This is a genomic window from Spirosoma luteum DSM 19990 (assembly GCF_000374065.1).
Taxonomy (GTDB): domain Bacteria; phylum Bacteroidota; class Bacteroidia; order Cytophagales; family Spirosomataceae; genus Spirosoma; species Spirosoma luteum.
The window spans coordinates 2,945-118,287 of sequence record NZ_KB893254.1 but is presented as its reverse complement, the minus strand read 5'-3'; the positions used below and the strand labels follow the sequence as shown (position 1 = coordinate 118,287).

The 115,343-nt window shown below is 53.1% G+C and carries 86 protein-coding genes, 3 tRNA genes, 1 other RNA gene and 1 pseudogene (1 of these 91 cut by a window edge); 54 read left to right on the top strand and 37 right to left on the bottom strand.

What is annotated here, in order from left to right; translation table 11 throughout:
* The 5 genes from B156_RS0111960 to B156_RS0111945 form a co-directional block, all read left to right on the top strand.
* Window positions 1-1,733, top strand: the 3' portion of a protein-coding gene (locus B156_RS0111960) for a PspC domain-containing protein (protein WP_018619960.1). 793 nt of this gene lie to the left of the window's left edge; the window shows 1,733 of its 2,526 coding nt (coding positions 794-2,526); the start codon falls outside the window, past its left edge; its stop codon occupies window positions 1,731-1,733.
* A 167-nt stretch (window positions 1,734-1,900) separates the two neighbouring features.
* On the top strand, window positions 1,901-2,950 hold the full coding sequence (locus B156_RS0111955; RefSeq protein ID WP_018619959.1) for a Smr/MutS family protein: 1,050 nt from the start codon (window positions 1,901-1,903) through the stop codon (window positions 2,948-2,950).
* The gene (locus B156_RS0111950) at window positions 2,922-4,379 is read left to right on the top strand and encodes a DUF4403 family protein (RefSeq protein ID WP_245563728.1); all 1,458 of its coding nucleotides are present in this window, start codon (window positions 2,922-2,924) and stop codon (window positions 4,377-4,379) included. The genes B156_RS0111955 and B156_RS0111950 overlap by 29 nt, the downstream gene beginning before the upstream one ends.
* Window positions 4,380-4,458: 79 nt before the next feature.
* Window positions 4,459-4,869, top strand: an RNA gene (rnpB, locus tag B156_RS30290) — RNase P RNA component class A.
* 225 nt (window positions 4,870-5,094) lie between these two features.
* A complete protein-coding gene (locus B156_RS0111945; protein WP_018619957.1) occupies window positions 5,095-6,621 on the top strand; it encodes a glycine--tRNA ligase in 1,527 nt (508 codons plus the stop codon).
* A 9-nt stretch (window positions 6,622-6,630) separates the two neighbouring features.
* Here the strand turns inward: B156_RS0111945 and B156_RS29105 are convergent, their stop codons facing one another.
* From B156_RS29105 to B156_RS0111890, 12 genes are all read right to left on the bottom strand, one after another.
* Window positions 6,631-7,188, bottom strand: a complete 558-nt coding sequence (locus B156_RS29105) for a Uma2 family endonuclease (RefSeq protein ID WP_245563729.1) — start codon at window positions 7,186-7,188, stop codon at window positions 6,631-6,633.
* Window positions 7,189-7,225: 37 nt separating this feature from the next.
* The gene (locus B156_RS32150; RefSeq protein WP_018619955.1) at window positions 7,226-7,378 is read right to left on the bottom strand and encodes a hypothetical protein; all 153 of its coding nucleotides are present in this window, start codon (window positions 7,376-7,378) and stop codon (window positions 7,226-7,228) included.
* A gap of 44 nt (window positions 7,379-7,422) precedes the next feature.
* Window positions 7,423-8,688, bottom strand: a complete 1,266-nt coding sequence (locus tag B156_RS0111935; protein ID WP_018619954.1) for a sulfate adenylyltransferase subunit 1 — start codon at window positions 8,686-8,688, stop codon at window positions 7,423-7,425.
* A 75-nt stretch (window positions 8,689-8,763) separates the two neighbouring features.
* Window positions 8,764-9,660, bottom strand: coding sequence for a sulfate adenylyltransferase subunit CysD (gene cysD, locus B156_RS0111930; protein WP_018619953.1), 897 nt, complete (start codon window positions 9,658-9,660; stop codon window positions 8,764-8,766).
* A gap of 73 nt (window positions 9,661-9,733) precedes the next feature.
* On the bottom strand, window positions 9,734-10,468 hold the full coding sequence (locus B156_RS0111925) for a phosphoadenylyl-sulfate reductase (protein ID WP_018619952.1): 735 nt from the start codon (window positions 10,466-10,468) through the stop codon (window positions 9,734-9,736).
* A gap of 2 nt (window positions 10,469-10,470) precedes the next feature.
* Window positions 10,471-11,574, bottom strand: a complete 1,104-nt coding sequence (locus tag B156_RS0111920; protein ID WP_018619951.1) for a Gfo/Idh/MocA family protein — start codon at window positions 11,572-11,574, stop codon at window positions 10,471-10,473.
* A gap of 160 nt (window positions 11,575-11,734) precedes the next feature.
* Entirely contained in the window at window positions 11,735-12,928 is a 1,194-nt protein-coding gene (locus B156_RS0111915) for a trans-sulfuration enzyme family protein (protein ID WP_018619950.1), read from the bottom strand.
* A 68-nt stretch (window positions 12,929-12,996) separates the two neighbouring features.
* Window positions 12,997-14,016 carry a sulfite exporter TauE/SafE family protein gene (locus B156_RS0111910; protein ID WP_018619949.1) on the bottom strand — a complete coding sequence of 340 codons (1,020 nt, stop codon included), beginning with the start codon at window positions 14,014-14,016 and terminating at the stop codon, window positions 12,997-12,999.
* A gap of 236 nt (window positions 14,017-14,252) precedes the next feature.
* A complete protein-coding gene (locus tag B156_RS0111905) occupies window positions 14,253-14,702 on the bottom strand; it encodes a DoxX family protein (protein ID WP_018619948.1) in 450 nt (149 codons plus the stop codon).
* Between the two features lie 75 nt (window positions 14,703-14,777).
* Entirely contained in the window at window positions 14,778-15,341 is a 564-nt protein-coding gene (locus B156_RS0111900; RefSeq protein WP_018619947.1) for a Crp/Fnr family transcriptional regulator, read from the bottom strand.
* Between the two features lie 80 nt (window positions 15,342-15,421).
* Window positions 15,422-16,615, bottom strand: coding sequence for a S8 family peptidase (locus tag B156_RS0111895; protein WP_018619946.1), 1,194 nt, complete (start codon window positions 16,613-16,615; stop codon window positions 15,422-15,424).
* Between the two features lie 127 nt (window positions 16,616-16,742).
* Entirely contained in the window at window positions 16,743-18,572 is a 1,830-nt protein-coding gene (locus B156_RS0111890; RefSeq protein ID WP_018619945.1) for a hypothetical protein, read from the bottom strand.
* 153 nt (window positions 18,573-18,725) lie between these two features.
* On the opposite strand from B156_RS0111890, the gene leuS reads away from it, so the two are divergent.
* Window positions 18,726-21,602 carry a leucine--tRNA ligase gene (leuS, locus tag B156_RS0111885; RefSeq protein WP_018619944.1) on the top strand — a complete coding sequence of 959 codons (2,877 nt, stop codon included), beginning with the start codon at window positions 18,726-18,728 and terminating at the stop codon, window positions 21,600-21,602.
* A 78-nt stretch (window positions 21,603-21,680) separates the two neighbouring features.
* On the opposite strand, the gene B156_RS0111880 is transcribed toward leuS, so the two are convergent.
* Window positions 21,681-22,697 carry an LLM class flavin-dependent oxidoreductase gene (locus B156_RS0111880; RefSeq protein WP_018619943.1) on the bottom strand — a complete coding sequence of 339 codons (1,017 nt, stop codon included), beginning with the start codon at window positions 22,695-22,697 and terminating at the stop codon, window positions 21,681-21,683.
* A gap of 160 nt (window positions 22,698-22,857) precedes the next feature.
* Here B156_RS0111880 and B156_RS0111875 point away from each other — a divergent pair, with 160 nt between their 5' ends.
* From B156_RS0111875 to B156_RS0111865, 3 genes are all read left to right on the top strand, one after another.
* Window positions 22,858-23,736, top strand: coding sequence for a glycerophosphodiester phosphodiesterase family protein (locus B156_RS0111875; RefSeq protein ID WP_018619941.1), 879 nt, complete (start codon window positions 22,858-22,860; stop codon window positions 23,734-23,736).
* Between the two features lie 8 nt (window positions 23,737-23,744).
* The gene (locus B156_RS0111870; protein ID WP_157627016.1) at window positions 23,745-24,716 is read left to right on the top strand and encodes a hypothetical protein; all 972 of its coding nucleotides are present in this window, start codon (window positions 23,745-23,747) and stop codon (window positions 24,714-24,716) included.
* 153 nt (window positions 24,717-24,869) lie between these two features.
* Window positions 24,870-26,024 carry a DUF819 family protein gene (locus B156_RS0111865; RefSeq protein ID WP_018619939.1) on the top strand — a complete coding sequence of 385 codons (1,155 nt, stop codon included), beginning with the start codon at window positions 24,870-24,872 and terminating at the stop codon, window positions 26,022-26,024.
* 70 nt (window positions 26,025-26,094) lie between these two features.
* On the opposite strand, the gene B156_RS0111860 is transcribed toward B156_RS0111865, so the two are convergent.
* Both B156_RS0111860 and B156_RS0111855 read right to left on the bottom strand, forming a co-directional pair.
* Complete coding sequence (locus B156_RS0111860; protein ID WP_018619938.1) at window positions 26,095-27,708, bottom strand: carbon-nitrogen hydrolase family protein; 1,614 nt, start codon at window positions 27,706-27,708, stop codon at window positions 26,095-26,097.
* An 8-nt stretch (window positions 27,709-27,716) separates the two neighbouring features.
* Window positions 27,717-28,730: a threonine aldolase family protein gene (locus tag B156_RS0111855; RefSeq protein WP_018619937.1), complete on the bottom strand. Its 1,014-nt coding sequence runs from the start codon at window positions 28,728-28,730 to the stop codon at window positions 27,717-27,719.
* Window positions 28,731-28,981: 251 nt separating this feature from the next.
* Here B156_RS0111855 and B156_RS0111850 point away from each other — a divergent pair, with 251 nt between their 5' ends.
* From B156_RS0111850 to B156_RS0111825, 6 genes are all read left to right on the top strand, one after another.
* The gene (locus B156_RS0111850) at window positions 28,982-30,028 is read left to right on the top strand and encodes an OmpA family protein (protein WP_018619936.1); all 1,047 of its coding nucleotides are present in this window, start codon (window positions 28,982-28,984) and stop codon (window positions 30,026-30,028) included.
* A 66-nt stretch (window positions 30,029-30,094) separates the two neighbouring features.
* Window positions 30,095-30,598 carry a hypothetical protein gene (locus B156_RS0111845; protein WP_018619935.1) on the top strand — a complete coding sequence of 168 codons (504 nt, stop codon included), beginning with the start codon at window positions 30,095-30,097 and terminating at the stop codon, window positions 30,596-30,598.
* Between the two features lie 103 nt (window positions 30,599-30,701).
* Window positions 30,702-31,397: a hypothetical protein gene (locus tag B156_RS0111840; RefSeq protein ID WP_018619934.1), complete on the top strand. Its 696-nt coding sequence runs from the start codon at window positions 30,702-30,704 to the stop codon at window positions 31,395-31,397.
* Between the two features lie 55 nt (window positions 31,398-31,452).
* Entirely contained in the window at window positions 31,453-32,370 is a 918-nt protein-coding gene (locus B156_RS0111835; protein ID WP_018619933.1) for an AAA family ATPase, read from the top strand.
* Between the two features lie 45 nt (window positions 32,371-32,415).
* Window positions 32,416-33,006, top strand: coding sequence for a YdeI/OmpD-associated family protein (locus B156_RS0111830; RefSeq protein WP_018619932.1), 591 nt, complete (start codon window positions 32,416-32,418; stop codon window positions 33,004-33,006).
* A 73-nt stretch (window positions 33,007-33,079) separates the two neighbouring features.
* On the top strand, window positions 33,080-33,973 hold the full coding sequence (locus B156_RS0111825; protein ID WP_018619931.1) for a WG repeat-containing protein: 894 nt from the start codon (window positions 33,080-33,082) through the stop codon (window positions 33,971-33,973).
* Window positions 33,974-34,368: 395 nt separating this feature from the next.
* On the opposite strand, the pseudogene B156_RS29100 reads toward B156_RS0111825, so the two are convergent.
* A pseudogene (locus B156_RS29100) lies at window positions 34,369-34,644 on the bottom strand (HepT-like ribonuclease domain-containing protein); the annotation flags it as partial.
* A 61-nt stretch (window positions 34,645-34,705) separates the two neighbouring features.
* Window positions 34,706-35,002 (bottom strand): nucleotidyltransferase family protein, encoded by a 297-nt coding sequence (locus tag B156_RS0111815; protein ID WP_018619929.1) that lies wholly within the window; start codon window positions 35,000-35,002, stop codon window positions 34,706-34,708.
* A gap of 119 nt (window positions 35,003-35,121) precedes the next feature.
* On the opposite strand from B156_RS0111815, the gene B156_RS0111810 reads away from it, so the two are divergent.
* The 4 genes from B156_RS0111810 to B156_RS0111795 all read left to right on the top strand — a co-directional run bounded on the left by B156_RS0111810 (window position 35,122) and on the right by B156_RS0111795 (window position 39,455).
* Window positions 35,122-36,240 carry a vWA domain-containing protein gene (locus B156_RS0111810; RefSeq protein WP_018619928.1) on the top strand — a complete coding sequence of 373 codons (1,119 nt, stop codon included), beginning with the start codon at window positions 35,122-35,124 and terminating at the stop codon, window positions 36,238-36,240.
* A 189-nt stretch (window positions 36,241-36,429) separates the two neighbouring features.
* The gene (locus B156_RS0111805) at window positions 36,430-37,551 is read left to right on the top strand and encodes an XdhC family protein (protein WP_018619927.1); all 1,122 of its coding nucleotides are present in this window, start codon (window positions 36,430-36,432) and stop codon (window positions 37,549-37,551) included.
* A 118-nt stretch (window positions 37,552-37,669) separates the two neighbouring features.
* Complete coding sequence (locus B156_RS0111800; RefSeq protein ID WP_018619926.1) at window positions 37,670-38,713, top strand: MBL fold metallo-hydrolase; 1,044 nt, start codon at window positions 37,670-37,672, stop codon at window positions 38,711-38,713.
* Between the two features lie 76 nt (window positions 38,714-38,789).
* The gene (locus tag B156_RS0111795) at window positions 38,790-39,455 is read left to right on the top strand and encodes an START domain-containing protein (RefSeq protein ID WP_026260781.1); all 666 of its coding nucleotides are present in this window, start codon (window positions 38,790-38,792) and stop codon (window positions 39,453-39,455) included.
* Here B156_RS0111795 and B156_RS29095 read toward each other — a convergent pair.
* Window positions 39,435-39,971 carry a GNAT family N-acetyltransferase gene (locus B156_RS29095; RefSeq protein ID WP_245563727.1) on the bottom strand — a complete coding sequence of 179 codons (537 nt, stop codon included), beginning with the start codon at window positions 39,969-39,971 and terminating at the stop codon, window positions 39,435-39,437. The two genes, B156_RS0111795 and B156_RS29095, sit on opposite strands and share 21 nt — an antisense overlap.
* Window positions 39,972-39,977: 6 nt before the next feature.
* The gene (locus B156_RS0111785) at window positions 39,978-41,876 is read right to left on the bottom strand and encodes a TlpA disulfide reductase family protein (RefSeq protein ID WP_018619923.1); all 1,899 of its coding nucleotides are present in this window, start codon (window positions 41,874-41,876) and stop codon (window positions 39,978-39,980) included.
* A 240-nt stretch (window positions 41,877-42,116) separates the two neighbouring features.
* Between B156_RS0111785 and B156_RS0111780 the strand changes: the two genes are divergently transcribed.
* Both B156_RS0111780 and B156_RS0111775 read left to right on the top strand, forming a co-directional pair.
* Window positions 42,117-43,433 (top strand): aminotransferase class V-fold PLP-dependent enzyme, encoded by a 1,317-nt coding sequence (locus tag B156_RS0111780; RefSeq protein WP_018619922.1) that lies wholly within the window; start codon window positions 42,117-42,119, stop codon window positions 43,431-43,433.
* A gap of 174 nt (window positions 43,434-43,607) precedes the next feature.
* Window positions 43,608-44,606 carry a Gfo/Idh/MocA family protein gene (locus tag B156_RS0111775; RefSeq protein WP_018619921.1) on the top strand — a complete coding sequence of 333 codons (999 nt, stop codon included), beginning with the start codon at window positions 43,608-43,610 and terminating at the stop codon, window positions 44,604-44,606.
* A 17-nt stretch (window positions 44,607-44,623) separates the two neighbouring features.
* On the opposite strand, the gene B156_RS0111770 is transcribed toward B156_RS0111775, so the two are convergent.
* The 4 genes from B156_RS0111770 to B156_RS0111755 all read right to left on the bottom strand — a co-directional run bounded on the left by B156_RS0111770 (window position 44,624) and on the right by B156_RS0111755 (window position 49,917).
* Window positions 44,624-45,724: a hypothetical protein gene (locus B156_RS0111770; protein WP_018619920.1), complete on the bottom strand. Its 1,101-nt coding sequence runs from the start codon at window positions 45,722-45,724 to the stop codon at window positions 44,624-44,626.
* Window positions 45,721-46,356 carry an ABC transporter ATP-binding protein gene (locus B156_RS0111765; RefSeq protein ID WP_018619919.1) on the bottom strand — a complete coding sequence of 212 codons (636 nt, stop codon included), beginning with the start codon at window positions 46,354-46,356 and terminating at the stop codon, window positions 45,721-45,723. Before B156_RS0111765 ends, B156_RS0111770 begins: the two co-directional genes overlap by 4 nt.
* A gap of 99 nt (window positions 46,357-46,455) precedes the next feature.
* Window positions 46,456-48,564 carry a TonB-dependent receptor gene (locus B156_RS0111760; protein WP_018619918.1) on the bottom strand — a complete coding sequence of 703 codons (2,109 nt, stop codon included), beginning with the start codon at window positions 48,562-48,564 and terminating at the stop codon, window positions 46,456-46,458.
* A 243-nt stretch (window positions 48,565-48,807) separates the two neighbouring features.
* Window positions 48,808-49,917, bottom strand: coding sequence for an SMP-30/gluconolactonase/LRE family protein (locus B156_RS0111755; RefSeq protein WP_018619917.1), 1,110 nt, complete (start codon window positions 49,915-49,917; stop codon window positions 48,808-48,810).
* Window positions 49,918-50,262: 345 nt separating this feature from the next.
* Here B156_RS0111755 and B156_RS0111750 point away from each other — a divergent pair, with 345 nt between their 5' ends.
* The gene (locus B156_RS0111750; RefSeq protein ID WP_040585526.1) at window positions 50,263-51,756 is read left to right on the top strand and encodes a DEAD/DEAH box helicase; all 1,494 of its coding nucleotides are present in this window, start codon (window positions 50,263-50,265) and stop codon (window positions 51,754-51,756) included.
* 253 nt (window positions 51,757-52,009) lie between these two features.
* Window positions 52,010-53,113: a Gfo/Idh/MocA family protein gene (locus B156_RS0111745; protein WP_018619915.1), complete on the top strand. Its 1,104-nt coding sequence runs from the start codon at window positions 52,010-52,012 to the stop codon at window positions 53,111-53,113.
* A 59-nt stretch (window positions 53,114-53,172) separates the two neighbouring features.
* Here the strand turns inward: B156_RS0111745 and B156_RS0111740 are convergent, their stop codons facing one another.
* Entirely contained in the window at window positions 53,173-56,571 is a 3,399-nt protein-coding gene (locus tag B156_RS0111740) for a methylmalonyl-CoA mutase family protein (RefSeq protein ID WP_018619914.1), read from the bottom strand.
* Window positions 56,572-56,630: 59 nt separating this feature from the next.
* Here B156_RS0111740 and B156_RS31375 point away from each other — a divergent pair, with 59 nt between their 5' ends.
* From B156_RS31375 to B156_RS0111705, 7 genes are all read left to right on the top strand, one after another.
* Entirely contained in the window at window positions 56,631-56,783 is a 153-nt protein-coding gene (locus B156_RS31375; protein ID WP_018619913.1) for a hypothetical protein, read from the top strand.
* A gap of 100 nt (window positions 56,784-56,883) precedes the next feature.
* Window positions 56,884-57,294, top strand: coding sequence for a response regulator (locus B156_RS0111730; RefSeq protein WP_018619912.1), 411 nt, complete (start codon window positions 56,884-56,886; stop codon window positions 57,292-57,294).
* Between the two features lie 23 nt (window positions 57,295-57,317).
* Window positions 57,318-58,127 carry an alpha/beta fold hydrolase gene (locus B156_RS0111725; RefSeq protein WP_018619911.1) on the top strand — a complete coding sequence of 270 codons (810 nt, stop codon included), beginning with the start codon at window positions 57,318-57,320 and terminating at the stop codon, window positions 58,125-58,127.
* Window positions 58,128-58,143: 16 nt separating this feature from the next.
* Window positions 58,144-59,322, top strand: a complete 1,179-nt coding sequence (locus B156_RS0111720) for an ATP-binding protein (RefSeq protein WP_018619910.1) — start codon at window positions 58,144-58,146, stop codon at window positions 59,320-59,322.
* 216 nt (window positions 59,323-59,538) lie between these two features.
* Complete coding sequence (locus B156_RS0111715) at window positions 59,539-60,417, top strand: TraB/GumN family protein (protein WP_018619909.1); 879 nt, start codon at window positions 59,539-59,541, stop codon at window positions 60,415-60,417.
* A 153-nt stretch (window positions 60,418-60,570) separates the two neighbouring features.
* Window positions 60,571-63,336 carry a PQQ-dependent sugar dehydrogenase gene (locus tag B156_RS0111710; RefSeq protein ID WP_018619908.1) on the top strand — a complete coding sequence of 922 codons (2,766 nt, stop codon included), beginning with the start codon at window positions 60,571-60,573 and terminating at the stop codon, window positions 63,334-63,336.
* A gap of 639 nt (window positions 63,337-63,975) precedes the next feature.
* Window positions 63,976-65,988, top strand: a complete 2,013-nt coding sequence (locus tag B156_RS0111705; RefSeq protein ID WP_026260780.1) for a hybrid sensor histidine kinase/response regulator — start codon at window positions 63,976-63,978, stop codon at window positions 65,986-65,988.
* Between the two features lie 183 nt (window positions 65,989-66,171).
* Here the strand turns inward: B156_RS0111705 and B156_RS0111700 are convergent.
* Window positions 66,172-66,243, bottom strand: a tRNA-Glu gene (locus B156_RS0111700).
* A gap of 182 nt (window positions 66,244-66,425) precedes the next feature.
* Here B156_RS0111700 and B156_RS0111695 point away from each other — a divergent pair.
* From B156_RS0111695 to B156_RS0111685, 3 genes are all read left to right on the top strand, one after another.
* Window positions 66,426-68,996 carry a M14 family metallopeptidase gene (locus B156_RS0111695; RefSeq protein WP_026260779.1) on the top strand — a complete coding sequence of 857 codons (2,571 nt, stop codon included), beginning with the start codon at window positions 66,426-66,428 and terminating at the stop codon, window positions 68,994-68,996.
* A gap of 104 nt (window positions 68,997-69,100) precedes the next feature.
* Window positions 69,101-70,093 carry an NADPH:quinone oxidoreductase family protein gene (locus B156_RS0111690; protein ID WP_018619905.1) on the top strand — a complete coding sequence of 331 codons (993 nt, stop codon included), beginning with the start codon at window positions 69,101-69,103 and terminating at the stop codon, window positions 70,091-70,093.
* Between the two features lie 67 nt (window positions 70,094-70,160).
* Entirely contained in the window at window positions 70,161-71,240 is a 1,080-nt protein-coding gene (locus tag B156_RS0111685; RefSeq protein WP_018619904.1) for a DUF4421 family protein, read from the top strand.
* 48 nt (window positions 71,241-71,288) lie between these two features.
* Here the strand turns inward: B156_RS0111685 and B156_RS0111680 are convergent, their stop codons facing one another.
* From B156_RS0111680 to mltG, 5 genes are all read right to left on the bottom strand, one after another.
* Window positions 71,289-72,602 carry a sialidase family protein gene (locus B156_RS0111680; RefSeq protein ID WP_018619903.1) on the bottom strand — a complete coding sequence of 438 codons (1,314 nt, stop codon included), beginning with the start codon at window positions 72,600-72,602 and terminating at the stop codon, window positions 71,289-71,291.
* 99 nt (window positions 72,603-72,701) lie between these two features.
* Window positions 72,702-75,146, bottom strand: a complete 2,445-nt coding sequence (locus B156_RS0111675) for a TonB-dependent receptor (protein ID WP_018619902.1) — start codon at window positions 75,144-75,146, stop codon at window positions 72,702-72,704.
* 623 nt (window positions 75,147-75,769) lie between these two features.
* Complete coding sequence (locus B156_RS0111670; RefSeq protein WP_018619901.1) at window positions 75,770-76,720, bottom strand: YihY/virulence factor BrkB family protein; 951 nt, start codon at window positions 76,718-76,720, stop codon at window positions 75,770-75,772.
* 91 nt (window positions 76,721-76,811) lie between these two features.
* Window positions 76,812-77,231: an acyl-CoA thioesterase gene (locus B156_RS0111665; RefSeq protein ID WP_018619900.1), complete on the bottom strand. Its 420-nt coding sequence runs from the start codon at window positions 77,229-77,231 to the stop codon at window positions 76,812-76,814.
* An 84-nt stretch (window positions 77,232-77,315) separates the two neighbouring features.
* On the bottom strand, window positions 77,316-78,353 hold the full coding sequence (mltG, locus tag B156_RS0111660; RefSeq protein ID WP_018619899.1) for an endolytic transglycosylase MltG: 1,038 nt from the start codon (window positions 78,351-78,353) through the stop codon (window positions 77,316-77,318).
* A gap of 240 nt (window positions 78,354-78,593) precedes the next feature.
* On the opposite strand from mltG, the gene B156_RS0111655 reads away from it, so the two are divergent.
* The 4 genes from B156_RS0111655 to B156_RS30825 are packed head-to-tail and all read left to right on the top strand — an operon-like array spanning window position 78,594 to window position 82,551.
* Window positions 78,594-79,853 (top strand): MFS transporter, encoded by a 1,260-nt coding sequence (locus B156_RS0111655; RefSeq protein ID WP_018619898.1) that lies wholly within the window; start codon window positions 78,594-78,596, stop codon window positions 79,851-79,853.
* Window positions 79,853-80,251 (top strand): hypothetical protein, encoded by a 399-nt coding sequence (locus B156_RS0111650; protein ID WP_018619897.1) that lies wholly within the window; start codon window positions 79,853-79,855, stop codon window positions 80,249-80,251. The genes B156_RS0111655 and B156_RS0111650 overlap by 1 nt, the downstream gene beginning before the upstream one ends.
* 30 nt (window positions 80,252-80,281) lie before the next feature.
* Window positions 80,282-82,087 (top strand): S41 family peptidase, encoded by a 1,806-nt coding sequence (locus B156_RS0111645; RefSeq protein WP_026260778.1) that lies wholly within the window; start codon window positions 80,282-80,284, stop codon window positions 82,085-82,087.
* Between the two features lie 17 nt (window positions 82,088-82,104).
* Window positions 82,105-82,551 carry a S41 family peptidase gene (locus B156_RS30825; RefSeq protein WP_157627015.1) on the top strand — a complete coding sequence of 149 codons (447 nt, stop codon included), beginning with the start codon at window positions 82,105-82,107 and terminating at the stop codon, window positions 82,549-82,551.
* 104 nt (window positions 82,552-82,655) lie between these two features.
* Here B156_RS30825 and hslU read toward each other — a convergent pair whose 3' ends face one another.
* Window positions 82,656-84,050, bottom strand: coding sequence for an ATP-dependent protease ATPase subunit HslU (hslU, locus tag B156_RS0111635; RefSeq protein ID WP_018619896.1), 1,395 nt, complete (start codon window positions 84,048-84,050; stop codon window positions 82,656-82,658).
* 158 nt (window positions 84,051-84,208) lie between these two features.
* On the opposite strand from hslU, the gene B156_RS0111630 reads away from it, so the two are divergent.
* Entirely contained in the window at window positions 84,209-86,098 is a 1,890-nt protein-coding gene (locus tag B156_RS0111630) for a beta-N-acetylhexosaminidase (RefSeq protein WP_018619895.1), read from the top strand.
* Between the two features lie 73 nt (window positions 86,099-86,171).
* On the opposite strand, the gene porQ is transcribed toward B156_RS0111630, so the two are convergent.
* Window positions 86,172-87,227 (bottom strand): type IX secretion system protein PorQ, encoded by a 1,056-nt coding sequence (gene porQ, locus B156_RS0111625; RefSeq protein WP_018619894.1) that lies wholly within the window; start codon window positions 87,225-87,227, stop codon window positions 86,172-86,174.
* 55 nt (window positions 87,228-87,282) lie between these two features.
* On the bottom strand, window positions 87,283-87,996 hold the full coding sequence (locus tag B156_RS0111620) for a hypothetical protein (protein WP_018619892.1): 714 nt from the start codon (window positions 87,994-87,996) through the stop codon (window positions 87,283-87,285).
* Between the two features lie 107 nt (window positions 87,997-88,103).
* On the opposite strand from B156_RS0111620, the gene B156_RS0111615 reads away from it, so the two are divergent.
* Window positions 88,104-89,693: an acyl-CoA carboxylase subunit beta gene (locus B156_RS0111615; RefSeq protein WP_018619890.1), complete on the top strand. Its 1,590-nt coding sequence runs from the start codon at window positions 88,104-88,106 to the stop codon at window positions 89,691-89,693.
* A gap of 89 nt (window positions 89,694-89,782) precedes the next feature.
* On the opposite strand, the gene B156_RS0111610 is transcribed toward B156_RS0111615, so the two are convergent.
* The gene (locus B156_RS0111610) at window positions 89,783-90,520 is read right to left on the bottom strand and encodes a phytanoyl-CoA dioxygenase family protein (protein ID WP_026260776.1); all 738 of its coding nucleotides are present in this window, start codon (window positions 90,518-90,520) and stop codon (window positions 89,783-89,785) included.
* Between the two features lie 137 nt (window positions 90,521-90,657).
* Between B156_RS0111610 and B156_RS0111605 the strand changes: the two genes are divergently transcribed.
* Together B156_RS0111605 and B156_RS0111600 are read left to right on the top strand one after the other, a co-directional pair.
* Window positions 90,658-90,843 (top strand): hypothetical protein, encoded by a 186-nt coding sequence (locus tag B156_RS0111605; protein WP_018619886.1) that lies wholly within the window; start codon window positions 90,658-90,660, stop codon window positions 90,841-90,843.
* 130 nt (window positions 90,844-90,973) lie between these two features.
* Window positions 90,974-93,157 (top strand): DUF5916 domain-containing protein, encoded by a 2,184-nt coding sequence (locus tag B156_RS0111600; protein ID WP_040585520.1) that lies wholly within the window; start codon window positions 90,974-90,976, stop codon window positions 93,155-93,157.
* 139 nt (window positions 93,158-93,296) lie between these two features.
* On the opposite strand, the gene B156_RS0111590 is transcribed toward B156_RS0111600, so the two are convergent.
* A complete protein-coding gene (locus tag B156_RS0111590) occupies window positions 93,297-95,996 on the bottom strand; it encodes a TonB-dependent receptor (protein ID WP_018619880.1) in 2,700 nt (899 codons plus the stop codon).
* 183 nt (window positions 95,997-96,179) lie between these two features.
* Window positions 96,180-97,406 carry an aspartate aminotransferase family protein gene (locus B156_RS0111585; protein ID WP_018619878.1) on the bottom strand — a complete coding sequence of 409 codons (1,227 nt, stop codon included), beginning with the start codon at window positions 97,404-97,406 and terminating at the stop codon, window positions 96,180-96,182.
* 429 nt (window positions 97,407-97,835) lie between these two features.
* On the opposite strand from B156_RS0111585, the gene B156_RS0111580 reads away from it, so the two are divergent.
* The 4 genes from B156_RS0111580 to B156_RS0111565 all read left to right on the top strand — a co-directional run bounded on the left by B156_RS0111580 (window position 97,836) and on the right by B156_RS0111565 (window position 106,519).
* Entirely contained in the window at window positions 97,836-103,859 is a 6,024-nt protein-coding gene (locus tag B156_RS0111580) for an ExeM/NucH family extracellular endonuclease (protein ID WP_018619876.1), read from the top strand.
* 207 nt (window positions 103,860-104,066) lie between these two features.
* The gene (locus B156_RS32390; protein WP_018619874.1) at window positions 104,067-104,192 is read left to right on the top strand and encodes a hypothetical protein; all 126 of its coding nucleotides are present in this window, start codon (window positions 104,067-104,069) and stop codon (window positions 104,190-104,192) included.
* Window positions 104,189-105,886 (top strand): sodium:solute symporter family protein, encoded by a 1,698-nt coding sequence (locus tag B156_RS0111570; protein ID WP_018619873.1) that lies wholly within the window; start codon window positions 104,189-104,191, stop codon window positions 105,884-105,886. Before B156_RS32390 ends, B156_RS0111570 begins: the two co-directional genes overlap by 4 nt.
* Window positions 105,887-106,030: 144 nt before the next feature.
* Window positions 106,031-106,519, top strand: coding sequence for a GtrA family protein (locus B156_RS0111565; RefSeq protein WP_018619871.1), 489 nt, complete (start codon window positions 106,031-106,033; stop codon window positions 106,517-106,519).
* A 71-nt stretch (window positions 106,520-106,590) separates the two neighbouring features.
* Here B156_RS0111565 and B156_RS0111560 read toward each other — a convergent pair whose 3' ends face one another.
* A complete protein-coding gene (locus B156_RS0111560) occupies window positions 106,591-107,490 on the bottom strand; it encodes a DUF2911 domain-containing protein (protein ID WP_018619864.1) in 900 nt (299 codons plus the stop codon).
* A gap of 76 nt (window positions 107,491-107,566) precedes the next feature.
* On the opposite strand from B156_RS0111560, the gene B156_RS0111555 reads away from it, so the two are divergent.
* The 9 genes from B156_RS0111555 (at window position 107,567) to B156_RS0111520 (ending at window position 114,868) form a co-directional block, all read left to right on the top strand.
* On the top strand, window positions 107,567-108,145 hold the full coding sequence (locus B156_RS0111555) for an NUDIX hydrolase (protein ID WP_018619863.1): 579 nt from the start codon (window positions 107,567-107,569) through the stop codon (window positions 108,143-108,145).
* 77 nt (window positions 108,146-108,222) lie between these two features.
* Window positions 108,223-108,636 (top strand): hypothetical protein, encoded by a 414-nt coding sequence (locus B156_RS0111550; protein ID WP_018619862.1) that lies wholly within the window; start codon window positions 108,223-108,225, stop codon window positions 108,634-108,636.
* 225 nt (window positions 108,637-108,861) lie between these two features.
* Complete coding sequence (locus B156_RS0111545; RefSeq protein ID WP_018619861.1) at window positions 108,862-109,950, top strand: asparaginase; 1,089 nt, start codon at window positions 108,862-108,864, stop codon at window positions 109,948-109,950.
* A gap of 58 nt (window positions 109,951-110,008) precedes the next feature.
* Window positions 110,009-111,088, top strand: coding sequence for an alpha/beta fold hydrolase (locus B156_RS0111540; protein WP_026260775.1), 1,080 nt, complete (start codon window positions 110,009-110,011; stop codon window positions 111,086-111,088).
* A 96-nt stretch (window positions 111,089-111,184) separates the two neighbouring features.
* Window positions 111,185-111,271 (top strand) — tRNA-Ser (locus B156_RS0111535).
* A 105-nt stretch (window positions 111,272-111,376) separates the two neighbouring features.
* A tRNA-Ser gene (locus tag B156_RS0111530) sits at window positions 111,377-111,463 on the top strand.
* A gap of 250 nt (window positions 111,464-111,713) precedes the next feature.
* Window positions 111,714-113,903 (top strand): beta strand repeat-containing protein, encoded by a 2,190-nt coding sequence (locus tag B156_RS0111525; RefSeq protein WP_026260774.1) that lies wholly within the window; start codon window positions 111,714-111,716, stop codon window positions 113,901-113,903.
* A 54-nt stretch (window positions 113,904-113,957) separates the two neighbouring features.
* Entirely contained in the window at window positions 113,958-114,116 is a 159-nt protein-coding gene (locus tag B156_RS30820) for a 4a-hydroxytetrahydrobiopterin dehydratase (protein ID WP_425423307.1), read from the top strand.
* 50 nt (window positions 114,117-114,166) lie between these two features.
* Window positions 114,167-114,868 (top strand): DUF421 domain-containing protein, encoded by a 702-nt coding sequence (locus tag B156_RS0111520; protein ID WP_018619858.1) that lies wholly within the window; start codon window positions 114,167-114,169, stop codon window positions 114,866-114,868.
* The last annotated feature ends 475 nt before the right edge of the window (window positions 114,869-115,343 follow it).

The following is a 115,343-nucleotide window of genomic DNA, read 5'->3' as shown; positions in this document are numbered from 1 at the left end:
TTCTCCTCTACATTGTCCTCTGGATGATTGCTCCCCAGGCCAACACCCTGACCGAGAAAATGGAAATGCAGGGGCAACCCATCACGCTTTCCAATATCGAGCACAGTATCAAGCAAAACCTGAATATCAACGACCACCCAAACAGCGAAAATACGCTGACCCGTATTCTGCTGTTCCCCTTCCGGGCCATTGCCACTATCATTGGAGGGCTTGGCAGTGCGCTGGGCCCGTTGCTGAATGGTGTTGTATCGGTAATCCGGGTTTTTGCGGGTGTCATGCTGCTGGTAGTTGCCTTTGCACTGATGGTGGCCTGTCTGGCCGTACTGGGAGCCTTCATCGGCTTTGAGTCGGGGGCGAATCTAGGTAACCTGCCCATCGGAATGATTCGGGATGATATCTCGGCTCCCATGATGCTGTCGGCTTTTCTGACGGGTTTTATACCCGCTTTTGGCCTGGCCATTCTGGGTGTTATGCTTATCACGATGCGGAATGTACTAAGCAGCCGCGCGGCCCTTACCCTGGGTGGGGTGTGGCTTGTAAGTCTGGTTGTGTTTGGTGGAACGGTTACGCCACTCATCGGCAGTTTCCAGCGTCGGGGCACCGTAGAGGAAACGAAGGTGCTGAACCTGTCGGCAGCTGTTCCTACCTTCGCCATGAATAACGTGGAGAATGATGATAACTGGCGGCCATCCATCGACCTGAAAGGCTACGATGGCCCAACAATAAACCTGGTCCAGAGTTTTCGGGCGCAGGGCCGTAACCGGGCCGAAGCGCAGAAGAACGCCCGCCAGGTAAAATACGTGTACACCGTGAAAGACTCGACAGTTCGGTTCGATGAAACGATAGAACTGACACCTGATGCCCGTTTTCGGGCGCAGGACCTGGATATGGACCTGCTGATACCGTACGAAAAGCCGTTTCGAATGACGAAAGAGTTTGCCCGGTTTATTCGGAATGAATTTGGCGGGAAAGAAATTGACCGGATGAACGCCAGTCTCTGGAAATTCACGAAAGAAGACGGCCTGGTTTGCATTAACTACCCCCGTGAAAAGGACCGTAGTGATAATGATGAAGACAATGACGTGACCGACCTGACCGACGAAGTACAAAGTGCCGTATCCAACGAACTCGGTGACGATTTCGACCGGGTAAGCGACCACACCCGTCAGTTCAACGTCACCGATTTCTCGAAGGTAGACGTGTCAGGGGCGTTTGTGGTGCGTTTCCGTAAGGGCGACACGTACAAAGTAGTGGCCGATGGCCGTGAAGAAGATATGAGCGATATGGACGTTCGGGTAAACGGGAACACGCTCGAGGTGAAAATTGACCGTCGGGGTGGTTTGTTCGACTGGGGTAACCGCAAACGCGTTGGCTTGACCATTACCGTTCCCAAAATCAACGAATTGAGGCTATCCGGCGCATCGAAAGCCAGCCTGGCCGGTTTTGAAAAGTACGATGAACTGACTATTGACATGAGCGGTGCCTGCCGAACCGTTTTCGACGGGGATGTTGATAAACTGAACATCGAATTATCGGGTGCGTCGAACATCAACCTGCGGGGACATGCCCGCCAGTTGGAGGCCGACCTGGGTGGAGCCAGCAAAATTGAAGCGGTTAACATGCAGGTAGAGAAAGCATCGATCGATGCGGGTGGCGCCAGCCGCGCTGATTTTGGCCAGGTAAACTCGCTGGATTCCAAAACATCGGGTGCCAGTAAAGTGACAAGACAATAGGGATTTGGGATGTATCGGATTTTTATGTAATCCTCAATCCTCAATCCCCAATCCTACATCCCATATCATTTTCCCCCTTGCCGGAAGCTTTTTTCGCGTTCAGCGGTTATACTTTTGGGGAGTCGTTATTTGGAACGACTCCCCAAAAGTATAACTGACTGATTATTATGAATATTGGCGATAAAGTCCGGTTGTTACGGGCGAAAGAACAGGGCGTTGTGTCGCGGTTTTTACCTGGCGACATGATTGAAATTGAAATTGAAGATGGATTTCGTATTCCGGTAATGCGCTCGGAACTGGTCTCCGTTTCCCCCCTCGAATCCGAGCGACTGCTTAAAACCAATACCTATGCTCCCCAGAAAACGGCGGCTCCGGCGGCACCCGTTATTCTGTCGAATCAGGGTATTTATCTGGGGTTTTTACCCGTCAATGACCGGGAGTATACGCTGCACCTCATCAACAATACGGACTGGGAGTTCGCGTACGCGCTGGGTGAGGAGTCGGCAGCACCAGGGGGTGGTGTCCAGTTTCGGGGATTGCACAGCGGTCTGCTGAAACCGAAGTCGCAACAGAAAATGAACGACCTGTACGTGCACGCCCAGTTTGAGAACTGGCCAACCTTTGTGGTGCAGGGGCTGTGGTTCCGGGCTGGTAAGTCGTCATTACGCCCACCGCTGATAAAGCGTTTCAAGGCGCGGGCTACCACCTTTTTTAAGCAGAAAATGACGCTGCCGGTACTTAACCTGCCCGGTTTTCAGACTCAGCTGGATGAAGATACCACTGTGCCCGGCAAGCCCGGGGAAGGTAGCAGCCAACAGCAGGCTGCGAGTGTTACGCCCGCCCAGTTGAAGATGACCACGATTCGCCCCGACGAGTTGAAAGCGGAGATGCTCAAACCCAAATCTGGTCCGATGAGTGTGTCAATTGAGCGGCCAGCTTCCATTGTTGATTTGCACATTGAGGAGTTGTTGCCCAACGGTTCAGGAAACCGCACGCCCGCCGACCTGTTGAAACTCCAGCTCGATACCTTCGAGCGGTCACTCGAAAACGCCATTGCCAGCGGCATGAGCGATGTAACGTTTATTCACGGTATTGGCAGTGGTGCCCTGCGGTCGGAATTACACCGGCGGCTGGGGCAGCATCCCAACGTTAAATTCTTTGAAGACGCTCAGAAACAGAAGTTTGGCTATGGTGCCACGAAGGTTACAATTAAATAGTGGCCCTGGCCTGGCGGCTGGATACACCCTGATGCGCCGGTGTTCGGTCGTGCTGTACTTCCTGGTCTTTGCCTGTCAGCCATCAGGTGACCGCTTAGAAACCAAAGCCCCCAAAGAGTCTTATAACACGACCGAAATGGAAGTTCGTAACGAACGCTTTTTGTCCACCGTTCATGTTCCCGTTTCCATTGCGATGGATGATGTGGAGCGGCAAATCAACGTACAGGTAAACGGGCTTATTTATGAAGATAACAGCCTGACTGATAATGGAAACGACCAGTTTATGGTTAAAGTCTGGAAGCGTAGCAACCTGCTCGTTACGGCCCACGACAGTTTGCTGCACTTCACGGTTCCTCTGAAAATATGGGCTAAAGCAGGTATATCAGTGCTGGGATTCACGCAGTATAAAGAAACGGAGTTCGAAATTGATTTGCGGTTCAAAACCAGTCTTGCCCTCGACCACGACTGGTCTGTCAATACCCAGACTCAGGCCGATGGCTACAGTTGGGTGCGTCGACCCACGGTGAATTTTGTCGGATTTGCCATCCCAATTACAAATATTGTGAGTGGGTTGATTGATAAGAATCTGGGGAGTATTACCAAAACCATCGACCAGCAGGTTCGCCGGAACGTCGACCTACGTACTCCCGTCCTGAAGGCCTGGAATACGCTGCGCGAGCCACGGCTGATTTCGGAACAGTACCGTACGTATCTCCAGGTTGTTCCAAAGCGGATACTTATTACTCCCTTACGGTTTGAGGGGCGCGTAATTCAGGCCACTATCGGTATTGAAGGGCACATGTTGACTACTACAGGCCCTAAACCGGTTGTGCCATCCGCCGTATCCCTGCCCGACCTGACGATGGTGCCGCGGGTGAAAGATGATTTTCAGATTGGCCTGCTCAGTGAAGCCAGTTATCCTGAAGCAGCCAAACTCGTAGCCGATGAATTTGTTGGAAAGTCGTTTTCATTCAGTGATAACCGCTATTCGATAACGATCACCAGCATGGATATGTACGGTCAGAACGATAATCTGATTATAAAGGCCGGCCTAAAAGGTACGGTCAAGGGTGACATCTACCTCCGCGGCCGACCGTATTATGATCCAACGAATCAGACTATTTCCCTGAAAGACCTGGAATATGATCTGGATACCAAAAGCGTGCTGCAACGGTCGGCCAGCTGGCTGTTGAAAGGCACCTTTGCCCGAACCCTGCAGAAAGAACTGACCATTCCGGTTGGCTCCCAGATTGCCGACATGCAAAAGTTATTGCAGGAGCAGCTCAGGAACAATCAGATTGCCAAAGGGATAACCATAAACGGACGCATTGACGAAATACGGCCCGACCAGGTGTACCTGACCCCAACTTCCCTACTGGCCGTTGTGAACGCCCGGGGACGCATCAACGTAAAAGTGCAGGGTCTTTGAAGGCTGCTGCGCGTAGTCATTTTATGAATATGCATAGCCCGTTGGTAGTCATTCAGTAGTACCTTTGTCATCTCCAACCAACTCAGGCTGGCTTATCGCGTTCCGCCTTGGCGGGATGAGGAAAGTCCGGGCAGCGCAGAGCACCCTACTTCCTAACGGGAAGGCGGATGGCTGGGAACGGCCATTCGACAGACAGGGCAACAGAAAATATACCGTCCCGCTGCAAGCGGGATAAGGGCGAACCGGTGGGGTAAGAGCCTACCGCCCAGTGGGTGACCAGTGGGGCACGGCAACCCTTAGGGGCTGAAAGACCAAATAAGCGTCGGACGTGGGGCGGCTCGTTTCCGTTCCGGGCAACCGGATGCCGACGCGGGTAGGTCGAACGAGGTGTCGGGTGACCGGCATCCCAGATAAATGATAGGCCATTCTGCCGGGACGCGCAAGCGGAAAGGCAGGAAGACAGAACCCGGCTTATAGGTCTGGGCTGGTTGGGGATTTTTTACGAATAGGGACAGAGGCAAGGCAGGGTTTAAATGAACTCCGCCAGTTAGCGGAGTTAATCAGCTTGTTCGTTACAGCGAGTAACTCGCTTGGACGTAAATTATGCTGGGAGGTGCAACCATGAGCGTTCGTAACTCGTAGCCTGACTGGGTTTTAAATTATAGCGAGTCCAGAAGCAGCACTTGGGCAGAAAACCGTATTTTTGCGCCCACGTATGAATACTACACAAGTACCCCGTAATGACGGACCGCCAGCCGCCGGCTTCCCGGCGACAACGCTGCAGGATATTATCGCTCACGCCAAGGAATATGGCTTTGTATTTCCATCCTCTGAAATCTATGATGGGTTGCAGGCCGTGTACGACTACGGTCAGAATGGCGTTGAACTCAAGAATAACCTAAAAACACTGTGGTGGAAGGCCATGACCCAACTCCATGATTCGGTGGTTGGGATTGATGCCTCTATCTTCATGCACCCGCTCACCTGGAAAGCGTCGGGGCACGTTGATTCCTTCAACGACCCCATGATTGACAACCGGGATTCCAAAAAACGGTACCGGGCAGATCAACTCCTCGAACTAAAAGCCGAAGCGTACGCCAATGCGGGCGACGAAGCGAAAAGCACAGCGCTATTACAGGAAATGGGTCGTTTGCTGGGTGATAATGACCTGGAAGGCGTTCGTAACCTGATTATAGCCGAAGGCATCAAAGACCCCGTGTCGGGTACGGACAACTGGACGGAAGTGCGGCAGTTTAACCTGATGTTTTCCACGCAGGTAGGGTCACTGGCCGAAGATGCCAGTTTGATTTACCTCCGCCCCGAAACCGCACAGGGTATTTTCGTGAATTTCCTGAACGTGCAGAAAACGGGTCGAATGAAAATTCCGTTTGGGATTGCCCAGATTGGGAAAGCCTTCCGGAATGAGATCGTGGCCCGGCAGTTTACGTTCCGGATGCGTGAGTTCGAACAGATGGAAATGCAGTTTTTTGTACGACCCGGCACTGAAATGGCATGGTATGAAAAATGGCGTGACACCCGCATGAAGTTCCACCAGGCAGTGGGGCTCCCCGCCGAAAAACTAAAGTTTCATATTCACGAAAAACTGGCGCACTATGCTAATGCCGCTGTGGATATCGAATATAAATTCCCGTTCGGTTTCCGCGAAATGGAGGGTATTCACTCCCGCACGGATTTTGACCTGAAAGCCCACCAGGAGCTAAGCCGCAAAAAGCAACAGTATTTTGATAACGACATCGACGAATCGACCGGAAAACCCTTCGGTAACTATATTCCGTACGTAGTGGAAACCTCCGTTGGGGCCGACCGATTGTTTCTGGCCGTGTTTTGTAATGCTTTTACCAAAGAAACGATAGGGGAGGGCGATCAGCAAAAAGAACGCACGTATCTGAAATTACATCCGGCACTGGCTCCCATCAAAGCGGCTATATTTCCCCTTGTTCGCAAGGATGGCCTGCCCGAAAAAGCGGAGGAGATTATGAAGAGTCTCCGGTTTGACTTTCGGGTGATTATGGAAGAGCGCGATGCCATTGGGAAGCGGTACACCCGCCAGGATTTGATTGGTACGCCGTTTTGCATCGCCGTTGATTACCAGACGCTGGACGATAACACCGTTACCGTTCGTCACCGGGATACCACGGAGCAGGTTCGCATTCCCATTAGTGAATTAAAGAGCTATATCGGGCAGGAGGTTTCGATGGAGCGATTACTGGAGAAAATGTAAACGATCGATTCATCCGCATACGCAAAAGCCCCGGAAGCTTCCTTCCGGGGCTTTTGCGTGTTGCAATCCGTTATTATGAATTCTTTGACAGTACGTTCGAAGGGCGGCCATATTCGCCTGCGCATCAAAAATAGCCTTTACGGGAATCGAAAACCCAGCCAGCGTTTGACTACTAACCGAGTCGCCCATTCGATAGAGACCAACCAGCGCGTAGGCTTCCGTATCGGCATCAAGGGAAAACAGTTCTACCGTTTGGCGGGTAGGGTCAATGAGCCAGTATTCGCCTACGCCATGGGCTGCGTAATCCTCAAACTTAATTTCCCGGTCGTTTTTCTGCGTGCTCTTTGATAATACTTCAACGACTAAATCAGGGGCTGGGTAGTAAAGTAAATCAGGTTTGATGGTCGAGGCTTTATCGGGACCAAAATAGCAGATGTCGGGTTCGTAGCTATTGCGGGTAAGCTCGACAAGGGCTTTTTCGACAGTAACTATGCCTAACTCCCGTGCATCAACAAAGGCGCTCAGCAACATGCCAAGCCGTAAAACAGCCGCATTATGTTTTTCCAGGGCAGGTGAACGAACAACGATTTCGCCGTTGATGAATTCAGCCGCTTCGGCGGACCGATTTCATATCGTCGTCCATCCATTCGTAAAAGGCACGCCGACGTTTTTGTTCGTCGTTCAGAATAGCCCGCACCTGCTGAATGATCTGCGGGGCCTTCGGTGATTCGAGCAATTGGGCAGCTAATTCGGTCATGTTCGCAGATGGTATGTATCAAATATACGAAAAAGCAAGGGTAACTACACCTCACCCATCAGCATCAGGGCACCCACCGTTACGTTCGATGTTTCGTCGATCAGGATAGCACCACCCGTTGTGCGATTCTTAGGATAGGGGTCAAAACTAATGGGCTGGGCCGTCCGCAGGACTACTTTGGCCATGTCGTTCAGTTTCAGGTTGTCAACGCCTTCTATCTGTTCGTAGGTTTCGATGTTGAGCTGATACGCAATCTCCCGCACCGAACAGCGCGTTCGGAAGGTGCCAACCTGCAACATATACTTGCTCCCGGCTTTCAGTTCTTTCGTGTCCATCCAGCATAGCATGGCTTCTACGGTTTGGCTGGTTACCGGTAACCGTTCAGAGCGGACAATGAGGTCACCCCGGCTGATGTCGATGTCGGTAGCTAAGTGTAGCACAACAGACTGGGGCGTTACGGCTTCGTCCAGGTGCTTCTCCGCTACTTCAATCGCATCGATGGTGGAGGTGGCACCGGAAGGAAGAACGGTTATCGCATCCCCCTTACGGAAAATTCCGCTGGTGATTTTACCCGCGTAGCCCCGGTAGTCGTGCAGTTCAGCCGTCTGCGGACGAATAACGTATTGAACCGGAAAGCGGGCAGGGTGATGGTCACGAGGTTCGCCGTCCGCTTCATCGTCAATGGCTACCGTTTCCAGATGATCGAGCAGCGTTGGCCCTTCGTACCAGGGCATTGACGTTGACCGATCCACTACGTTGTCCCCATTGAGCGCACTCATGGGAATGTAGGTGACCTGATGCGCATTCAGCTTTTTGGCCAAGTCGGCATAGTGAATGCAGATGTCGGAGTACACATCCTGCGAATACCCGACTAAATCCATTTTGTTGATGGCTACCACCAGGTGGGGGATGCCCAGCAACGAGGCAATGAGCGAGTGCCGGCGGGTTTGCTCCACCACGCCAAGCCGCGCATCGACCAGCACAATGGCCAGTTGACAGTTGCTGGCACCCGTCACCATATTCCGGGTGTATTGAATGTGCCCCGGCGCATCCACAATGATAAACTTACGCTTCGGGGTCTGAAAATAGCGGTAGGCTACGTCAATCGTAATACCCTGTTCCCGTTCGGAGCGCAGCCCATCGGTGAGAAGTGCCAGATCGATGCTACCATCATTCCGGCTTTTGCTGGCGCGCTCAATCGCTTCAAGCTGATCGGTCAGGATGGATTTGGAATCGTAAAGGAGCCGCCCGATGAGCGTGCTTTTGCCGTCGTCAACCGACCCGGCGGTTATAAATCTAAGAAGGTCCATTGGTCAATTATGAATGATGAATTATGAGTGGTGAATGATGAGCCATTATATAAGTTCATCATTTATCATTCACAATTAAAAATACCCGCCTTTTTTGCGGTCTTCCATGGCGGCTTCACTGAGTTGATCGTCCATGCGGGTTTCGCCCCGTTCGGAGATGCGCGTCGCCTGAATTTCGGCAATGACACTGTCCAGCGTAGCTGCCTGCGATTCGGAGGCAGCTGTGCATGAGATGTCGCCTACGGTGCGGAACCGTACATGACGACGTACTACCTGATCGTCGGACTCCTGTTTAATAACGCCCCCGGCCGTAGCCATCAACTTGCCATCACGGATTAATAACTCCCGTTCGTGGGCGAAATAGATGCTGGGCAGGTCGATTTTTTCCCGCCGGATGTAATTCCAGACATCCAGTTCGGTCCAGTTCGAGATAGGGAAAACCCGGACGTTTTCACCCTTATGAATCCGGCCGTTGTAGAGGTTCCAGAGTTCGGGGCGTTGGCGTTTGGGGTCCCATGAGCCAAATTCGTTGCGCACGGAAAATACACGCTCTTTGGCGCGGGCCTTTTCTTCATCCCGGCGTGCTCCGCCAATGCAGGCATCGAATTCCCATTCTTCTATGGCATCCAGGAGAGTAAACGTCTGAAGACCATTTCGGGTCGCATTACGCCCCGTTGGCTCCTTCAGGTTCTTTTCCCGGATGGTATCTTCCACGTGGCGAACGATTAGTTTTTCACCGATCTGGGCCGCCAGTTTATCCCTAAAATCAAGTACTTCCTGGAAATTATGCCCCGTGTCGATATGAACGAGTGGAAAGGGAAGCTTACCGGGTCTGAACGCTTTCAGGGCCAGATGCACCAGCGTGATGGAGTCCTTGCCACCCGAAAACAGCAGCGCAGGTCGCTCAAATTGCCCGGCTACCTCCCGCATAATGTGGATGGATTCGGATTCGAGTTGGTCTAAATAATCCATGATTAACGAGTGAATGAGCGGCAGAATGAAAGAGCAGTAGCGTTGTATGGTCACTCTTTCATTCTGCCACTCTTTATGGTTTAAACGCTTCTTCGTGGGTGTGCAAGCCACATTCCTTCTTGGAGTTGTCTTCCCACCACCACCGCCCCGCGCGGAAGTCTTCGCCCGGCTGAATGGCACGGGTGCATGGCTGGCAACCGATGCTGACAAACCCTTTGTCGTGGAGTGGGTTATACGGCACATTGTTGTCTTTCACGTACTGCTTTACTTCGTCAAAGGTCCAGTCCATCAACGGATGAAATTTGTAGAGCGAATGCGCTTCATCCCATTCCAGTTGAGGCATCGACTGGCGATTAGCCGATTGCTCGGCGCGGATGCCCGTAACCCAGATTTTCTGTCCTTTTAATGCCCGGTTTAATGGTTCTACTTTTCGGATGCCGCAGCACTCTTTTCGGTTTTCGACCGAATCGTAAAAGCTGTATGGTCCTTTGGTGCTCATCAATGCTTCTTCAGCCGTGCGGTCCGGAAAGAAAGCCTCAATTTTGGTGGCGTACCGATCATTGGTTTTTTTCCAGACCGAGTACGTCTCCGCAAACATTCGTCCCGTGTCCAGGGTGAAGATGCGGATGGGAATATCATTGGCCCGAATCAGATCAGTAATCACCTGATCTTCGTAACCTAGACTGGTCGAAAAAACGACCTCGCCGGGGAATAGGTCGGCAAGTGTCCGCAGGGCTTCGATATTGCTCAGACCAGTCAGTTTTTCGGTCAGGCTTTCGAGCGTGTGTGCGATTGGTTCTGCTATCATAATTAGTTCAATTTAACTACTTTCCCCGTTTTGGCCGACTGGCGGGCAGCATCCAGGATTTCCATGGTGACAAGGTTGTTCTCCAGCGAAGTCAGGGCATCGGGTTTGGTTTCACCCCGAATGAGCCGGGCCAGGTAGGCAAAGGGATCTGGAGCGGGGGCTTCACTTTGTGGAGCCTCCATAGCGTGCTCACTTTTTTCGTCTTTATAACGAACCTTCATTTTCGATCCATCGACCGTGAAGACGTAGCCGTGCTGGCCATATACTTCCATGTCTTTCCGGGCAAAAGGCCAGTTCCAGGAGCCCTGAATGATAGCCTGAGCCTTTGGATAGGTCACGATGATGGTGGCTTCGTCATCTACTTTAGGGTAAATGTCCGGTTTTATCTGCTGCGTTACGGCCATCACCGACGTTGGACGCTGGTTGTCCATGAGCCAGGTGGAAAGGTTCGCACCGTAGCAGCCAAAGTCGAACAAGGCCCCCGCTCCATTCTGAACGGGGTCGGTGAGCCAGTCCAGAAACTCTTTTTGCACGCCAATTTCCTTCGGACCCTGATGCCCGTCGTGTACCACAATCTTCCGGATATCGCCCACGGCCTTGTCCTGTTTGACAAGCTCATACGCTTTATGATTACTGCCGTACCAGGTGGTTTCGTAATTGGTCAGGAGCTGGATGTTATTCTTTCGCGCCAGAGCGGCCATCTGTTTGGCATCGGCATAACTCGTAGCCAGCGGCTTCTCTACCATCACATGAATGTGTCGGGGAGCGCAGAGTTCTACCGTTTTCTTATGATCGATAATCTGCCCAAAGTCCGTGGCTGCTTCGGGTTTGGTCTTGTCGAGCATTTCGGCAATGGTGGGATACACGATGCTCATGGGAAAGCCGTACCGCTTGGCGAACCGTTCGGCCAGTTCACGGTTGGGTTCGGCAATACCCACAATTTCAATATCCGTCTGGTTAGGTTGTTTAAAGGCTTTATTCAAAATGCCGCCCACGTGCGAATGCACTAGCCCCACCACCCCCACGCGAAGCGGCTTTTTAACTGTTTGGGCATTGGTTAGCTGAGTTAACAGAATGAAGGCTACAGCTAAGGCGATTCGTACCATGGTTGGAAGGATTTAGGTTAATCTGATGCTATCTGAATGAATTTAGAATAATAGATTTCCGCTGTTAATCAGTTCATTGGCCCGTTATTGGATTGCTGCTTCCAATGAGGAATGGCTGACCTGATTCGCTGACAAACGCCTGTAGCCACTCGCTAATACGTCAGGCTACCTGTTCCTTCACTACCTCAGCAGACGTTTCAATAGCCTGCGTAAAATCGGCAATCAGATCCTCAATCGCTTCCAGACCCACCGAAATCCGGATTAAACCCGGTGTGATACCCAGCGCAGCTTTCTCGTCGGGTTTAAGCTTGGCGTGGGTCGTGGTGTTCGGGTTGGTAACAATCGTGCGGGAGTCACCCAGGTTAGAGGAAAGACTCGGAATAGTAAGGGCGTCAAAAAAGGCTTTCACCCGCTCGAAGCCACCCGCCAGTTCAATGGTGACGATAGCACCGCCCGCGCTCATCTGCTGTCTGGCTAAGTCGTACTGCGGGTGGGAGGGAAGGAATGGATATAACGTCCGCTCTACATCGGCATGGGCATCCAGGGCCTCGGCCAGTTGCAGGGCGTTGCGACAGTGCCGTTCCATCCGTAAATCCAGCGTCTCCAGACTCTTGGACAGCACCCACGCATTGAAAGGAGATAGCGACGGGCCGGTATGGCGCGCAAAGAACCGGATTGACTGAATCAAATCGGCCCGACCCACAACAATGCCGCCCAGAACACGCCCCTGGCCATCCATATATTTCGTGGCCGAATGCACCGACAAATCAGCGCCCAAATCAATGGGTGTTTGTAGAATAGGGGTGGCAAAGCAGTTGTCAACGTTCAATATGAAGCCGTATTTCGCTTTCAGACGGGCCAGCATTTCCAGGTCGACCAACTCCAGACCCGGGTTGGAGGGCGTTTCCAGATACACCATGCGGGTAGTGGGCTGTATGGCCGCTTCCCACTCGGCTTCGGTGGCCGAGGCATCCACGTAGGTATGCGTGATACCCCACTTGCTCAGAATCTGGGTTATAACCTGATGGGCCGACCCAAACAACGCCCGGCAGGCCACGATATGGTCGCCGGATTTGAGCAGGGCCGCCATACTGGCAAAAACAGCTGCCATTCCCGTTCCTGTTGCAATGCCCTCTTCGGCATTCTCCAGCATACAAACTTTATCGACAAACTCCGTGACGTTGGGGTTTGAGAAACGGGAGTAAATGTTGCCCTCTTCGGTTTCTTCAAACAACGCTTTTCCCTGCTCGGCACTCTCGAACGTGAAACTCGACGTGAGGTACAAGGGGACCGAATGCTCGCGGTTCTGCGATTGCTTTGTCTGGGTACGAATGGCTTTGGTCTGTTTTTTCATCAGGTAAAATAATAAAAGATAGTTGAGAAAAGGCCGAAGTCCTTTGTCTATCTTCTTTTATGCTGTGTCTAAAAGAATAAAATAATTTTCCGCAAACTTACGATGATAACCACAATTCCGACCAGAATCATCATGGTTTTAACGGGTAGCTTCTGCGACAGGTGGGCCGCTATCGGGGCGGCAATCATACCACCCAGAATCAGCCCCAGAATAACCAGACCGTAATTTCCCAGCCCGGCATAGAAAGCAAAAACGACCGATGAAGCGAACGAAACGAAGAATTCGGCCAGATTGACCGACCCAATCGTATAGCGTGGATGCCGACCGGCGGCAATCAGGGTGGAGTTAACGATAGGTCCCCAGCCACCACCCCCGATGGCATCAACAAAGCCGCCAAACCAGGCCAGCAAACCGATGCGCCTGATGGGGCGTTTCTTGGGTTTTTTAACCAGGGCTTTCTTTAAAATCAAGATACCCAGAATAGCCGTATAGACCGAGATGCCGGGCGTTAAGTATTTGGCCACCACATCCAGGGCAGCCAACTGACTAAGTAAGTAGGCTCCCAAAGCCGCGCCGATAACCCCAGGAATCAGCACAACCTTAAACAGGCGACTGTTCACGTTGCCGAACTTGAGGTGCATATACCCCGACACGCCCGAGGTGAAAATCTCGGAACTATGCACACTGGCTGTAGCAAATAATGGGCTGATACCCACGCTGGTCAGGAAGGTAGTAGCCGTTACGCCATAGGCCATTCCCAGTGCCCCGTCAATCATCTGGGCAATGAATCCGGCCAGAATAAAATAGAAAATTTCAGGCGTGAGGTCGATGGAACTGGCCAGGAGCGTTAGCCGGTCCAGGGTAAAGTAACTGAACAGCAGATGACCAACAATCATCAGGGCCAGCGCCGAAAAAACGTAGATGGCTATTTCCGTCCAGTTGCGTCGCCGAAGGAGTGGCTGTGGTATGTTCGTCTGAACAGTAGCCGATGGAAAAGCGACACGCAGGGCTTCGGCCTGCTGCACCGCGTTTTCACCCTTAATACTGATTGTTAATCCGTTAAGGTCCAGTGCGGGTGTTGTCACCATCGTCGGTTTCGCAACTGAATCGGGGACGGAAGAGGCTACCTGTGGATGCATACAGTATAATGCCTATCGAGTTAATAGATTAATTTCTTTACGAAAAACGGCACATTGTTGTGCCGCGTGCTATGCTATCGTTTCAGACCAAATAACCTCGGTACGGCTGAAAAGGTGCCACAAAGATACGATTGATGGGGGGAAAGATGCAAGCTGTGCCATCCAAACATCCCTAACTCGATTATTTACACCAGGGCTGCGTACCAGATCCACAGGATGTATAGTGGCTGAAATAACAGTCTAGACCAGGTGTACCAGGGTTTAGCGGGTAAACCTCCCGGTGCAGGAAGATGGTGAACCGCTACATTAATGTTGGCCGGGAATAGGGCAACCAGTAAAATGATTAACTCCCAGGCGGCCCAAACGCTGGTGGCTGGAAACAGTAGGCCGATACCCCCTATAATTTCGGCTCCACCCGAAAGCAGCACGAGCAGACGGGCGTTTGGCATGAACGTCGGAACCATGTAGGTAAGCTGCTCTGGCTTGCGGAGGTGCAACAGCCCAACCAGCACGAACATAAACGCAGTTGCCAAAAGTGCATCATGATGGGTGTTGAGCAAATAGGGTGTTTGGGTTAGCCAGCCGATAGCATACAGCAACGCTCCCATTGATAATAAACCCAGAAAGAAAGCCATAAATCCAGTATCTGTTGAATTACGGGCCAAAATTCTGGTAGAAAAACTACCCGGCCACTAACATTTGTTAGGAAATCAAATGTCCCGACGGATACGGCTCAGACTTTCGGGTTCGATTCCCAGGTAAGACGCAAGGTGTCGGACGGAGATTGTCTGTACCAGAACGGGATTTTGTTCCAACAACTGCCCATAACGTTGCTTGGCCGAGCTGGTTAGAAACTGGACTTCACGACTGGTTTTTCGTAGAAACGCCTGTTCGGCAATCAACCGGCCAATCCGTTCCGCTGTATGAGACTGGTCATACAGAGCCAGCAAATTGGTTCGGCTAAATCGTAAAGCCCGAACGTCTGTAAGTGCCTGCGCCGTAAACTGGGTAGGCTGACCCGTCAGAAAGGAAGAATAAGCAGAGGCAAAGTTGTGACTAAAAATAAAGTCAAGGGAAATATCTTTGCCATTATCGTTCAGGAACAGCCTCACCATACCCTCTGTTACGTAGTAGATGTATTTTTCTACCTGTCCCGCCTGAATCAAAAAATCGTTTTTATCGTAAGTAACGGGCTCAACAATGGAAGAAAAACGGCGCCATTCGTCATCGGTTTGTGGCGACAGTGTGTCAAGCCACTGGCGTAGTTCATCCATAGTTGTCAGGCAGTTATACGTACAGAAGCAAATGCCGAAGTTAGTTCCGGTATCCGCTTTACCCAAATGACAATGCTGCTTTACTCGCCAGCCATGGGGTCGGGTTTACCGTCGGGGTCACCCGTTACGGTGCCGTGCTTCGGAAAGTTACTTCCCCGGATTAGCAAGAGGCCTGCCACGTGTGGGGCGGCCATAGAGGTACCGCTCAGGGTGGCATACCGGCCATCCTTGTACGTTGATGTGATGCTGACCCCGTAGGCGCAAACGTCCACACTGGGGCCAAAGTTGGAAAACGACGCGAACTGGTTGTTTCGGTTCATGGCCGAAACCGTGAATACATTGGCGTGATTCACCCGCGCCGGGGAATAGGCATCGCTGTTGGTGCCGTCGTTACCGGCGGCAATAGCAAACAGAATACCGGCGTTGGCGGCCTGTGTAATTACCCGCTCGAGGGTAGCTGACACCCCTTCACCGCCCAGGCTCATGTTGACAACGTCACCCGATTTGCCATTTTGCCCCACGTAATTCACGGCCTGAATAATTCCTGATAGTTTCCCTTCACCCAACTGGTCCAGTACTTTCAGGGCCACTAATCGGGCCCCTGACGCTACGCCCGTTACGCCGACGTTGTTATTTTTTGCCCCAATAACGCCCGCTACGTGCGTGCCATGCCCATTCAAGTCATCTGCCGATGGTTGGCCCGTTACGAACGAGCGGCTGCGTTCGGTGTCGACGTTCAGGTCGGGGTGATCCAGGTCGATACCGGTGTCGATTATCCAGACTGTCTTACTGGTTTGCCGGTCGCCCCGTCCGAAGCCAGTTTGTACAATGTTCCAGGGTAGCGTGGTCGGGGTTGTTACGTCGACACAGCCACACATAGCCATAACGCGGTCTGGTTCAACAAGTAGGACCGATGGGTCGTGGCGTAGGTTTTCGGATTCTTTTTCGGTCAGATGGGCCAGGAAACTTACCTGTTCGCCGGTAGCCAGCACGTCAGCCTGTGAATCAGCAACAGAAAAGTCAGCGAGAAATTGTTCAGCAATGGCTTCGGTGGCAGCCCGGCGGGCATTCGCAGCCGAAGGGAGCGGTTGGGCAGGTTGATAAGTAATGATGTAGGAGCCCGCAATAGCAACCCCGTTATTGCCGGACGCTTTAATCAAACAATCGGGCGAGATACTGGCTGGCTCAACACTACTGTCGGTTTGGCAACCAAACAGGCAGTAGCCAAGCAGGGCAACGTTAGTAAACGTCGCAAACGAGGAGAAACATCGCATGGGGATGTACGAAAACTTCGGATAGAAAAATAAGAATCGTACACAATCACACCATGCACCTCAGGAGTCTGTTTGTAGTTGACTATACGCTAAAAACGAACGGATCGTTGCGCTCTTATATAATCGACTATTTTTCTTCACGAAGCGGAATGAACACGACCTTTCCAGCCGCGGGGAGGGTCGTTTTGGCGATGGGTTGGCCATAATGCCGGTAAAACTGGGTTACCTGTTCGGGGGTTAGCAGACCGGGATACAGGTTGAAACCGGCGAAGTTATTCGTTCGTAGAAATGCATCCAGAAACTGCCAGTCGGCTTCGGTAAACACGTAGCCGGGGGCCAGTAACCGGGGCCAGCCATCGCGCAGAAAAGGCTGAATCTGGTCGGGGTGCAACCGGCCGAAGTACTGCCCGACCCCGCTTTTGTCGTAAAATCGCCGAAAGGTGAAAACCGCGTTTTGCTGGTTGTAATACGGGCAAAGCCCTTCCTGCATCCCCACGCCATCGCCCCCGACTGTACAAAAAGGCCAGTCGAGTACCGCTACCCCCGGCTGTTGCCGAATAACGGCACAATACGCCAGTACACTATCCGATGCCGTACTCACCGGCCCGGTCAGTCGGTTTGAATAGCCCACGTACCACTCCGTTCCCATCAGGCAGAGCAATAAACCACCAATAACCTTTCCCATCGGTTGGCGGGGCCAGCGAACGGGGAGGGCAAGCAGGCCCAGCAACACCGGATAAATCAGGCTCGCCCGCCCGCCATGCCGGTTGAAACTAAACCAGGGGAAAACTTTCAGCGTAGGAATCAGGACGGGATGATACAACAGACATAGCATTAACAGCAGCACAATGGGCAACCAGATGGCTATTCGTTTACGAGTTTGCCACCAACCTATACCGGCCAGCAAAGTCAGATATAAACCCGGACTACCCTGCCCAAAACTCTCGAAGGTGTCGCGCAGGAAAGGCTGGTAATTAACATCAAACGTGTGAACGGTAGGTAGATACGGAATAAACAACCGAAGTGGGTGCGACCAGGCCGGTAGTTCCGGAACTGCACTAAAGTCGAACGACCAGGCCGTAAAAGCAATTTGCAGCGTCAGCGGCAGGTAGAGGTATAAACTGATCAGCAGCAGCAGTAACCAGAACAGAATCCCGTTTCGCTGATGCGTGAACTGCTCCCGAACGTAGTCCATGATCAATGTGAGCCACTGGCTACCATCCGGAAATTGTCGGTACAGCACAAACGCCAGAACGGGGACAGTCAGCGTTGTGAAACTCAGCGCAAACCCAGCTACGTAGGCCAGTTCCTGACTCAATACCTGCACGTGCAGACATAGCCAGAAAAGGACGAAAGCAACTGAAACGGGTCTCTTAATTACGATATCGTACAAAAGCCGGTACGTAGCCACAATGCACAGGGTTGTCCAGTGGGCTACGCAGACATTCATGTGAACCGGAAACTTGAACAGGGCGTAAAAATTGAAGATTGAGACAATGAGGCCCATTGCAAAACTTCGTCCGATACCAAATCGGGACTGTAATAACACGAATGTTCCGACAGAGGCTACTACCAGGCTGTACACATAATAGTACTGCAAATACGGGCCGGGGCCGCCAGACAACCGATAGCAGAGACTATACCAGTAATCACGCTCGAACCCCCAGTCCAGAAAGACCTGATTGGTGCCGTACGGATAAAATGTTTGCGTGTTGATAAGGTTGAGGTGGGGAAATGGCCAGAGCAACAGATTCCTGTAAAAGAAATAGCCCACGTATTCAAACTGGTCGGTGTCGTTGCCATCGGAGAGGGGGTGGCTAAAATCACCGATGACCCGGATGCACAGTAATGCCGTGAGAATACCCAGGCCCACGGCCCAAAACCACACAGCCCTGCCTCCAGCTATGCTCTGCCGGTCAATGGAGGAAAATGGAGTAGGCGGGTAGGCTTGATTCATTCGTGCGTTTGGACAATCATCGGCTGGCTGATAGGCAAAAGTCTTTGTAAACGGCTATTTTTGCAACTTACGAACCACAGATAACCAATCTGATTAGCCGAAGGGCTATTTCCAGCATCAATCGAGTGGGGTACCTACCCTGTTCTACTACACATGGCCGAATACAATCATACTACCATTGAAAAGTACTGGCAACAGTTCTGGGATACTAATAACACCTTTAAACCGGAAGAGTACCGCAACGGCGTACCGTCCGCTAAACCCAAATACTACGTTCTCGATATGTTCCCGTATCCGTCGGGGGCGGGGCTGCACGTTGGGCATCCGCTGGGCTATATTGCGTCAGATATTGTGTCGCGGTATAAGAGGCTGAAAGGCTACAATGTCCTGCATCCAATGGGGTTCGACTCATTCGGATTACCCGCCGAGCAATACGCCATCCAGACGGGGCAGCACCCGGCCGTTACGACCGAAGCGAACCTGACGCGCTATATCGAGCAACTGAAAAACATTGGCTTCAGCTACGACTGGTCGCGGGAAGTGCGCACCTCAGACCCGGCGTATTACAAGTGGACGCAGTGGATTTTCATGGAATTGTTCAACTCGTGGTACAACAGGGATACCGACCGGGCTGAATCCATTGACACGCTCCTGAATAAGTTTGCCATGAACGGCACGACCGACGTAAACGCGGTTTGCGATGAGGATATTACGCCCTTTACAGCGGCCGAATGGAACGCGATGTCAAAGACGGAATCTTACGCCATCACGCTCAAATACCGTCTGACGTACCTGGCCAACGCGGTGGTGAACTGGTGCCCGGCACTAGGTACGGTGCTGGCTAATGATGAAGTGAAAGACGGTGTATCAGAGCGGGGTGGTTACCCCGTTGAGCAGAAACTGATGCGCCAGTGGATGATGCGCATCACCGCCTACGCCGACCGCCTGCTGACCGGTCTGGACACCATCGACTGGACCGAATCCCTGAAAGAGCAGCAACGGAACTGGATTGGTAAATCGGTAGGAGCGAGTGTGAAATTCCCGTTGGATGCAGAGAGTAAGCAGTTTATTGAGGTGTTCACTACCCGTGTCGATACCATTTACGGAGTAACGTTTATGGTGCTGGCTCCTGAGCATGAACTGGCGGCTACATTGACTACGCCAGAGCAGAAAGAAGCCGTGGATGCTTATGTGAACGCGGCTAAACTGCGCTCCGAGCGCGACCGGATGGCCGACACCAAAGCTGTTTCGGGGGTGTTCACGGGCAGTTATTGCCTCAATCCTGTCAATGGCGAAAAGGTCCCTATCTTCCTGGCCGACTATGTACTGGCGGGTTACGGTACGGGTGCCGTAATGGCCGTTCCCTCCGGCGATCAGCGTGACTGGAGCTTCGCCAAACACTTTAATTTACCCATCATCCCCATTCTGGATGGCCAGCAGGCCATTGATCAGCAGGCCGATAACACGAAAGAAGGCCGTTACATTAACTCCGGAATTATCAACGGTATGACGTACCAGCAGGCCACGCCCGCCCTGATTGACTGGCTGGAAGATGGTAACCTGGGCAATGGGAAAATCAACTTCCGGATGCGCGATGCCGTTTTCAGTCGCCAGCGCTATTGGGGCGAACCCGTACCCGTGTATTTCAAAGACAGTGGCGACGGCCAGCTGCTCCCTTACCTGATTGATGAAAAAGACCTGCCACTAGAATTACCCACCGTCGATAAATACCTGCCAACCGAAACCGGTGAGCCACCTTTAGGCCGGGCTGAGGGGTGGAAGTATCAGAATAAGAGCGACGGCTCCCGATACGACTATGAACTGAGCACCATGCCGGGTTGGGCAGGGTCGTCCTGGTACTGGTACCGGTACATGGACCCGCAAAACGACAACGCCTTTGCAAGCCGGGAAGCCATCAATTACTGGCAGAATGTAGACCTGTACATCGGGGGTACGGAACACGCGACGGGGCATTTGCTGTACAGCCGTTTCTGGAACAAATTTCTCTACGACCGGGGCTACGTGCCGCAGGATGAGCCGTTTAAGAAACTCATCAACCAGGGTATGATTCAGGGCAGGAGCAATTTTGTGTATCGGCTGAGATCAACGGGAAATGAAGGTATCGCTCCAGTTTTTGTTTCTTTTAATCAGCTCAATGGACAGGAAGTTACGCCAATACACGTTGATGTCAACATCGTGGAAAATGACGTGCTTGACCTTGATGCGTTCAGAAAGTTGCGACCGGATTTGGCTGAAAACGGCAGTGGCCGACCAGCAGAGTTTATCACCGAACCCGACGGCCGTTATCTGGTAGGAGTGGAAGTGGAGAAAATGTCGAAGTCGAAGTTCAACGTCGTGAATCCCGACGATATAGTTACACGGTACGGGGCCGATGTACTTCGCCTGTACGAAATGTTTCTGGGACCCCTGGAACAAGCCAAACCCTGGAATACCAACGGCATCGACGGCGTATACCGGTTCATCCGTAAGTTCTGGCGGCTGTTCTACAAAGACACGCCGACTGGAGAAAGTGAATGGCTTGTCACCGATGAGGAGCCGACACCCGCCGAGTTGAAAGTACTGCACAAAGCCATTCAGAAAGCGGAGAGTGATATTGACGCTTACTCGTTTAATACGTCGGTTAGCTCATTTATGATTTGTGTCAACGAGTTGAGCACGCTGAACTGCCACAAGCGGGCCATTTTGCAGGCTCTAGTCTTGATTCTGTCGCCTTACGCCCCCCATATCACGGAGGAACTTTGGGCGGCTCTGGGTAACGAGCCGGGCACTCTCTCGAAAGCAGAGTTTCCCGTATTCAACCCCGCTTACCTGGTTGAGGATACCTTCGAGTACCCCATTCAGATTAACGGCAAAGTGCGCACCACTATCAGCTTCGCCATCGACCGCGCCCGAACCGATATAGAGCGGGAAGTGCTGGCCGACGAAATCGTGCAGAAGTGGCTGGAAGGCAAAACCCCGAAGAAGGTTGTCGTGGTGCCAAAACGCATTGTGAACGTCGTGGTTTTGTAGTTTTTTTGTCATTCCGACGAAGGAGGAATCTCAAGTAAATGTGCTTGAGATTCCTCCTTCGTCGGAATGACAAAAAAACTACAAAACCGCTGGTTCTTCCTGCCGGGTGGCCAGGGCATCCCGTACCTGGGCGGTTAGGGTGAGGGAGTGTTTCCGGGCCTGGTGGTCGAAAATGGGAGCCGAGATGATCAACTCATCAGCCTGAGTCTGCTCGATGATACTGGCCAGGCTTCGCTGAATCGTTTCGGGCGACCCCACCGCCGAACAACGGAATACTGAATCAATACCCGCCAGTTCATAGTCGGGCCAGCGGGCGGTCAGGTCATCGACGGGTGGTTGCATTTGCCGCGCCTGTCCGCGCCGGATGTACAGAAACTGTTGCTGAACCGATGTAAATAAATGGTTTGCTTCCTGGTCGGTGTCGGCTGCGATAACGTTGGCCGCTACCATCGCGTACGGTTTGGCCAGCGTATCCGATGGTTTGAAGTGCGTCCGGTAAACGTGCAGTGCCCGCATCAGTTCGGCTGGGGCAAAGTGAGAAGCGAAAGCATAGGGTAAGCCCAGGATAGCCGCTAGTTGCGCGCCGAAGGTGCTGGAACCCAGCAACCAGATTGGCACGTTGAGACCCGCGCCCGGCACTGCCTGCACAAATTGATTGGAGTCGTCGGGCTGAAAGTATTTCTGTAACTCCACTACATCCTGCGGAAATGTATCGGGCCCCGTGCCATTTCGGCGCAGCGCCCGGGCCGTTGCCTGGTCGGAACCCGGCGCCCGACCCAGCCCCAAGTCGATGCGGCCTGGATACAGAGATTCCAGCGTACCGAACTGTTCGGCAATGACCAGTGGGGAGTGATTCGGCAACATAATGCCGCCGGAGCCAACCCGGATCGTTTTGGTGCCACCCGCTACGTAACCAATCACGACCGACGTAGCCGCGCTGGCCACGCCCGGCATGTTGTGGTGCTCGGCCAGCCAGTACCGGTTATAGCCCAGCTGCTCAGCGTGTTGCGCCAGGTTAAGCGTATTATGAAACGCCTGCGCGGCTGTGTTACCAGCGATAATAGGCGATAAATCAAGAATTGAGAAGGGAATCATGAGACGTTGTATTCGTTGCTGCCTTATTTTTGATTCGCCCTGGCCAACTGGGCAAAGGCTTGGAAGAATCTCTTCATTAACAAGTTGATTTGTCGGAACGGTTCCTGCTGGCCTGTCGCATCCTGACACGTTAGCGTCAATCGTCAGATACCCAGATTATATGACGTATAAGCAAGTACTAATTCTTGGTCTCGGCTTCGGGCTGATGACCTGTTCGCCCAAGACCGCTACAAATCGCACTACGGGGGAAGCCACGGACTTTTTTTCTTACCAACCGAATCGGCTACCGCTCATATCGGTGCATCGGGGCGGGGGCGATTTGCCGGGCTATCCCGAAAACTGCATCGAATCGTTTGCCTACGTAGCGAAACAGGTTGGGACCCCAGCGCACCCGGTTGTCATTGAATGTGATATCGACCTGACAAAAGATAGCGTGATGGTGATGATGCACGATGCCACCCTCGACCGAACCACGACTGGCACGGGTAAACTCATCGACAAAACCTACGCCGAACTGGCCCCGTATCGGCTGGAGGATAATAAAGGGAATGTGACGGCGTATAAAATACCGACGCTGGAAGAAGTGCTGCGCTGGGGTAAAAACAAAGTTACGTTTACCCTCGATGTGAAGCGAAATGTATCCTTCGCGAAGGTGGTGGATATGGTTCGTAAAACCGGTGCGGGCACGTATGCGGCCATAATCACCTACAACGTAACCGATGCCGCCTTGGTCCACCAACTCGACCCGAATTTGATGATTTCCGTTACGATTCGGAACCAAGCCGAATATGACCGGCTGCACGAACTGGGCGTGCCGGACAATCGGATGGTTGCTTTCGTAGGCGTTACCGAACCACCGAAGGAGTTATACCAGTTCCTGCACCAGAAAGGCATCGCCTGCATTCTGGGTACGCTGGGTAACCTGGACAAACAGGCCGCGGCCAAAGGCGATCAGGTATACGGTAAGTTCGTTGAAAATGGGGCGGATATCATGAGCACCGACCGGCCACTGGAAATGGCAAAGATTATTTATAAATGAGACTACGTGTGGCGCAACATACTTGGTGGGTATTTCTGGCAGTGAGTTTGGCGATTGGCTGCTCCGGCAATATTGACTATTTTCTTGATTCATCCATTCCGCGTGTGGTTACGCCCCCAGGGCAAATAGCTACTGTTCGTACTAAATGGTACAACGGGAAGTTGCAACAGACTACCTTTCTGGACAAACAGGATAGGGTATTGGAAGACTTTCTGTTCGGCCGGACGAACGAGAAAATATGGAATCAATACGCAGGTGATAAGAAGAGCATCAGTACGCATTATTACCACAGTGACAGTTCGGCACCTGGGTTTGTCAGTGTATCTAGAAATGAGTATGTGTACGATCAACAGGGGCGGGTAGCACGTATACTGAAAAAGGAAAGCGAAATCAAATCAGGTATAGAAAGTGCCATCAGCTCATCCGAAAGCACGTTTAAATACACGGAAACAAACGATACACTGGTTAGCCGCTTGCCGGTTTCTGAGCCAAATCGTTCAACCGTGATAGATAGTATCCGGTGGGAGCGTAACAAGCAGGGGCAGCTTGTCCGTCATTACCGATTGTATGTGATGAAGATGCCCCAAAATCCGCGGCTGGATACGATTCGTTATTTTTCCCATCGGTTCGCTTATGACAAACTGGGCAGGCGTATCCTTGCCTGGTATGATCTTATGTATCTGGGGCGATTCTATATAGCCGACGGGCCCGATACCATACGGTATGGATATGGTCGGGGGAACCGTACTGTACGGGAAATACACCGCTATACCACTGATATGCGCAACAAACGGGAGATAGACACCGCATTACTGGACGGATACTGGCGAGAATCAACCCGGTCGTATCGACAATCGTTTTTTGAAGGCATGCCCTACGGACGTAAAAATCAGCGAACAGATGTAGTCGAGTACCGGTACGAACCCTTTGAGGCCGGTACCCATCTGCCGCTGCACGTTTCGCAGGACATTGGGTACTAAATTGTATGCTGTTATAAACCAACTATTATCCTTTAAAAAAGCTATATCGCAATTATTTAGTAGTAGAAGATGAGGTAAAAGCCAGTAATAATAGCGGACACCCACGTAGTTAGCCAAATATGTCTTACTTTGACGGCTTAACCACTTCATCCCGTGACTGACGCCATTTTTATCCTGTTTGTTCTTTGCCTGAATGTCGTTATCTGCGAATGGCTGATTAAAAAGCCCGGTTTTAGCCACATTGGTACGGCGTTGTTGGTGATTATTCTGACCGCTATCGAAGCCAATGCTGGCCTCATCCCAACTACCGAAACCCCCGTTTACGACAGTATCTTCAGCTACATAGCCCCGTTCTCACTGTTTCTATTGCTGCTGAATGTCAACCTGAAAGACCTTCGGCGGGCGGGTTTGCCCATGCTGAGCATGTTTTTGGTTGGGTCTGCCGGTACGGTTATTGGCGTGCTGGTGAGTGTGTGGGTCTTTGCGGCTCCGCAAACCGTGGGGAAACTTTTTTACGCCCTGGCGGGCATGTTTACGGGAACGTATATTGGCGGCAGCATCAATTACCACGCGGTAGCCCTGCATTATGGCGTATCGAAAGCGGGGAATTTATTTGTGGCCGCCACGGCAGCCGATAACATCATGACGGCCCTGTGGATGGTGGTTACGCTGAGTCTTCCCCGCTTTCTACAAAAACGCTTCCCGCACAAACAAACGGTGCCGCAGCCATCGGTCGTCGGGGCTGTGGACCCTGCTGCTTCCGAAGCCGATCCGTTTACGGATGCGGAAACCATCGGTCCCGGCGATCTGGCCATTTTACTCACCCTGGGCTTTGGGTCCATCTTCCTTTCGAAACAGCTTACGGCGTTGGTGCCTTCCCTGCCGTTCGTGATCGTACTAACCACCTTTGCGCTGGTTCTGGCTCAGTTCCGGATTGTCAATAAACTGCGGGGTATTCGGGTGCTGGGCCTGTTCGGAATATACGTTTTCCTGGCCATTATTGGTGCCTACTGCGATATTGGGGCGCTGCTGCACGACGGACAGCTGGCCGTTGTCCTGTTCGGGATGATTCTGCTACTGGTGCTTATTCACGCCCTTATCCTGTTTGGTACGGGAGCGTTTTTCAGGCAGGAGTGGGACATCGTCGGGATTGCTTCTCAGGCAAACGTGGGTGGTGCTACATCGGCCCTGGCGCTGGCCCGCAGCCTGAACCGGCCCGATTTGCAGCTGCCCGCCGTGCTGGTCGGCTCGCTGGGTAATGCCCTTGGTACGTATCTGGGTATTCTGGTGGCGGAAGTGCTGCGGTAAAAAAAGCCGTACGTTGACCCGATGATCAACGTACGGCTAAAAAGGCTAAACTGCCTTATAAAATATCTGACTAATCCGCCACGACAATCAACGGAGCTACTACTTCCGGGTCATTGTCGGGCGAGGCCTTCTTTTGGCGGTCACTGATCAGTTTCAGGGCTTTGCGAGCTGGCTTCTTCAGTTCCACATCATAGAGGTCTGTCCGGCGGTCTTTGAGCACCTGTACGGACCCCTGCTCGTGGAGTTCCTTGAGCAGACTCAGATCTACATCGGCAATGAGTACCATTTCGGTATTGGGCGTGGCTTCGGCTTTAACGGCGTTGGTCGGAAACTGAAAGTCGGAGGGTGTGAATACCGCCGACTGCGCGAAGTTGATATCCATGTTATGGACTTTGGGCAGGTTGCCCACGCAGCCCGCAATGGCCACATAACACTCGTTTTCGATGGCTCGTGCCTGCGCGCAGTGCCGCACCCGGCTGTATCCGTTCTGGGTATCGGTCAGGAACGGCACAAACAGAATTTGTATGCCCTGCTGCGCCAGTATCCGACCAAGTTCGGGGAATTCAACATCGTAGCAGATGACCATCCCAATTTTACCGCAGTCTGTGTCGAACGCCCGGATTTCGTTGCCGCCTACCATGCCGTAGTGCCGCACTTCGTTGGGCGTGATATGAATTTTACGGTACTCTTCCCACGACCCATCCCGGCGACACAAATAGGCGACATTGTAGAGTTTGCCGTCCTCGTCTACCAGCGGCATACTACCCCCTACAATGTTGACATTATAGGCAATGGCCAGCTGGCAGAGTTTATCGCGGGTGGGTAAGGTGAAATCGGCGAGTTTTCGGATGGCAACGGGCTCGGGCAGGTCGTTGAAGTCGGCCATCAGGGGCGTGTTGAAGAACTCTGGCAGCACCATAAAATCGGCCCGGTAGTCGCTTACGGCATTGACAAAAAACTCGACCTGATCAAAAAAGGCCTCCAGGTTCTTGAAAAAACGCATCTGCCACTGAATCACCCCCAGCCGAATGATGGAGTCGGTGTGGGGCTTCTTGTCTTTCTCGTCAACGTAATAAATGTTGTTCCACTCCAGCAGGGTAGCGTACTCTTTTGACTCCGTATCGCCCGGCAGGTAGCCACGCAGCACCTTCCGGACGTGGAAGTCGTTGGAAAGCTGAAACGTGAGGGTAGAGTCGTAAATTTCTTTCTGCTTTACCTTGGCAATGTACTCGCGGGGCGACAACTCTGCCGAATGTTTGTTATAGTTCGGGATGCGGCCACCGGCAAGAATTCCCTTGATATTCAACTGCTCGCAGAGTTCTTTGCGGGCGTCGTATAGCCGCCGACCCAGGCGTAAATCGCGGAAGTCGGGATGGACGAATACTTCGATACCATATAAATAATCGCCGTCGTCGGTATGCGTTTTAAAGGTATACCCGCCCGTAATCTGGGCGTAGGTATGATTATCCCCAAAGTCTGCGTAGTTGACCCGGATAGCCAGCGCAACGGCCACCACTTTACCGTCTACCTCCACGCAGAATTGCCCCTCGGGAAAGATGTTGAGCAGTTTGTTGATAGCGCTTTTGGTCCAGTAATCACCCCCAATACTGCTGTATACTTCAATCATGGCCTCCTTCAGGTCATGGTAATCTGTTTTTTCTAATGTTCTGGTTTGTATATGCATAAAAAATCTTACTTCAGACGGGCTTCCATGTTTGTTAACTGCTCGTCGGTAAAGTCCAGGTGTGTTACAAAGCGGACTTGATGTTTGCCAAACGCGATCCCGCGAATGCCTTTTGTTTCTAACTGTTGAACGTAATCGGCAGCCAGGATGGTTTCGGGGAGCCGGAAAATGACGATATTCGTGTCAATGGGCAGGATTTCCACTACGTCGGGAAGTCGCTCCAGCATGGCACCAATCCGGCGGGCACGAACGTGGTCCTGCTTCAGTCGGTCTACGTGATGGTCGAGGGCGTAGATGCCCGCTGCGGCCAGAAAACCAGCCTGCCGCCAGCCACCCCCCATCAGTTTTCGGTACCGCCGGGCCTGATGAATGAAGTCGGCTTTTCCCAGCAAAAGGGACCCCACCGGACAGCCAAGCCCTTTGGATAGACAGATACTGATGGAATCGAATAGCTGGCCGTAGGCCGTTGTCGGCTCGCCGGTTTCGACCAGGGCGTTGAACAGCCGGGCACCGTCCAGGTGGAGCTGTAAGCCATACTCATCGCACACTTTTCGGATGGCGGCAATTTCAGGTATCGTATAATAGCACCCTCCGCCTTTGTTGATGGTGTTTTCCAGCACCACCAGCCGCGAAAGGGGCTTGTGCGAATCGGCAGGGCTGTAAATATAGTCGCGGACAAGGGCGGGGGTGAGTTTACCCCGTTCGCCGTGCGCCAGGCTGGCAGACGCCAGGGCATTGACCGAAATACCCCCGCCTTCGTATTGATACACGTGCGAGAGGTAATCACAAATTACATCATCGCCGGGGCGGGTGTGGGTGCGGATGGCAAGCTGGTTGGTCATGGTGCCCGACGCGCAAAACAGGGCGGCTTCCATGCCGAACATAGCCGCGGCTTTCGCTTCGAGGGCATTCACGGTCGGGTCGTCGCCCAGCACATCATCGCCGAGGGGGGCGGTAAACATGGCCTCGCGCATGGCGGGAGTAGGCAGGGTAATGGTATCACTTCGTAAGTCGATGAGCATTGCTAACAGGAAACAGGTCGTATAAAAAGGCAAGTTAGTACCAACTACTTTCCGGTGAGCTATCCGAACCGGTTTTTGCTCTACTGAAAAATTTACTTCTTTAACGCTGAATACGGGAAACAGAGTTGCCTGTGTTCATAAGCAGGGATAATCTTGCATTTATATAAGTTACCGCTATTTTTGAGCGACCTTTTGTCGTATAATCGTCTCCGGTACACGTAATACCCGGTCCCTGTAAACTAACCGCTCGTATGCTAACAAATAAAGCTCCCTGGATTATCCTGCTTCTGCTGTGGATGATTGGCTCAACCTGGTGGCATGTCTGCAAAATCAAGCAGCTTTGTTTTGACGTTGGGGCAGCCAGTCAGGTGGAACCACTAACGACGGAAAAGGAAGTGTACACAACCCCTCCCGGCGCCGATGGCTTTACCATTGCCGATGGTAACTTCTTTCGGGTGTCATTTCCCCGCAATTTTAGTTTCGCCAAATCCGGGGCCAATGCCAACATGAATGCACTGGGCGGACCAATCGATCCGCTCATTACCTACCTGAAAGCCAACCGGGACAGAACGCTGGAGATAACCGGTTACTATACCTCCGCAGAAACCAATGCCACGACCTTCCCAAACCTGGGCCTTGCCCGGGCAGACGGCATGAAGCAGTACCTGGTGCAACAGGGCATTCCAACTGCCTCCCTAACCACCAGAGGAACCGAACGGAATCTGCCAGCTACGGCTAGAGGAGACTCCCTGGTGGGTGGGCTGGGCTTTGCCTTTGGGGGAACCGAACCGGCAGCCGACGAACTCGTTGAAACGGACCTTACGGTTAGCAAACCAGCCGAAACCAGCACCGCAGCAACCAGTACCACCACCGTATCAACCAGTACCGCAGCATTGATTACCCTGACGGAGCCCGTCACGGAAAAAGAACTGGCGGAGGCCCAGAAATTTACGTCGATTTTCAAGCCGATGGACCTGTACTTCCAGCTGGGTGAAGCTACCTTCATCAAAACGGATGAAACGAAGAAATTCTTCGACGAAGCGGCTAAAGTGCTGAATGCCAACCCCGGTAAAAAACTACTCCTGACGGGCTATACCGACGATAAAGGACCGGAAGAAATGAACCTGCAACTATCCCGCGACCGCGCCAATGATGTAAAGGCAAGAATCCGTAAATCGGGCGTTAAATCGGAACAGATAGAGGTGAAGGCAAAAGGAGAATCGGAACCCAAGGCCGACAATAGCACACTGTCGGGCCGGAAAGCCAACCGGCGGGTTACGGTCGTCGTGCTTGACTAGTGGGTTGATAAGTTATTCGGTATAAACCAACGCCAGCAGCGTCCTATCAATAAAATTTCACAACGTATGTTTGATTTGAATCCCCTCAACCTGCCGGATGCCCAGTGGCAGCAATGGATAATGATGATTGTGGCGGGTATGCTGGGCTTTTTTATTGGCTATGCTTCCCACAAACAATATATTGCCGGGCTGCAAGGTAGGCTGGTTTCCATAAAACGTGACCTCGATGGGTACCATCGCAGCAAAATACCGGTAATTGTGCAGGGTGATGATGAAGAAACGACCGTCCTGAACCGAATTCGTAGCCGGTCGAATGAAATTAACTTCTCCCGTATTGGTATGGCATCTGCTGCCGAGGCCGACGATCTAAAAGAAATTATCGGTATCGGGCCGTTTCTGGAAAAGAAATTAAATGTTATCGGTATTTGCACCTTTCGGCAAATTGCCCGCTTCACAAAGGAAGATATTGATACAATCAATGATATCATCGAGTTTTTTCCGGGCCGTATCCAGCGTGATGATTGGGTCAGGCAGGCGGCTGATTTGATAAAAGAGAAGAAAAGTGAGTAGGCAATCCACCAGTTACTGATTAGACCGCTGCCGTACAACTCACCCCAATATCCGAGCTGCTCCTATAGTGCGGGAGTAGTGCAACCCTTAATACAAGTCCGTCATGTTTGGAGTAGATCCCCGTTTACAGGCAATCATTGAAATTGGTTTATTACTGATAATGGCCGCCGGTATCGGCTGGCTTCTGGGGCGTCTGGTTTTATCGGGTCAACTCCGGTCAATTCGCTCGACAGTAGCCAGCAAAGAAGCTGAACTGGAAGCGTATCGGTTGGGGGAGGACCCCGAACGGAAAACGGAACGGACGCCCGAACCCATTGACCGGGAAGTACCGGAACCGGCCGCTTTTGTTCATGCCGACCCCCTGCTGCCCGCCCTCTCGCACGATGACACCCCCGAACAGATTGCGGTGCCGCCAGCCACTACCAGCAATCTGCCCGATACCGCAGCGTATTCAGCGTCCGCCGTCCCCACCGATTCAAAGGCATTGTCGGGTAACTCCGAGGCCGCCGTGCTCAACCGGATTGCTGCCCGGGCCAACGAAGTCAACTTCGACCGGATTGGCCGGGCAACGGCCACAGAAGCCGATGACCTCAAAGATATTACCGGTGTCGGGCCGTTTCTGGAACGTAAACTCCACAGCCTGGGCATCTACACGTTTCGACAGGTGGCCAATTTTACCAAAGAAGACATTACCAAAGTAAATGAACTGATTGAATTCTTCCCGGGCCGCATTGACCAGGATAACTGGGTGGATCAGGCGAAGGAATTTCACGATAAAAAATACGGGGATAAGCCGTAAGTGCTTACCATAGGTCTACTCATCGGAGTGACTGATACAGTTCCAATTCCTTCTCATGCTCAACCACACCCGCGAAACCATCCAGGACCTCCTCGCTCAGCAGGGATATATCACCGACCCGCAACTAGTGATGTCGGTCTTTTTGTCGATTCAACTGCAAAAGCCGCTGCTCATCGAAGGCCCAGCCGGGGTGGGTAAAACGGAAATTGCCAAAGTGATGGCCCGTGCGCTGGACACCGACCTGATTCGGCTGCAATGTTACGAAGGACTGGATGCCAGCCACGCGCTCTACGAATGGAATTACCAGCGGCAGCTCCTGCACCTGAAACTGCTGGAAGTGACGGGCCGACAGGCGAACGAAAACGCGTCGATGGCCGAACAGGAAAAAGATTTGTTCTCGGATACGTTCCTGCTCAAACGGCCACTGTTGCAGGCCATCACCCACCACAAAGCACCGGTACTGCTGATTGATGAAGTGGACCGGGCCGACGAAGAATTTGAAAGCTTCCTGCTCGAAGTACTGTCCGACTGGCAGATTACCATTCCCGAAATTGGCACCATCCGCGCCACGCACATCCCGCACGTAGTGGTGACGGGTAACCGCGTCCGCGAACTCTCCGAAGCCCTCCGACGACGCTGCCTGTACGTGTATATCGACTATCCCGACTACGACAAAGAACTGCGCATTGTGCGGGAGAAAGTACCCGGCATCGACACCGCTCTGGCCGAGCAGATTTGTGCCTTCATGCGTGAACTGCGGCAGTTGCGGCTGGAAAAAACGCCCGGCATCGCCGAAACCCTCGACTGGGCCATGGCCCTGTCGTCCCTGCATTTCACGCACCTGGACAAATCATTAATTGAGCAAACCCTGGGTGTGGTACTCAAAGACTGGAAAGACATTCGCCATACGCAACTGTCGCTGAGTGAGTTATACGAGCGGGCGGGGATTATCTCTAAGTTCGATGCTTTGTGAGGATTAACTTGTAGAAAAACTGCTTAACTAGTTTGGGTAATCGAAATGACGAAGAACATGAATCCTGCGGTTGATTTTTACTTCAACAAAGCCGAAACGTGGCAGAAAGAACTGGAGCAACTGAGAACGATTATTCTCGACTGTCCGCTAACCGAAGAATTGAAGTGGGGTGTTCCCTGCTACACGTTTCAGAAAAGTAATGTAATGCTACTGCATGCCTTCAAAAATTACTGCGCGGTGTTGTTTGTGAAAGGTGCCTTGTTACACGATGCCGACGGTATTCTAATTGCACAAACGGAGAATACCCAGGCCTCCCGCCAGATTCGGTTTACCAGCGTTCAGGAAATTGTCAAGTTGGAACCCGTCCTGAAAAGGTATATCTATGAAGCTATCGAAGTGGAGAAAGCTGGCTTGAAAGTGGAACCCAGGAAGACTACCGAATTCACGGTCCCTGACGAATTTAAACACAAACTAGCCGACAATCCATCCCTGAAATCTGCTTTTGATGCCTTAACACCCGGACGGCAAAGGGCCTATCTCCTTCACTTTGCCGCCCCCAAACAAGCCAAAACCCGGGAGTCAAGGATTGAAAAATGCATGCCGCAAATCCTTAACGGGAAGGGGATTGATGATTGATCAGGAATCTACTAGATGTATGTCTGGCTGAGTGAGTAGGGATTGTTGCCATACGTTGAGTAGACATCAAACTATGAAGTACATCATTTCGACACTTCTTTTTACTTTGGTTTTTCTTGACTGCTATTCGCAGGACTTGGTACCGTTTCGTGTTGACACTCTCTGGGGTTACAAAGACAAACAAGGAGCGGTAAAGATTGAACCGCAGTTTCAATACGCTACAAAATTCTTAAGTAATGTTGCCATCGTGGCTAAAAACGGCAAATTAGGATCAATTGACAAGAACAATACCTTAATCATTCCTTTCCGCTACGAGTTTCTAACACCCTTGGACACGGCGGAATATTTATTTGGACATAGAGCCAAATACTTCGGCGAATACATCGTGGGAGTAATGACCAAAGATGAAAAAGTAAAAATTCCAGCCGAGTACAGCAACATTTCCAGGTACCGAAACACGTATTTGGTGACTAAAAATAAAGATAACATAATTGGAAAAAACGGTATTGGTGACGTTCGTTCTGTAAGCAGAACTTATGGGCTTTGCGACAGTAATGGCAAAATCATTATTCCTTGCAAATACCAGTATATAAGTTGGACGACCGATACGCTTCTTGTTGTGGACAGTTCCTTTTCGGCTGATAATGGAAAGTACATAAGCACCAACTCTGCTCTTTTTAGCAGCCAAGGTAGACAACTTACAGGGTTCGACTACATGGTGTTTGGAAAGTTCATAGAGGGTGTTGCCAAAGCAAGAATTGGTAATAAGTTTGGTTTTATTTATCCAACAGGCAAAATTGCAATTCCTATTGAGTTTGACTATTGTGAAGACTTCGACAATAGCTATGCACTCATCAAACAACAGGACAAGTGGGGAGCTATAAATAAGGACGGTAAAATTATCCTTGAGCCAAAGTTTGACTACCAAGAAGTAAAAACAACACTGAAAGAAAAGTACGGCAGGTAACATTGATTTACTGTTATGCCGACAGACGAAAAATAGTATCAACTTTCTGTTCACTTATCGTCTGCAATTCCGGCTGACCAAACGCTGTTGAGAGACAGAATGAATTTTGTGCTTTGGTTTTTTAATCGGCTTCAGTTGTCGGCATACGGAACGCGGAAGTCCGCCACAACGTCAAGCCGCCCAAACTATTAGCCTCCCTTCAATGCTCATCACTCGCAAACTAACCCTGCCCGAAAACGTCATCGCTTTTTCCAGATTCCTGCGTGAGAACGGGGCTGGGTATTGGTCCTGACGAGGAAGCGACGGCATTGCTGGAATTAGGCTACGTGGACATTGGGGTGCGGAATGTTGGTCATTGTTCTATCGGTGGACTTGTCGCTGTTCGATTGGTATTTTTATTCCTTGCTTAAATTCAATACTTCCTGAATTTGGTCGTGCAGTTCAGGAATTTTGTTGTTGAGCACATCCCAAACAATTGAATAGTTTACCCCCATGTAATCATGAATAAGGCGGTCTCTCATTCCTGCCATATTTTTCCACTGTATTGAACTCCATTTAACTTTAAAGTCTGCGGGAATCTTTTTTGTTGCCTCACCAATGATCTCCAGGCTTCTTACCACAGCTCGTTTCAACGTCTCATCGTTTAAGAAATCATCTTTAGACAGATTTTCGCTTACCTGTAAGAGATAGGTGCATTAATCGGCTATATGCTTCAAGAACTCAGTTGATTCCTTAGACATACACTACATCGTTTAAAATTTGGGGACCGATGTATTGGCTCAACCCATTTTTAGTTACGATTTCAATTTTTTCATTCTCAAAAAGGTTCTCGAACAAGTCATATACAGCCATGAAGTTGTCAAAAGTCTCTCTGTCAGGGTCAAAGTCTATTAATAAATCAATATCACTTTTAGCTGATTGTTCATTTCGTAAATAGGAACCAAATAGGCCAACGTTGGAAACTCCGTATTTTGACAACTCGGGTTTATGCGTTTTAAGAATAGCCAATATGTTTTCCTTAGTTGTCATTAGTAAAATTGGGTTAAAGGCACGTTTCTGTATCCTGATACCAAATATATCAATCGTCTGTCAAAATCAACGGCTAAAGTGTACTTACCCACACTAGTATCGGTCTCACACAGCTCACTATGATTCAGCGCAAACTAACCCTCCCCGAAAACGTCATCGCTTTTTCGCGCTTCCTGCGCGATAATGGGTTGGGCATTGGGCCCGACGAGGAAGCGACGGCGTTGCTGGCGTTGGGACATGTGGACATTGGGGTACGGGATGACTTTCGGCTGGCTTTCCGGACGGTGTTCTGTCGGCGGTCAGCGGAGTTGGCCCTGTTCGACCGGTTGTTTGCCCAGTACTGGAAAGAACTGGAAACGGCGGTGGATGCCAAAACCAAAGACGACCCCAACCGGCAGCGACCCACCAAAAGTCCACAGCCGAGCTTCAATCAATTGAAATCCTGGCTGTACGGTAATAACCCAACGGAGGAGACCGAACTAACCACCTATTCGACGCAGGAAAACCTCTCGCAACAGGATTTCTCGGCTATTGCCGCCGACGACCTGCCCGAACTCATGCAGCGCATCCGCGAACTGTCGCTCACCCTGGCCCGGCGCGCCAACCGCCGACAGCAGAAAACCACCAGCGTGCGGCAGTTCGACCTGCGCCAGACCCTCCGCAAAAACCTGCGTCGCGGGGGCGAACTGGTAGAGCTGGCTTACCGAAAACCGCGCAAAAACCGGCTGAAAGTGGTGATTCTGGCCGATGTGAGTCAGTCGATGGATTTGTACAGCACATTTCTGATTCAGTTCATGTACGCGTTTCAGACCGTGTTCCGGCGCATCGAAACGTTTGTGTTCAGCACCAGCCTGCACCGTATCACGCCCGCCCTCAAAAACCGCCCCTTCCCGGATGCCATCAGGCACTTGTCCAGTACCGTAACGGGCTGGGGGGGCGGCACCCGAATAGGGGAGTCGCTCGGGGAGTTCACGGATAGCTACCTGTCACTGGTTGATAGCCAGACGCTGGTGATTATCCTCAGCGACGGCTGGGATACGGGTGAGGTGGCCGTACTCACCGAAAGCCTGGGCCGCATTAAAGCGAAAGCCCGAAAACTGGTCTGGCTCAATCCCCTGGCGGGCAATCCGTCGTTTCAGCCAACCGTATCGGCTATGCAGGCCGCCATGCCTTTTCTGGATGTGTTCGCCCCCGTCCACAACCTGGATAGCCTGAGGGCCGTAGGGCGGTGGCTATAAAAATGGAGGATGCAAACCAAAAGCCGGGCCGTACGGTTTCTAATCGTTGAGGGCTACTTTTGGCACTGAACAAAACTTACCGGAAGTACCCCGGTAGTGATGACCACGTACCGTGTTCGACGCCCGGCAAAAAAGACAGGCTACAAACGGAACAACAGGGCCGTAAGGCAGTCCTGCGCTCTTGATCAAATGAAAGAAATTAAAGCAATTATTGACGGCTACGACCACCTCGATAAAAACACAACCCAGGCCGCACTGGCTACCGTGGTGCGGGTGGAAGGGTCGTCGTACCGCCGTACGGGTGCGCGGATGCTGGTGATGAGCGACGGGGTCTGGATTGGCGGTATTAGCGGGGGGTGTCTGGAAGGGGATGCCCTCAAACGCGCCCGACTGGCCATTGCCAAAGCGTCGCCGTCCAAAATTACCTACGATACCACCACCGATGATGAGCACCAGATTGGCGTAGGCCTGGGGTGCAATGGCATCATCGACGTGCTGTTTACCCCGCTGGATTTTACCGATTCAACTAACCCTGTCGAAGTACTGAAACGTTGCATGAATGAGCGTCGCCAAACCCACGTCCTCCTGACCATTACCGGCCTGAAAGGCAACTGGCCCACCGTTAGCGAAGGCGATGTGATCCGATATACCGATAGCACCAGCCTGACCGTACTGGAAAACCGGGCTATACAGTCGCAGCTGGACGAAAAAATTCAGGCCCGCATGGCAAAAGGGGTGTCGGCTCCCTACCGGTTCGAAGGACCGGACGGCGAGGTGCTGGAAGCCTTCATCGAGATTCTGGCACCCGAAACGCACCTGGTTTTATGGGGGCATCAGTACGATGTATATCCCCTCACGCGGCTGGTCAGGGAAATGGGCTGGCGAATAACGGTCGTTGCCAATCCGCTGAAGGTTAACAAACGAATTGCGGCAATGGTGGACGAGATAGTGCAGCCCGAAAACTTCACGGATATCCTGTTCGATGCCCATACGGCCATCGTTTTGATGTCGCACGATTATAAAACGGATAAGCAAAACCTGCCGAAGGTGTTGGCTACCAACGCACCCTACATCGGCATGCTGGGGCCACGCGTCCGCTCCGAGCGAATCTGGGCCGAACTGGCCGAGGAAGGCAACCCCATTGCCGACGAAGACTTTCCCCGCATCCATGCTCCGGTCGGTCTGGACATCGGAGCCGTGTCGCCCGAAGAAATTGCCCTCTCGCTGGCGGCCGAAATCCGGGCATCATTTTCCAATCGGGATGGCTCGTACCTGCGCCTGCGTCAGAGCACTATTCACGTGCGGGAGTGATTGGATAAAATGGATGGCCTTCTTTTTCGTTTTATGATTACATGGATAATGGCTCGGGTATAATCTCACCGGTCAATACAGACACCTCTGACACGAGCGATAATCCATTAGCCAAACTATGCACCTTACCCTGCCGCTTCTAGTCCTATCCTGCCTGCTATTGACCGTAACGGCCTGCGCCCCACGTTATAAGGGTCCCCTAACTGACCACTTCAACGGGAAGAAATTTATCAATCCGGGTATGCCGGAGCGAACGGAGGGAGGGGTGCTCAAGTGGTTGCTGCACCGCGATAAAGGTCCCTGGCCCGAGCAACCCGATGCCTTTGTCGGGGCACGTCCGGCTACGCGTATTGAAGGCGATAGCCTGGTGCTCACGTTCGTGAATCACTCCACCTTTCTGATTCAGACCAGCGGCCTGAACATCCTGACTGACCCCGTCTGGTCGGAGCGGGTGGGGCCAACTTCGTGGCTGGGTATCAGGCGCAAACGGCCGCCGGGACTTCGGTTTGAGGAACTGCCGCCCATCGACGTGGTGCTGTTGAGTCACAACCACTACGACCACCTCGATCTCCCCACCCTAAAGAAACTGGTACTTGCCTTTAACCCGCTGTTCGTTACGCCCCTCGGCGTGTCGTACCTGCCCAAATCAGTTGGGGGGCGTACCACCCGCGAACTCGACTGGACCGATACGCTGCAAATCACGAATAAACTTTGGATTACCTGTACCCAGGCGCAGCATTTTAGTAACCGGGGCCTTTTCGACCGCGACGAAACCCTCTGGTGCGGGTATCTGCTCCACACCGGTTTCGGAACGACCTACTTCTGCGGGGATAGTGGCTATGGACCGCATTTCAAAAAAATTGGGGAGCAGGCCCGGCAGGCGGGCAAAGCAGCAGATATAAAACTGGCGCTGCTGCCCATTGGCTCGTACCGGCCGGAGTGGTTTATGGCCCCGGTCCACGTGTCGCCCGCTGGTGCGGTGCAGGCGTTTACGGACCTGAATGCACAGCAGGCGGTGGGTATTCATTTCGGCACGTTTCAGCAGGGCGACGATGGCTTGTTTGAACCCGTCGATGATTTGAGAAAAGCCCTGAAAGCGGCCACTATTCCCGAAAAACAGTTTCTGGTGCCCAAAGAAGGACTTCCTATGGTGTTTAAGTAAACTACCTGTTGTCAACAAAAGCAACCGTAGTGTTGTTGAGAAAGAGAGCGTATTGATGATTATGCATATGTACACAATGAATTTATTGACACTGGGATGCTACCTGGGTATACTGCTGGGGAGCTACGGGGTAGGCACGGATGCCATACGTACGCATACGAGTGACGACTGGAAACTGGAAAAGGACAAAGACCAGATACAGGTCTATTCCCGTCGGCTACCCAACAGTAAATTATCCGAACTCAAAATAGAGTGTACCATGCCCGGTACCCAAAGTCAGCTGGTGGCCCTGCTGTCGGATATTAACAACTACGAGAATGTTATTTATAAAATGAAATCGGCCAGGCTGGTCAAACGCATCAGCGAAACCGAGTTGATTTACTATGGTGTGAGTGCCTTGCCCTGGCCGGTGAGCGATCGGGACATGACCGTGCGACTAACGTTCAACTACGTTCCGGCTACCAAAATATTATACATCAAAGGGGTCGATGTTCCCAACTTGATTGCGCCCCGCTCCGGTCGGGTACGCGTCACCGACTGGCTGGCCAACTGGCAGGTGCGCCAGGCGACCAGTAAGCAAATGCAGATTACCTATACCGTCCGGTTTGACCCCGGTGGCGAGATTCCGGCCTGGCTGGACAATGTAGCCGCTTCGACCAGTGCCTTCCAGTCCTTCACGCTGCTTCGGGAGAGCATTTTATTACCCCGCTACCAGGGAAAGTCATTCGCGTTTCTGCAATAACACAGTGTCCGGCTGTAGCTGCTTCTCATAGGCCAGAAACCGTAACCCCGGCCGGAAACCGAGGGTAATTTCTCCGGCGTACCTATACCCTGCTTTAGGGAACAGTTTCTGCGTTATCTGATTTTCTGAATTGGTGTCGATGCGCAAAAAGCGGATGCTCCGTTCAAGGGCAAGTTGCTCGGCCTGCGCCAGGAGTGCCAGCGCAACGCCCTGCCCCTGAAAAGCGGGATCGACGGCCAGCCGGTGGGTCACAATCGCCCGCTCATTAAGGTCGAAGCCGACCTGCGCGTATTCCGGTTCCTGGTCTTCGGTCAGGGCGGCCACTCCCGCCAGTTGATTATCAATTTCCGCTACCCAGAGTTGTCCTTTAGCAATATCCAGACTAAACACAGTTTCGTTCGGGTAGTGATTGTCCCACTGGAAATTACCCGCCTGATTCATCAGGGGAATAACGCGTTTAAGAAGATTGACCAGGGCAGGAAGGTCGGCGGGGGTAGCGATGCGAACAGTCATCATCGTTTTTTACTTTCCATCTTTAAGCATCTCCACCACCAGCGCCAGTTCATCGACAGTGGCTTCGGGATCACCGTTATACCCAATGCTTCGGTACCGCACCCGGCCATTCGGGCCAATGACCACTTTGGTCGGAATACCCTGTACTTTATAGGCATTGGCCACCTTCTGCTGCCCGTCCAGTGGCACTACGAAGTCGTACGGATGCTTATCCATGAAATTGTAGACGCGCTGCACGGGGCCGCCCTCGCGGGTATTGACGAACAGAAAGCGCACGTCCGGGTCGTTTTTAAAGCGGGTCTGCGCCTGTTGCATAGCCGGGAACGAAGCAATGCAGGGCCCACACCAGGTAGCCCAGAAATCGAGCACAACTACCTTTCCTTTCATGGCCGATGTTGAAATCGTACGCCCTTTCAGGTCGGTGAGGGAGAAGGCGGGGGCCGGTTCATTGATGAGTTTCTGCTGCATTTCATCCCGCTTGTCGGCTACTACATCCGCTTCGAGGTCCTTTAGGTAGGCATCTGCTTTGGCCACTGTGTTGCCGGGTTGTTTGGCGTACCAGTCGTGCAGGGCGGCTTTCAGACTTTTGGTCGCTTTATCTAACTGGACCGCTTCTTCGATGACGGGTAGCGCTTCGTTCCCGTGATTGGTACGCAGGGCACACTGGAAGTACCGCTCAATGGTTCGGGGCTCGTTTTCATTGACCGTATCAGGCGTCAACATGGCCTGATAGGCGGTGTAGGCTTCGGCGTATTTGCCCTGCTGTTCCAGGGTCCGGGCGTAGGTGTTCATCAATTGCCGCTGCCGCTTTTGCTTCTCGGTGGCCCAGTCGCCCGACACATCGGTTGGTTTGGCCTGATTTTTCAACACGGCCAGCGCGCGTTTGGTCAACTGTTCGGCTTCCGGTACCGATCGCCGTTCATCGGCCATCTTAAACGCAATGGTATTCAGCATTCCTGCATCGACGAAGGAGTCGGGCTGCTGCCCCACAAAGGCCATCATACCCGTAATGTCGTTCTGCTTATAATAATCGTCGGTCATCATAATCGTCAGGGCCGGCAGGTGCGTGGAGGTAGGGAACTCCTTCGAAAAGGCCGCGTAGGCCAGCTTTTTCTTCGCCCAGTTGGGTTCGGTCCGGATGGCCATCGCGCGGTCTTTCTGCACGAGCGCACCGGCGGGTTCTACGGATTTCCGGCGTTCGCGCAGGGCTTTCACCTTCGCAAAATCGCCCATGCTCTCGTACAGGCGGGCGGCATCGGCCAACTCGGCAGGGGAGGGTTCCGGGCGGGAAGCCAGGTACGATTCAATGGCCGATTTCACCTGCGGGCCGTACCCGGGTTTGCGCTGTTTTATCCTGGCCGCCAGTAAATCATACCAATACTGCGGTCGTAAATCCGGATTTTGAGCCAGCTCGTGTTCCAGCAGCGTAATGACCCAGGTCTGGTCGGGCCTGAAACCGGCTTCGGCGGGGAGGTGCGTGCGCGTAAACACCGACGCCTGTCCGCCCGTAGCGTGGGGTACGATTCGTCCGGCCGCATCCCAGACCGGAATAATGTAAAACTGTCCCTTGTTCAGGTCGGTCCGCTTCGGCAGTGTGCTGTTCCTGAAATAAAGCATGGTGCCCGCCACATCTTTCTTCGGCAGATAGACCCGGCCTACGTAATCGTTACCCTGCCGAACCAACGTAACGGTGGTAGGCTGGCTGATGCGCATCATATTGGGCGCACCGTAGCGTACGTAACGCCCTTCCAGCGTGCTGTCCGTGGCCAGGGGGGTCGTTTGCGGAGAATAGGTGAAGGATACAACCTGGTCGGCCTGTGGCTGCTGGGGTGAAAAACAGAACTGAGCCGTAGCCGAAAGCGTAACCAGCGTCAACAGGAACAGGGTTTGTAAGAGAGTCTTTTTCATAACAGAAGAATAAACAGTTGTTCGGGTAGTACTGGAGCAGCCGGGTAAAAATACAACAATACGCCCATAGCCACAGCACGGTCTGCGTCATAAATAACCGGTTGTACCAATGAGTTGTCCGGCTTTGGCCCCCACAAGGTATACGGCCGAACAATGACGTATAATCGACAACGGATTGATTTACTACGAAAAACGATTAGTTTTACTGCATCCCGTCTACGCTCAAACTAATTTACGGTCATGCCCACTTCCCGCCGAACATTCTTTCGTCAAACGGCTGCTGCCACCGCTGCCCTGTCGCTGCCCCAGTTTTTACCGGAAACAGTTGCCCGGCCCCTTTCCGGTGCCGATGCCGCACTGAAATCACCGGCGGCCTGGGCGCAGGACGAAGATTTCTGGTCGTGGGTGAAATCCGAATATACCGTATCGCCCAACCTGCTCAACCTGAACAACGGGGGCGTTTGTCCGCAGCCGAAAGTGGTACAGGACGCGCATATCCGGTTTTATCAGTATAGCAACGAGGCACCATCCTACTACATGTGGCGCATCCTGGACCAGGGCCGCGAAGCCCTGCGCGAGAAACTGGCCGATTTGGGCGGTTGTTCGCCGGAAGAAATCGCCATCAACCGCAACGCGACGGAGGGACTGAACACGGTTATTTTTGGCCTGAACCTGAAAGCGGGCGATGAGGTCGTACTGACAAAGCAGGATTACCCGAACATGCTCAACGCTTGGAAACAGCGCGAAAAACGGGATGGCATCAAACTGGTTTACCTGAACCTCGACCTCCCCAGCGAAGACGACGAAGCCCTGGCGCAGCAGTACATACGGGCGTTTACCCCCAAAACGAAGGTGGTCCACGTAACCCACATGATCAACTGGGTTGGGCAGGTGATGCCGGTGCGTAAAATTGCCGACGAAGCCCACAAACGCGGCATCGAAGTGATTGCCGACGGTGCCCACTCGTTTGCCCTGTTCGACTTTAAAATCCCCGACCTCGGCGCCGATTATTACGCCACCAGCCTGCACAAATGGCTGTGCGCCCCCTTCGGCAGCGGGATGCTATACATCAGGCAGAACAAAATCAAAAACGTGTGGGCTCTGCTGTCCAGCAATGAACCCGACGGGCCGGACATCCGTAAGTTTGAAACCCTCGGCACGCGCTCCTTTGCTTCCGAAATGGCGATTGGTACCGCTGTCGATTTTCATAACAGCATTGGCTCGGCCCGTAAGTTTGCCCGCGCCCATTACCTCAAAAATTACTGGATGGAGCGGGTCAAGGATGTGCCGGGGGTTAAACTGCATACCTCGTTTAAGCCCGAATTTGCCGGCGCTGTGGCCCTGTTCTCCATCGACGGCATGAAACCTGGCGAGGTAGAAAGTCAGCTACTGGGCAAGTACAAAATTCACACGTCGCCCATCGATTGGGAGAATATCCACGGCGTGCGCGTAACCCCCCACGTGTACCACAGCCCCAAAGACTTGGACCGACTGGTAGCGGCCATTACGGCCATTGCCGAGAAACAGGCTGTGGCCAGTAAGCAGAAGAAAAGTTGAGTAGAGACCGCACCGGCGGACCGGCAATACCTTGCGTCTCAATAACCGGATGGTTTCGCATCAGACATAGAGTTAAAACCTGGTGTACTAGAAAGCCTAGATTAGAATATTCCTGTTTTATCCTTACGTTCCTGACAGACTAGTAGCTTGAGGCCTGTTTTTGTAGTAAACTGTATGGAACAAATCAATTGGGGAATTATTGGTTGCGGAGACGTGACCGAAGTGAAAAGTGGCCCGGCTTTTAATAAAATACCCCATTCCCGGTTAGTGGCCGTGATGCGGAGAGATGCTGAAAAAGTTGCCGATTACGCCAAACGGCACAATGTTCCTGCCTGGTACACCGATGCCGACGCGCTCATCAACGACCCGAATGTCAACGCGGTCTACGTAGCCACGCCCCCCGATAGCCATGCCGACTACGCCATCCGGGCCATGCGGGCCGGGAAACCGGTTTACGTGGAGAAACCGATGGCACTCAATGCCGCCGAGTGCGACGCTATGAACCGGGTAAGTCAGGAAACGGGCGTACCCCTGTTTACGGCCTTCTACCGGCGGTCCTTGCCGTATTTTCTGAAAGTAAAGGAGCTGATTGACCAGCGGGTTATCGGTGACATTCGGTACGTGTCCATGCAGTTGAACTGGTTGCCGCCGTCGGCCGCATCGGATGGCGTAAAACCCGGCTGGCGGGTGTCGCCCGAAATTTCCGGGGGCGGCTATTTTCACGATTTAGCCGCGCATCAGTTCGACTTTCTGGCGTTCGCCCTGGGTCGCATTACAAAAGCCAGCGGCATTGCCCGCAACCAGGCCGGTCTGTACGCTGCCGACGATATCGTGGTGGCTACTTATGCATTTGAATCGGGCGTGTTGGGAACCGGAAGCTGGTGCTTTACCGCCAGCAACGCGCAGCGACTGGAACAAACGCAGTTGATCGGTTCCAACGGTACTATCACCTTCTCGTTCTTCGAAAACTTCCTGATTAAGGTAGAAACCGCATCCGGCACCGACGAATACACCGTCGCTTTTCCCGAACACGTACAGCAACCTCTCATTGAGCAGATCGTCAGTGAGTTAAGGGGAGAAGGTAAAAGCCCGAGTACCGGAGAAACCGGCGCACAAACCAGCCTGATACTGGACTGGATAGCGAATGGAAAAGAGACGTTTCAGGGAGAATAGACCTAATGATAAGGGCTTTAGTGCGGTACGTTAAGTTCTGTACCATTCCGCTTGCCAAACGACCAGTACCACACGGCCACGGCGCCCAGCCACCCCAGTACCAGCCAGATACTTACCGGCAGGCCAAACATGATAAGTAATAGCCCAATCACAAACGCGGCAATGATGCCCGATAACCAGCGTTCGGGCAGGACCGCATAGCCGTAAGCCAAACTGTGCATCAGCAGCAGCCAGCCCCAACCCGTTAACCAGAGCCAGACGACGTAATCGGACTGGATGGCTTCGGGGCAGTTGCGGAGCAAAATCAGTAGTTCGGGGAGCCACAACAGGCCGTACGTGAGTGCGTACCTCCCCAGCCGCTGCCCCCACGACAGCGGTAGATTGGGTAAAAACAGCAGGTATTTCCGCTCAAATGCGCTCACCTGCCCACCTACCTGCGCGTGACCCAGTATGGCTATCAATAAGCCAATAAGCAGTAATCGCTGGTCATAGTCGTCAGTAGGGTAGAGTCGGCAAACGCCCGCCAATAGCAGGCCGGAAAAGGCTTTGGTCAGTACCAGGGAAAGTGGTTCATGCCGGAGCCAGTAGATTGGGAAAAACAGTTCGTAGGGCAGCTTTAACGAAATGGGCGGCAGTTGGAGCGTGTCAGGATTGGGGTGCCTCAGGCGAAAATCGGCCATCAACGCTCCTGCGCTAATCAGCAATAGCAGAAAGATGAGGATGGCCCAAAACGAATCCCACCGCCCTTGTTGAGTCGCTATCTCGAGCATCCAGCCGCCATACAGCAGAACCGGAAACAGTAGGGCCGATTGCACCGTTAGCCACAAAATGACCCGTTTTGGGGTGGGCACCAGCCAGAACGTTTGCAGAAACAGATGCTCCGGCGCGTGCAGTTCCTGCCACACGAACGACACCGTTTTCAGCAGGTACAAACCCCACAGCACGAACACAATGGCCAGAAAAAAGGGGGAGCCAAGGGCCGCCATAATCAACGCCCGGTGTTCATTGGCACTCAAAAATCCGAAGGCCAGCAGCACAATCACCAGAAACGTACCCGCATTTCTGGCGTAGAACGGCCCGACAAAAATCCGGTTCAGCAGGGTGAGCAGTACCATCATAGAACAGGGGTTATAATCCCCTGACTCACCTGCCAGGTCCCCGTTATGTCCAACCCGGTGAGGCAAACGTCCTGATGCGAGGTGAGCAGGAATGAAACGGCCTGTTCGGTGCGGAGTTTGCCAATATAGTCGAACAGGCGGGCGGCTGTAGCAATGTCCAGGGTGCTGAGTGGTTCATCCAGCAGCACTAGTCGGGGAGTGCCGAGCAGGGCCAGCAACAAGGATAGTTTTTTGAGCATCCCACTCGAAAACTGCCCCGTCGGTTTCGTCCAGAATGTATCGACACCCAATAATTCGGCCAGAGTATCCACCTGCCTGGCAGGGCTTTGTTTGGCTTTTCCCACAAAGCTGGTCAGGTCCTGGGCGGTCAAAAAGGTGGGGTAAACGGGTTCCGCTTCGGCGTAGTTGACCCGCATCTGATACGCCACCGGGTCGCGATTAATTTCGTATTGATTTTCTAACAAGACGGTCCCTGAAAACGGCAACAAACCCGCCACGGTCCTGAAAAATGTAGTTTTACCAGAACCGTTGCCCCCCTGAAAATAGTGAATGCCCGGTAGCAACTGCAGCTCCGGCACCGACAGAGCAGTAACCCCGTTGTAGGCTTTGGTAAGGTTAGAAATGGAGAGCACTTTTTAATGATGAATGATAAATGATGAATGACCCCTCCCTTTATGGAAGATTATCCCTGGCAAAATTCATCATTCATCATTTATCATTCATCATTATTTTCACCAGCTCATTCCCAACCGAACGCCCCCCACAAAATTGCGGGCCGGGGCCGCGTTGAAATAGCGGTTGCCTACCGCGTTGAGGTCGTAGCCCAGCGAGTAGGTCCGGTCCAGCAGGTTGTCGCCACTGGCATATACATCGAGCATCCAGTGCTGCCCCAGCTTCCGCCGGAAACCGAGGGTGGCCTGGAGCAGTTGCGTAGGGTCCGACAGGGCCGTGTTCGCGTCGTTCAGCGCAAATTCCTTCAGGAACTGGTAGGTCAAGTGGGCGTAGAGGCCCTGTTTCGTTTCCGCGTCGATACCGGTCACGTTGGTGGTGGGGGCCACGCCTGGAATCCGGTTGTTCGACAGGTCGACGGTGCCCTGCTGGTAGTTTTGGTATCGGTAGTCGGTCAGGGTCAGGTTGTTCCAGAGCCGGAGCAGCGAAAAGGTGGCGGTTGATGAGGGCAACACAAAATCGTAGGCCAGCTGGGTTTCGATACCGCGCTGGCTGGTGCGTCCCGCATTCACGAAATACTCAGCCCCGGCCGCATCCGACCGCCGAACAATAGTCTCGGTCAGGTTCAGTTCGTAAACGGCCACATCGAACCGCAACCGGCTGTTGAGGGCCGACCCCCGCAGTCCTACTTCGTAGCTGGTGCCTCGTTCGGGGTTGAGGGCCGTGTTGAAGCCCCCCGCCGAGGGGCGCACTTCATCTTTGGAAGGGGGCGAATAGCCCGTGCTGATGCTGGCAAAAGCCGATATCGACTGGCCAAACAGCCGCGACAGGGCCACGCGGGGTAACCATACAGGCGCGAAGTCGCGGGGCAGAAGCTGGGCGGGCTGCGCCCCCTGCGGGCGGATGGGGAAACGCGTGAACCCGTAATTGACCGTGTTACGGCTCAGCCCAGCCGTCAGCCGGAAGCGGGCGGGAAGTTCGGTTTCAGCTTGGGCAAACACTGTAAGCTGTCGGGCAATCAATTCTTCGTCGGTCTGGATGGTGTCGGGCAGGCCCTGCCGGTTGCCGAAGTTGCGGATAACCGTGAAGTTACGTAGCAGTTCGGCCCCGGCTGTAATCGTGGTCGGCAGTGGGCCGTTCGGTAGTCGGAACTGGGTCACCGTTCGCCCTCCCAGCCCCTGGTCGGCACTTTTCTGGTAGTTGGTGATGAATGGGTTGGCAAAATCGGTTGTGGTGCCGTAGATAACTGTCGTGTTCTGAATCCGGTCGTTCCAGCGGTACTCGTGCGACAGGCCGAAGTACCCCTGTTTCTGGTAGATGCCCGCCTGCTGATCGGCACTGCTGCGCAGCGTAGCCGTGGCCGGGCGCGAGGCTCGCGGGTTGGCCCGGAACTGCGCTTCGGTGAGGCCGCCGGGCGTCTGGTAATGCAGGTCGGAATATAGGGCCAGCACCGAAATGGTCCGTTTGTCATTCACGCTGAACGACCCCGTCAGGGTGAGGTTGTCGCGCACGACGGCGCTCTGGTCGCGGTAGCCATCGGATTGGAGGTGGTTGTAACTCAGCGAGAGGGCCGTATTGTTTTTGCCGGTCTGCACTGCCACACTGTTCCCGTATAGCCCATAGGAGCCCCCCAGGGCCGACACCTCCACGCTGCTCTTGCCGGCAGGAACCGCCAGGCCGCTGAACAGAATGGTGCCGCCCGTGCCAGCCCCATACAAACTGCCCGATGGCCCTTTGATCACCTCCATCCGCCCCAGCGACCGTACGTCGAGTGCGTTGAGGGCCGTGTTACCACCGGCATCGGTCAGGGGCAATTCATTCCAGTACACTTTTACATTGCGCACTCCAAACGGCGACCGGATAGCACTCCCCCGAATAGCCAGCCGGTAACTTCCCGGCGACCGTTCATCGGCCCGTACGCCCGGCAGCGTGTTAAGGGCGGGCACCAGGGTCGGTATCCCAAACCGCTGGTTCAGATCCCGGCTTGTCAGAATACCAATGGAAGCCGGCGTTTCCAACAGCCGCCGGTTCGAGGCATAGCCCCGCACAATGACTTCATTGAGTTGAAGCGTATCATCCAGCGAGACCGGAGACGTGGGCGTTTGGGCCAGGCTAAGAGAAGGCGAAGCGAACGCGATAAATGCAATGAGTTGAACGGGTAATTTGGGCATATTGCTCCTGGATACAGAATGAAGTTACTAAATAGCGTTTGTTTGTCATTCCGAAGAATGAGGAATCTCAATTATCCCGATGCTTGAGATTCCTCATTCTTCGGAATGACAAACCAGAAACAACAAACATAAGCTTGTATTAAGAAGTAAGGTATCGTTGACCGTAGACGTAACGTAATTGATTGGGCACAAAAGTACGGAATCCTTCAGTTGTCAACCTACCCCGACCAACCTAAAAACAGCCTAATTCGGCAACTTCACCCGGTACAGCCGAAACGGGTAAGCTACTTTGTCGGCCCCGTTGTTGTACCGCCTGGTGCGCTGAATCTGTGCGGCCGTCACGTACAGATAGCCATCAGTGCCGATGCCGAAACTGTCGGGCCAAAGCAGGCGGTCGTCCTGAACGAGGGTTTTTAACTGCCCTCCGGGGGTAAAATAGCGAATGGCCTTGTCCGGCGAATCGGTCAGGTACACGTTTCCGGCTTTATCCGCTATCATGCCGTGCGAAACCCCAGTTTCACCCATTGTTTCGACGTGTGCTGATAGTTCGGTAGCAGACAGGCTGGCGTTGGTCAGGTACTTTGTGTCGATACGGTATAGTTTCGTTTGCGTGATGGGCCGAAAATAGAGGTACTGAAAATCGTGGCTCAGGGCAATACCGTTCACGTTGCTTCGGAAGGGATTGCCCCGGCTATCGCGTACCTCCTTCCCCTCGATGGTCAACACGAAATTGGGGTCGGCTTTGGTCGATTTATCGTTTTCCAGCACGGTCCGGCTAGTGCCCGAGGCTAAATCGAGAACCACGATGGCCGCCCGTCCGGGATCCGACAAATACGCCACCTGCTGGCGGGAATCCACCTGTACATCGTTCAGGGCTGTACGCTCGCGGGGTAGATCGGTAAACCGGTATACCTTTTCAATCTCATTGGTTTTCAGGTTTATCTGCACCAGTTTGATGCCTTCGGGAATGGCTTTCTGTCCGGCGGGGCTGGCCGGGTCGAGCACCCACAGCGTATTGGTCTGGTCCACGAACAGAGCCTGCACATTGATAAACCGGGTCTGCGCTTTCAGGGAATCCCACTTGTTCCATTCGGCATTGGGGTACGGGCGTCGTTCGCCCCGGACGATTTCCGCCAGGCCGTAATCGTAGGTGTCCGGATTTTTGGGGAACGTAACAAAAAGGCGGTTTTCAAACGAAACCCCCAGCCCAATGGGTTGATGCTTCCCAAAGGCCGCTACGGTTTCCAGGGTCGGGGTCGATTTGGATTGAGCCATCAGGGATAAACTAGTCATGGAGAGAAGCAGGCTCAACAGGCTCATTTTCAGTTCGTCTCTTAGCTGGTCGATTAGCATGGGTACTTGTTTACAGTGTTAGCTATCCGCTTTTATCGGGTGGTTTCACCGCGCAGGGTGAAGTTCTCTCCTGATGAAACAGGAATACCCGGAAAACTGTTAGTACCTGGATACCCAATTTGTCCGGCCATCAAAAAACCGCTACTGAACCGGGCGGTGAACACTGGCTAAATCCTGATTTTTCGGTATATTTGATTCCAAATCAATGGCTCACTAGTAATGGGCCGTGTTTATCGGTTTGCTGGCCGGGACGTTAAGGTCAGCGGTTTTCACCTTCACAATGCTGTAACCTTGATATTTTCCGAATTTAATCTGCACGACGACCTGCTGGCTGGTGTAGATGCCATGAATTACCTTAAAGCCACGCCCATTCAGGAACTGGCTATCCCCAAAATCCTCGACGGACGCGACCTCATTGCCAGTGCCCAGACCGGCACCGGTAAAACGGCGGCTTACCTCATTCCGCTCCTCGACCGAATTTCCCACGCCAACCACGACCATACCAGCACCCTGATTCTGGTACCAACGCGGGAACTGGCCAAGCAAATCGACGAACAGGTAGAAGGGTTCGGCTATTTTGTGCAGGCCAACAGCATCGCCATTTACGGCGGGGGCAAAGGCGACGACTGGGATAAGCAACGCAAAGCCCTCGAAACCGGGGCCGACATCATTATTGCCACACCGGGGCGACTGATGGCGCATATGCAGCTTGGCTACGTCAATTTCGACAAAATTGATTATCTGGTGCTCGATGAGGCCGATAAGATGCTCGATATGGGCTTCTCGGATGATATTCTGAACATTGTGGACAAGATTCCGAAAAAGCGGCAGACCCTGCTGTTTTCGGCTACCATGCCCAACAAAATCCGGGAGTTCTCCAAACGTATCCTGATCGACCCCGAAGAAATCAGGCTGGCTGTATCCAAACCGGCCGCCGGTATCGACCAGCAGTTTTACCTGGCCTACGATAGTCAGAAACTGCCCCTGCTAGCTCATCTGATTAAGAACAGCACGAAGCCCGTGAGCAGTATGGTGCTGTTCACCTCCAAAAAAGCGGAGATAAACAGCATTGTACGGGCCCTGAATAAACTGGGTTACGAATCCCGTGGTATCAGTTCCGACCTGGAACAGGATGACCGGGAAGTTGTCCTGCGCGACTTTAAAAACAAAGCGTTTCCCATTCTGGTCGCTACGGACGTGCTCTCGCGGGGTATCGATATCGATAACCTGACGCACGTGGTCAATTATGACATCCCCCGCGATGCCGAAGATTATGTTCACCGCATTGGGCGTACGGCCCGGGCCGCTACCACCGGAACCGCTATTACCTTCATCAGCGATCAGGACCAGAACCGGATCGTAAACATCGAACGCCTGATTGAGCGGGAAATGGATAAGCAGTCTATTACCGAGGAGTTGGGTATGGGTAAATCGCCCGTGTTCGACCCCAAACGGTTTAGCGGTTTGCGGGGTAAAGGTGGACGTGGTGGGAATGATGCGGGTCGGGATAACCGGCGGAGTGACGGTGGACGCGACCGTGGGGGGCGTGATGGACAACGGAGAGAGGGCAGGAGCCGGCCCGAAAACCGGGAAGTCCCGGTTGGGGAAGCGCCACAGGAACGGCCCCGCCAGACGGATGCAGTTGATACGGAACACAAACCCACACCGGATAAAATAACGGCTCTTTCTGATGTTTTGCCGGTCAACGGGCAACGGCCGGCCCAGGATGCCAGCGAAGCCGGGAAGAACAAACGTCGGAAGAAACGTCGGCGCGGGCCGCGTGAAGGGGGACAGTCGACGGAGGGAGATAAAATAATCGATAAAAATACGGACCAATAAATAGATTTCTTTCATTCTCAACGTCAAAGGGCGAAACCAATTTGACGGTCTGCGTAAACTCCTTTTTGCCATAAGTGGTCAAAACGGTAAATTGATTAATAAGTAGTTTTTAAGTCATTCACAGCTAGTGCACTGCATTTGTAATGAGCAGAAAGCCCAATTTAATTATTGGGCTTTTTTTGCTTTCTTTAGTGGATTACAGACGCAATGTCCTATGACTAGCCCTATCTCACGCAGACAATATTTACAAAAAATGTCGCTGGCTGTTGGCGGATTAATGGCCCATTCAGCCGATTCATGGGCCGAGCCATCGTCCGCTCCTAAGAAACTGGGTGTAGCTTTGGTAGGCCTGGGGAATTATGCTACCACGCAACTGGCCCCGGCCCTGCTGGAATCGAAAACCTGTTACCTGGCTGGTATTGTAACCGGTTCGCCGGAGAAAGCCAAAGCCTGGTCTTCAACTTACAATATCCCGGCGAAGAACATTTACAACTACCAGACGTTCGACCAGATAAAGAACAATCCCGACATTGACATTATCTACGTTGTACTGCCCAATTTCCTGCATGCCGAATACACCATTCGGGCTGCTCAGGCGCGTAAGCATGTGATCTGCGAAAAGCCGATGGCCATGAATGCCGAAGAAGCCCGGCGGATGATCTCCGCTTGTAAAGACCACGGCGTACAGTTGTCGGTAGGGTATCGACTGTATTTTGAGCCGCATCATCTGGAAATGCGCCGGTTGGGTCTTCGGCAAACATTTGGAGCGGTCAAAATGATTGAGTCGAGCCTGGGTTTTACGCTGCCCCCGCCCAACTCGTGGCGGTTGGATAAAGCCATTGGAGGGGGAGGTGCCATCATGGACTTGGGCGTTTATGCCATACAGGGAGCCCGACGGATATTGAATGACGACCCTATAAGTGTAACGGCTCAGGCCTATACCTTCGATCGGGTCAACTTCAGGGATGTGCACGAAACGGTTCTCTGGCAGATGGAATTTGTCGGGGGAGCTGTAGCCCACAGCAGTACTACCTATTCGTCGTACGTAGACCGGCTTTACGCCACCTGCGAGCGGGGTTGGTTCAAACTAGAACCCGCCTTCAATGCCACAGGGTCGCAGGGTGTTACCAGCCTTGGCCCTATGGATGTACCCTCTCCGCAGTATCAGCAGGTTGCGCAGATTGATGCATTCGCCCAGAGTATTCAGAAGGGAACCAAACCGGAGGCATCGGGCGAAGAAGGCTGGAAAGATATGAAAATCATCGACAGTATTTTACGGGCTGCCGAAACCGGCCGGAAAATAGAAGTTGACTGGAACAGCGTTAGGTATACCGAGTTGGTAGGGAATAGTAAATAAGCTGCCTGCGTAGTCAACTACGCAGGCAGCACACCGTTATCTTTTCTTGGTTAGCTAACTCACATATTCCGCCGGTACTGTCCGCCCACGGCGTAGAGGGCGTTGGATAGCTGCCCCAGCGAACATACTTTGGTGGCTTCCATCAGGCCCTCGAAGAGATTTCCGTTTGCCAGTGCGGTAGCCTGCAAGTTTGCCAGTGCTACTTCTGCTTCGGTTTGGTGCCGTTCCTGAAATGCCCGGCACGAATCGACTGCGTACCGTTTTTCATCGTCCGTTGAGCGGATGACCTGAGCGGGTACGATGGTGGGCGAACCAGCCGGGTCGAGGAAGGTATTGACCCCCACCAGGGGTAGCTTGCCGTTGTGCTTGAGGGTTTCGTAGTACATGGATTCCTCCTGAATCCGGCTGCGCTGGTACATGCGTTCCATGGCGCCCAGTACACCGCCCCGCTCGTTGAGGGCCAGGAATTCCTGATACACGGCTTCCTCTACCAGTTCCGTTAATTCCTCCACTACGAAAGCCCCCTGCAACGGGTTCTCGTTTTTCGTCAGCCCAAATTCCCGGTTAATAATGAGTTGGATCGCCATGGCCCGCCGGACGGATTCTTCCGTGGGGGTCGTGATGGCTTCGTCGTAGGCGTTGGTGTGCAACGAGTTACAGTTGTCGTAGATGGCCAGCAACGCCTGTAGTGTAGTGCGGATATCATTGAAAGCGATTTCCTGCGCGTGCAAACTCCGGCCCGATGTCTGGATGTGGTATTTCAGTTTCTGTGAGCGTTCGTTGGAGTGGTATTTATGCTTCATGGCCTTGGCCCAGATGCGCCGGGCCACCCGCCCCAGTACCGTGTATTCCGGGTCCATACCGTTGGAGAAAAAGAACGACAGGTTTGGGGCAAAAGCATCGACGTTCATGCCCCGGCTGAGGTAATATTCCACGAACGTAAACCCATTGGAGAGCGTAAACGCCAGTTGCGAAATGGGATTGGCCCCTGCTTCGGCAATGTGGTAGCCTGATATGGACACCGAGTAAAAATTTTGCACCTGATTATCCGTGAAATACTGCTGGATATCGCCCATCATTTTGAGGGCAAATTCGGTAGAAAAGATGCAGGTGTTCTGCGCCTGGTCTTCTTTCAGAATATCGGCCTGCACCGTTCCGCGCACTTTCCGGAGCGTATCGGCTTTTATTTGGGCATACACCTCCGGGGGCAGCACCTTATCGCCCGTTGTGCCGAGCAGCATCAGGCCCAGCCCATCGTTGCCATCGGGCAGGGGGCCGTTGTAATGGGGGGCTTGTTCTGGTTCTTCTACCCCGTGCTCTCTACCCGCTGCCCCCTGCTGGCGCAGCCATTTCTCGCACTGCTGGTCGATGGCGGCATTCAGGAAGAAGCCGAGCAACATGGGCGCGGGGCCGTTGATGGTCATAGATACGGAGGTGGCGGGGTCGCAGAGGTCGAAGCCGGAGTAGAGTTTCTTGGCATCATCCAGCGTGCAGATGCTCACGCCGGAGTTGCCTACTTTACCAAAAATATCGGGCCGCAGCGCCGGGTCTTCGCCGTAAAGCGTAACGGAATCGAAAGCCGTAGAGAGCCGTTTGGCGGGCAACCCTTTCGATACGTAGTGGAACCGCCGGTTGGTTCGCTCAGGGCCGCCTTCCCCGGCAAACATACGAGTCGGGTCTTCGCCCTCGCGCTTGAGGGGGAACACCCCCGCCGTGTACGGAAATTCGCCCGGTACGTTTTCGGTTAGTAGCCAGTGGAGAATATCGCCCCAGTCGTGGTACCGGGGCAGGCTTACTTTCGGGATTTTCAGGTGCGACAGGGTTTCGGAATACAGCGGTTGCCGGATTACCTTGTCCCGTACCCGAAACTCGTAAAATTCGGCTTTGTACCGTTCCTGTACCTGAGGCCACTGCTCTACCAACGCCCGGCATTCGTTGGTAAGCCGGGCATATTTTTCGGCTTTTATCCGTACTAACTCGTCTTTCCCTGCGCCATCCGGCAGGAGTTGCAGGGCACCTTCCAACTGGTACCACTGCCGGGCAAGGGTCGTTTGCTCCCGTATGAACTGGTCATACCGGCGACTTTCCTCCACAATCTCCGCCAGGTACCGAACCCGGTCGGGGGGGATGATAGGGGTGGGGGTTTTCGGTAGCTGGTTTTCGGTTTTCGGTTCCCGGCCGGTTTTTTCGGCTGCGTCAGCTACCATAAACGGTAAACGGTAAACCGAAAACCCCAAGCTATCTATCAGTCGCGCAAAGAGGGCGTTCATTCCTGCATCGTTGAACTGCGAGGCCACGGTGCCCAGAATAGGCAGTTCCTCATCCGGCACGTCCCACCGGTTGTGATTGCGCCGATACTGTTTCCGAACGTCGCGCAGGGCATCCAGGGAGCCGCGTTTGTCGAACTTGTTGATGGCAATCATATCGGCAAAGTCGAGCATGTCGATTTTTTCCAGTTGCGTGGCAGCTCCGTATTCGGCGGTCATCACATACAGCGTCTTGTCGGCGTGTTCGGTAATCTCCGTATCCGACTGCCCAATGCCGGATGTTTCAACAATGATTAAATCGAATTGGGCGGCTTTACAGACATCAATGGCATCCTGCACGTGGCGGCTCAGGGCCAGATTTGCCTGTCGGGTGGCCAGTGAGCGCATGTAAATGCGGCCTGGTTCGCCCGCCTGGGGCGTAATGGCATTCATCCGAATCCGGTCGCCGAGCAGCGCACCACCCGTTTTGCGTTTGGAAGGATCGACAGAGATGATGGCCATCGTTTTATCGGGAAACGTTCGCAAAAACCGCAGAACCAACTCATCGACCAGCGAGGACTTTCCCGCGCCCCCCGTGCCGGTGATGCCCAGAACGGGTACGGGAACCGGTAAGGTCCTGGAGACTTTGTGCGTTTGGTACTGTTCCGGTGCGTTTTCGGCAGTAGTAATCAGGCGGGCAATGGATTCGGGGGATTCTACGGATAAATCCGGCCGTTGGGTAACGGGAGGCAGTTCAAAATCGCACTGGCGCAGCAAATCATCGATCATGCCCTGTAACCCCATCGTCCGGCCATCGTCGGGGCTGTAAATGCGGGTGATGCCGTAGGCGTGTAGTTCCTTTATTTCGGTGGGCAGGATGGTGCCACCCCCGCCCCCGAAGAGTTTGATATGCCCCGCACCGCGTTCCCGGAGCAGATCGTACAGGTATTTGAAAAATTCCAGGTGCCCGCCCTGATAACTCGTCACGGCAATGCCCTGCACATCTTCCTGGATGGCGCAATCCACAATGTCGGCTACCGACCGATTGTGCCCCAGGTGGATGACCTCTGCTCCCGATGCCTGCATCAGCCGACGCATCAGGTTAATGGCCGCGTCGTGCCCGTCGAATAGAGAGGCTGCCGTAACGATGCGGATTTTATGGGCAAACACGATTGTCTTCGGCGCAGGGAGTTGGGATGCCTGGGTAGTCATAGGAGTTGGGTGCGAACAGGCACCATTTTTGTCATCTATTAACCTATAAAGGAAACAGGATGGCGGTATACTTAAGCGAAACCCGGTGTAGCCTGATTCAGGGGCTAATTAATCGGGTGCAACAGCACGGGTATTCGCCATTGGTTGCCGTAAAAAACGCCCATTTTATAATGCACAACGGAACAGAAGCGGAGAAACGTATTTTCCGGTAAAACAGCATGGGCGCCTGATTTGTATTATTCTTTATGAAGGGCATGGAAATGCGGAGATTTTACCTATCATTGATTACCGAATGCGCTAAACAGGCAGGCAATGAACACATTATCAGGCTCAATATGGCTAGTGGATGACGATGAGGACGACTTGGTACTCATGAAGGCTGCTTTCCACTGCATGGCTGACCGGATTACGATCAAAGCCCTGCATGATGGCGAGGAATTGTTGCCGCATTTGCAGGAAACATCGGATTCGCCAAACCTGATTGTGATGGACCTGAATATGAACCGGATGGGAGGGCTACAAGCCCTTGAGATTGTCCGGTCTGTGGGTAAATACAGCCACTTGCCGGTAGTGATGCTGACAACGTCCAGCAATCCGGCCGACAAGCGAAATTCGGTAGCCCTCGGTGCCAATGATTATCACATAAAACCCGCCAGTTTTAATGAACTGACGGTGCTGGCGAACCAACTGATTCGGCAGTGGGTTATGAAACCTATTGCCTGATAGTACCCTCCCCCTATTTTTATATGAAAGAGTGCCTGATTGATCGGTATAATATTACCATTACAGGAAACCAGGACGGACAGGTAGTCTTGTTTGCACACGGGTTTGGCTGCGATCAGGGCATGTGGCGTTATATGGCCCCCAGCTTTGAAGCCGATCATAAAGTGGTACGGTTTGATTATATCGGTCACGGCCACGCCAATCTGAATGCTTATAACCGCGAACGGTACGCCAGCCTGCACGGCTATGCCCAGGACGTACTGGACATTTGCCAGGCCCTCGACCTGCAAGACGTTATCCTGGTGGGGCACTCGGTTAGCAGTATGATTGGGGCGCTGGCCTGTATTCGGGAACCTGACCGGTTTGTTCGGCTGATAATGGTTGGTCCGTCGCCCCGTTATATTAATGATGGTGATTATTACGGTGGCTTCGAGCAGGAAGATATTGAAGGGTTACTGACCATGATGGATGGTAACTTTTTTAGCTGGGCTACCTCAATGGCACCGGCTATCATGGGCAATGCAGACCGCCCCCAACTGGGTCTCGAACTGCGTGAATCATTCTGCCGTACCGACCTTGATGTAGCCCAGCAATTTGCCCGGGTTACATTTTATAGCGACAACCGGGCCGATCTGCCCAAACTCAAGACCCCATCGCTGGTTATTCAGTCAACGGACGATATTATTGCTCCCATAGCTGTGGGGGAGTATGTAGCCCAACAAACGCCTAATAGTCGTTTGTGCATCATCACTGCCACGGGACATTGCCCTCATTTGAGCGCACCCGTCGAAACCACCGACGCTATACGTCAGTACCTGGCATCTGTCAATTAACCTGTCGCACCCTACTATGCAGGAAATTGCCCCGCTGATACCGTGTGGAGTGCTCGTACTAAATGCCGAAAGTTGTATAGTTTCCATCAATCCGTTTGCCTGCTCCCTGCTGGAATACGAGGCTGCCGAGCTGGTGGGCCAACGGATTGACCGGTTACTGACGATACCCAGCCGGATTTATTTCCAGACCCATATTTACCCCCTGATTACCTTACGGAAAGTAGCCAGTGAACTGTATCTAAACGTACAAACCCGGCAGCGGGTCCAGATACCCGTGCTGCTAAATGCCGTCAGCCAGGAGCAGGATGGAACGTCAGTTACCTATATCTCCTTTATTCCGGTTTACCAACGGAGGCAGTTTGAGCAGGAGTTGATCAACGCGAAAAAAGCCGCCGAAGAAGCACTGCTTCGTAATGATGAACTGGTTAAACTGAAACAGGAACTGGAACTCCATCAAACCGACCTCGACCGGCAACTCAGCTATATGCAGCACCGGAATGACGAACTCGAGCAGTTCAGCAAAATCATTTCGCACGATTTGCAGGAACCTCTCCGCAAGATTACCTTATTTGCCGACCTGCTCAGTCACGAGAAACCGGATGCGCTGACCAGTATGGGAAATCGGGCGCTTGTGGGTATTGAAACGGCTACCGTCCGGATGCGACAGCTCATCAGCGATTTGCAGTTCTACTTCACCCTGGCCGGTCAGTTGCCTGACTTGGTTGACACCATTGACCTGGCGAAGCTCGTCCAGGAATTGATACGGGAATTTGGGATGGCCCAGGCTACGTTCGAGGTGGAAGCGCTGCCTGCCGTACTGGGTAACAAAGCGGAGCTGATTAATTTATTCAGGCATCTGCTGGATAATGCCGTGAAATTCAGAGAGCCGGGGCAATCGGTTGCCATACGGGTGACCGGCACGGTAATTGGCATGAATAGTTTTCAGCATCTGCCCAACAAGTACCGTTACTCAGACTACGCCCGTATCATCGTTTCCGACAATGGGCCGGGGTTCAGTAACCAGCACAGCGAAGAGATTTTTCACATCCTCAAGAAGCTGAGTCCCAATACTCCCGGTATTGGCCTGGGGCTGGCTATTTCCAAAAAAATAGTGGAACGGCATAATGGACAGATTTCGGCGCAATCCTCACCAGGGAAAGGCACCCAAATAACCGTATTGCTGCCTGTTGTCTGATCGTGTTCTGGCCGTTGATCCTGACCGCACCATCGAGTGTTTCGTCCTGAACCTGGGCTGACGTATACACTAACGTTGACAGGTACGGAAATCGGTAGCCTTAATGGTAAACCGGACCAATGGTGCCGCCTGTCAATCCGTAGTGTCCTTTATCCTTATCCGTTACCCAGGAGCCATTGTCAAACCTATATTTGTTATTGCAAAATGCTCAAACCAATGGCAACGCAACTAAAAAAAATACTTTCCTTCGGGCTGCTACTGGCCGGATCGTTGTCTGGTAATGTTCAGGCCCAGGACAGCGCATTACTGTACGAAGTAACGGGACCGGGCCTATCTCAGCCTTCGTACCTGTACGGCACATTTCACCTCATTTGCCCCAACGACCTCGTCATTACCGAGGCCATGAAAAAGGCCATGGGCAGTACGCAGCAGGTATACCTGGAACTGGACATGGACGACCCGGCCATGATGGGCAGTATGCAGAAGGCGATGCTGATGCCTAATGGCAAAACGGTGAAAGACCTGCTCAAGCCCGACGATTATACCGTGCTGGATACCTACCTCAAACAGAAGATGAGTATGGGACTGGCGCAACTGGGCATGCTGAAACCCATTGGCCTTCTGTCCATGATGTACATGACTATGCTGCCCTGCCAGCCAGCATCCTATGATATGACGTTCGCCCAGATGGCCACCACCGACAAAAAAGAGGTGCGCGGGCTGGAATCGCTGGATGATGAACTGGCGGCTCTGGATAAAATTCCGCTGGAAGAGCAACTAAAGGGCCTGGTCGACATGGCAAAGAACCCCGACGAAGCAAAACGGGAATTCATGAACATGATTGAGTTGTACAAAAGTCATGATCTGACAAAGTTGATGAATACCATGAAAACCAGCCAGTTCAGCGGGGGCGATTTTACGCAGTTTGAGGAAAGCCTGCTTGCCGACCGGAATACTAAGTGGATACCGGTCATTGAGAAAGCGGCCAAAGAGAAACCAACCTTTTTTGCCTTTGGTGCCGGACACCTGGGTAACCAGAAAGGCATTATCAATCTACTGCGCAAGGGAGGGTATACGGTGAAAGCCGTGGAGTGAGATACCTACTCAGGGATTAGTCTCGCAGACTATAGCAAGAAAAAGCCCGTTGCCTGACGGGTATTTTTTTGCTATAGCCATTAGACCGCGCCATATTCCCGCTTTACTTACTGTGCAGACGGCTCTCCCTTTAACCGTTTGCTTCCCGAAACGATGATTTCACTTTTCCACTCTTTTTCCCTGGGGGGCGCAGTGCTTGGCTTACTGGGTCTTCTCAATAGCTGGATGGGCACACCCGGCACGCCCGCTTCTCACCAGAAGGCAATCCAAATCGACACGACGAACCGGCCCGAAGAGAATCGGTTTACCAAAACGGTGCTCTCCAACGACCTCAACGAGCCAATGGAACTGGCCGTAGCGCCCGACGGGCGCGTGTTTTTTGTGGAGCGGGGGGGTAAGTTTTACATGTACGACCCCGTACAGAAGAAAACCCGGCTCCTGCATGACTTCCCGGTGAAAGCCGTCGAGAAATACCTGAACGGCCTGCTGGGTATGACCATCGACCCGAATTTCAGCCAGAACCACTATCTCTACTTTTTCTACACCATTCAGGACGGCGAGCAGACCAAACAGCGTATTGCCCGCTTCGTCATGAACGATGATAATACCCTGGATGTAGCCAGCGAAAAACCCATTATCGAATTCCCCATCGACCTGGAAGTGAGTGCTCACACGGGTGGCTCCATGACCTGGGATACGCACGGCAACCTCTTTATCTCCACCGGCGACAATACCGTTCCGTTCGAGTCGAGCGGGTTTGCACCCATCGACCAGCGGCCGGGTCGGCATACGTTCGATGCGGAACGGTCGGCGGGTAACCCGAACGATTTGCGCGGTAAAATTCTGCGTATCCACGTTGAAAAAGATGGTCCCGGGGGCGCGTCTGCCTACACCATTCCGGATGGCAACCTGTTCCCGAAAGGAACGCCGGGTACGCGTCCGGAAATTTACGTGATGGGTTGCCGGAACCCGTACCGTATTTCGGTCGATCCGGTTACGTCCATCCTGTACTGGGGCGAAATTGGCCCCGATTCCGGTACCGATGGCGAGCAGGGACCACGCGGGTACGATGAGTTTAACCAGGCAAAAAAAGCCGGTAACTACGGCTGGCCTTTCTTCGTGGGGGATAGCAAACCCTATTATCACTACGATTTTGCAACCAAAGCCGTGGGCGAACTGTACAACCCACAGGCACCGGTCAACAACTCGCCAAACAATACCGGCGCAAAAACGCTGCCGCCCGTAAACAAGGCGATGGTGTGGTATCCGTACAACAAATCAGATGAGTTTCCGCAGCTGGGTGTGGGTGGTCGCTGCGCCATGGGTGGCCCGGTCTACCATTACGATGCCGCCAGTACCTCGAAAACGAAAATTCCGGTGTACTACGATAAGGCGCTGTTTATGTACGACTGGATGCGGAACTGGGTCTTTGCCGTACGAATGGACGATCAGCAGAACTACGTAGGTATGGAACGGTTCATGCCGGAGCGGGGCGATTTTCGGCGCCCGGTCGATATGGAGATTGGGCCGGAGGGGTCAATTTATATGCTCGAATACGGCTCGGTGTACGGGATTGATAACGTCGATGCGCGGCTGGTTCGCCTTGATTTTAACCCCGGTAACCGCGCTCCGGTAGCCAAACTCACTGCGAATGACACCATCGGACTGGCCCCGCTGACGGTGGCTTTCGGTAACGATAGCTACGACTACGACAAAGCCGACCGGCTCCGGTACGAGTGGCGGTTTGAGGGTAATGCCGTAGCCTCAACGGAGGCTAAAACGGCCTACACGTTTCGTAAAAACGGCATCTACAAAGCCCGGCTGACCGTAACCGACCCATCGGGTAAATCCAGTACGGATACGCTGACCCTCAAAGTAGGTAATACCATGCCGCGGGTGGCTATTTCGACAACGGACAACAGTACCTTCTTCTTCCCCAATCAGGCGCCCCTGCATTACGCGGTTGTGGTGGCCGATAAAGAGGATAAGGTTATTGATAAAAAGAAGGTAAACGTCGCGATGACCTATATCCCCAAAGTGGCCGATTCGGATCAGCAACTGGGCCATCAGCCAATTTCGGCTTCGTTCAACTTAGGGAAAAACCTGATTGCGGGCAGCGACTGCAAGGCGTGCCATCAGGTAGATGCCAAATCCGTCGGGCCATCGTTCACGGAGATTTCTAAAAAGTACCGGGATGATAAAACGGCAACGGCCAAGCTCGCCAACAAAATCATCATCGGGGGTGGGGGCATCTGGGGCGAACACGCCATGAGTGCCCACCCACAACTCTCCCGGGAGGAAACAACCGAGATGGTCAAATACATTTTCTCGCTGGGAGTGAAACCCGCCGACAATCACTTGCCCCAACAGGGTAGTGTAGTACTGAAAGACCACATTGGGAATGATCAGTCGAGTCGCTATATTCTGACCGCTTCGTATACCGACAAGGGAAGCGTTGATAGTAAGCAGCCTACGCTTTCGCTAACCCAGCAGGATGCGCTGATTCTGCGCCCCACCAAAGTGCTGGCAACCGAAGCCGACGAACTGCACGATATGGCCAAACAGGGTCGGCGACTGGGTAACATTCAGGATCAGTCCTGGTTTATGTTGAAAGGTATTGACCTGAAAGGCATCGACCAGCTCACCTTTCATTACGCATCAAAAGACCAGGATGCCATCATAGAGGTGCATACCGATTCGCCAACGGGCCCCGTGATCAGTCAGGTGAAAACCACACCGACGGGCGATGGCCGGAAGTATGCCGACGTGACATCGTCCCTCAAGACCCCGGTTGGCAAACACGATTTGTATTTCGTATGTACGAAACCCGGCGGCAAAAACCTGCTCTCGCTGGAATGGGTACTGTTTGGCCAAAAAGGAGCCGGGGAAGCACTGGGTGCAAAGTCAACCGAGAAGTAGGGACTTATACGGGCTTGAATTGGTTCAACCCTGCATCGGGCCGGGTGGCCGATGTTATGGAAAAAATAGGGAAGAGCCTATATTGACCTTCGGATGAAACCGAGGGGTTTAGTCGAGCACCTATGGTAAGGGAATAGTCAATACCACTTTGACGACCATGCAATCTGGCTTGTCTGGTTGTCAAAATGGTCTACTTGCTCGTTACTCTTCTTTGTCGACGATAGGACAAATAAGCGCTTAAGAAGAAAAAATCAGCCAGCGTAGCATAGAGATAATTGCCACTCGCACCGGTCAAACCAACAAGTACGAGGCCAAAAATAAAAAGGGCCAAATAGTTATTTCTCATGATTTACGAAGGTGTTCAAGGCGTACAAATGAGCCTGTGTAAAACTAAACAGTCATAACCAGAATACAATAGAAATGAAGTAACTAATTTATAATCAGTGGTGTAATTATAACAGCTTACTTCATTGCTGAGGTGACGAGCATGCTGAATCAGGCGGTACGTACCCACCCGGTGATTTTGCTTAACCAGCAGGCATGCTTATAAAACCCATCCGTGTGTACCACTGAAATGCCATCCGCTTTAACTGGCAGATACGGATGGAGTTGACTGGTTTACTTTTATCATTTTTCAGCTTGGCAATAATTCCTGCAACTACCTATTCCTTTTTGAAAGGAGAGGGACAAATGAGTGAACTGATCCGTCAGTTTGACTGGGCAGCAACACCCCTGGGTACGCCTGACCAATGGCCATCAAGCCTACGAATTACGCTGGGTATTCTGCTCCATGCAAAATCGCCAATGATTTTGTGGTGGGGAGAGGAGTTGATTCAGTTTTACAACGATGCCTACCGCCCAAGCTTAGGCACGGGTGGTAAGCACCCTGGCGCTTTGGGCCAGAAGGCCGTGGACTGCTGGCCCGAAATATGGCCTGCTATCAAGCCCTTGATAGACCAGATCCAGGCAGGTGGGGAGGCTATCTGGCAGGAAAATCAACTCATGGCCATGTACCGGAATGGCCGGTTGGAAGATGTCTACTGGACATTTGGGTACAGCCCCGTGTTGAATGAGGAGGGGCAGGTTTGCGGAGTCCTGGTGGTATGTCAGGAAACGACGGCACTCGTCAACAGCCTGCGGCAGTCAACCCAAAAACAGGAGAGTATCCAGCGCGTGTTCAAACAGGCTCCGGTAGCGATTGCCATTTTCCGGGGGCCTGAGTTTGTCATTGAGTTAGCCAATGATAGCGTCTGTTTGCTCTGGGGGCGAACCCAGCAACAGGTAATTGGCAAACCCTTGTTTGAGGCCCTGCCCGAAGCCGCTGGGCAGGGGTTTGAAGAACTGCTCAGGGGCGTGTTGCAAACGGGTAAAACGGTGATAGCCTCTGAATTGCCCTCCTTTATCGAGCGAACCGGAAAACAGGTTACCGTGTACTGGACGTTTGTGTACGAGCCACTATATGAGCCGGATGGCACCATTGACAGTGTCATTGTGGTGGCCACCGACATGACTGAGCAAAAACTGGCTAAGCTGGCATTAACCGAAGCCAGCCAACGCAAAGATGAGTTTTTGGCCATGCTGGGTCATGAGTTGCGTAACCCACTGGCACCCCTGCGCAATACCCTGCAACTGTTGCAAATGAGCGGTGGGCAGGATGAGACGGTAGACTCATCCGTTGCGTTAATGACTCGTCAGGTCGATCATTTGGTGCGCCTGGTGGATGACCTGCTGGATATGAGCCGGATCAACCAGGGTAAAATCGAATTACGTCGGGAGCGCCTTGAACTCGGGGAGCTGATTGCGCATACGATTAAAGCCATTCGACCGCTGTACGAGGCCAATAACCGCCATCTGCTGGTCAGTCCACTGGCAGCTCCTGTATACCTCAAAGGTGATTCTACCCGGTTGGCACAAGCGCTTACCAACCTATTAACCAATGCAGCTAAATACACCAATAAAGGTGGGCACGTCTGGCTGATCGTTGAACGGGCAGAGGGGGAAGTGCTGGTACGGGTGAAAGACGATGGGATTGGCATGACGACTGAGCAATTGAGCCGTGTTTTCGAGATGTTTTTTCAGGTGAATACCTCTTTAAACCGGCCTCATGGGGGTCTGGGCCTTGGGCTGGTGGTGGTCAGGCGGTTAGTCGAACTGCATGGCGGTCGGGTGGATGCCCACAGCGATGGCCTTAATCTAGGGAGTGAGTTTGTCCTGCACCTACCCGCCCTGGCTGACGCAGCCACTCCCCGACCCGTGCCCGACAAGCAGCCCAGTCAGGTAATGACCGGTTATCGAATAGTGGTTGTCGATGACAATCAGGATGCCGCCGTTACAACGAGTATGCTGCTTAAGTTAAAAGGGTACGAAGTCTATACCTGCTACAATGGGTTGGAGGGTATAGCGGCAGCGGAGCGTTTGCAGCCTAGGGTGATGTTGATTGACATTGGCATGCCCGGCCTGAACGGCTACGAAACCTGTCGGCTGATCCGGGAGCAGCCCTGGGGTCAACAGATGGTATTGATTGCACTGACGGGCTATGGCCAGGCGGAGGACAAACTACGAAGCCAGGAAGCGGGGTTTACAGCTCACCTGGTGAAACCCGTCGATTTGTCGACGCTTAGCCAGGTAATTGAGTCGCTCCTAACCAGCTAGCAAACAGGATGCGCCGGTAGTCATGGATAGCCAGTGGAAGTGAGCCGCCTTGATCTTACCACCAATCGCTGGGAAATGGCTTGCGAAGGGCGGCTATTCGCCGGACAAAATACCGGCTGTGAAAGGGTGACAGAAGAACACAAAAAAAGCCCCTTTTTCCGAGGGGCTTTTTTACTTTGTTAGTGACCGATACGGGAATCGAACCCGTGTTACCGCCGTGAAAGGGCGATGTCCTAACCGCTAGACGAATCGGCCGTCTTGTTTAAAAGACCCAACAGTTTAGTTGATTAACCACCCTGTTGGCGAAACGTGGTGCAAAGGTAAGGTGATGTTTTAAAAATGCAATGCACACCGCCAAAATTTTTCCGAAAAAAGGGTTTCTGGCCGATTTACTGCTATTTTTGAGCCAGTTAGCGTCTTCGTTTTTTTCTTCATCTATGAAACATAGTCTCCTGCTGGCGGCCCTGGCAACGTTATTACTGACTTATCCGTCCAGAATAGCATTGGCCCAGGTATCAACAACCTCAACCAGCGTATCCTCACCCGCTCAGTTTCTGGGCTATAAGCTGGGTGACCGATTCACGCCCCACCATCGCCTTATTGCCTACGCCGAACAGGTGGCTCGCCAGTTACCGGGTCGGGTTAAACTGATTCCGTACGGGCAAACCCACGAAGGTCGCCAACTGATGGTGGTCGTTGTGGCCTCCGAAGCGAATCTGGCCCGGCTGGAAGAAATCAGGACCAATAACCTGAAGCGCACCGGCCTGCTGGAAGGCACCCCAACCCCCGCACCCCAGCCCCCCATTGCCTGGCTGAGTTATAACGTGCATGGCAACGAGGCCGTTAGCTCCGAAGCCTTTATGGAGGTGTTGTACCGACTGACAAATACCAGCGATACCCTTTCCAGGAAGATATTGAATACCACCGTTGTGCTGCTCGACCCCGGCCTGAACCCCGACGGGCACGACCGCTACGTGAACTGGTACAACCAGATGCTGGGTGCTAACCCCGACCCAACCCCCGCAGCCCGCGAACACAGCGAACCCTGGCCCGGTGGCCGGTACACCCACTATCTCTTTGACCCTAACCGCGACTGGGCCTGGCAAACGCAGGAAAATACGCAGCAGCGTATGGTACTCTATCAGCAGTGGATGCCCCAACTCCACGCCGATTTTCACGAAATGGGCGCGGAGAGTGCCTATTACTTTGCGCCATCGGCCAAACCCTACCACCAGGATATTACCCCCTATCAGCGGCAGTTTCAGCAAACCATCGGGCAGTACAGCAGTCGGGCTTTCGATAAAAACGGCTGGCTTTACTACACCCGCGAACGCTACGACCTATTTTATCCCAGCTACGGCGACACCTACCCAACGTACAACGGGGCCATCGGCATGACGTTTGAACAGGGCGGGGGAGGCCGGGCGGGGCTGGCTTTCCAGAAGGATGACGGGGACACGCTCACCCTCCGCCAGCGCATCGACCATCACTACACATCAGGCATCGCTACGCTCGAATCCGTGGCCGACCGGCCCGCCGAAATCGTGAAGGAGTTTGGGCAGTTTTTCGACAAAGCCCGGAATACGCCTATTGGAGCTTATAAAAGTTACGTCATTAAAGCCAATGGCGATGCCGGGCGAATCAGGGCGTTGCAGCAACTGCTGGACCGGAACAAAATCAGCTACGGCTACGCCGGGAAGGCCCAAACCGCTGCCGGAGCCTTCAACTACAGTACGCAGAAAACGGAAAAAAATATGGCTGTAGCCGCCGAAGATATGGTCATCAGTGCCTACCAGCCCAAGTCGACGTTACTGAAAATTTTGTTCGAGCCAAACTCAGCCCTGGAAGATTCGGCCACCTACGACATTACGGCCTGGTCATTACCCTACGCATACGGTCTGCAAACCTATGGCCTGACAACCCGCCTAAATCCGGTAAATGATGCCCCAACTCCGCCCGTTGCACCGGTGGCACCCGCCAATGCCTACGCATACCTGATTCGCTGGCAGTCACTCCCGGCGGTGAAGACGCTGACGGCCCTGATGAAACAGAACGTGCGGGTACGGGTAGCCGAAAAACCATTCGAGGTAGAAGGGAAATCGTACCCCTATGGCACGCTGATTGTTACCCGGACCGGCAATGAACACTTTGGCGATAGGCTGGGGGCGCTGGTAAATCAAACCGCTACAGCTAACGGTGCTGCCTATACGCCGGTTAAAACCGGGTTCGTCACGACCGGTTCCGATTTTGGCTCCGGTTCGGTATCCGGGCTGAGAGCCCCCAAAGTAGGGCTTGTGACGGGGGAGGGGACGCCACCACCGTCGGCGGGGGAAGTCTGGCACTTTTTTGACCAGACCCTCAACTACCCGATTACCCTGCTGGATGGCAGTACGCTGGGTAACCTGGCCTGGACGAAGCTGGATGTGCTGATACTGCCGTCTAATTTTAACTACAGCCGGATTTTACCCGAAAAGACGCTGACCGCGCTGAGAGAATGGATTCGGGCGGGTGGCAAACTCATTGCGATGGAACGGGCCGCGTCATTTCTGGCGGGTAAAGATGGGTTCGACCTGAAAGAGAAATCGGGCGATGGGGATAAGGCAGACAAAGTTCGCCGGAGCAATGTGGCTGATTCGCTCAGGGTGTACGCTGATCGGGAGCGGTCGGCCCTCTCGGACGAAACGCCGGGCAGTATTTACCGGGTCAACATGGACACGACGCACCCGCTGGGGTTTGGCCTGACGGGTGGGTACTACTCACTGGTGCTGAACGCCTATAACTTCGATTTCCTGAAGGATGGCTGGAATGTAGGCTACCTGAAAAATGATAATTACGTAGCCGGATTTTCGGGGAAAAACGTAAAAGGAAAACTGAAGAATACCCTTCTGATGGGTGTTCAGACGATGGGGCGCGGCAGTGTTGTGTACCTGGCCGATGACCCGCTTTTCCGGGGTTTCTGGTATAACGGTCAACTGCTGTTCAGCAACGCGGTCTTTATGGTAAACTAAAAAGCGAAAGAGTGAAAGGCGAAAGAGCGAAAGTTGCTGACGCGTCAGCCTTCTTACGTCAGCCTTTCGCTCTTTTACTCTTTCCTTCTTTCATTCATTAAATTATGAAAGCCATCCTCTGCCAATCGTTCGGCCTGCCCGATACCCTCACGCTGGAAGAGATACCGTCGCCCACGCCCGGCCCCGGTGAAGTGCTTATTCAGACGAAAGCCTGTAGCCTCAACTTCCCGGATACGCTGACCATCCAGAACAGATACCAGTTCAAACCCCCATTGCCGTTTTCGCCGGGGAGCGAATCCTCGGGCGTGGTGCTGGCCGTGGGGGAGAGCGTCACCCACCTCAAACCCGGCGACCGGGTGTTTACGTATGGGTCGCACGGGGGGCTGGCCGAAGAACGGATTTCGGATGCACGCGCCACCATTCCCCTGCCCGACGGGATGGACTTCGTCACCGGTGCGTCGACCCTGTACGCGTACGGCACCTCCTACCATGCCCTGAAAGACCGCGCTTTGTTACAGCCCGGCTGTGGGAACGGCCAACCGGAAACGCTGCTGGTACTGGGAGCTGCCGGGGGCGTGGGACTGGCCGCCGTCGAACTGGGGAAGCTGATGGGCGCTACGGTCATTGCGGCCGCTTCTACGGCGGAGAAACTGGCCGTTTGTGAACAGAAAGGGGCTACTCACCTGATTAACTACACGACGGAAGATCTGCGCGAACGGATTAAAGAAATTACGGGTGGCAAGGGTGTCGACGTGGTGCTGGACCCCGTGGGGGATAAGTGGGCAGAACCCGCTATCCGGTCGATGGCCTGGCGGGGACGCTACTTGGTGGTTGGCTTTGCCGGGGGCGAAATTCCGAAGATACCGCTCAACCTGGCGTTGCTCAAGGGTAGTGCCATTGTGGGCGTGTTCTGGGGTGCGTTTACGCAGCAGGAAGCCGCTCTGAGTCAGCAAAACATGCAGGAGATTGCCACCTGGGTAATGCAGGGGACACTTACCCCGCATATTTACAACCACTACACGCTGGCCGAAGCTCCGCAGGCACTTACCGCTATGATGGAACGCCAGGTCATCGGGAAGGCGGTGGTCGTACTGTAATTAAACATTTACTCCCTGGTTTTGTGTTATATACGTGCAATTTGTACACAAACCACGGATTTTGGTTATGTTAGAGAAACGGCTGGCTAAGGCACTGCTTGTAGGGTTATTCCTGGGGTTGCCCCTGGCTGGCATGGGTCAGGGTATGCGGTTGCTGGGCATCCCGCTGGATACAATCCTGAAAACGACCGCTCCCCGCGTCGACCGGAACTATGTTGTAACGTACTACAACCGCCTGCACCTGTTTGCGGTTAGTGAACGACAGGACTACACGCTGCGGGTAGTGGGCGCATCGCAGCCGCTGAAGTACAAGCCAAATCTGGCCTGGACGGCGGGTATTGGGATGAACTACAAGTGGATTGGGGCTGAAATAACGTTTAAACTGCCCATACTGGGGTACGACGTAATCCGTAAGGGAGAAACCAGACAGTTTGGCGCTTCCGTAAACCTCAACCGAAACCGGTTGCTGTATTCCGCTCAGTACCAGTCCTACCGGGGCTTTTATCTGTACAACCCGAACCGCCTGCAACCCGACTGGTTTGATCGTACGTCGATTTACCCGAACCGCAGTGACCTGCGCAGTCAGACCTTTACGGGGCATGTGCTCTATCAGTTCAACCCACTCCAGCTTTCCGTTCCGGCCACGCTGCTGCAACGCGAAGGGCAGCGCCGGAGTGCCTATACCTGGGTACTGGGCGGCTTTCTTACGTACCAGAATATTCGGGGTAATGCCTCGCTGGTGCCTTCTGCCCTTCAGGCGGACTTTCGCCCGGAATCTCAGTTGGTACAAATCAAAACAATGGCCCTGGGGGTTAATGCGGGGTATACCAAAACGTTCGTTTTTCGGAAACACTACTTCACCAGTTTTAGCGTCCGGCCGGGTCTCTCGTTACTGCTTCAGCAAACCAATACAGTGCAGAACATAGCAGACAGCCAGTTGAAGCTGGGCTGGGAGGGCATTGCATCGTTTACCCTGGGCTACAGCACTGATAAGTATTACGGAGGGATTTACGGATCAACGGAATGGGTCAACCGGGCTTTCTCGCAGGAATTAATCAATACCCACTCCGATTACATTCGGCTGGTGGTGGGCAAACGTCTGCGCTATCGGCCCAAGGGCATTGTAAAAAAACTGCCGGGACTATAAGCAACTGTATTCTCCCGCGCTGCCAATTAGCAGCGCAGGAGAATACAGTTATAAATCAACGTGCGCCAGGCCAACCGAGTTTTTGTTGTTGGTATTCTTCACCTCGTAAGCCACAACAAGCTGATTGTCAATGACCACACCGGTGGCGTTTGTGCCGTTGAGGGTATTTTTGGCAAACTGGGTCGATGGGTTCTGGTCTGCGGTGATGTTCTTATAGGCAATCACCGACGATACCCCCGCTTCTGTTTCCTGATTCTGTTCCCAAAGCAGGACCGACGATGTTGGGGCCGATACCAGAAACGCATTTTTAGCGGTTGGGTCGTCCAAGACAAATAAGCGTTTGCCCTGCTGCGTGGCCACCCGGATTCCCGGCGATTCGGTGGTGCCGGACATCCAGGCAATCAGATTGCCGTTCTGGCTGCTGGCGGACGTTGGGCCGGAGTGCGGACAGCCGTTAATCTTCCACTTGTCAGCCAGTAAAATGGCTGCTTTAGAGAACGTTACTCCGTTGTCTGACGATGTCATTTTGGCAATGTCGCGGGTGTTGTCCTGGTTCTCGCGGTAGTACAGGTTAAGGATGCCTTTGTTGTCAACCAGCAGGCTGATGTTACAGCAGTCGCAGGTGAACGGGTCGAGGGTTTTTACATCCCCAAATGCGTTGCCCGTCGACGTGACAAACTTCAGGTCGCGCTCGTGTTGTTTTCCCGGAATGTCGCTCAGATAAGCTACCGCCACTTCGCCGTTGGCCAGCACAGTGGCATCGAAGAAACCGCGCACCATGTTTGGGGTCCGGTCGGCATGGACCGGAGCGGGCGGGCTCCAGGTGTTGCCCCCGTCCGTCGACTGGCTGTAAACGATCTGCAAATCGGACGGTCGTCCTCCCCGGGCTCCGCCTTTCACCGGGGCATCGGTTTTAGGCTTCATGCCCCCGTGACTGTCGCCGTGTTCGTGACTGGCAGGGGTTACTTCGTGGCTGGTATGGGGAGCGGCTGGTGCGGGCTGTGGCGGGCTGGTCGGGCTTCCGGGCATGGTAAAGACTGCTACCAGCGAGCCATCTTTTTTGAACAGCAGTTTGGGCCGCATCAGGCGGGAACTGCCAAGGCCGACCGAGGAGTAAATGAGTTTTTTGTCGCCAAACGTCCGTCCTTTGTCGTTCGATTCAGCCCAGTAAAAATAAACGACCCCTGCTTTGTCTTTTTCGGTCCACGACAGGGCGACGTTGCCGGTTGGGGTTTTCACGAGTGTCGGTACCGCGTAGGCGCGGGTAGTGTCACTGAACGTAGTTGGATTGTTGGCGTAGGTGGTCAGGCCCGAAAGTATCAGGAGGCCAGCGCACAGCATCGGTTTAAGCATCTTGTTCATACTACTATTTTTTTAGAGGGATTGACTGACTAAACTTGTTGGGTTGTGAACCGGAATGATGGAATGAACAGACTTATCAGCACAGGCCGTCAATTCAGGCTAGAACCGGTACGAAAGTGTCGTGACAAACTGCCGGGGTGGAATCGGCATGATGCTGTACCGGTCATGAATCAGGTAATTCAATTCATTCGTGATATTCGATAGTTTGGTCAGTAACGAAATTTTACGGTACGAATACCCTGCCGACAGGTCGATGGTTGTGAAGCCGCTCAGGGGAATCAGGCGACTAAACACCGGCGTCTGCCCGTAGGTGTTGTTGTTGCCGCCGTACCGGGCACCCGTATAAAAAGCCGATGCACCCAGTTTGAGGCCGCGCAGCCGGGGCAGATCGAATGTGTAGAAAACTGTTGCGTTGGCCGTGTGGGCCGGATTATTGGTCAGGCGTTCCCCTTCTATGGGCGACCCTTTCACGAGCGACGTTTGGGTGTACCGCATGTAGTTGTAGCCATAGCCCGTCACGAACGACAGGTTTTTCGACAGCGTGCCGTTCAGGTCAATTTCAAGCCCGTCGCTGGTCGTTTGCCCCGTAAATTCCTTTACGTTGGTATCGGTATTGGGTGAGCCGTCGGCTTTGACCGGTGCGATCTGGGCAAAATTGCTGTTTACGATGTGGTAAACGCCGATGTTCGCCGAGATGCGGCCGTTGAGTAGTTCATTTTTAACCCCGGCTTCAAACTGGTCGATAAGGGAAGGGCGCAGGATTTGCCCGTTGATGTCGACGCCCGTATTGATGGTGAAGTTGTTGGCATAGCTACCAAAAAGCGAGGTGTTTCTGGTGGGCTGATACAGTAACGCCACTTTGGGCGAAAAGGCCGCATCCAGTTTTGTTTCAACGGCACCCCGCGTCCCGGCCAGCGTCTGTAGGTTGAGGATGGTTGTTTGTACGGTTCGTTGCTGCGACCACCGTACCCCCGCCAGCACCTTTATTTTATCCGTCAGGCTAATCAAATCCTGGATGTAAAAGCCCAGCCGCCGGGAGGGCGATGTGGTGCGGTTTAGTTGGGTTGCCTCCGGAATATCCGTACGGGTTTCGTACAGGGTAGGAGTCAGAATATTGATCTTGTCGTAGGTCGTTGTTCCCGGTCCGTAATTGATACTGAATGAATTACTCTCGCTTACGATACCGACCAGATCACTACCCACCAGCAACTGATGCCCAAGGCTACCCGTGTTGAACCGGCCGTTCAGGTTGACCTGTCCGGTATAGTCTGCCTCGCCGGTCAGCGTCCGGCTTAGTGCCCGTGTCCAGTCACCATTAGACTGAATCGTGTTGTTCGGTACGCCTGCACCGTACGCCGTTACGTTGGTTTTCTGGGCGGAGGCAATGGCGGTTAGTTTCCAGTTGTTGCTGATCGCGTGATCGATGTTGAGCGAGCCGGAAAACTGGTCCACGTTGTTATACGCCCAGTTGGTATTGATAAATCGGGACCGGGGAATGTCGGGGATAATGGCATCCTGGTTGGCATTGAGGGAGCCAATGCCATTGTCGGGTGTGAGATCTGATTTCAGGTAATCGCCCTGGATCAGAATCGTCGTTTTCTGACCCAGTTTATACAGCAGGGATGGGTTTACGTACACCCGGTTTGTGTTGACCACATCCCGGTAACTGTTGGCCGTTTCATAGGTACCCACCACCCGGAAGGCCAGATTTTTTGACAATGGACCGTACAGGTCGACCATGGGTTTGTACAGACCATAGCTACCCACGCGCATCGAGACCTCACCCCCGCGTTCGAATGTCGGTTTTTTGGTTACCATGTTGATAATCAGGCCACCCGATACGTTGCCGTACAGCAGAGCCGCGCTACCCTTTAGTACTTCAACCGACTCCAGGGTGCTGGCTTCGGGAAACCCCATGGTATTGGCGACCACTCCATTCTTGAAAATACTGCCCCCGGCCCCGGCAATGCCGATGCTGTAGCCCCGCGCCGAAAACGTTTCGGCTACACCCTGCCGTTGCTGCGTGAGAGATACCCCACTCACATTTTTAAGGACATCACCCAGGCGGGAAGCCTGCTGGTTGGCAATCACCACGCTGCTCACGCTACCCGTCATCTGCGGCATATCCAAAGGAGCCAGATTTGCCTTCCCCACCGAAACGGCTTTGTTGGCACTCCGTACGTCGACCTCCGTCAATTGGGCGGCACTTTCGGCCAGTGAAAAATCGACCGTAGTTATCTGACCCGCTTTGGTCGTAACGGCCTTCTCCTGCGATTGCAGGCCTACGAAGGTAACCTGTAGGGTATAGGTACCTGGGGGAACTCCCTTCAACTGATAGGTCCCATCCTCCGAGGTGACGGTTCCTTTTCGGGTATCGCGCAGGCTGACAGTAACAAAGGAGGCTGGGTTACCATCGCTGGTTGTAACCACGCCCCGAATGATGCCGTGCGTTTGGGCAATGGCTGGTATACGGCAAAGGGCCGCCGTGAAAAGCACCAGTAAAATCCGGTACACAAATGCGTGTGTATATAGTATGCGCTTCATTATTTAGAATGATTATAAGTTGGGCAAATGTAAAGCCGGTTTTTTGCGATACAAGTATTATTTAGAATTTTTCTAAATAATCATCTTTTAGTACCTGTTCGATTCCGGAAAATTCATATAGGAGGTTCGTGTGGGCTGGTTACCACAAACAAATGGTAGTTGCAGCGTTGGAGTATACCCGATGCCGCAACCACCATTTGCTGAAGTGAGTCGGTAGAACCAGATGAATGTTGTTAGGGCTCGTGTCACCCGGCCCTACGCAGTGGGGAGCTTGGAGGTCCTGATACCGGGATAAAAAAATACCCGAAGTATGATAGTGGAGTCTGAATTTACCTGACTACCGGCCGTCATTCACTCATTGGCCGGTTTGGCACTCTTGTAGAATGTTGGCTGTCTGCCTGGCAAAACTACCCGGTTCTGCTAGATAGCTGCTTATCAGTGTGCCAGTCGTATCGGTCGCGGTGATAAGAAAAAATAAGGGTTTATTTTTTTCAATAAAGCAAGGTTGGCACACTTTTCGCAAACTTCACTACCGAACACAGTTCAGTTGTGCCCTTTGGGCGTCAGTCTGGAATGTGTGCTTTACATTTATGGGTTAGGTTTCGCAAACGCCATCTTTAGTCTTAAGGGGTGGCGTTTGTTGTTTTTTGCGCTTCACTGGGGTTTTCGTCGCCTTCCAGATTATAAAGGGCAACATTCATCTCGAAACCCAGAATGAGCAGCAGCGAGATCAGGTTGATCCAGATCATCAGAGCAATAAGTGTGCCAATAGACCCATATACCTTGTTGTAGGAACCGAAGTTGGAGATGTAAAAAGAAAAGGCGAGGGTTGTCAGTACGATCAGCACCGACGCTGTGATAGCGCCCGGCATAATAAATACCCATTTCATATTAACATTGGGCCCCAGCCGGTAAATGATCGTAACGGCCCCGACAAACACCGCGAAAACGACCAGATAACGACCCATATCCAGCAGGTTAGCGAAGAAAACGTTGTTTAGAATGCCAAAGTGAAGCAGGTAATCACTCACGTTGGACCCAATAATCAGCACCACAACGGCCAGAACCAGGGCAAAAGCCAGGGTAAACGTCAGGACAACCGCGATACCCCGGATTTTTAAAAAACTCCGCCTTTCCGCTGACTTATACGATGAGTTGAAGGCATGGATCAACGCAACCAAACCGCTGGTAGCCGAGTACAACGCCAACAAAAAACCAAACGACAGCACATTACTCTGCGGGCGACTGATTATATCCTCAATTGTGGTGTTGACGATGGTAAAGGTATTTCCCGGTAATACCTCCTGAAAAAATCCCATGATCTGTTTTTGAAGATCGGGGATAAACGTAATGTAAGGAATCAGGGTAAAAAAGAAAATAACAGTCGGGAATACAGCCAGAATAAGGCTGTACGAAACAGAAGCAGCCCGCTCACTGGTGTCGTTATCAACAATCTGGGCCAGCATTCGCTTCAGAAACGTGTACCAGGTGCTTCTCGAATTGAAAGGATGATGGCTTTTCAGCCACGCCTTTACGTTCAGGAGTGACTTGTTAGTCAATAGTTTATCGAACATATTGATTCGTGTAGTTAGTACCGATGTCTACCTGCCAGGAACCGGCTAATGTTGACGGTCAGCTACTGGCCAACGAACAACTATGCGTGTTTTAACTGCCTTCCTGAAAGAAAGGTTTTGTTGCTTCGACCAGTTCAGGCGGAGCCGCGCAGGGGCGGCCGGTATCGGTACGGACGAAAACCAGGGTCGTTTGTCCCGCATTTAGTAGCTGGTTGTGCTGGTTGAAAATCTCGTACTCAAACAGTAACCGGGTTTTGGGAAGCTGCGGGATGGTGACGCGAATGGTGAGCAGGTCGTCGTACCTGGCCGGGCGAATAAAGCGGGAGTGGAGGTCATAAACGGGCATCGAGATACCGTCTTCCTCAATCTGTTTATAACTCAATCCGAGGTGACGAAGAGCCTCGACCCGCCCAATCTCGTAAAACCGGGCGTAATTGCCGTAATACACAATTCCCATCTGATCCGTATCGTAATAACGAACCCTAATAGCTGTAATCTCGTGAGTGAGCATAGGTGGAAAATTAATGATAAATTATAAATGATGAATTTTTCATGTAAAGCAACATTCATCATTTATAATTTATCATTCAAAAACTTATTTCATAATTTTCATCCGGTTCAGGGCCTGCTGATACAGGCGGGCATTGGCCATGTGCTCGGACAGGGTTTTTGAGAAGGTATGATACCCATTGAAACGGGCATCCACCACAAAAAACAGGTAGTCGTGCTTTTCGGCGTTCAGCACCGCATCGATGGTAGCCGGAGCGGGCAGGTTAATGGGGCCGGGAGGTAGGCCGGTGTAGCGGTAAGTATTATAAGGCGAATCGACGGCCAGCTGCCGGTTCAGCAGCCGGCGGATGCCAAAATCGCGCAGGGCAAAAATAACCGTCGGGTCTGCTTCCAGTTTGATGCCCTGTTTCAGTCGGTTCAGGTACACACCCGCCACGCGTGGCTGCTCATCCCGCTTGTTGGTTTCGGCCGCTACAATGGAGGCCAGGACCTGCACCTGGGTTTGGCTCATCCCCAGGGCTTTGGCTTTTTCCTGCCGCTCCGGGGTCCAGAATTTCTTATACTCCGTACTCATCCGCTCCAGCAAGGCTTCGGGTTTGATGGTCCAGAACATTTTGTAGGTGTTGGGCAAAAACAGGCAAACAATGGTTGTGGTATCGAACCCGAATTTCTGGCAGGTAGCCGGGTCATTCAGTAAAGTGCCGAGGGAGTCGGGGCTAAAGGCAAACTTGCTGCCCAGTCGCTGGATGAGGTCACTCTTTTGCCGCATGCTGTTGAACGTTACATCCATGGCATCCTGGCTGCCATTACGCAGTTTGACCAGCGCTTCGCGGTTGCCCATGCGCGGCCGAATTTCGTAACGGCCTACTTTTACCCGCTCCGGATACTTCATCAGCTTGGCCAGAAACCGGAACGACGTTTCATCATTCACAACATCGTGTTTCTTCAGCGTATCCATAACGGACTCAAACGTAGCCCCAGGCGGAATCAACAAGGCAAATGGTTTGTCATTGTCCTGCACCAGCAGGTTCGGGCTCCGGTATATCTGCCAGAAATAAAACGAAAATGTTGTCAGCAGGATAGATACCGTAAGGAATAAGCCTATTTTAAGGTTTTGGGACATGGTAAAGAGGTGAGTAATGGTTACTGTACAAGGAACGGCTGCGGTCAGAAAGTCATTGCAGATGGCTCATCATGCATCGTACCGGATTCTGTTTATAGTATGCCGCAAATTTACGCCAAAACATGACCCGTTCGTCTAGTAGCGCGTGAAGTACGTGTTATCCCGTTCATCTTTCATCTGGCCAACCCGCACCCTTATCATAAAAGCATCGTAAATTTGTGCGCACCCAATCAACCGGTTTTGACCGCTCGCTCTTCATCTACCCGCCAGACTCGCCGGGGCCCCTCGCTCTATACGTTTTCGTTCTGGTTGCTTGCTTCCAGTAACTTTCTGTTCTGCGCCAGTTTCTCGATGATGATTCCCGAACTGCCCGCTTATCTGACGAAGATGGGTGGTAAGGAGTATGTAGGGTTGATTATCGCTTTGTTTACACTCACGGCGGGTATATCGCGCCCCTTCAGCGGTAAAATTACGGATACCGTAGGGCGGGTGCCGGTCATGGCGTTCGGGTCTATCGTGTGTTTTGTGTGTGGGTTTTTGTACCCCTACCTGCTCACGGTGTGGGGATTCCTGACGCTCCGGCTTATTCACGGGTTTTCTACGGGGACCAAACCCACCGCTACGGCTGCCTACGTAGCCGATATGGTTCCCGCCAACCGGCGGGGCGAAGCCATGGGGACCCTGGGCCTGTTTACGGCCATGGGCATGTCGCTGGGCCCCGCCATTGGCAGTTGGTTAGCCACCGATTTTTCCATGCAGCTTATGTTCTGGACGTCGTCGGCTTTTGCGCTGCTATCCATCGTTATCCTGCTGCAAATGCCCGAAACGCTGGTCAGCACGCAGCCGTTTCGGTTTAGTCTGTTGCGGTTGAAAAAAGAGGAGATCTTCGATAAGTCGGCCCTGCCGCCGTTCATTGTGTTGCTGCTGCAATCCTTCTCGTCGGGGGTGGTATTGATTGTGGTGCCCACGCTGAGTACCTCGCTCGGTATCGCCAACAAAGGGCTTTTTTTCTCCGTCTATACCATTGCTTCGCTGGGTATCCGGCTGTTATTCAGCCGCAGTTCTGACCGGTACGGTCGGTTGCCCGTGCTGTTTATTTCGACCTGTGTGCTGGTGGTGTCGATGGTCCTGCTCATGCTGGCCAACTCGACCGCGTGGTTCTGGACAGCGGCCGTTTTCTATGGCATGTCGTGGGGCATGAATTCGCCGACCGTCCAGGCCTGGACGGTCGACCTGAGCGACGAGAAAACGCGGGGACGGGCCATGGCTACCATGTACATTGCCCTCGAAGCGGGTATTGGTTTGGGGGCGGTGGGCGCGGGCTGGGTACTCAATAATGTAGTGGGTGAACCGGGGATGGCGGCATCGTTTGGTGTGTCGGCCATCATGGCCCTGCTGGCCGTTGGGTACTTAGGCTGGTTCTGGCGAAACGGGAACCGGCAACGATTGATTCCGATGAACGAAGCCGACGAAATGGCCCTGGTAGACGGGGAACCCTGATGGATACGATTGAACCTGAAATACGTCCCCTGGTCGATGCGCTGAACCAAACCGGTCTGGTCCGCACGTTTTCTAGTTGCCAGGGGCACTTTGGCCCGGATGAGCAAACCCTCGTCGACCGAAACCAGGCCGAAATTCGCTTTGTCCCTGCCGATGGGGTACCTACAGAATCCGTAGAAAAGTTGCTGGCCAGCCTACTCACCCGGTTCAAACGTCAGCACGGCATCCTGCCCGTTACGCTGAAAGGGTATAAGCTATACACGCCCATTGAGGAGGAAACCGTTGATGAAACTTTTGTACTCGAACTTTGCCCATTCAATCGGTTCGACCCACCCGACCGGAAACGGGCCGATACGAACCGGGCTATCGGGCAGGTGGTGCTCCTGCTTAGTGAGTGACCCACTAGTCAATTCCAACGCAAAAACGATATGAACCGAGTTGCAATTTACATACTGACAGGGCTGTTTTGCGTTGCCGTTGCAACTGCATCGGCACAGTCGCCTGTCTACACGCCCGACCAGATCGAACGGGTTGCCAAACTGTCGGAGTTGTACGGCCACATCAAATTTTTCCATCCCTATCCGGGCTATAAAGCCATCAACTGGGATTCGGCTTTTGCGGCTACGGTTCCGCAGGTAGCCAACGCCCAAACGGATGAAGAAGCTGTAAGTGCCATCCGGCAACTCCTGGGGGTGCTGAATGATGAGGCAACGATTGTTCAGCAAACCACAAAACGGGCCGCGACGGCAACATCCCCCGCCGATTCGATGCAGGTTTACGTTACGCCCGACAGTATACTGGTCCTCAAAACTAACGGCTACGCGGGCGTGTCGGACTACGAACGCAGCATCGAAAAAGTGGGAACGCTCGCCAGTCTGTTGCCCCGTGCGCGGGCCGTTCTTCTCGATTTGCGCAGCAGCCGGCAACTGTCAGATTTTGAGTCGGAAGGCTTCCTGTACGCCTTCCAGTATGTAGGGTTAGAGCGCTTGTTATCCGCAGAACAGTTCACTACGGCGGGCGTACGCTTACGAAATTACAGCGGTTTCGCGCCCGAAAGCGGCAACTCCAGCGGTGGCTACTGGTCAGGTTACTACACCCTGAGCGGTCAGACAATACAACCCCGACGAACAGCTAAAAATCGCCCGCTGACTATTCTGGTAAACAAAAATTCGGTGTTGACACCCAGCCTGTTTGCACTCAGAACCCGGCCCCACGTCCGGTTTTACAGCACCGATACCCTCTCGGACGCACAATTGGCCCGGACGGTTACCTTTCCGTACAGCGATGCTATCAGCGTTCGTTTCCGAACGGGTGAGCTGGTCAACGCCGACGGTAGCATCGGCCTGACGGGCGTTTCGATACTACCGGCCGACAACGCAACCGGGTATGCATTCGACCAGCTGAAAAATTCCCCGCAGAAACCAGCTGCCGCCATGGTTGGCACGGCCGCGCCCCTGCCCGTAACGCCCCCGTCCGCCGGGTACCCCCCCGGTAAATTTCCCGCGCTGGGCTACCGGCTGCTGGCGGGCGCTAAAATATGGTCGATCATTCACTATTTCCACGCCTATAAAGACCTGATGCCCACCAACTGGGACACCAGTCTCCGAACGGCCATTGGCGAACTGGCTGCCGCCCGCGACTCGATGCAGTATGCCCTGGCCATCGCCCATTTTTACCGGACTATTCAGGATGGGCACGGCTTCATCAGTGGCTCAGCTCTACCCGCTTACGCTGGAAATGGCGGGGTATTGATTGATATTCAATTTATTGAAAATAAACCCGTTATCACCCGGGTTTATGCCGATTCGATAGCGGCAAAAGGTATTCGGGTGGGTGATTTGGTTACGGCAGTCAACGGCGAAAAAATAGACGCGCGCATCGCCCGGATGTCAGCCGTCCAGCCCGCATCCAACGACTGGACCCGACTATACTACGTGCGGAACCGACTGCTGCGGAGTCCCGTAGGTACGCCCATTCGCATTGGGCTGCTGGGGGCCGACGGGCGCGAAATAACGATCTCGCTTATCAGTCAGCCCGCCAGCCAGTTACAACCTCCCCCCGATACATCGGTCACGTTTCGGCTATTGCCCGGTAAAATCGGTTATGTGGACATGGGACGGCTGGAGACTAAAGACGTCGACCGCATGTTCGAGACATTCCGGGATACAAAAGCCATTATCTTCGATACCCGCAACTACCCGCAAGGCACGGCCTGGGCTATTGCCCCCGCCTGACCGAGCAGAAAAACGTGGTGGCAGCCCAGTTTTTCCGCTATGCTCCCAACGAGCCGGACATAGCCAACGGAGAATCCAATGGCTCTTCGCAGAAATACTCTTTCGCGCAACGACTACCGCCCGGCGAAGGTAAGTGGGTTTACAAAGGCAAAACCGTGATGCTCGTTGACGAGCGAACCCAAAGCCAGGCCGAGCACACGGGCCTATTTTTTGAAGCGGCCAACGGCACCGAGTTTATTGGTAGCCCCAGCGCCGGTGCCAATGGCGATGTTACGGACTTTACCATTCCGGGTGGCATCAGCCTGTCCTTCAGCGGCCACGACGTGCGCCACGCCGATGGGCGTCCCTTACAACAGGTTGGTTTGCAGCCCAAAATACGGATTCGGCCCACTATCAAAGGCATTCGGGCGGGCCGGGACGAAGTGCTGGACCGGGCTGTTCGCTATCTGACCCTTGGGAAGTAAGCACAAACAGGACAGCCCTTCCTGGTCGTACCGATTTCAGTACGACCAGGAAGGGCTGTCCTGTTTGTGGCGCTGATTTAGTTCACGGCCCGGGCCATGGATGGCTACAGAATAAACTGGCTCAAATCCCGGTTCTTCACCAGACCATTCAGTTTTTCGTTTACTAATTCTTTCGTGACAACTACGTGGGCATTGGCCCCAATAACGTCGGGAATGTCGAACATGAAATCATTCATGAGGTGACTCAGCACCGTTTGCAATCGGCGGGCGCCGATATTTTCGACCTCGCCGTTTACTTCGAAGGCAATCCGGGCCAGTTCGCGCAGGGCATCATCATCGAAGGTCAGTTTGACCTCTTCGGATTCCAGCATGGCTTCGTACTGCTTGGTGAGGGCGTTCCGGGGCTCTTTCAGAATGTGGTAAAAATCATCTTCCGATAAGCTCTGCAACTCCACCCGAATCGGGAAACGCCCCTGCAATTCGGGAATCAGGTCGCTGGGTTTGGCCACGTGGAAGGCACCGGCGGCAATGAACAGAATATGGTCGGTATGAATAACGCCGTATTTGGTATTGACGGCGCTCCCCTCCACAATGGGCAACAAGTCGCGCTGGACACCTTCCCGGCTCACGTCGGGGCCGCCACCGCCGTTGCCCGACCGGGCCGAGGCTACTTTGTCAATTTCGTCGATGAAGATGATACCGGCGTCTTCGGCTTTGCGGATGGCTTCCTCCTTCACCTCATCCATGTCGATGAGTTTGGCTGCTTCCTCTTCCAGCAGAATGGTGCGGGCTTCGGCAATGGTGACCTTGCGTTTTTTACCCCGCTTGGGCATCATGTTGCCAATCATTTCCTGGATATTCATCATGGACAAATCATCCACCGAACCGCCCATCACCCCAATGTTCGGGGTCTGGCTCTGCTGTACATCGATGTCTATTTTGCGGTCGTCCATCTCGCCGGAGCGGATTTTCTCGCGGAACCGTTCGCGGGTGCGTTCGTTTAGTTCGGCGTCGGAATCGCCTTTGTATTCGTTCTCAAAGCCGACCTGCCCATTCGTTGTAACTGGTTTGACGGATGGAATCAGGATATCCAGAATGGCATCTTCCACCAGTTGCTGCGCCCGTACCTGCACGGCCTCTTTCTTGGCCGACCGGACCATGTTGACGGATTGCTCGACCAGGTCACGCACCATGCTTTCTACATCGCGGCCTACGTAACCTACTTCGGTAAACTTGGAGGCTTCGACCTTGATGAAGGGAGCATCGGCAATTTTAGCCAGTCGCCGGGCAATTTCGGTTTTCCCGACGCCCGTGGCACCAATCATCAGAATGTTGTTCGGCGTTATTTCATGCTGCATGTCGGCCGGGCTGTTCATGCGTCGCCAGCGGTTACGCAGCGCAATGGCAACGTTGCGTTTAGCATCGTGCTGGCCGATAATGTATTGGTCGAGTTCGGCAACAATCTGCCGGGGGGTAAGGTCTTTCAGTAATTCTGTCATCAATCAAGAGGGAGTCTATCATCTCCATACGCTCTGTCAAAGAAACGCAGGAAACCGGAAAATGTGCCAGATGGACGGGGTAAATTTGGGTTTTGACCGTTCGGCATTAAAATACAGCCCTAATTCGCTTTACCCTATAACCATCAATCACGCAACGCATGAACCGGAGTCTGCTGTTTCTTTTTGCCTTTTGTATTGCCACTGCCCAGGCCCAGTCGCCGGTCAGTTTGATTCCCCAACCCGCTAGTGTACAACCCCGAACGGGCGTTTTTTCGCTGACAAAATCCGCCAGCATCCACTACAACAAACCCGAAGCCCAGGGCGTGGCGGATATGCTCGGCCTGCGGTTGAATGTGCCTACCGGATTCGGCATTGCGGCCCGACCGGGCAAAACGGGCACGATTCAACTGAACCTGACCGATGCCCGCCAGGCTGAACTCGGCGACGAAGGCTACACGCTTAACAGCTCTCCAAAAGGGGTGGTTATTACGGCTAACCGCCCGGCAGGGCTGTTTTACGGCATGCAGACCCTGCTGCAACTTCTGCCCGCAGCCATCGAAAGTAAAACGGTCGTAAAGACCGCCCGCACCTGGACGCTGCCGGCCGTGTGGATCGTGGATCACCCCCGCTTTGGCTGGCGGGGTATTATGCTGGATGTAAGCCGCCACTTTTTCACCAAAGACGAGGTGAAACGATACATCGACCAGTTAGCCCGGCTGAAATACAATACGTTTCACTGGCACCTGACGGATGATAACGGCTGGCGTATCGAAATCAAATCACTACCTAAACTGACCGAAGTGGGGGCGTGGCGCGTAGCCCGGGCCGGACACTTCGGCGACCGGGCTGAGCCCAAACCCGGCGAACCGGCTACGTACGGCGGCTTTTATACCCAGGATGATATTCGCGACGTAGTGGCTTATGCGCAGGCCCGCAACGTAACGATTGTACCCGAAATAGACGTACCCGGCCACAGCATGGCGGCTTTGGCGGCTTACCCGGAACTGAGCTGCACAAAAGCCATTGTCAGTGTTAATCCCGGAACCTCATTTTCGGACTGGTACGGCAACGGTACCTTCAAAATGAAAGTGGAAAATACGCTGAATCCATCGGATGAGAAGGTGTACGAGTTTCTGGATAAGGTATTTACCGAAGTGGCGGCCCTCTTCCCGAACCAATACATCCACGTGGGGGGCGACGAGTGCTACAAAGGATATTGGGCGCAGGACCCCGGCTGTCAGGCACTGATGAAGAAACTGAACATCCGGCACGTCGAAGATTTGCAGGGTTATTTCATGGGGCGCGTGGAGAAAATTCTGACCGCTAAGGGGAAGAAACTGCTGGGCTGGGACGAAATTCTGGAAGGTGGTATCTCGCCGGGGGCTACCGTCATGAGCTGGCGGGGTATCAAAGGCGGTATTGAAGCCGCTAAAGAGGGCCATAACGTGGTGATGACCCCGACAACGTTTGCCTATCTGGACTATAACCAGGGCGAGGTAACCATTGACCCACCCATTTACGCTACCCTACGCACCAGCAAAAGTTACAGCTACGAGCCCGTGCCGGACGGGGTCGATGCCAAATACATTCTGGGCGGGCAGGGGAACCTCTGGACCGAGCAGATACCCACATTGCGCTACGCCGAATACATGACCTACCCCCGCGCCTGGGCATTGTCGGAAGTGTTCTGGTCGCCAAAAGAAGCCAAAAGCTGGCCCGACTTCGTGAAGCGCGTAGAAACCCACTTCGACCGGGCCGACGTGGCGCAGATAAACTATTCGAAAGCCATTTACGATGCCATCGTCAAAACAAGCATGAACAACGGAAAACTCCGGCTCGAACTGGGAAGTGAAGCACCGGGACTGGACCTCTATTACACCATCGACGATACCATGCCCGATTCGTTCTCGACCCGCTACAACCAGCCCATCGACCTGCCCGAAGGCCCCGTCACGCTCCGGGTCATTACGTACCGGAATGGAAAACCCATCGGACATCTGATTACGCTGTCGCGCGATGCCTTGCAGAAGCGGGTAGGGCGGGGGTGAAGCAGGTTGATGGTTGACGCGTGTGCGTGAGGATTTCCTGAAAAGCCGTACCGGTTGGGGTGCGGCTTTTTGTTTAGTGTAGCAGCCGCTCCAGATCAATCCGCAGAGATAGCTGGCTGGTGCCCGCCGTTGGAATGGAGGTGAAACGCCCGTAGGTCAGCTGGAAACCCTTTGCCTGCACCGACGCGCCGAAGGAAATACCCGCGCCCCCGGTGGTCAGTCTGCCTTCGGCCCGTTTCTGATGGTTATAACCAACCAGCAGGTTTACATTGCGATGAATCAGCAGTTCTACGCCGACGCTCAGATGCCGGGCTAGTTTCTCGGTTACGCTGATGGTTTTGGGAATGGGGTTACCACTCAGGTCGTAGCGGACGTTCAGGTTCGGGTCGTTGTAACTGATGTCAAAGCGTTGCAGGTGGTGGGCCGTCAGCGTCAGCCGGATGGGGGCGTATTGCGGTTTCAGCGTTACCCCCGCCTGCAAATCGAAGGGCAGGTCGGCCGATCCGGCGTTCCGGTTTGCAGGCCCGTAGTTCTTAATCAGATAGCCCACATTTTTGGCGACTAAACCAAAGGTAAGGTTGCGTTTGGGGTGCCGCCAGACGCCCCCCAGGTCGGCCAGAATACCAAAGGCGGAATACGTTTCGATGCTGGAGCCAACAGCTTTAATGGTGGCCCCAAGGGTGAAGTTGCCTTCCGTGCGGGCGTGGGTCAGGCTCAGGGCGTAGTCGTTGGCCGAAAATGTGCCGAGCGTGTTGCCCGCCGGGTCGGTGAGGTCGAACTGGCCGTAACTCAGGTATTGCAACCCAACGGCCCAACCGGAATGACCACTGGTGCCCGCTTTTCTGATGGGTAACCCGTACTGCAGGGTATAGTATTTTGCGACAGCCAGGTAAGGCATCAGGCTGATACTTAGTTCGTTGTTCTTAATCGAATCAGTCAGGGCGGGGTTGTTGAGGTGATAGGCACCGTCGGGGGTGGTGGCGCTGGCCACCTGCCCGCCCAGTGCGGCTACGCGGGCGTGCGTCGGCAGGTCGAGAAACGAAAAGACGCGCTGCCCGCCGAGGGACTGGGCACGAACGGACGCAAGGGCCGTTAAAAAAACAGGAAAAACGCAGAGCCAAAAACGCAAGAGGTCAAACCGGAATTGTCGGTAACAAAGGTCAGAAAAAAAGCCGGGTCCTCACTTACAACCCAAACCCAATTTTCAGGCCGAGGGCCAGGCTGGGCTGAAGGCGGTTGCTCAGTCCCGGCCTAAAGCGGTCGTAAGTAAACCCACCGCCGGACGTATCAATAGGCGGAGTGAGTTCGGTTATGCCGTACCTAGCCCCTACGCCCAAATAGAAATCCAGTAACACGCGGGGTAACGTGGAAAGCGACTGCCCAGGAATGGCTATCTGCCGCCCCCACTTGATGTGGCTTCCCAGTACAAACCGACTGATTTCCTGCTGATTGTTGGGGAAGTTTGGGTCGGGGTCGTACAGAACGAGGTTTTTGGTGGCGTTTATCTGTTTGGCGAACCCTTCGATGGCCAGGTAGTTTCCCAGTGGGAATGGGCTGCGGATATGAATATTCTTCCGGCTGTTCGTGCGGTACCGGCCCGTATAGTGCCGCCACTCCGAGCGTACCCGCCAGATGGACCAGTCGGCGAAGTGTTGTTTTTCATCGGGCACCACGGATAGCCCTTTATGGCCAAAATCCACTTCGGCCTGCACCGAATTTCGCGGGCTGCACCGAACTTCCAGCCCGCCCTGAATGGTGGCATCCGGGTCGAGCAGGAGGGAGAGGGGAGCCAGTTTTATAACTACGTGGACCGGTAGATACTGGATTGTCGAGTCCTGCCCATGGGCTGACCGGACCAGCAGGAGCAAACAAATAAAACTACGCAGATAGAACAGCATACCGGATAGATCGTTTTACAGAACGATGATACAAAAACAATCATACCCGTTGGAATCCGGAAGAAAAATTAACTTTGCCAATACGTCATTTTCCTAATACCCCGCTTATGCAACCATCAACAGCCAGACTAACACCGGATTCCCAACTCTTAAAACCGAATAAAACAGAAACACTGGCCCAGAAAAATGCCGAAGCCGAACTCGGCGGTGGCCAGAAACGCATTGATGCTCAGCACAAAAAAGGGAAACTGACCGCCCGCGAACGCATCGCCCTGCTGATGGATGAAGGGTCGTTTGAGGAAATCGGGAAGTTTGTGATGCACCGCACCCGCGATTTCGGGCTGGACAAAGAACACTACCTCGGCGATGGTGTCGTGACGGGCTACGGCACCGTGGCGGGTCGGCTGGTGTACGTATTTGCGCAGGACTTCACCGTGTTTGGCGGGGCGCTCTCCGAAACCCACGCCGAAAAAATCTGTAAACTGATGGACCTGGCCCTGCAAAATGGTGCCCCCATCATTGGCCTGAACGATTCCGGCGGGGCCCGGATTCAGGAAGGCGTTTTATCACTGGCGGGCTACGCCGACATCTTTTATCGAAATACCAGAGCATCGGGCGTTATTCCGCAACTCTCAGCCGTTATGGGTCCCTGTGCCGGGGGCGCGGTGTACTCACCGGCCATAACCGACTTTATTTTCATGGTCGAGAATACGAGCTATATGTTTGTGACCGGCCCCAGCGTGGTGAAAACCGTTACCCACGAAAGTGTAACGGCCGAAGAACTGGGCGGAGCCAGCACGCACAGTACCAAGTCGGGCGTGACGCATTTTGCCTGCGCCAACGAACTGGCCTGTATTCAGCATCTCAAGCAGTTGCTAAGCTATATTCCGCAAAACTGCGAAGACGAGCCACCCATGCTGGCCTACGATGGGGCATCGGACGAGAGCCGACCGGCCCTGAACAGCATCATCCCTGATAACCCGAACCAGCCCTACGACATGCGGGAGGTAATCGAGGCCCTGGTGGATACGGATAGTTTTATGGAGGTGCACAAAAACTTCGCCGAGAATATCGTGGTGGGTTTTGCCCGGATTGCCGGCCGGAGCATTGGCATTGTGGGCAACCAGCCCGCTGTGCTGGCGGGCGTGCTGGACATCAACGCCAGTACCAAAGCCGCCCGGTTTGTGCGTTTCTGCGACTGCTTCAACATACCCCTGCTGGTGCTGGAAGATGTACCCGGTTTTTTGCCCGGCACCGACCAGGAGTGGAACGGCATCATTACCAACGGTGCGAAGTTACTGTACGCTTTCTGCGAAGCCACCGTGCCCCGCGTTACGGTGATTACCCGCAAGGCCTACGGCGGGGCGTATGACGTGATGAATTCCAAGCATATCGGGGCGGATATGAATTACGCCTGGCCGTCGGCCGAAATTGCCGTGATGGGCGCCAGCGGAGCCGCCGAGATTATTTTCAAGCGCGAAATTGCCGAAGCGGAAGACCCGCAGGCCAAACTCCAGGAGAAAGTGCTGGATTATACCGAGAAGTTTGCCAACCCTTACCGGGCCGCTTTCCGGGGCTACATCGACGAAGTGATCATGCCCGACCAGACCCGTCAGAAACTTATCCGGGCGTTTGGGATGCTGGAAAACAAAGTAGCCAGTATGCCAAAGAAAAAGCACGGGAATATTCCATTGTGAGCCATGACCACGCACTATACCATATGTACTGAGCCCCACCCCGGAAAGTTGGTTGCATTTTTCCAGCCCGGTACTTGCGCTGTAGCTACTTAAACAGCTAAAATGTGCCTGCCTTTTTCGCCAATTCGATCCATAGTTTCTTTTGTTATGTACTTCTTCTGGTCAATCTGTTGCGGTTGTTCCCGGGAGCAGAAATAACTATGAATACTCCGTCGGTCACGGTCGGTTTGATTCGTCGTGCCGCCGTGCCATACATGTGAGTTGAAAATAAAGACCGATCCGGCGGGCGCCAGTATCCGAATTTCATCAGGGTGCTTTTCGTTGGGGTCAGCCATCGCTTCATCGGGCAGGATGTTTACTGTATGCGTTTTGGGCACGATGCGGGTAGAACCATTGTGTTCCGTAAAATCATCTAAAAGCCATATACTATTGCAGACTTTATAGGAACCACTCACGACCGTATTTTTCCAGTCGACATGAAGTTTTTGGAGCCCTTTACCGGGTTTTGCCGCCCGATAATTGAGAGACGACAATTTGTAGGCCTGCCCTAAAACTGCTTCGATCCCCGCTAGTACCCGTGGATGGGTGTAAAAAATATCGAAAATCTGCCCTTTATTGACCAAATCTGCCAGGCGGTCTGCCCCTTCTTCTTTCGGGTGGCGGATATAGTTTGATGCGGCCAGTTCTGCCCCGGCATTTTCCCCTTCCGACTGCATCAATTCAGCAATGCGGTCATTGATTTGGTCGACTTGGTCGGCGGTCAATAACTGCCCTAAATCAAGATAACCATAGGTATCCAAAAAATCGATTTCCTGTTTCGTGAGCATATCAATGTCAAAATAAGGCCATACAGGTAGAAACACCATAAGGAAGGATTCTACCGCATATAACAGACAGCCTACTTGCCATACGTTGGTTGTAGAGACAGAGTATACACCAGAAGCTACTGGCGCAACGGCTCAGGATGGTATTTGAATGGGTTAAAGGAGGGCAGGGGATAGTCTTTGACCAATTCCGTCGACAGCACCCCAACTGGTCAGTTGATGCACTGAAAGTGGGTGTTTTTGAGCGTAAAGGCCGAAAGGAATTTACGACGGAGGAAACGAACCCTGTCAAAGCCTCTTTTCTGGAAGGCTATAATCGAAAATAATTCGGCTCCAATGGCAACCCTGTGGCCTTAATTCGTGTCTTTACGGTAGTTGCCAGCAAGGCGTGCCTGTTTGGCCTTTGGTTTGTTAGGAAACAAACCAATACAATGCAGCTGATTTTACCCCGTTTTTATGACTCTTCGTTTACGCTTACTTTGTTCGTTACTCCTGATTACCAGTCCCCTCCTTGTTGTCCGTTCGCAATCCCTGACCGTGATGCCCACCGATTCGCTGATTCGGATGGATGGGGAATTAACCGAATCCGTCTGGCAGCAAGCCAACGTGGCCAGTGACTTTATCCAGAATTACCCAAACGATACGCTACCGGCCTATAACCGCACCGATGTCCGGATGACCTACGACCGGGGTAACCTGTACATTGCGGTTATCTGTTTCGATAAAGACCGGGCGAAACCGTTTATCGCTTCTTCCCTGAAACGGGATTTCGACTGGGACCAGAACGATAATTTTACGGTGTACCTGGACCCCTTCGGCGACCGGATCAACGGATTTACCTTCAACGTAACCCCACTCGGCGTAGAGCGCGAAGGTCAACTGTACAATGGCGAACGGGTGGCGTCGGAGTGGGACAACAAATGGCGTTCGGCCGTGAAAGTGTACCCCGACCGCTGGCAGGCGGAGTTGATGATTCCCCTCAAAACAATCCGGTACCGGAGAGACACCCGGTATTTTCTAATGAATTTTGCCCGCCATGACCTGAAAAACAACCAGCGAACGGCCTGGCGACGGGTGCCGGTAGCCATGCGGATTTCGGCGATGGCCTTTGCGGATACGGTTCATTTCAGTACGCCACTTCCGAATCCCGGCCCCAATGTTTCATTGATTCCGTACGTCAGCGGCCGGTACGTGGATGGGCGGAACGAAGGGGGAGCAAGCGCGTTTAAAGGCGGTATTGGGTTCGATGCTAAAATTGGTATTACCCCGTCCCTTAACCTGGATTTGACCGTAAATCCCGATTTCTCGCAGGTCGAAGCCGACCAGCAGGTAACGAACCTGAGCCGTTTTGAACTCTTTTATCCCGAACGGCGGCAATTTTTTATCGAGAACCAGGACCTGTTTGCCAACTTCGGTTCCGACCGGACCCGCCCCTTTTTCAGTCGGCGCATCGGCATTGCCCGCGATACCAGCACCGGCGTTATCGTGCAAAATCCACTGCTTTACGGCGCGCGGCTAAGTGGAAAAGTTGGTCGCGACTGGCGGGTGGGGTTGCTCAACACCCAAACGGCGAGTCAGGCATCCGAAGGAATCAACGGTCAGAACTACACCGTTGCCGTGGTGCAGCGGCAGGTATTGGGCCGCTCCAACATTGGGGCTATTCTCGTGAACCGGCAGCGCGTGGGTGGCCCGGCCGACAGCAGTCAGTTTACCCGCGTGGGTGGCCTGGAATATAACCTCCAGACGACCAGTAACCGCTGGAGTGGCAAGGTATTCTATCAGCAGGCCATCAAACCCTACGCCCTGGCCGATGCCCGGTCGCACGGGGCTAACCTGTTGTATACCAGCCGGAATTTTTCGCTGGAGGGGGCGTATGAGTATATCGGTAAAAACTACTTCATCAACGATATTGGCTTTGTTCCCCGAACGGGCTACTGGCGGTACCGCATCGAAAATAACACCACGTTCTACGTGAAAGGGGAGCGGGCAGTCGTGTCCCACGGGTCCTACTTCGGGGGCATGCTCATCCGAAACATTGGTGGGCAGGTGACCGACCGTTCGGCCGATTATGGCTATGGGCTGGCCTTTCGAAACACGGCTGAAGGGTACGCCGGTTACTCGACTGGGTACACCTATCTGTTCTTCGCTTACGACCCCACCAACTCCGATGGACTGGCTCTACCGCAAAACACGGCGTACCGCACCGGAGGGGCCTTCGCGCATTTCGCCACCGACCGGCGTAAACGGCTGAATGGGTCTATTGATGTTTATTCGGGCGGCTATTTTAACGGCGAAAACACGAACCTGTCGGCTACGGCTCAGTACCGTTTTCAGCCCTACGGCACGCTCAGTATTGCGGCTGAGTACAACAACATCCGCCTGCCGGAACCCTACAAATCGGCTGAATACCTGCTGCTTGGCCCCCGTGCCGACATTACATTCTCGCGTAAAGTATTCCTGACAACCTTCATGCAGTTTAATAACCAGACGGCCAATGTCAATCTGAATGCCCGGTTGCAATGGCGGTACGCGTCCGTATCGGATTTGTTCGTTGTATATCAGGAAAATTACCTGCCCGGTTCATTTGCCAGCAAAAACCGGGCGTTGGTTCTCAAATTATCGTACTGGCTAAACGCCTGATCTCCTATGCCTAATTCATCGCCCAAAAAGTCGGGTAGCTTAGTGAAAACTGTCCTGATTGGTCTGGCCATTATTTTCGGGATTGCCCTCTTACTGGGCACGTTGACCGTGCTGTTTCCCTAGACAGTAACCTGGTTGATTAGTTGTTCATACCGCCACCCCCTCCGTCATCCGACTGACGGTCGCTATCGGCATCCCGGTCTTTTGCATTCTGGCGGCTCAGGCGGTAGGTGAAGCCAATAAAGCCAATCCGGCTTTCGCGTTTGCCGATGGTATTGGCAACGAAGTTCGACCCGAAGCTGTCGATCTGAAATTGCAGGGTGTTGAAAATATCACTCATCCGAAAACTAATCGTGCCCCGTCCTTTCAACACGTCCTGTTTAACCCCCACGTTGACGTTGAAAAACTCCTGAATTGTTCCCTGCGCCACAATAAACGGCGAACGATAGTTGACCGCCACCTGAATGGATGTACTGCGCAGCGGACGGAAATTGGAGGTGATACGGCCCGTCCAGCTTTTATTGGTCCGGGTCAGCAGGCCCGGGATGTCGGCACTGGACTGAATGGTTCGCTGAAAGAAGGTGGCGGTCCCGTTTATTTTCCACCAGCGGGTCAGTTCCTGCTCCAGCACCAGCTCCAGCCCATAATTCTGCGACCGGTTCAGGTTCAGGTAGGTTTGTTCCGTAATGCCATCGTCGCGCAGGGTTCGGTAGCGGGTTATCTCATTATTCGTTTGCCGGTAAAAGAGGGAAGAGGTCAATGACGTTGACTTACCCGTCCAGAGGTGGCTGAGTTCAAACGAGTTAATCAATTCCGGATTCAGGAACGGGTTACCATAGCTGATGTTGAGCGGGTCCTGCAAATCGAAAAATGGGTTCAGTGACCGCACCGATGGCCGGTTGATGCGCCGGGTGTAGTTCACCTGCATCTTCTGAGCCTGGCTCAGGTTGTAATTGAAGAACGCGCTGGGGAACAGGTAGACGTATGTTCGATTGTTTTGCTGACCGGTTGTCCGCTGTTCCGTATTGATGGTTGTGTATTCCGTTCGAAGCCCCAGCTGATAGCTGAACTTTTTGAGTTCATTGCCATAGTTGGCGTAGGCTGCGCTGGTGCGCTCGTTATAGATAAAGTTGTTACTGATGGCCGTGTTCAGCACCCACTCATTATCGTCGCGGTTTTCAAAAACGTAGTCGGCCCCCAATTGGCGATACGTGTACTTAAGACCCGCTTCCAGCTTTTGTTTCTCTTTCAGGGGTTCCACATAGTCCGTCTGTAACACCGCTACCCGGTTATTCTGGTTGTTGGTCGCCCGTTGGTCGCCAATCAGAAAACTGGAGGCCAGCAGGTTGGGGGGGAGGGTAGTGGTATTCGTGAAATTCTGGTATTCCGTACCTGTATTGTTCGACAGGGTTGCATCCGCCGTCAGCTCACGGCCTTCTTTATCGAACGTACGCCGGTACCCAAGCTTGTAATCCAACCCCCGCTGAGGCTCCCGTTCTTCGTTGGTCCGGAACGTTTGTCCGAGCGAAACCCGGTTTGCATTCAGGGTGTTGAACGTTTCGAATTCCGAATCATAACTGTAGCCGGGTCGGTACAGGACCGATGCCGAAATGTTGTCATGATCAGAAAGGGTATAATCGAATCCCAGCCGCAGGTTATTATTGACCCGCCGACGAATGGCATCGTTGCGCTGGGCGAGGTAGCTGACCGAATCCGTAAACAGGTTTTGCCGCTCCGACACCCGGTACTGGAACCGGCGGTCTTCGCGGAAATTGTAACTGCCAAACAGGTTCAGTTTTTTGAATCGGGCGTTCACATTAACGGATGCATTGTACTTGTCGCGGGTACCTACATTGAGCTGTACGTTGCCGTTGAAACCGCTGGCCTGTTCTTTTTTCAGGACGATGTTGATAATGCCCGCACCCCCGTCGGCATCGAACCGGGAGGAGGGGTTGGTGATTACTTCAATCCGTTCGATGTTGCTGGCCGGAATCTGGTCCAGCACCGCCTGCCGGTCCAGCCCCGTAAGACCCGACGGTTTCCCATCGACCAGCACGATTACATTGCCACTACCCCGCAAACTCAGTGAGCCATCTACATCAACCGTTACCGAGGGTACGTTTTGCAGAATATCGATGGCCGAACCACCCTGCGCAATGGGTAGCTGGTCGACGTTGATTATTTTCCGGTCCAGTGTGTATTCGAAAGCGGGTCTTTCGCCCTGCACCACTACTTCAGCTAACTGGCGGGTGGCCTGTTTGAGGGTGACTGTACCCAGGTCGAGGGTCGGTTTGCTTTGGGTGATAACGATACGGGGCAGGGTTTTTGGCTCGAAGCCAATACTCTGAACCAGGGCGTAATACCGGCCCGACGCCAGATTGGGTATCGAAAATAACCCCTGCTCGTCGGTCAGGCCACCGCCCACCGAACTGGAATCTTTGGCCCGAAACAACCCGATACTGGCAAAGGGAACGCCTTTTGTTTTTCCATCCTGACTAGCCATTAGCCGCCCACTCAGCTTACCCGTTTTAGGCGCATTGTCATTATCGGTTTCGGCAGAATAGTACGTTTCGGGTACAAAATCCTCGTCGGGTTGGCGGCTGTTCGGCCTGTTCCCGGCTGCTGGTGCATTCGTTCTGGGAGCTGTCAGGCCCGTGGAGCCGGGTGTTTCCCGGTTCAACTGTAGCGAATCAGTTCTCGTCAGGGGGGCTACCGTGTCCGGTTTCATGCCAATTGCCTGGAGTAATCCATTCGACTGGGTAACCGGCTGCTGGGCAGCGGCCGCGCAGATGGTCAGGAGAGAGACAGGTGTGGCATAGATGAAGGAAGAAAAGGTCATTAGTAAACGGTTGAGTGATAAATACTTATACACTATTAACCAATCGTTCTACTGAGCTGTTCCTTTTTTCTCCTTAGAATTTCATTAGAATTTAATGTGACGTTTTTGCAAATCGATTGAGCTACCGTTTTAGGTACTGTCGGACCGGATAGAAACGAGATGAACGGTTTGGTGCTTCAGCCCTCAGGCGGCTACCTCCGTACAGGCTTCAATCGCTTCCAGAATCACCGCGCAGGCTTCCCGAATCTGAGTTTCGGTAATGATGAGTGGGGGCGCAATCCGCATGGAGTTATCGCAGAATAAAAACCAATCCGTGATGATGCCTTGCGTGATGGCCTGGTCGATGATGGGTTTCAGCACGGCGAAGGAGTCGAACTCTACGGCCAGCATGAGCCCTTTCCCCCGTATGGCCTTAATGACCGGATGCACCAGCAATTGCCGGAACAACTGTCCTTTGGCTTCGGCCTGTTCGTATAAGGTCTCCGCGCCGGCGGACCGCGCACCAGTGGAGTGCCCCTGAATAACCTGCAGCGTGGCCAGCGAGGCCGCGCACGAAACCGGATGCCCGCCAAACGTGGTGATGTGGCCCAGAATAGGATTGGTACGGAATACCTGCATGATGCCAGCCGAGCTGATAAAGGCTCCGATGGGCATACCCCCCCCCATGCCTTTGGCACACAGGAGAATATCCGGCACCGCACCAAACCCCTCAAACGCCCAGAACGTACCCGTCCGGCCAAAACCCGTTTGAATCTCGTCGAAAATCAACAGCGCACCCACCTCCGTACAACGTTGCCGCACGGCTTGCAGGTAGGCTGCGTCCGGCACCCGAACGCCCGCTTCGGCGGCAATCACTTCCATCACGACGGCGGCCGTTTGCTGGGTAATTTGCCCGATGTGGGCCTGGTTGCCGTGCTGAATATGCCGGATGCCGGGCAGGAGGGGGCGGTAGTTCCGTTTGAAATTCTCGTCGCCCGACAGCGACAGGGCCCCCTGGCTGGAGCCGTGGTAGGCGTTGAAACAACTGATAATCTCCCGCCGGCCGGTGTAGCGTTTGGCCAGTTTCATGGCTCCTTCCACCGCTTCGGTGCCGGAGTTGGTAAAGTACACCGTGTTCAGCGTTTCGGGCAGGGTTTGGGTCAGGGCGTGGGCCAGCTGAGTCTGGGGCGTCTGAACGTACTCGCCGTACACCATCAGGTGCAGGTATTTATCTAATTGGTTATGAATAGCTTCAAGTACGTGCGGGTGCCGGTGTCCCACATTGCTCACGCCAATGCCCGAAATCAGGTCCATGTAGGCTGTTCCATCCTGTCCAAAAATAAATACGCCTTCTGCCCGCTCAATTTCCAACCCCAACGGGAAATCGGAGGTCTGCGCGATATGCTGTAGGAATAACTGCCGGTCTGTCACCGTGTAGAGAATTAAATAAGTACCATTGATTTGCTAAAATGAAACATCAGCAGCCATGAAAACAGTTCTGCTTTTCCTGTTGCTCTGCCCCGGTATACTGCCGGTTCAGCTGATGATGATTAATTCCTCTGACCTACAGCGCCGACATTCTGGGTGTATACAGTCTTGTGTACCGGAACAACGCATCATTATACAACAGTCGGGTTCGTTTTCTACCGTATCCCGGCTATAACCGGCTCATCGGGCGGGATTTGATAGGTGAATTTTAACAGATTTTGCAGCCTGAATTACTACTGGGAAAGTAACAAAAGATCAATTGACTATCCCGCAAAAGAAAGCGCGCGGGCTTATGAAGTTGTTAACATTAAAGCAATCTTAGTACCTGCTTTTTTGTGTAGTTTTACACGAATTCTAATAAACTCATTTCTTATGAATCAACAGCTACGTGCAGTGAGCCGATTATGGCTCTTATTTGCTGCTTTTCTTTTTGCACAGGGTGCCTGGGCACAGGGAATATCTCTCACCTCGATTGGCTCGTCTTACACGCAGGATTTTAATACATTATCCAACACGGCTGGTAGTACAACTAATAATCTAACCATTACCGGATGGTTCTTGACGGAATCAGGTGGAGGAGCCAGAGACAATGAGCAGTATGCCGTCGATACAGGAGGCAGTACTACTGGCGATATGTATAGCTATGGGGCTGCAGCAAGTACAGACCGGGCTTTAGGACAACTGCGCAGCGGCACCTTAATTCCGATTTTTGGCGCGGCTTTTACCAACAACACAGGGAGCACCATTACCAACCTCGCAATTAGTTATACTGGCGAAGAGTGGCGTTTAGGTACAGCAGCTCGGGCTGATCGGCTAGATTTTCAGTATAGTACCAATGCCACTGATTTGGTAACGGGTACCTACGTTGATGTTGATGCGCTTGATTTCAGTACACCGAATCAAACAACTGCCGGGGCAAAAGATGGTAATGTAACGGGGAATAGAACTCTTATTTCCTGGACTATAACCGGTTTGTCAATCGCGCCGGGTGCTACATTCTGGATTCGCTTTAATGATATAGATGCAACAGGTGCGGACGATGGCCTTGCTATTGACGATTTTAGTATAACTCCACAAGCGGTCCCCCCCGTCAATCTTGCCATCAACGATGTATCGCTCAACGAAGGCAACGCGGGCACAACGTCCTATACCTTTTCGGTCAGCTTATCGGCTCCAGCTCCACCCGGTGGTGTTACCTTCGATATTGCCACGGCCGATGGAACAGCGACAGCACCCGGCGACTATACCGCTAAATCATTAACCGGTCAGACTATTCCCGCAGGCAGCAGTACGTATGCATTCACTGTATTGGGCAATGGAGATACTACGCCGGAAACTGACGAAACCTTTTTTGTTAACGTAAGTAACGTTACAGGAGCTGGAGCTGCCGTTACCGATGGGCAAGGCCAGGGCACGATTGTTAATGATGACGCAGCCCCTACCCTCACCATCAACGATGTATCACTCAATGAAGGCAACGCGGGCACAACGACCTATACCTTTACGGTCAACCTATCGGCTCCAGCTCCAGCCGGTGGTGTCACCTTCGATATTGCTACAGCCAATAGTACCGCTATAGAACCCGGCGACTATACCGCTAAATCATTAACCGGCCAGACTATTCCCGCAGGCAGCAGTACGTATACATTCGACGTATTGGTTAATGGAGATACTACGCCAGAAGCTGACGAAACCTTTTTTGTTAACGTAACGAATGCTACGAATACTATTGTAACCGATGGGCAGGGTCAGGGTACGATTGTTAATGACGAATTTTCGCAGATACATGATGTCCAGGGGAACGGTGCCACAACTCCCGTTCCTGGTGCCACCTTAACCATTGAAGGCATTGTAACGCGGACGTTTAGTGGCAGTACTGCCCTCAACGGCTTCTATATACAGGAGGAAGATGCCGACGCTGATGCTGACCCAAACACATCGGAAGGTGTTTTTATTTATGACCCGTCGGGATACTTTACCGGCACTTCGGGTACTAAAGTGCGTGTAACCGGGACCGTATCGGAGTTTGCTTCTTCGGCCAAAGGCAATAACAGTAGCCTGACCCAAATCACGTTGTCGAGTGCGGCAAACGTGGTCACAGTATCTACGGGAAACCCGTTGCCTACAGCAGTCAACGTTACGTTACCGGTAACAGCCGTATCCGATCTGGAGAAATACGAAGGCATGCTCGTTACCATGAGTGCCGCGTCGGGCAACCTGACGGTTACCGAATACTTCGAGCTTGGTCGTTTTGGGCAGGTGCTGCTTTCGGCTACGGGTGCCACTGACCAACCCGGTACCGACCCCCGTCTTGACCAATACACGCAATTCTTTGCACCCAGTGTAGCTGGGTACTCGGCTTATCTGGCTGAAATTGCCAAGCGCCGGATTTATCTTGACGATGGCCGTACCGGTCAGAACCCCGATCCGATCATCTTCGGTCGCGGAGGTAATCCCCTCAGCGCAACAAATACCCTGCGGGGTGGCGACAATGTAGCCAGCATTACGGCTATTCTGGACGAGCGGTCGGAAGGGTACAGGCTGCAAACTAATACCGGCGTTGATTTTCAACCCGCCAATCCACGTCCGGCTACGCCACCCGTAGTGGGAGGAACGCTTAAAGCGGGTAGCTTCAACGTGCTGAACTACTTCAACGACCTGGGAACGTCGAATTTTACGAACTGCAGTGGCAACGCAATTGGAAGACGGGGTGCCAACAATGCCACTGAATTTGCCCGGCAGCGCGACAAGATCATCAATGCCATTATTACTTCTGGTGTAGATGTGATGGGCCTGAATGAGATGGAGAACAACGGTTTTGGCGCTACTAGTGCCATCCAGGATCTGATCAACGGACTGAACGCTGTTGCTGGTGCCAATTCGTTTACCTACGTAAATTCGGGTTGTATTTCAACGGATGCCATTACGGTAGCCATGATTTACAAACCGGCCAAAGTAACGCCCGTCGGTTCGTCAACGGCCATCCCGTTCAGCTACGGAACGGGCTCGTTTACATCAGTCGGTCGACGCGCCTTGGCGCAGACGTTCCAGGATAACACAACTAATGGCATATTTACATTAGTGGCTAACCATTGGAAGTCGAAAGGGTCAGGTAGTGGCGCTGGCGATACTGATGCTGGTGATGGGCAGTCTGCCTCTAACGGAACTCGTACCCGGCAGGCACAGGATCTGGTCTCGTGGTTAGCTACTAACCCAACGGGTACCACCGACCCTGATTACCTGATTGTTGGTGACCTGAACGCCTACGCGAAGGAGGACCCACTGACAACGCTGGAGTCAGGTGGCTACACAAACCTGGTTCCCCCAACCACCTATTCATACGTATTTGATGGATTTGTTGGGGCACTCGACCACGCCCTGCGTTCGTCCAGTCTGCAATCACAGGTGGCCGGTACCGATAAATGGCACATCAATTCAGATGAACCCAGTGTGCTGGACTATAATACGGAGTTCAAAACGGCGGGTCAGATTGCCAGTCTCTATAACCCCGAACCCTTCCGGGCCTCCGATCACGATCCGGTCATTGTTGGTCTTAATCTGACGCCAGCAACTACCCCGCTGGCTCTGACCTTTACGGCCAGTCCAACGATGCTGACTACGTCGGGTACAACGACCCTGTCGGCCACGGTATCGGGCGGTACGACTCCATATAGCTATACTTTTAGCGGACCGGGCACTATCAGCCAAGTGCCCAACAGCAACACGGCTACCGCGTCGGGTATCCCTGCCGGGGTACAGACCTTCACGGTTGTGGCCAGTGATGCTACCAGCCAGACCATTTCGGGTACGGTAAGCGTAACGGTGACCCAAGCCAATACACCGCCTACGGTAGCTAACCCGGTATCACCGCAGTCGGCTACGGTCGGTGTGGCCTACACGCTGTCACTAGCCAATGTGTTTACCGATGCCGAGACGCCCAACAGTCTTACCCTATCGGTAAGTAGTTTGCCAGCGGGGCTGAGCTTCACGGCTCCTTCCACCATCTCGGGCACGCCTTCGATGAGTGGGGTGACGAGTGTAACGGTGACGGCTACCGATCCAGGTAGTCTGACGGCCAGTAACACCTTCACCATCACGGTGAGTCCGGCCCCGGTTGTGGTCACGCCATTAGCCCTGACATTCACGGCCAGTCCGAACATGATTCTGACCTCGGGTACGACGACTTTGTCGGCCACGGTATCGGGCGGAACAACCCCCTACAGTTACACCTTTAGCGGGCCAGGCACCATCAACCAGTCGTCCGGCAGCAACACGGCTACAGTGTCTAACATCCCCGCAGGAGTGCAGACATTCACCGTCGTCGCCAGTGATGCCACCTCGCCCACCAGCCAGAGCATCAGCGGTACGGTCAGCGTAACGGTAACCCAGGCTCCACCGGCTAACACCCCTCCGGTGGCTACCAGCAATGCTAACCAGACGGCGGCCGTCGGGCAGGTCTTCTCCTACACGGTCAACGCCTTCACCGATGCCGAGACGCCCAACGGCCTGACCTACACGGCCAGTATCAACCCTGCCAACGGGCTGAGTTTTGACCCCGGTACCCGCGTCATTTCGGGTACGCCTTCGATGTCGGGGGTGAGCAGTGTAACCGTAACGGCCACCGATCCGGGGAGCCTGTCGGCCAGCACCAGCTTTACCATCACCGTCAGCCCGGCGCCCACTCCGCCCCCAACGGCAACCTTCAGCATCACCGGGGTTACTACCGTAAGCTGTGAGGCCATCTCGGCCGGCCAGCGCCGGGTGAGCTTCAACCCTCGCTACGCGGGTCTGAATGGAACACCAGTGAGCTTCTCGGTCGTCAATGAAATGCTGCCAACGACTAATCCGGGGCCCTACACCTTGAATCTGTATACCGATAACCCGGTCATCACCCTGAGTGCTACCCAGAGCGGGGCCACCACCCTGTTTGCCTACAACTGGCTCTCGGCCTGTAGCTCATCAACGGGTAACACCCCGCCCACAGTAGCGAATCCCGTGCCGCCCCAGTCGGCCACGGTGGGCATTGCTTACACGCTCTCGCTGGCGGGTGTGTTCACCGATGCCGAGACACCCAACAGCCTGGTGCTATCGGTAATGGGTCTGCCCGCGGGGCTCAACTTTGTGGCTCCTTCCACCATCTCGGGTACACCCTCGATGTCGGGCGTCTCGACGGTGACCGTCACGGCCACTGATCCGGGGAGCATGAGTGCCAGCACCAGCTTCACCATCACGGTGAATCCGGCCGCCGGAACACCACCCCCACCAACGGGTACCTTCAGCATCACCAGTGTGCAGACCATCAGTTGCCAGGTGCTCTCGGCCGGTCAGCGCCGACTGACGTTCAATCCCCAGTACGCGGGCACCAATGGCGCGCCCATCAGCTTCTCGGTGGTCAATGAAATGACACCCACCACCAATCCGGGTCCCTACAGTCTGGACCTGTACACGGACAATCCGGTGGTGACCCTGCAGGCAGTGCAGAGCGGCATAGCCAGCAGCTTTGCCTACAACTGGCTGGCGGCCTGTAGCTCCTCGACGGCCAACACTCCGCCTACGGTGGCTAACCCGGTTAGTCCCCAGTCAGCTACGGTGGGCATGGCCTACACACTCTCGCTGGCGGGTGTGTTCACCGATGCCGAGACACCCAATCAGTTGACCCTGATGGTAAGTGGCCTGCCCGCGGGTCTTAGTTTCACCGCTCCTTCGACCATCTCGGGAACGCCAAGTATGTCGGGGGTAAGCACAGTCACTGTCACGGCGACTGATCCGGGGAGCATGAATGCCAGCACCAGCTTCACCCTCACGGTTAGTCCGGCCGGTGGTACTCCTCCACCAACGGGTACCTTCAGCATCACGGGGGTGCAGACGGTGAGTTGCCAGGTCATCTCGGCCGGTCAGCGTCAGGTGAGTTTCACTCCCCAGTACGCAGGGGTCAATGGGGCTCCCATCAGCTTCTCGGTGGTCAATGAGATGCTGCCCACCACCAATCCAGGGCCTTACACGCTGAACCTGTACACCGATAATCCGACTATTACCCTGAGTGCGGTGCAGAGCGGAGTGAGCAGCACGTTTGCCTACAACTGGCTGGCAGCCTGTACGCCTTCTGCCCCCAGTGCGCGGGTGAGTGCGGAGCCGGTTGCGGGCTTACAACTCCAGGTGCTGGGTAACCCGGCTCGTGATGTAGTCTCCATTCTGGTAACGGGTGCGGCTGGTGGTTCGCTGAATCTGACGCTGACCGATGGTCAGGGCCGGGTTGTGGGCCAGCAGGCAATGGAGCAGGCCACTGCTTCAGAGCGGGTTGAGTTCCGGGTGAATCATCTGCCATCGGGCGTGCTGATTTTACGGGCCAATACCCCCACACAGTCGCAACTGGTGAAGGTGATTAAAGCAGACTGATCTGATTCATCTGCTGATATAACCAGTGATTGTGCCAACCGGGCCGGGATTTCCTGGCCCGGTTTTTTTTTACCGGTTCCCTACTGGCTGGTCAGTAAAGGAGACTTCCCATCCACCTGCTAAAAACATCCATTTGTCGTTATTATCATATTTGATACACGGATTTCCCTTATTTTCGCCGTTATAGCAACACAACCCACTTCATTCATGACCGAAAACAATACCGGACTACCCTCTTTTATTCGTTCCTGGAATCAGCTCTACGCTATCGTAATGGGGAGCCTGGCTGTTGAAATCTGCCTGTTCTATCTGCTAATGCGCTGGCTGTCATGAGTATTATTGACTGGAGTGTGTTGGTGTTGACACTGACTGGTATTGTTGTCTATGGCATTGTGCGAAGCCGGGGGAGCCGCAGCATGGACGATTATCTGCTGGCTGGTCAGTCGTTGCCCTGGTACCACGTTGGCCTGTCCGTAATGGCTACCCAGGCCAGTGCCATTACCTTTCTGTCGGCACCGGGGCAGGGGTTTACCGATGGAATGCGGTTCGTTCAGTTTTATTTCGGGCTTCCCCTGGCGATGGTCGTCCTGTCGATCACCTTTGTCCCCATATTTCACCGGCTTAAGATTTTTACGGCCTACGAATTTCTCGAGGACCGCTTCGATACGCGGGTGCGAACGCTGACGGCGGGCCTGTTCCTGCTCCAGCGCGGCCTGTCGACTGGCCTGTCCATCTACGCCCCGGCTATTATTCTTTCGACCATTCTGGGCTGGAATATCTACTGGACCAATCTGCTGATGGGGGGCATCGTCCTTATTTATACCGTAACGGGCGGCACCAAAGCGATATCATATACCCACCTGCAGCAAATGGCCGTGGTGACCTTTGCCATGGGCCTGGCCGGGTACCTGACGGTGAAAATGCTGCCCGAAGGGGTTGGTTTTGTCGATGCCTTGCACGTAGCGGGTGAAGCCGGACGGATGAACCTAATCGACCTCAAATTCGACCCCGATAGCCGATACAACCTGTGGTCGGGCCTGATTGGCGGGTTCTTTCTGCAACTGTCCTATTTCGGTACCGACCAGTCGCAGGTGGGGCGTTACCTGACGGGGCAATCCATTGGGCAAAGTCGGCTGGGGTTATTGATGAACGGCTTACTCAAAGTACCCATGCAGTTTCTGATTTTGCTGGTTGGGGTGCTGGTGTTCGTTTTTTATCAATTCAATCCGGCACCTACTTTTTTCAATAAACAGGAAACCGAAAGTCTGAAAAACAGCCGGTACGCATCTCAGTATCAGGTTGCCGAAATAAAGCATCAGAACCTGACTGCCCAGCGGCAAAAGGCCGTTCTCGCTATGCAGGCAGCGTTGCAGACGGATGATGAAGCGGGGCAAACCACCGCCGGTACGATACTGCGTGAAACCGATGAAGCCCTGAAAGGGGTGAAAACGGATGTGACCAAATTGATTCAGCTAAATAACCCGGTGGCTGATACCAACGATGTGAACTACATTTTTCTGCGCTTTGTGCTGGACTACCTGCCGCACGGACTGATTGGCCTGCTTATTGCCGTTATTTTCAGTGCCTCCATGGGATCCATTGCATCGGCCTACAATTCGCTGGCCTCTACCACTGTGGTGGATGTGTACAAGCGGCTGATCAACAAAGCGGGTAGTGATGCCGATTACCTGAATGCGTCTCGCTGGGCCACCATTGGCTGGGGTATATTTTGTATTGCAGTGGCGCAGTTTGCCAACCAGTTAGGGAGTATGATTGAAGCCGTCAATATCCTGGGCTCGCTGTTCTACGGGGTTATTCTAGGGGTGTTTGTAGTAGCTTTTTACGTAAAATCCATCGGTGGGCAGGCTACCTTTTGGGCCGCTATCATCTCCGAAGTGCTGGTGGTCATCAGCTGGATGCTCAACCTGACGGCTTTCCTGTGGCTCAATGCCATTGGGTGTTTACTGGTGGTGAGTATTGCCTGGATGCTGCAGCGCACGCTGTTCCGAACCTCACCAAACGAGTAGTACAACTAAAAAATAAGCCAGTCATTTTTCTTTAATCAGTCATTGAGATAGTATCCGCTTTTTCTAATTTAATGCAGCACGTTTGCCGTTTTCAATTAACCATGTTAGTTCGTTCTTTACTCACTTGTCCTTTGATTGTACGCTATGGCAAGTGAATTATTTAATCGCCGGGATGTCATCGCTTACTTTATTGTGGCGGCCATCGGGGCATCGCTGCAACTGATTGCGGGGAGCTTATTGCAGGACTGGTTCCTTGTTACCTATGAGCAGGCATTGCTGGCAGGCTACCTGATTGCTTTTTTTGCTGGTTTCTTTTTAACCAAACTGTTTGCGTTCAATGCCCGAAACTCAGCCCAAACCAGGCGCGAAGCCGTCAAGTTCACGATGGTCTCGGTTCTCTCCGGTCTTATCACGGTCTATGGCGCGTCAATTACGTACCAGTATCTGGCCAGCGAATTCAGACAGCTAACGTTTCTGATACCCTTTTCGGTGAAAGCGGTTAACCTGACCAAACTCATTTCGCAGCTGGTAGGAATGGGATTAAGCTTTATGAGCAATTACATTCTCCACAAGCAGTTTACCTTTCGGAACACCGGTTTTTACGAGAAGCTTAAAAACCTGCTGGGTTTATAGAATGGATGTAGGAAAAAGAAAGGCCGCCCTGACGAATCAGGGCGGCCTTTCACAGTATGGGAACAACGAGTTTACTTCGCCTTCTTTCCTTTGCCTTTCACTGCGGGCATAGCCGGTGCTTTGGCTGAGTACTCCGCCAGGCTTTTCTCGATACCATCTTTGAAGAACGGGAAAGATGCGTCGTTGGAAGACTGACCAACCGACATGGCTTTTTGCGCCAGCGGAACGGCTTCGGCATACTTACCCATTTTGGCCAGAATCTGTGACTTCACGTACAAATTACGGAACGTCTCTTTCATGGCAATCGACTTGTCGATCCAGGTTAGCGACTGCTCCAGGTTACGGCCCTTTGACACGTTGTAGCTGGCTGCGGCCTGCAATACGGCTGCATCCTCCGGCTTCTCGGCCACGGCTTTGTCTACGTTGGCCGCCGTGTTGGTATTGACGTCTACTTTCAGGTTGGCAGCCGCTTTGGCATTCGCCCACATGAAGTTCATGTTAGCCGTGCTGTCCGTCAGGTCACTAAAACCAATGGTGAACGTTTCGATTGTCTCGCTGTTTTCCGACGGAGTCAGGTTAACGCGTAGTACGTCTTCTTCCTGCTTGTAGGTAGCCTCGGTAACCCCCTTGTTTTTGTTGAAGATCAGCGTGTAATTTCCCTGCTCAGGAATCGACATGATGGCATAGGTACCAGCAGCCAGCGTTTTGCCATTCACCATCAGGTCAGTGGAGGTCGTAAACAGCGTAGCGCCATTGGCACCCGTCCGCCATACTTTTCCGGCGGGCACAAAATCACCCGAAAATGGCTGACGGCCTTTCAGGCTCGGGCGGGAATAAACAACGGTCAAATCGGTGGTGCCAACGGTTTGCATTACCGTAGCGCCGGGGCTGGGCGAAGGAAGCTTTATTTGGGCGGTGGCTAATTGAGCCGCCAGGCAGAACGTAACACCACTCAGTACGAGTTTACGCATGATTGTAAAGTGAATTAGTTTAGTTGTTTTTGAAAAACGACCTAAATTTGCGGCTTTTTACCCAAAAACCCAACTTATGCACCGGCAACCCTTGCTGAAACTACTCCGCCAGCACCGTCCCACCGACCCAAATGAGCAGGCTATGACCCAGGCCACCATCGACTTTGTGGCGCAGCACCCCGACTGTTTCGAACGCTCGTTGCTGGAGGGGCACATAACCGGTTCCGCCTGGATTGTTTCCCCCGACCGGCAACAAACGCTGCTGATTCACCATCGAAAACTTGACCGGTGGCTCCAGCCCGGTGGTCATGCCGATGGCGACCCGGATGTGGCAGCGGTTGCCCTGCGGGAAGCGCAGGAAGAAACGGGGTTGACCAGGCTGACCGTAATAGCACCCCCAGATAGGAATGCTGATTCAGAAATCAGCCAGACAATACCCATTTTCGATGTGGACATACACCCGATTCCAGCCCGGAACGAGGTGCCGGAGCACCTGCACTACGATATCCGTTTTCTGATCGAGGCCGACCCGGCTGAGCCACTGGGATTTTCGGAAGAAGTCAGGAATATCCAATGGTTTTCCGTAAAAACTGTCATTAACTACGCAGATTCAGAGTCTATTGCCAGATTAATCCGTAAAATTGGTAAAAACTAAAAAAATAGTTATTCCTTAATGCCTTTTTAATACCGGGATTTCATATCTTTGTAAGACAACAAAATCATGAAAAAGCTATGAAAACCGGACTTTTTTTGATCGTCTTTTTAAGTTTGTTTGTTGGGGTAACGGGCGTCTACTCGCAAAACAGGCGGGATGCTCAGCCGGTAAAACCGCTCAATAATCCGTTTTATTCATCCAGCAATTATAAACACCCGCAGGCAGCAGCGGCTGCCCGCAGTTGGGAAAGTAAGCCAGCGGTAGGGGTCAGTAGGCCCGTATCGACGGAAACACAACTGGTAAATTATAAACATCAGATGCCTAACAAAAAGCCCGTTGGTGGTGTGGTGATACCGCATACACCATCGACTAATCTGGCTGACCGGAATTATAAGATTCAGCGACTGAGTGTACCCCAGCGTTCAGCTGATCCCAGGGAATACTATGTCGAGCAGGTGGCCAAAGCTGCTAAAGACACCCTGATAGATTAACTACCAATTGATTAAACAGCATGGCCAGCGGCCCGGGCTATCCGTTTTCGGGATAGCCCGGGCCGCTGGCTTTTACTGCCAAACGAGGTCAGGTTTACCTGTTAATCGTGTATGCTGCCCCATTCAGTATGGTTCGTCAACCATCATTACCGGGCCGGTGTAACCGCCACCCGGTGTTACCGACCAATGAAACGCGGGTAGCCGGATTATGCCTTACCTTTGCGTATGGCTTACAAAACGGTACGTATTAATTTAACGACGCCCCAGTCTCCCCGCCAGTCTGTACTGGTTATTTACACCGGTGGTACCTTCGGGATGGTGTACGAACCGCAGACTGGTCAGCTTGTCCCATTTGATTTTGATCGGGTAGTTGACCGGCTCCCCGAACTCAAGCGACTCACATTCGATATTACGCTACTCACCCTGCCCGCTATTATTGATTCATCGAACATGAAGCCCGCCGTGTGGGTCGAACTGGCGCAGATTATTCAGGATAACTACCAGCAATACGACAGCTTCGTGATTCTGCACGGTACGGATACGATGGCCTATACGGCATCGGCGCTGAGTTTTATTCTGGTTGACCTGAACAAACCCGTTATCCTGACCGGTGCCCAACTGCCCATTGGCGTGGCCCGTAGTGATGCAAGGGAAAACTTCATCACCGCGCTGGAAATTGCTGCCGCCGTGGATTCGGTTGTTAGTCAGGATGGCTATCGGCCTGTTGTGCCCGAAGTATGTGTGTATTTCAACTCCCTGTTGCTGCGGGGCAATCGGTCTACCAAGCGGGAGAGTGTACAATTCAATGCCTTCGCATCGGAAAACTACCCGCATCTGGCCACGGCTGGCGTTAGTATCGACTACAACCGGCTGTTCATCCGGCCCTGGCAACCCGGTCAGGCATTACAGCTTCGTACTGAGCTGGACCCAAACGTAACTATTCTGAAACTGTTTCCGGGCATTACCCAGCCGGTTGTAGAGTCGATTGTGAACATACCCAATCTCAGGGGAATCGTTCTTGAAACCTTCGGCGCCGGTAACGCACCCACGGACGAGTGGTTTCTGGATACCCTGAAACGGGCCATTGACCGGGGTGTGTCGGTATTCAACGTGTCGCAGTGCGAGGGAGGGCGCGTCACGCAGGGACATTACCAGACCAGCCAGCAATTGTTGCAGATTGGCGTCGTGAGCGGAGCCGATATCACAACCGAAGCGGCTATTACCAAACTGATGGTACTGCTGGGGCAGGAACGCGATCCGCAGCGGCTGCGTGCGTTACTGGCACAGCCACTCAGCGGAGAAATGAATGACTAATGGCGGTGGATACCTTCAGTACCCGTTTCACTATCAACTAAATAAAGGTTCATCAACAATGAAAAAGATTTTCCTGCTGCTGGTGGCTCATCATCTGCTGGCTCAGTCGACAACTCCGGTTGGGCGTACGGAGTTCGTGATTGATAATTTCCAGACCGAAAACGGCGTTTCCCTGCCCAAAGCCCGCGTGGTGTACGGCACCTACGGGCACCTGAACAAAGCCCGTGATAATGCCATTCTGTTGCCCTCGCATTACATGGCCACCGCCCGGGGCTACGAATGGCTGATTGGACCGGGGAAGGCCCTGGACACCACCCGGTATTTTCTGGTGGCTACCGAACTCTTCGGCAACGGCCGGTCCTCATCGCCCAGTAATACGCCCCAACCCTTTCACGGCCCCCGCTTCCCGGTCATGACCATCCGGGATAATGTAGCAGCCGTCCATCAGTTACTGAATGAGCAGTTTTCCATCACGCACCTGCGGGCCATTATCGGTTTCTCGATGGGCGCCCAGCAGGCCTTTCAGTGGGCGGTGAGTTACCCCACCTTTGCTGACCGCATCGTGGCGACGGCGGGTACGGCCAAAAACTATCCGCACGGCGTTGTCCGGCTGGAGGGGCAGATTGCGGCCCTCACCGCCGACGCTGCCTTTATGAACGGCGACTATACCACACCACCCACCAAAGGCATTCAGGCCTTCTCGGTGGTCTGGACGGGCTGGTTATACTCGCAGGAATGGTGGCGGAAGGAACTCTGGCGCGAACGGGCAAAGCCGGGCGCGACCTTTGAGGAGGTACTCGCCAATTACCGCACGCACTTTATTGACGGGGCGGATGCTAATGACCTGATTCTACAAATGCGCACCTGGGAGTACCACGACGTGGGCATGACCAAAGGGTTTGATGGGAATATAGAAAAAGCCCTACGCTCTATTCAGGTCCCTTTGTTATACATGCCCTCCGAAACCGATCTTTATTTCCCGGTGGGCGATGCAAAATACGAGGCCGCTTTTATCCCCCATGTCGTGCTAAAGCCGATTCCTTCCTTGTGGGGACACACCGCCGGGGCTGCCAGTAACCCGGCCGATGCCAAATTCCTGAACGAAAACATCCGTAATTTTCTAGCCGGGACGAAATAGGAATGGGTACCCTAACCTTCTTTTTTTAGGGACATATTGCGTTTCTAGCATCAATCCTGCATCTTTGCACTCCGATTCGTCGGGCATGATTGACACAGAGAGGTGTCCGAGTGGTTGAAGGAGCACGCCTGGAAAGTGTGTATGCGGGTAACCGTATCGAGAGTTCGAATCTCTTCCTCTCTGCACAATTAGAAAGAGAGTACGCGGGTAACCGTATTGAGACCGGGGATGCGCGCATCTTCGAATCTCTTCCTCTCTGCCAGTACGTTACAAAAACACACGACTAATAGAGAGCTGCCGGAGTGGTCGAACGGGTCTGATTCGAAATCAGAAGTACTCGTAAGGGTACCGGGGGTTCGAATCCCTCGCTCTCTGCCGAAGCCAGTCCCGTTATGGGCTGGCTTTTTTGTTGTATGATGGGATCTGACCCGACACCTGAAGTATTCGTGAGAGTACGGGCCGGGACGGTTAGACGCGGCCAACTCCAAATTCCAACTCTCTTATGGGGGCAATCTGTTGGCTGCCCTTGTTTATGAAACAACGGTCATTTTAAGTATTCGGAGTTATTATTGTACGAAATTAGTTTATTACACCCATCAAACAGTACACTGCAGTTTATACGAATATGAGAAAAAACCTTTACCTGCTCCCTCTTTTTCTAAGTATTCACTTATGGACAAGTGCACAAACCAACTATGTAGCGAATACAGCAAATTCGGCTACGCCCGGATCAGAAAACACACTTCTGGGACCAATGGCGGGAAATTCTGTCATGACGGGCAGTGGAAATACATTGGTTGGTAATGAGGTCGGAAGGTCGCAAACTGCCGGAGTGCTCAACACCTATATCGGTAGCTTGGCAGGTAGGACCATGGCATCCGGTAGCTATAATACGTTTTTAGGCAGCCGGGCGGGTAGATTACAGCAGTCGGGTGAGTACAACGTATTTCTGGGTATATACGCGGGTAATAATGGTACTACCAATTATAGAAACACATTTGTTGGTAGCTGGGCTGGTTCGCAGAACACGGTGGGCGGGAGTAACACATTTGTAGGCTTTGGGGCAGGGGAACGTAATACGGCTGGTGTTAATAACGTAGCACTGGGCGTTCGCTCATTGGGAAGTAGCGGTAGTTACAACATCATGATTGGTGATTCAACGGGCTACAACAATACCGCATCCGGTAATGTATTTATCGGAAGCCAATCCGGCGTAAACAACTCATCGGGAGCCAGTAATTTGTTCCTGGGGAACCAGGCGGGGTTCAGCAATACAACAGCCAGTTATAATTCATTCGTAGGAAGTGGTGCCGGGTACAATAATACAACCGGGACAGATAATGTCTTCATAGGAAGGTCAGCGGGGTATTATAACACGGAAGGAGGAATAAACACGTTCGTTGGAAGTGCTGCTGGTTTACAAAATACAACAGGCTTTCGGGGCACATTTATAGGATACCGGGCAGGTTTGAGCAACACAACTGGTTACCAAAATACCTTTATAGGAGTCGATGCTGGTTTTTTCAATTCAACTGGCTTTGCCAACACATTTTTCGGCAATTCCACCGGTTTTAAGAATACAACCGGTAATGATAATGCCTTCATGGGAGATAATGCAGGTAGTGCCAACACGATCGGTAACTACAACGTGTTTATAGGGTCTAAATCTGGTCTGACCAATTCAACTGGCTATTCGAATAATTTTATAGGAGCCAACGCCGGATACAATAACACAACTGGGTATTATAACGTGTTTTTAGGAACCAGCGTAGGGTATAAAAATACTACTGGCTATCAAAATGCCTTCCTGGGAGCCTATTCGGGCTTTTCTAATACGGGGAGCAATAATGCCTTTGTTGGTTATTATGCGGGCTATCAAAATACGACTGGCTCAACTAATGCGTTCGTAGGAAGCGGGGCTGGTTACTCCAACAAGACAGGCCAGAAGAACACATTCCTCGGTTATCAATCAGGTTATAATGCGGTAGCCGATTCTAATACATTCGTTGGGTATCAGGCAGGCTACCAGAATACATCCGGACAAAGTAATACCTTCTTTGGGGTCAACGCCGGACGTGGTATTTCAACAGGTTCCCACAATACTATTGTTGGTAACGGGGCTGGACCTGCTTCGGTTGACACCGATGATAATGTGTATATGGGCTATAACACGGGGCAGCATGATAAAGGCTCGCGCAATACCTTTTTGGGTTCGCAGGCCGGGGTTTTACTGGCCAACACTGATCATCTCCTTTTCAATGCAACAGCCCTGGGTGCGGGGGCTGTCGTAGCGGCCAGTAATGCCCTGATTCTGGGCAACAACGCTAACGTGGGTATTGGCACATCGGCACCGGCTACCCGACTCGAAGTAGTTAGTGAAACGCCTGATAGGAGTGGTTTACGCCTGACGAAACTAACTGCTAATAGTCAGCCTGACACATCGACGGATGCGTTTCTGACCGTTAACGAACGGGGCGATGTGATAAAAGCGCGGTACAAACTTCGGGTTGAAAACGTGCAGGCTTGGAGTGATAAGGTGTTTACCAGCACGTATCAGCTTCTTCCCTTGCAATCAATAGCTGATTACATTCGGCAGCATGGTCATTTGCCAGGCGTCCCCTCGGCAGAGCAGGTTGTTCGGGAAGGGGTAGACCCGGCAAAAATGAGTGCTACTCTGCTGGAAAAAATTGAGGAATTGACGCTGTACAGTATTCAACTGGAAAAGGCTGACAAGCAACAGCAGGAAACGATTCAACGGCAACAGACCGATATTGATACCCTGAAACTATTGGTAAAGCAATTGCTGGAGAAATAATGAGCAGCTAATGCTATGCAAGTCAATCATTTATAGTTATCCGGAAAGTCGTTAATTCGACGTAAAAGCAAAGACTTGTACCCCATATGGCAGGAAATAGATAACCAGCTCACCCGCGACTTTACGTTCGCCGGTTTCAGCGGGGCTTTCGCCTTCATGACCCGCGTGGCCCTTATTTCCCTGCCAGACGTGGTAAGTTCTCAACCTTTTTAAGGCCAGCTACTTTGGGTTTAACAGGAAAAATATAAACTTATTTCCTCCGCATGAATGACTATGAACTGACCGATTGGCATCGTATTTTATTGGGTGAGCTGCCTGGACAATTTCTCCTGGAAGTAGGGGTCCGAACACTGATTATGTTTGTGGTCATTTTCATTAGCCTGCGGGCCACGGGCAAAACCACAGTCCGCCAGCTAACGATCGTGAATTTAGTGCTGATTGTAGGCCTGGGTTCAGCCGCCGGTGATCCTATGTTTTACCATGATGTCGGCATATTACCGGCCTTGCTCGTTTTTGGGGTTGTCGTGTTTGCGTTCCGGGCATTGACTCGCTGGGCTGCCACATCCACTAAAGCGTCGGATTGGGTCCAGGGGAAAACGATTTTGTTGATTGAAGATGGGCAGTTTGCCATCAACGAACTCAAAAAAGAACAGTTGGGCCAGGATGAATTTTTCATGGAATTGCGCGAAGGCGGTATCGAACATCTGGGGCAGGTACGCCGGGCCTATTTAGAATCTAGTGGTGATGTGAGCCTGTTTTTCTATGAAGATGACCAGGTGAAATCGGGGTTGCCCATTTTACCCGAATTATTCAATAAGAAGTCGGTTCAGATTAGTAAAGCTGGCCTTTATGCCTGTAGCTTCTGTGGTCAGGTAGAAAATCTCCAGCCGCAGGAATCCGTTATATGCCCCCATTGTCAGCATAAGGAGTGGGTACCAGCGTTAAAAACCCGTCGGGTAACCTGACGTGAATGCTACGGATGGTAGTTAACAAGTACTGACAAAACGATCTATCTCAACATTCCATTTCTAATTCATAATCAGCCTCAGCCGTAATCGGACGTTTAAATGAACGGTTTCGGCAGTGGCCCCTCCTGAAAAGCATTGACACGTCCAACGATCCCAGCCGATAGGTGGTGCAGACTACGTGGCTGACTGATTCCGGCTTTCTGTTTTAATCGGTCGCTCCATGTCTTTGGGCACCCGGCCCTGAACCCTAGTAAGGCCTCGCCGAGTAGCGTTATTGTTGACTGACTCTGATCCCGCCCCTGGTGCCCGTGCCAGCAACGGCGGACAGATCCCCCCAGCAAAAAGAACTAATAACTTATTTTTTTTCTGCTTTTTTGGCCCGATGTACCAAATGTGCGCCTAGTTGGTTGAAATCTGCACCTAGTTGGGTGAAATCTGCACATGGGTCTGACGGCCCTGGGCTAAACTTGCA

Coding starts and splice junctions, on each gene's coding strand:
- B156_RS0111560 (WP_018619864.1), bottom strand. CDS start 107,490: ATGCGTAAACTCGTACTGAGTGGTGTTACGTTCTGCCTGGCGGCTCAA.
- B156_RS0111555 (WP_018619863.1), top strand. CDS start 107,567: ATGCACCGGCAACCCTTGCTGAAACTACTCCGCCAGCACCGTCCCACC.
- B156_RS0111810 (WP_018619928.1), top strand. CDS start 35,122: ATGATTCAGCGCAAACTAACCCTCCCCGAAAACGTCATCGCTTTTTCG.
- B156_RS0111850 (WP_018619936.1), top strand. CDS start 28,982: ATGCTAACAAATAAAGCTCCCTGGATTATCCTGCTTCTGCTGTGGATG.
- B156_RS0111540 (WP_026260775.1), top strand. CDS start 110,009: ATGAAAAAGATTTTCCTGCTGCTGGTGGCTCATCATCTGCTGGCTCAG.
- B156_RS0111650 (WP_018619897.1), top strand. CDS start 79,853: ATGGATACGATTGAACCTGAAATACGTCCCCTGGTCGATGCGCTGAAC.
- B156_RS0111600 (WP_040585520.1), top strand. CDS start 90,974: ATGACTCTTCGTTTACGCTTACTTTGTTCGTTACTCCTGATTACCAGT.
- B156_RS0111825 (WP_018619931.1), top strand. CDS start 33,080: ATGAAGTACATCATTTCGACACTTCTTTTTACTTTGGTTTTTCTTGAC.
- B156_RS0111580 (WP_018619876.1), top strand. CDS start 97,836: ATGAATCAACAGCTACGTGCAGTGAGCCGATTATGGCTCTTATTTGCT.
- B156_RS0111955 (WP_018619959.1), top strand. CDS start 1,901: ATGAATATTGGCGATAAAGTCCGGTTGTTACGGGCGAAAGAACAGGGC.
- B156_RS0111915 (WP_018619950.1), bottom strand. CDS start 12,928: ATGAAAAAACAGACCAAAGCCATTCGTACCCAGACAAAGCAATCGCAG.
- B156_RS29095 (WP_245563727.1), bottom strand. CDS start 39,971: ATGATGACTGTTCGCATCGCTACCCCCGCCGACCTTCCTGCCCTGGTC.
- B156_RS0111920 (WP_018619951.1), bottom strand. CDS start 11,574: ATGGTACGAATCGCCTTAGCTGTAGCCTTCATTCTGTTAACTCAGCTA.
- B156_RS0111685 (WP_018619904.1), top strand. CDS start 70,161: ATGTTAGAGAAACGGCTGGCTAAGGCACTGCTTGTAGGGTTATTCCTG.
- B156_RS0111945 (WP_018619957.1), top strand. CDS start 5,095: ATGAATACTACACAAGTACCCCGTAATGACGGACCGCCAGCCGCCGGC.
- B156_RS0111855 (WP_018619937.1), bottom strand. CDS start 28,730: ATGCTCATCGACTTACGAAGTGATACCATTACCCTGCCTACTCCCGCC.
- B156_RS32390 (WP_018619874.1), top strand. CDS start 104,067: ATGACCGAAAACAATACCGGACTACCCTCTTTTATTCGTTCCTGGAAT.
- B156_RS0111925 (WP_018619952.1), bottom strand. CDS start 10,468: ATGATAGCAGAACCAATCGCACACACGCTCGAAAGCCTGACCGAAAAA.
- B156_RS0111680 (WP_018619903.1), bottom strand. CDS start 72,602: ATGAACAAGATGCTTAAACCGATGCTGTGCGCTGGCCTCCTGATACTT.
- B156_RS0111570 (WP_018619873.1), top strand. CDS start 104,189: ATGAGTATTATTGACTGGAGTGTGTTGGTGTTGACACTGACTGGTATT.
- B156_RS0111630 (WP_018619895.1), top strand. CDS start 84,209: ATGAACCGGAGTCTGCTGTTTCTTTTTGCCTTTTGTATTGCCACTGCC.
- B156_RS0111875 (WP_018619941.1), top strand. CDS start 22,858: ATGACGTATAAGCAAGTACTAATTCTTGGTCTCGGCTTCGGGCTGATG.
- B156_RS0111665 (WP_018619900.1), bottom strand. CDS start 77,231: ATGCTCACTCACGAGATTACAGCTATTAGGGTTCGTTATTACGATACG.
- B156_RS0111840 (WP_018619934.1), top strand. CDS start 30,702: ATGTTTGGAGTAGATCCCCGTTTACAGGCAATCATTGAAATTGGTTTA.
- B156_RS0111520 (WP_018619858.1), top strand. CDS start 114,167: ATGAATGACTATGAACTGACCGATTGGCATCGTATTTTATTGGGTGAG.
- B156_RS0111590 (WP_018619880.1), bottom strand. CDS start 95,996: ATGACCTTTTCTTCCTTCATCTATGCCACACCTGTCTCTCTCCTGACC.
- B156_RS0111695 (WP_026260779.1), top strand. CDS start 66,426: ATGAAACATAGTCTCCTGCTGGCGGCCCTGGCAACGTTATTACTGACT.
- B156_RS0111610 (WP_026260776.1), bottom strand. CDS start 90,520: ATGCTCACGAAACAGGAAATCGATTTTTTGGATACCTATGGTTATCTT.
- B156_RS0111775 (WP_018619921.1), top strand. CDS start 43,608: ATGGAACAAATCAATTGGGGAATTATTGGTTGCGGAGACGTGACCGAA.
- B156_RS0111795 (WP_026260781.1), top strand. CDS start 38,790: ATGAATTTATTGACACTGGGATGCTACCTGGGTATACTGCTGGGGAGC.
- B156_RS0111860 (WP_018619938.1), bottom strand. CDS start 27,708: ATGCATATACAAACCAGAACATTAGAAAAAACAGATTACCATGACCTG.
- B156_RS0111620 (WP_018619892.1), bottom strand. CDS start 87,996: ATGCTGTTCTATCTGCGTAGTTTTATTTGTTTGCTCCTGCTGGTCCGG.
- B156_RS0111950 (WP_245563728.1), top strand. CDS start 2,922: ATGGTGCCACGAAGGTTACAATTAAATAGTGGCCCTGGCCTGGCGGCT.
- hslU (WP_018619896.1), bottom strand. CDS start 84,050: ATGACAGAATTACTGAAAGACCTTACCCCCCGGCAGATTGTTGCCGAA.
- B156_RS0111615 (WP_018619890.1), top strand. CDS start 88,104: ATGCAACCATCAACAGCCAGACTAACACCGGATTCCCAACTCTTAAAA.
- B156_RS0111720 (WP_018619910.1), top strand. CDS start 58,144: ATGCAGGAAATTGCCCCGCTGATACCGTGTGGAGTGCTCGTACTAAAT.
- B156_RS0111565 (WP_018619871.1), top strand. CDS start 106,031: ATGGCAAGTGAATTATTTAATCGCCGGGATGTCATCGCTTACTTTATT.
- B156_RS0111605 (WP_018619886.1), top strand. CDS start 90,658: ATGGTATTTGAATGGGTTAAAGGAGGGCAGGGGATAGTCTTTGACCAA.
- B156_RS0111845 (WP_018619935.1), top strand. CDS start 30,095: ATGTTTGATTTGAATCCCCTCAACCTGCCGGATGCCCAGTGGCAGCAA.
- B156_RS0111645 (WP_026260778.1), top strand. CDS start 80,282: ATGAACCGAGTTGCAATTTACATACTGACAGGGCTGTTTTGCGTTGCC.
- mltG (WP_018619899.1), bottom strand. CDS start 78,353: ATGTCCCAAAACCTTAAAATAGGCTTATTCCTTACGGTATCTATCCTG.
- B156_RS0111760 (WP_018619918.1), bottom strand. CDS start 48,564: ATGCCCAAATTACCCGTTCAACTCATTGCATTTATCGCGTTCGCTTCG.
- B156_RS0111805 (WP_018619927.1), top strand. CDS start 36,430: ATGAAAGAAATTAAAGCAATTATTGACGGCTACGACCACCTCGATAAA.
- leuS (WP_018619944.1), top strand. CDS start 18,726: ATGGCCGAATACAATCATACTACCATTGAAAAGTACTGGCAACAGTTC.
- B156_RS0111715 (WP_018619909.1), top strand. CDS start 59,539: ATGGCAACGCAACTAAAAAAAATACTTTCCTTCGGGCTGCTACTGGCC.
- cysD (WP_018619953.1), bottom strand. CDS start 9,660: ATGGATTATTTAGACCAACTCGAATCCGAATCCATCCACATTATGCGG.
- B156_RS0111750 (WP_040585526.1), top strand. CDS start 50,263: ATGAATTACCTTAAAGCCACGCCCATTCAGGAACTGGCTATCCCCAAA.
- B156_RS0111745 (WP_018619915.1), top strand. CDS start 52,010: ATGTCGCTGGCTGTTGGCGGATTAATGGCCCATTCAGCCGATTCATGG.
- B156_RS0111880 (WP_018619943.1), bottom strand. CDS start 22,697: ATGATTCCCTTCTCAATTCTTGATTTATCGCCTATTATCGCTGGTAAC.
- B156_RS0111910 (WP_018619949.1), bottom strand. CDS start 14,016: ATGGTGACAACACCCGCACTGGACCTTAACGGATTAACAATCAGTATT.
- B156_RS31375 (WP_018619913.1), top strand. CDS start 56,631: ATGGCGGTATACTTAAGCGAAACCCGGTGTAGCCTGATTCAGGGGCTA.
- B156_RS32150 (WP_018619955.1), bottom strand. CDS start 7,378: ATGACCGAATTAGCTGCCCAATTGCTCGAATCACCGAAGGCCCCGCAG.
- B156_RS0111900 (WP_018619947.1), bottom strand. CDS start 15,341: ATGGATGAACTACGCCAGTGGCTTGACACACTGTCGCCACAAACCGAT.
- B156_RS0111890 (WP_018619945.1), bottom strand. CDS start 18,572: ATGAATCAAGCCTACCCGCCTACTCCATTTTCCTCCATTGACCGGCAG.
- B156_RS0111550 (WP_018619862.1), top strand. CDS start 108,223: ATGAAAACCGGACTTTTTTTGATCGTCTTTTTAAGTTTGTTTGTTGGG.
- B156_RS0111675 (WP_018619902.1), bottom strand. CDS start 75,146: ATGAAGCGCATACTATATACACACGCATTTGTGTACCGGATTTTACTG.
- B156_RS0111755 (WP_018619917.1), bottom strand. CDS start 49,917: ATGCTAATCGACCAGCTAAGAGACGAACTGAAAATGAGCCTGTTGAGC.
- B156_RS0111815 (WP_018619929.1), bottom strand. CDS start 35,002: ATGACAACTAAGGAAAACATATTGGCTATTCTTAAAACGCATAAACCC.
- B156_RS0111895 (WP_018619946.1), bottom strand. CDS start 16,615: ATGCGATGTTTCTCCTCGTTTGCGACGTTTACTAACGTTGCCCTGCTT.
- B156_RS0111670 (WP_018619901.1), bottom strand. CDS start 76,720: ATGTTCGATAAACTATTGACTAACAAGTCACTCCTGAACGTAAAGGCG.
- B156_RS0111525 (WP_026260774.1), top strand. CDS start 111,714: ATGAGAAAAAACCTTTACCTGCTCCCTCTTTTTCTAAGTATTCACTTA.
- B156_RS0111780 (WP_018619922.1), top strand. CDS start 42,117: ATGCCCACTTCCCGCCGAACATTCTTTCGTCAAACGGCTGCTGCCACC.
- B156_RS0111770 (WP_018619920.1), bottom strand. CDS start 45,724: ATGATGGTACTGCTCACCCTGCTGAACCGGATTTTTGTCGGGCCGTTC.
- B156_RS0111830 (WP_018619932.1), top strand. CDS start 32,416: ATGACGAAGAACATGAATCCTGCGGTTGATTTTTACTTCAACAAAGCC.
- B156_RS0111545 (WP_018619861.1), top strand. CDS start 108,862: ATGGCTTACAAAACGGTACGTATTAATTTAACGACGCCCCAGTCTCCC.
- B156_RS0111835 (WP_018619933.1), top strand. CDS start 31,453: ATGCTCAACCACACCCGCGAAACCATCCAGGACCTCCTCGCTCAGCAG.
- B156_RS0111935 (WP_018619954.1), bottom strand. CDS start 8,688: ATGGACCTTCTTAGATTTATAACCGCCGGGTCGGTTGACGACGGCAAA.
- B156_RS0111725 (WP_018619911.1), top strand. CDS start 57,318: ATGAAAGAGTGCCTGATTGATCGGTATAATATTACCATTACAGGAAAC.
- B156_RS0111710 (WP_018619908.1), top strand. CDS start 60,571: ATGATTTCACTTTTCCACTCTTTTTCCCTGGGGGGCGCAGTGCTTGGC.
- B156_RS0111905 (WP_018619948.1), bottom strand. CDS start 14,702: ATGGCTTTCTTTCTGGGTTTATTATCAATGGGAGCGTTGCTGTATGCT.
- B156_RS0111690 (WP_018619905.1), top strand. CDS start 69,101: ATGAAAGCCATCCTCTGCCAATCGTTCGGCCTGCCCGATACCCTCACG.
- B156_RS0111740 (WP_018619914.1), bottom strand. CDS start 56,571: ATGACTACCCAGGCATCCCAACTCCCTGCGCCGAAGACAATCGTGTTT.
- B156_RS0111800 (WP_018619926.1), top strand. CDS start 37,670: ATGCACCTTACCCTGCCGCTTCTAGTCCTATCCTGCCTGCTATTGACC.
- B156_RS0111785 (WP_018619923.1), bottom strand. CDS start 41,876: ATGAAAAAGACTCTCTTACAAACCCTGTTCCTGTTGACGCTGGTTACG.
- B156_RS0111730 (WP_018619912.1), top strand. CDS start 56,884: ATGAACACATTATCAGGCTCAATATGGCTAGTGGATGACGATGAGGAC.